The organism is Polaromonas sp. DSP2-3-2b2, from assembly GCF_049895905.1.
Taxonomy (GTDB): domain Bacteria; phylum Pseudomonadota; class Gammaproteobacteria; order Burkholderiales; family Burkholderiaceae_C; genus Polaromonas.
The window spans coordinates 1-115,033 of the sequence record NZ_JAFCTH010000011.1; the positions used below are offsets into that span (position 1 = coordinate 1).

At 61.6% G+C, this 115,033-nt stretch carries 100 protein-coding genes and 2 pseudogenes (1 of these 102 cut by a window edge); 65 read left to right on the forward strand and 37 right to left on the reverse strand.

The genetic code is table 11. From position 1 onward, the window contains the following. The first annotated feature begins 74 nt into the window (after window positions 1-74). The 20 genes from ACP7AD_RS10960 (at window position 75) to cheA (ending at window position 20,133) form a co-directional block, all read left to right on the forward strand. Window positions 75-1,055 (forward strand): hypothetical protein, encoded by a 981-nt coding sequence (locus ACP7AD_RS10960; protein WP_426166128.1) that lies wholly within the window; start codon window positions 75-77, stop codon window positions 1,053-1,055. Continuing rightward, window positions 1,052-2,170, forward strand: coding sequence for a dTDP-4-amino-4,6-dideoxy-D-glucose aminotransferase VioA (vioA, locus tag ACP7AD_RS10965; protein ID WP_426147312.1), 1,119 nt, complete (start codon window positions 1,052-1,054; stop codon window positions 2,168-2,170). Before ACP7AD_RS10960 ends, vioA begins: the two co-directional genes overlap by 4 nt. Window positions 2,171-2,180: 10 nt before the next feature. Beyond that, window positions 2,181-2,855: an acetyltransferase gene (locus ACP7AD_RS10970; protein WP_426147314.1), complete on the forward strand. Its 675-nt coding sequence runs from the start codon at window positions 2,181-2,183 to the stop codon at window positions 2,853-2,855. Window positions 2,856-2,868: 13 nt separating this feature from the next. Then, entirely contained in the window at window positions 2,869-4,470 is a 1,602-nt protein-coding gene (locus ACP7AD_RS10975) for a class I adenylate-forming enzyme family protein (protein ID WP_426147316.1), read from the forward strand. A 22-nt stretch (window positions 4,471-4,492) separates the two neighbouring features. After that, complete coding sequence (locus tag ACP7AD_RS10980) at window positions 4,493-5,743, forward strand: Gfo/Idh/MocA family protein (RefSeq protein ID WP_426147317.1); 1,251 nt, start codon at window positions 4,493-4,495, stop codon at window positions 5,741-5,743. Window positions 5,744-5,820: 77 nt separating this feature from the next. Beyond that, window positions 5,821-6,075 carry an acyl carrier protein gene (locus ACP7AD_RS10985; protein WP_426147319.1) on the forward strand — a complete coding sequence of 85 codons (255 nt, stop codon included), beginning with the start codon at window positions 5,821-5,823 and terminating at the stop codon, window positions 6,073-6,075. A gap of 137 nt (window positions 6,076-6,212) precedes the next feature. Further along, window positions 6,213-7,316, forward strand: coding sequence for an FkbM family methyltransferase (locus ACP7AD_RS10990; RefSeq protein ID WP_426147321.1), 1,104 nt, complete (start codon window positions 6,213-6,215; stop codon window positions 7,314-7,316). 308 nt (window positions 7,317-7,624) lie between these two features. Further along, window positions 7,625-8,746, forward strand: a complete 1,122-nt coding sequence (locus ACP7AD_RS10995; protein WP_426147323.1) for a class I SAM-dependent methyltransferase — start codon at window positions 7,625-7,627, stop codon at window positions 8,744-8,746. 391 nt (window positions 8,747-9,137) lie between these two features. Then, complete coding sequence (locus ACP7AD_RS11000; protein WP_426147325.1) at window positions 9,138-10,388, forward strand: FliC/FljB family flagellin; 1,251 nt, start codon at window positions 9,138-9,140, stop codon at window positions 10,386-10,388. 183 nt (window positions 10,389-10,571) lie between these two features. After that, window positions 10,572-10,991, forward strand: coding sequence for a flagellar protein FlaG (locus ACP7AD_RS11005; protein ID WP_426147327.1), 420 nt, complete (start codon window positions 10,572-10,574; stop codon window positions 10,989-10,991). Window positions 10,992-11,032: 41 nt separating this feature from the next. Further along, a complete protein-coding gene (gene fliD / locus ACP7AD_RS11010) occupies window positions 11,033-12,532 on the forward strand; it encodes a flagellar filament capping protein FliD (protein WP_426147329.1) in 1,500 nt (499 codons plus the stop codon). A 13-nt stretch (window positions 12,533-12,545) separates the two neighbouring features. Continuing rightward, on the forward strand, window positions 12,546-13,022 hold the full coding sequence (gene fliS, locus ACP7AD_RS11015) for a flagellar export chaperone FliS (RefSeq protein ID WP_426147331.1): 477 nt from the start codon (window positions 12,546-12,548) through the stop codon (window positions 13,020-13,022). Between the two features lies 1 nt (window position 13,023). After that, window positions 13,024-13,368: a flagellar protein FliT gene (locus ACP7AD_RS11020; protein ID WP_426147333.1), complete on the forward strand. Its 345-nt coding sequence runs from the start codon at window positions 13,024-13,026 to the stop codon at window positions 13,366-13,368. Between the two features lie 5 nt (window positions 13,369-13,373). Then, the gene (locus ACP7AD_RS11025; protein ID WP_426147335.1) at window positions 13,374-14,552 is read left to right on the forward strand and encodes a flagellar hook-length control protein FliK; all 1,179 of its coding nucleotides are present in this window, start codon (window positions 13,374-13,376) and stop codon (window positions 14,550-14,552) included. After that, entirely contained in the window at window positions 14,542-14,847 is a 306-nt protein-coding gene (locus ACP7AD_RS11030; RefSeq protein ID WP_426147337.1) for an EscU/YscU/HrcU family type III secretion system export apparatus switch protein, read from the forward strand. The genes ACP7AD_RS11025 and ACP7AD_RS11030 overlap by 11 nt, the downstream gene beginning before the upstream one ends. A 228-nt stretch (window positions 14,848-15,075) precedes the next feature. Beyond that, window positions 15,076-15,393 carry a flagellar transcriptional regulator FlhD gene (gene flhD / locus ACP7AD_RS11035; RefSeq protein WP_036805039.1) on the forward strand — a complete coding sequence of 106 codons (318 nt, stop codon included), beginning with the start codon at window positions 15,076-15,078 and terminating at the stop codon, window positions 15,391-15,393. 63 nt (window positions 15,394-15,456) lie between these two features. Continuing rightward, window positions 15,457-16,074 carry a flagellar transcriptional regulator FlhC gene (gene flhC / locus ACP7AD_RS11040; RefSeq protein WP_426147339.1) on the forward strand — a complete coding sequence of 206 codons (618 nt, stop codon included), beginning with the start codon at window positions 15,457-15,459 and terminating at the stop codon, window positions 16,072-16,074. 59 nt (window positions 16,075-16,133) lie between these two features. Further along, window positions 16,134-16,997: a flagellar motor stator protein MotA gene (motA, locus tag ACP7AD_RS11045; protein WP_426147341.1), complete on the forward strand. Its 864-nt coding sequence runs from the start codon at window positions 16,134-16,136 to the stop codon at window positions 16,995-16,997. A 21-nt stretch (window positions 16,998-17,018) separates the two neighbouring features. Continuing rightward, window positions 17,019-17,960 (forward strand): flagellar motor protein MotB, encoded by a 942-nt coding sequence (motB, locus tag ACP7AD_RS11050; RefSeq protein WP_426147342.1) that lies wholly within the window; start codon window positions 17,019-17,021, stop codon window positions 17,958-17,960. A gap of 151 nt (window positions 17,961-18,111) precedes the next feature. Then, window positions 18,112-20,133 (forward strand): chemotaxis protein CheA, encoded by a 2,022-nt coding sequence (cheA, locus tag ACP7AD_RS11055; protein ID WP_426147344.1) that lies wholly within the window; start codon window positions 18,112-18,114, stop codon window positions 20,131-20,133. 1,089 nt (window positions 20,134-21,222) lie between these two features. On the opposite strand, the gene ACP7AD_RS11060 is transcribed toward cheA, so the two are convergent. The 3 genes from ACP7AD_RS11060 to ppc form a co-directional block, all read right to left on the reverse strand. Next, the gene (locus ACP7AD_RS11060; protein ID WP_426147345.1) at window positions 21,223-29,421 is read right to left on the reverse strand and encodes a GH36-type glycosyl hydrolase domain-containing protein; all 8,199 of its coding nucleotides are present in this window, start codon (window positions 29,419-29,421) and stop codon (window positions 21,223-21,225) included. A gap of 4 nt (window positions 29,422-29,425) precedes the next feature. After that, the gene (locus ACP7AD_RS11065) at window positions 29,426-29,671 is read right to left on the reverse strand and encodes a hypothetical protein (protein WP_426147346.1); all 246 of its coding nucleotides are present in this window, start codon (window positions 29,669-29,671) and stop codon (window positions 29,426-29,428) included. Between the two features lie 143 nt (window positions 29,672-29,814). Further along, window positions 29,815-32,721, reverse strand: a complete 2,907-nt coding sequence (gene ppc, locus ACP7AD_RS11070; RefSeq protein WP_426147347.1) for a phosphoenolpyruvate carboxylase — start codon at window positions 32,719-32,721, stop codon at window positions 29,815-29,817. 91 nt (window positions 32,722-32,812) lie between these two features. On the opposite strand from ppc, the gene hemC reads away from it, so the two are divergent. From hemC to ACP7AD_RS11090, 4 genes are read left to right on the forward strand one after another with little or no spacing between them, the layout of a single operon-like run. Next, window positions 32,813-33,808, forward strand: a complete 996-nt coding sequence (hemC, locus tag ACP7AD_RS11075; RefSeq protein ID WP_426147349.1) for a hydroxymethylbilane synthase — start codon at window positions 32,813-32,815, stop codon at window positions 33,806-33,808. 19 nt (window positions 33,809-33,827) lie between these two features. Next, window positions 33,828-34,691, forward strand: coding sequence for a uroporphyrinogen-III synthase (locus ACP7AD_RS11080; RefSeq protein WP_426147351.1), 864 nt, complete (start codon window positions 33,828-33,830; stop codon window positions 34,689-34,691). After that, window positions 34,688-35,845, forward strand: a complete 1,158-nt coding sequence (locus ACP7AD_RS11085; protein WP_426147352.1) for a uroporphyrinogen-III C-methyltransferase — start codon at window positions 34,688-34,690, stop codon at window positions 35,843-35,845. Before ACP7AD_RS11080 ends, ACP7AD_RS11085 begins: the two co-directional genes overlap by 4 nt. Window positions 35,846-35,882: 37 nt before the next feature. Next, window positions 35,883-37,172 (forward strand): heme biosynthesis HemY N-terminal domain-containing protein, encoded by a 1,290-nt coding sequence (locus ACP7AD_RS11090; RefSeq protein ID WP_426147354.1) that lies wholly within the window; start codon window positions 35,883-35,885, stop codon window positions 37,170-37,172. Window positions 37,173-37,674: 502 nt separating this feature from the next. Here the strand turns inward: ACP7AD_RS11090 and ACP7AD_RS11095 are convergent. Further along, a complete protein-coding gene (locus ACP7AD_RS11095; protein ID WP_426147356.1) occupies window positions 37,675-40,947 on the reverse strand; it encodes an Rne/Rng family ribonuclease in 3,273 nt (1,090 codons plus the stop codon). A 590-nt stretch (window positions 40,948-41,537) separates the two neighbouring features. Here ACP7AD_RS11095 and ACP7AD_RS11100 point away from each other — a divergent pair. Genes ACP7AD_RS11100 through ACP7AD_RS11115 form a run of 4 tightly spaced genes read left to right on the forward strand, consistent with a single transcriptional unit; the run spans window position 41,538 to window position 44,930 of the window. Then, window positions 41,538-42,734, forward strand: coding sequence for an RluA family pseudouridine synthase (locus tag ACP7AD_RS11100; RefSeq protein WP_426147358.1), 1,197 nt, complete (start codon window positions 41,538-41,540; stop codon window positions 42,732-42,734). A 54-nt stretch (window positions 42,735-42,788) separates the two neighbouring features. Further along, entirely contained in the window at window positions 42,789-43,448 is a 660-nt protein-coding gene (locus ACP7AD_RS11105) for an HAD family hydrolase (protein ID WP_426147360.1), read from the forward strand. Window positions 43,449-43,463: 15 nt separating this feature from the next. Then, window positions 43,464-43,829: a Rieske (2Fe-2S) protein gene (locus ACP7AD_RS11110; protein ID WP_426147362.1), complete on the forward strand. Its 366-nt coding sequence runs from the start codon at window positions 43,464-43,466 to the stop codon at window positions 43,827-43,829. Window positions 43,830-43,850: 21 nt separating this feature from the next. Next, window positions 43,851-44,930, forward strand: a complete 1,080-nt coding sequence (locus tag ACP7AD_RS11115; RefSeq protein ID WP_426147364.1) for a S49 family peptidase — start codon at window positions 43,851-43,853, stop codon at window positions 44,928-44,930. A 68-nt stretch (window positions 44,931-44,998) separates the two neighbouring features. Here ACP7AD_RS11115 and ACP7AD_RS11120 read toward each other — a convergent pair whose 3' ends face one another. Beyond that, window positions 44,999-45,763, reverse strand: coding sequence for an SAM-dependent methyltransferase (locus ACP7AD_RS11120; RefSeq protein WP_426147365.1), 765 nt, complete (start codon window positions 45,761-45,763; stop codon window positions 44,999-45,001). After that, the gene (locus tag ACP7AD_RS11125) at window positions 45,760-46,431 is read right to left on the reverse strand and encodes a Maf family protein (RefSeq protein WP_426147367.1); all 672 of its coding nucleotides are present in this window, start codon (window positions 46,429-46,431) and stop codon (window positions 45,760-45,762) included. The genes ACP7AD_RS11120 and ACP7AD_RS11125 overlap by 4 nt, the downstream gene beginning before the upstream one ends. 25 nt (window positions 46,432-46,456) lie before the next feature. Here ACP7AD_RS11125 and ACP7AD_RS11130 point away from each other — a divergent pair, with 25 nt between their 5' ends. From ACP7AD_RS11130 to nagZ, 24 genes are all read left to right on the forward strand, one after another. After that, a complete protein-coding gene (locus ACP7AD_RS11130; RefSeq protein WP_426147369.1) occupies window positions 46,457-47,029 on the forward strand; it encodes a YceD family protein in 573 nt (190 codons plus the stop codon). 227 nt (window positions 47,030-47,256) lie between these two features. Then, window positions 47,257-47,439: a 50S ribosomal protein L32 gene (rpmF, locus tag ACP7AD_RS11135; RefSeq protein ID WP_011802449.1), complete on the forward strand. Its 183-nt coding sequence runs from the start codon at window positions 47,257-47,259 to the stop codon at window positions 47,437-47,439. Window positions 47,440-47,524: 85 nt separating this feature from the next. Next, entirely contained in the window at window positions 47,525-48,637 is a 1,113-nt protein-coding gene (gene plsX / locus ACP7AD_RS11140; RefSeq protein WP_426147372.1) for a phosphate acyltransferase PlsX, read from the forward strand. A gap of 4 nt (window positions 48,638-48,641) precedes the next feature. Continuing rightward, complete coding sequence (locus tag ACP7AD_RS11145; RefSeq protein WP_426147373.1) at window positions 48,642-49,619, forward strand: beta-ketoacyl-ACP synthase III; 978 nt, start codon at window positions 48,642-48,644, stop codon at window positions 49,617-49,619. Between the two features lie 84 nt (window positions 49,620-49,703). After that, window positions 49,704-51,071, forward strand: a complete 1,368-nt coding sequence (locus ACP7AD_RS11150) for a sialidase family protein (protein ID WP_426147375.1) — start codon at window positions 49,704-49,706, stop codon at window positions 51,069-51,071. Then, window positions 50,989-51,696: a hypothetical protein gene (locus ACP7AD_RS11155; RefSeq protein WP_426147377.1), complete on the forward strand. Its 708-nt coding sequence runs from the start codon at window positions 50,989-50,991 to the stop codon at window positions 51,694-51,696. Before ACP7AD_RS11150 ends, ACP7AD_RS11155 begins: the two co-directional genes overlap by 83 nt. A 90-nt stretch (window positions 51,697-51,786) precedes the next feature. Then, window positions 51,787-52,737, forward strand: a complete 951-nt coding sequence (gene fabD, locus ACP7AD_RS11160) for an ACP S-malonyltransferase (RefSeq protein ID WP_426147379.1) — start codon at window positions 51,787-51,789, stop codon at window positions 52,735-52,737. Further along, a complete protein-coding gene (gene fabG, locus ACP7AD_RS11165; RefSeq protein ID WP_426147380.1) occupies window positions 52,734-53,480 on the forward strand; it encodes a 3-oxoacyl-ACP reductase FabG in 747 nt (248 codons plus the stop codon). Before fabD ends, fabG begins: the two co-directional genes overlap by 4 nt. Before the next feature lie 170 nt (window positions 53,481-53,650). Then, window positions 53,651-53,890, forward strand: coding sequence for an acyl carrier protein (gene acpP / locus ACP7AD_RS11170; RefSeq protein WP_011802442.1), 240 nt, complete (start codon window positions 53,651-53,653; stop codon window positions 53,888-53,890). A 78-nt stretch (window positions 53,891-53,968) separates the two neighbouring features. Next, window positions 53,969-55,216: a beta-ketoacyl-ACP synthase II gene (fabF, locus tag ACP7AD_RS11175; RefSeq protein ID WP_426147382.1), complete on the forward strand. Its 1,248-nt coding sequence runs from the start codon at window positions 53,969-53,971 to the stop codon at window positions 55,214-55,216. A 47-nt stretch (window positions 55,217-55,263) separates the two neighbouring features. Continuing rightward, window positions 55,264-55,815 (forward strand): hypothetical protein, encoded by a 552-nt coding sequence (locus tag ACP7AD_RS11180; protein ID WP_426147384.1) that lies wholly within the window; start codon window positions 55,264-55,266, stop codon window positions 55,813-55,815. After that, entirely contained in the window at window positions 55,812-56,447 is a 636-nt protein-coding gene (gene rpoE, locus ACP7AD_RS11185) for an RNA polymerase sigma factor RpoE (RefSeq protein ID WP_426147386.1), read from the forward strand. The genes ACP7AD_RS11180 and rpoE overlap by 4 nt, the downstream gene beginning before the upstream one ends. Window positions 56,448-56,540: 93 nt before the next feature. After that, a complete protein-coding gene (locus tag ACP7AD_RS11190) occupies window positions 56,541-57,158 on the forward strand; it encodes a sigma-E factor negative regulatory protein (protein WP_426147388.1) in 618 nt (205 codons plus the stop codon). A gap of 78 nt (window positions 57,159-57,236) precedes the next feature. Continuing rightward, window positions 57,237-58,220 (forward strand): MucB/RseB C-terminal domain-containing protein, encoded by a 984-nt coding sequence (locus tag ACP7AD_RS11195; protein ID WP_426147390.1) that lies wholly within the window; start codon window positions 57,237-57,239, stop codon window positions 58,218-58,220. Window positions 58,221-58,359: 139 nt separating this feature from the next. Next, on the forward strand, window positions 58,360-59,820 hold the full coding sequence (locus ACP7AD_RS11200; protein ID WP_426147392.1) for a DegQ family serine endoprotease: 1,461 nt from the start codon (window positions 58,360-58,362) through the stop codon (window positions 59,818-59,820). 329 nt (window positions 59,821-60,149) lie between these two features. Then, window positions 60,150-61,961 (forward strand): translation elongation factor 4, encoded by a 1,812-nt coding sequence (gene lepA, locus ACP7AD_RS11205; RefSeq protein WP_426147394.1) that lies wholly within the window; start codon window positions 60,150-60,152, stop codon window positions 61,959-61,961. Between the two features lie 11 nt (window positions 61,962-61,972). Beyond that, the gene (gene lepB / locus ACP7AD_RS11210; protein ID WP_426147396.1) at window positions 61,973-62,938 is read left to right on the forward strand and encodes a signal peptidase I; all 966 of its coding nucleotides are present in this window, start codon (window positions 61,973-61,975) and stop codon (window positions 62,936-62,938) included. A gap of 71 nt (window positions 62,939-63,009) precedes the next feature. Continuing rightward, a complete protein-coding gene (locus ACP7AD_RS11215) occupies window positions 63,010-63,351 on the forward strand; it encodes a DUF4845 domain-containing protein (protein WP_426147397.1) in 342 nt (113 codons plus the stop codon). A 1-nt stretch (window position 63,352) separates the two neighbouring features. Further along, a complete protein-coding gene (rnc, locus tag ACP7AD_RS11220; RefSeq protein WP_426147398.1) occupies window positions 63,353-64,054 on the forward strand; it encodes a ribonuclease III in 702 nt (233 codons plus the stop codon). Between the two features lie 55 nt (window positions 64,055-64,109). Then, window positions 64,110-65,186: a GTPase Era gene (gene era, locus ACP7AD_RS11225; protein ID WP_426147400.1), complete on the forward strand. Its 1,077-nt coding sequence runs from the start codon at window positions 64,110-64,112 to the stop codon at window positions 65,184-65,186. A 48-nt stretch (window positions 65,187-65,234) separates the two neighbouring features. Next, window positions 65,235-65,984, forward strand: coding sequence for a DNA repair protein RecO (gene recO, locus ACP7AD_RS11230; protein ID WP_426147402.1), 750 nt, complete (start codon window positions 65,235-65,237; stop codon window positions 65,982-65,984). Window positions 65,985-66,019: 35 nt separating this feature from the next. Beyond that, window positions 66,020-66,850 carry a pyridoxine 5'-phosphate synthase gene (locus tag ACP7AD_RS11235; RefSeq protein ID WP_426147404.1) on the forward strand — a complete coding sequence of 277 codons (831 nt, stop codon included), beginning with the start codon at window positions 66,020-66,022 and terminating at the stop codon, window positions 66,848-66,850. Beyond that, window positions 66,850-67,242 carry a holo-ACP synthase gene (gene acpS / locus ACP7AD_RS11240; protein WP_426147406.1) on the forward strand — a complete coding sequence of 131 codons (393 nt, stop codon included), beginning with the start codon at window positions 66,850-66,852 and terminating at the stop codon, window positions 67,240-67,242. Before ACP7AD_RS11235 ends, acpS begins: the two co-directional genes overlap by 1 nt. 64 nt (window positions 67,243-67,306) lie before the next feature. After that, the gene (gene nagZ / locus ACP7AD_RS11245; RefSeq protein WP_426147408.1) at window positions 67,307-68,365 is read left to right on the forward strand and encodes a beta-N-acetylhexosaminidase; all 1,059 of its coding nucleotides are present in this window, start codon (window positions 67,307-67,309) and stop codon (window positions 68,363-68,365) included. 21 nt (window positions 68,366-68,386) lie between these two features. Here the strand turns inward: nagZ and ACP7AD_RS11250 are convergent, their stop codons facing one another. Further along, window positions 68,387-68,896 carry a YgjP-like metallopeptidase domain-containing protein gene (locus tag ACP7AD_RS11250; RefSeq protein ID WP_426147410.1) on the reverse strand — a complete coding sequence of 170 codons (510 nt, stop codon included), beginning with the start codon at window positions 68,894-68,896 and terminating at the stop codon, window positions 68,387-68,389. Window positions 68,897-69,247: 351 nt separating this feature from the next. On the opposite strand from ACP7AD_RS11250, the gene ACP7AD_RS11255 reads away from it, so the two are divergent. Continuing rightward, window positions 69,248-71,179, forward strand: a complete 1,932-nt coding sequence (locus tag ACP7AD_RS11255; RefSeq protein ID WP_426147412.1) for a hypothetical protein — start codon at window positions 69,248-69,250, stop codon at window positions 71,177-71,179. A 206-nt stretch (window positions 71,180-71,385) separates the two neighbouring features. Here the strand turns inward: ACP7AD_RS11255 and lysS are convergent, their stop codons facing one another. The 10 genes from lysS to asd all read right to left on the reverse strand — a co-directional run bounded on the left by lysS (window position 71,386) and on the right by asd (window position 82,966). Further along, window positions 71,386-72,951, reverse strand: a complete 1,566-nt coding sequence (lysS, locus tag ACP7AD_RS11260) for a lysine--tRNA ligase (protein WP_426147414.1) — start codon at window positions 72,949-72,951, stop codon at window positions 71,386-71,388. Between the two features lie 168 nt (window positions 72,952-73,119). Beyond that, a complete protein-coding gene (locus ACP7AD_RS11265; protein WP_426147415.1) occupies window positions 73,120-73,794 on the reverse strand; it encodes an LON peptidase substrate-binding domain-containing protein in 675 nt (224 codons plus the stop codon). 247 nt (window positions 73,795-74,041) lie between these two features. Then, window positions 74,042-74,290 (reverse strand): DUF1272 domain-containing protein, encoded by a 249-nt coding sequence (locus ACP7AD_RS11270; RefSeq protein WP_426147416.1) that lies wholly within the window; start codon window positions 74,288-74,290, stop codon window positions 74,042-74,044. Between the two features lie 85 nt (window positions 74,291-74,375). Further along, complete coding sequence (gene accD, locus ACP7AD_RS11275) at window positions 74,376-75,248, reverse strand: acetyl-CoA carboxylase, carboxyltransferase subunit beta (protein WP_426147418.1); 873 nt, start codon at window positions 75,246-75,248, stop codon at window positions 74,376-74,378. Between the two features lie 73 nt (window positions 75,249-75,321). Next, entirely contained in the window at window positions 75,322-76,140 is an 819-nt protein-coding gene (gene trpA, locus ACP7AD_RS11280) for a tryptophan synthase subunit alpha (RefSeq protein WP_426147419.1), read from the reverse strand. After that, the gene (gene trpB / locus ACP7AD_RS11285; protein ID WP_426147421.1) at window positions 76,137-77,405 is read right to left on the reverse strand and encodes a tryptophan synthase subunit beta; all 1,269 of its coding nucleotides are present in this window, start codon (window positions 77,403-77,405) and stop codon (window positions 76,137-76,139) included. The genes trpA and trpB overlap by 4 nt, the downstream gene beginning before the upstream one ends. Window positions 77,406-77,464: 59 nt before the next feature. Beyond that, window positions 77,465-78,169, reverse strand: a complete 705-nt coding sequence (locus ACP7AD_RS11290; protein WP_426147423.1) for a phosphoribosylanthranilate isomerase — start codon at window positions 78,167-78,169, stop codon at window positions 77,465-77,467. Further along, entirely contained in the window at window positions 78,166-78,960 is a 795-nt protein-coding gene (truA, locus tag ACP7AD_RS11295) for a tRNA pseudouridine(38-40) synthase TruA (protein ID WP_426147425.1), read from the reverse strand. The genes ACP7AD_RS11290 and truA overlap by 4 nt, the downstream gene beginning before the upstream one ends. Before the next feature lie 42 nt (window positions 78,961-79,002). Continuing rightward, window positions 79,003-81,540, reverse strand: a complete 2,538-nt coding sequence (locus ACP7AD_RS11300) for a FimV/HubP family polar landmark protein (RefSeq protein WP_426166121.1) — start codon at window positions 81,538-81,540, stop codon at window positions 79,003-79,005. A gap of 286 nt (window positions 81,541-81,826) precedes the next feature. After that, window positions 81,827-82,966: an aspartate-semialdehyde dehydrogenase gene (gene asd, locus ACP7AD_RS11305; protein ID WP_426147429.1), complete on the reverse strand. Its 1,140-nt coding sequence runs from the start codon at window positions 82,964-82,966 to the stop codon at window positions 81,827-81,829. On the opposite strand from asd, the gene ACP7AD_RS11310 reads away from it, so the two are divergent. Continuing rightward, window positions 82,965-83,228 carry a hypothetical protein gene (locus ACP7AD_RS11310; protein ID WP_426147430.1) on the forward strand — a complete coding sequence of 88 codons (264 nt, stop codon included), beginning with the start codon at window positions 82,965-82,967 and terminating at the stop codon, window positions 83,226-83,228. The two genes, asd and ACP7AD_RS11310, sit on opposite strands and share 2 nt — an antisense overlap. Here ACP7AD_RS11310 and leuB read toward each other — a convergent pair. The 12 genes from leuB to ACP7AD_RS11370 form a co-directional block, all read right to left on the reverse strand. Further along, entirely contained in the window at window positions 83,225-84,310 is a 1,086-nt protein-coding gene (gene leuB, locus ACP7AD_RS11315) for a 3-isopropylmalate dehydrogenase (protein ID WP_426147432.1), read from the reverse strand. The two genes, ACP7AD_RS11310 and leuB, sit on opposite strands and share 4 nt — an antisense overlap. 73 nt (window positions 84,311-84,383) lie before the next feature. Further along, a complete protein-coding gene (gene leuD, locus ACP7AD_RS11320) occupies window positions 84,384-85,034 on the reverse strand; it encodes a 3-isopropylmalate dehydratase small subunit (RefSeq protein WP_426147434.1) in 651 nt (216 codons plus the stop codon). Between the two features lie 24 nt (window positions 85,035-85,058). After that, window positions 85,059-85,199 carry an entericidin A/B family lipoprotein gene (locus ACP7AD_RS11325; protein ID WP_426147435.1) on the reverse strand — a complete coding sequence of 47 codons (141 nt, stop codon included), beginning with the start codon at window positions 85,197-85,199 and terminating at the stop codon, window positions 85,059-85,061. An 18-nt stretch (window positions 85,200-85,217) separates the two neighbouring features. Continuing rightward, complete coding sequence (leuC, locus tag ACP7AD_RS11330) at window positions 85,218-86,669, reverse strand: 3-isopropylmalate dehydratase large subunit (protein ID WP_426147437.1); 1,452 nt, start codon at window positions 86,667-86,669, stop codon at window positions 85,218-85,220. Between the two features lie 29 nt (window positions 86,670-86,698). Beyond that, window positions 86,699-87,622, reverse strand: coding sequence for a LysR family transcriptional regulator (locus ACP7AD_RS11335; RefSeq protein ID WP_426147491.1), 924 nt, complete (start codon window positions 87,620-87,622; stop codon window positions 86,699-86,701). A gap of 261 nt (window positions 87,623-87,883) precedes the next feature. Then, window positions 87,884-89,194, reverse strand: a complete 1,311-nt coding sequence (gene gltA / locus ACP7AD_RS11340) for a citrate synthase (RefSeq protein ID WP_426147439.1) — start codon at window positions 89,192-89,194, stop codon at window positions 87,884-87,886. 33 nt (window positions 89,195-89,227) lie between these two features. Continuing rightward, entirely contained in the window at window positions 89,228-89,536 is a 309-nt protein-coding gene (locus ACP7AD_RS11345) for a succinate dehydrogenase assembly factor 2 (RefSeq protein ID WP_426147441.1), read from the reverse strand. A 22-nt stretch (window positions 89,537-89,558) separates the two neighbouring features. Next, complete coding sequence (locus ACP7AD_RS11350; protein ID WP_426147442.1) at window positions 89,559-90,263, reverse strand: succinate dehydrogenase iron-sulfur subunit; 705 nt, start codon at window positions 90,261-90,263, stop codon at window positions 89,559-89,561. Between the two features lie 43 nt (window positions 90,264-90,306). Beyond that, window positions 90,307-92,100 (reverse strand): succinate dehydrogenase flavoprotein subunit, encoded by a 1,794-nt coding sequence (gene sdhA / locus ACP7AD_RS11355; protein WP_426147444.1) that lies wholly within the window; start codon window positions 92,098-92,100, stop codon window positions 90,307-90,309. Between the two features lie 63 nt (window positions 92,101-92,163). Further along, entirely contained in the window at window positions 92,164-92,529 is a 366-nt protein-coding gene (gene sdhD, locus ACP7AD_RS11360; RefSeq protein WP_426147446.1) for a succinate dehydrogenase, hydrophobic membrane anchor protein, read from the reverse strand. A 73-nt stretch (window positions 92,530-92,602) separates the two neighbouring features. After that, window positions 92,603-93,049, reverse strand: a complete 447-nt coding sequence (gene sdhC / locus ACP7AD_RS11365; RefSeq protein WP_426147447.1) for a succinate dehydrogenase, cytochrome b556 subunit — start codon at window positions 93,047-93,049, stop codon at window positions 92,603-92,605. Between the two features lie 127 nt (window positions 93,050-93,176). Then, a complete protein-coding gene (locus tag ACP7AD_RS11370; protein WP_426147449.1) occupies window positions 93,177-93,980 on the reverse strand; it encodes a GntR family transcriptional regulator in 804 nt (267 codons plus the stop codon). A 271-nt stretch (window positions 93,981-94,251) separates the two neighbouring features. Between ACP7AD_RS11370 and ACP7AD_RS11375 the strand changes: the two genes are divergently transcribed. The 4 genes from ACP7AD_RS11375 (at window position 94,252) to acnB (ending at window position 99,674) form a co-directional block, all read left to right on the forward strand. Then, window positions 94,252-95,238: a malate dehydrogenase gene (locus ACP7AD_RS11375; protein WP_426147451.1), complete on the forward strand. Its 987-nt coding sequence runs from the start codon at window positions 94,252-94,254 to the stop codon at window positions 95,236-95,238. Between the two features lie 96 nt (window positions 95,239-95,334). Beyond that, window positions 95,335-96,324, forward strand: a complete 990-nt coding sequence (locus tag ACP7AD_RS11380) for an HpcH/HpaI aldolase/citrate lyase family protein (protein WP_426147453.1) — start codon at window positions 95,335-95,337, stop codon at window positions 96,322-96,324. Between the two features lie 26 nt (window positions 96,325-96,350). Next, the gene (locus tag ACP7AD_RS11385) at window positions 96,351-97,007 is read left to right on the forward strand and encodes a hypothetical protein (protein WP_426147455.1); all 657 of its coding nucleotides are present in this window, start codon (window positions 96,351-96,353) and stop codon (window positions 97,005-97,007) included. Window positions 97,008-97,058: 51 nt separating this feature from the next. Next, complete coding sequence (gene acnB, locus ACP7AD_RS11390; RefSeq protein ID WP_426147457.1) at window positions 97,059-99,674, forward strand: bifunctional aconitate hydratase 2/2-methylisocitrate dehydratase; 2,616 nt, start codon at window positions 97,059-97,061, stop codon at window positions 99,672-99,674. A gap of 120 nt (window positions 99,675-99,794) precedes the next feature. Here the strand turns inward: acnB and ACP7AD_RS11395 are convergent, their stop codons facing one another. After that, on the reverse strand, window positions 99,795-100,307 hold the full coding sequence (locus tag ACP7AD_RS11395; RefSeq protein ID WP_426147459.1) for a pyridoxamine 5'-phosphate oxidase family protein: 513 nt from the start codon (window positions 100,305-100,307) through the stop codon (window positions 99,795-99,797). A 178-nt stretch (window positions 100,308-100,485) separates the two neighbouring features. Then, window positions 100,486-101,886, reverse strand: a complete 1,401-nt coding sequence (gene yegQ, locus ACP7AD_RS11400; RefSeq protein WP_426147460.1) for a tRNA 5-hydroxyuridine modification protein YegQ — start codon at window positions 101,884-101,886, stop codon at window positions 100,486-100,488. A 127-nt stretch (window positions 101,887-102,013) separates the two neighbouring features. Between yegQ and ACP7AD_RS11405 the strand changes: the two genes are divergently transcribed. Together ACP7AD_RS11405 and ACP7AD_RS11410 are read left to right on the forward strand one after the other, a co-directional pair. Next, window positions 102,014-105,001, forward strand: a complete 2,988-nt coding sequence (locus ACP7AD_RS11405; protein WP_426147461.1) for an aconitate hydratase — start codon at window positions 102,014-102,016, stop codon at window positions 104,999-105,001. A gap of 46 nt (window positions 105,002-105,047) precedes the next feature. Continuing rightward, complete coding sequence (locus ACP7AD_RS11410) at window positions 105,048-106,313, forward strand: FAD-dependent monooxygenase (RefSeq protein ID WP_426147493.1); 1,266 nt, start codon at window positions 105,048-105,050, stop codon at window positions 106,311-106,313. Between the two features lie 71 nt (window positions 106,314-106,384). On the opposite strand, the pseudogene ACP7AD_RS11415 reads toward ACP7AD_RS11410, so the two are convergent. Further along, window positions 106,385-106,486, reverse strand: a pseudogene (locus ACP7AD_RS11415) (tryptophan 2,3-dioxygenase); the annotation flags it as partial. A 44-nt stretch (window positions 106,487-106,530) separates the two neighbouring features. Here ACP7AD_RS11415 and ACP7AD_RS11420 point away from each other — a divergent pair. The 5 genes from ACP7AD_RS11420 to ACP7AD_RS11440 all read left to right on the forward strand — a co-directional run bounded on the left by ACP7AD_RS11420 (window position 106,531) and on the right by ACP7AD_RS11440 (window position 110,366). Beyond that, on the forward strand, window positions 106,531-107,283 hold the full coding sequence (locus ACP7AD_RS11420) for an SDR family oxidoreductase (protein ID WP_426147463.1): 753 nt from the start codon (window positions 106,531-106,533) through the stop codon (window positions 107,281-107,283). 166 nt (window positions 107,284-107,449) lie between these two features. After that, window positions 107,450-107,749 (forward strand): FeoA family protein, encoded by a 300-nt coding sequence (locus tag ACP7AD_RS11425; protein WP_426147464.1) that lies wholly within the window; start codon window positions 107,450-107,452, stop codon window positions 107,747-107,749. After that, entirely contained in the window at window positions 107,746-109,635 is a 1,890-nt protein-coding gene (gene feoB / locus ACP7AD_RS11430) for a ferrous iron transporter B (RefSeq protein ID WP_426147465.1), read from the forward strand. The genes ACP7AD_RS11425 and feoB overlap by 4 nt, the downstream gene beginning before the upstream one ends. Window positions 109,636-109,637: 2 nt before the next feature. Beyond that, a complete protein-coding gene (locus ACP7AD_RS11435; RefSeq protein ID WP_426147467.1) occupies window positions 109,638-109,874 on the forward strand; it encodes a hypothetical protein in 237 nt (78 codons plus the stop codon). A gap of 351 nt (window positions 109,875-110,225) precedes the next feature. Continuing rightward, a complete protein-coding gene (locus ACP7AD_RS11440) occupies window positions 110,226-110,366 on the forward strand; it encodes an SMR family transporter (protein WP_426147495.1) in 141 nt (46 codons plus the stop codon). 305 nt (window positions 110,367-110,671) lie between these two features. Here ACP7AD_RS11440 and ACP7AD_RS11445 read toward each other — a convergent pair. From ACP7AD_RS11445 to ACP7AD_RS11465, 5 genes and pseudogenes are all read right to left on the reverse strand, one after another. Then, a pseudogene (locus ACP7AD_RS11445) lies at window positions 110,672-110,791 on the reverse strand (transposase domain-containing protein); the annotation flags it as partial. Window positions 110,792-110,854: 63 nt separating this feature from the next. Continuing rightward, window positions 110,855-111,985 (reverse strand): ABC transporter permease, encoded by a 1,131-nt coding sequence (locus ACP7AD_RS11450; protein ID WP_426147469.1) that lies wholly within the window; start codon window positions 111,983-111,985, stop codon window positions 110,855-110,857. Further along, on the reverse strand, window positions 111,985-113,169 hold the full coding sequence (locus ACP7AD_RS11455; RefSeq protein ID WP_426147471.1) for an ABC transporter permease: 1,185 nt from the start codon (window positions 113,167-113,169) through the stop codon (window positions 111,985-111,987). The genes ACP7AD_RS11450 and ACP7AD_RS11455 overlap by 1 nt, the downstream gene beginning before the upstream one ends. Before the next feature lie 22 nt (window positions 113,170-113,191). Next, window positions 113,192-114,163: an HlyD family secretion protein gene (locus ACP7AD_RS11460; RefSeq protein WP_426147473.1), complete on the reverse strand. Its 972-nt coding sequence runs from the start codon at window positions 114,161-114,163 to the stop codon at window positions 113,192-113,194. A 2-nt stretch (window positions 114,164-114,165) separates the two neighbouring features. Next, window positions 114,166-115,033, reverse strand: partial view of a TolC family protein gene (locus tag ACP7AD_RS11465; RefSeq protein ID WP_426147474.1) — the 3' portion only. The gene runs 533 nt beyond the window's last position; only the last 868 of its 1,401 coding nucleotides appear in the window; its start codon lies beyond the right edge, outside the window; the stop codon is at window positions 114,166-114,168.

Sequence of the window (115,033 nt, forward strand, 5' to 3'; positions counted from 1 at the left end):
TCCAGCGCAGGGTGCCGCCGCGCACGACGAATTCGGTCTGCGAGAACAGCCAGTCAGCCACGGCGCTGTGGCCGGTGGCGGGTCTGAGCGATGCCGCGCTGGCGGAAAAAATCCGCGCTGACGGCATCGATGTACTAATCGACCTGTCAGGCCACACATCCAAGCACCGACTGTTGAGCTTTGCCCGCAAACCGGCGCCGGTGCAGGTCAGCTGGATCGGCTATCCCGGCACTACCGGCCTGAGCAGCATGGATTACTACCTGTGCGACCGCTTTGTGCTGCCGCCCGGGCAATTCGACCATCTGTTCACGGAAAAGCTGGTGCATTTACCGGCCCTTGCGCCGTTCCTGCCGTACGCAGAGGCACCGCCGGTCAATAATCTGCCGGCGCTGAGCAACGGCTATCTGACCTTCGGCAGCTTCAACCGTCCGAGCAAAATCAGCCGCGCCGTGATCGCGCTGTGGTCGCAACTGCTGCGCGCTTTGCCCGACTCGCGCATGGTGCTGGGGGCGATGCGCGAGGACGGCCAATACGACACGCTGATCGCCTGGTTTGCCGCAGAGGGGATTGCACGCGAGCGTCTTGATTTTCATCCGCGCTCAAACATGCAAGCCTATCTGGCGCTGCACCATCAGGTCGATGCCTGCCTCGATGCCTTTCCCTATAACGGCGGCACCACCACCTGGCATGCGCTGTGGATGGGCGTGCCGACGCTGACGCTGGCCGGGAGCACGGTCGCGGGCCGCACCGGCGCTTGCATTCTTGGGCATGTCGGGCTGGACGCGTTGGTTGCGCAGGACGCAGCGGCATTCGTGCAGCAGGGCGTGTCGCTGGCAGCCGATAACTTTTCCACGCTGGCGAACCTGCGCAGCGGGCTGCGCAAACGTTTTGCGCAGTCGGCGGCAGGCCGGCCTGAGGTTATCGCCGCCGGTCTGGAACGCGCCCTGCGCAGCATGTGGCAGCGCTGGTGTGCCGGCTTGCCAGCAGCATCATTTGCAGTGAACTCTGCAAGCGGGCAGAACATATTTAACACGATGCAAGAGGCAGAGGTATGACATCACTCCACGAAATACCGCCGATTTATGTCACGCAGCCTTTCTTGCCGCCACTGGCAGAGTTCATCCCCTATCTGGAACAAATCTGGGAAAACAAGCGGCTGACCAATGGCGGCCCGTTTCACCAGCAATTGGAACAGGCGCTGTGCGACTACCTGGGTGTGAAACACATTTCCTTGTTCACCAATGGCACATTGGCGCTGATGACCGCCCTGCAAGCGCTGCGCATCACGGGCGAAGTGATCACTACGCCGTATTCGTTTGTTGCCACCAGTCACTCCCTGTTATGGAATGGCATTCGGCCTGTGTTTGTCGATATTGACCCTGTCACGCTTAACCTTGACCCCGCCAGGATTGAAGCCGCTATCACGCCGCAAACCACCGCCATCATGCCGGTGCATTGCTACGGGCATCCATGCGATGTAGCGGCGATCCAGAAAATTTCCGATAACTATGGTCTGAAGGTAATCTATGACGCTGCGCACGCATTTGGCGTGCAATCCGACGGCGTCAGCGTGCTCAACCACGGCGACCTGTCGGTGCTGAGTTTTCATGCGACCAAGGTGTTCAATACTTTCGAGGGCGGGGCTATTGTTTGCCACGACGCCAAAACCAAACAGCGTGTCGACAACCTGAAAAATTTTGGAATTGTGGATGAAGTAACTGTAGTGGCGCCCGGCATCAACGGCAAGATGAGCGAGGTCAATGCGGCTTTTGGTTTATTACAACTAATAGGCATTGATGAAGCACTGCAAAAACGTAAAGATGTGGACGGGCATTATCGCCGTGGCCTTGCTGATATTAACGGGATCCATTGCGTGCCCGATGCAGGTCAGGAGATTGCCAACTACTCTTATTTTCCAATCCTAGTGCAGCAGGGCTATCCGCTGAGTCGGGATGACCTGTATCAAAAGCTGTGCGATGCCGGCATCTATGCGCGCCGCTACTTCTATCCGTTAATCAGCGAATTCCCCATGTATCGGGGTATGCCTTCTGCTACGCATGCTAACCTGCCAGTGGCCACCAAGGCGGCGAATGAAGTGATTTGCCTACCTATTTATCCAGACCTGCAACCCTCTCAAATCAATCGCATCATTGATTTGATCAAGGCGTGATAGTGTGCATATGAAAACAATCATCTACGGCAATGGTGCGATAGCAAAAATACTATTCTCGTATGCGCGCCACAGCATGAATATCGTCGGCTTTACGGTTGACGACGCATGCATCGCCGATAACACCGACAGCTATCTGAAGTTGCCGCTCGTGCCGTTCAGCCAGGTAGAAAAGCAGTTCGACCCAGTTTCGCATAATATGATCATGGCGATGGGCTTCATCGAGATGAATGAGTTACGGGTAAGGAAGTATCTCGAAGCCAAACAAAAAGGCTACTGCTTCACAAGTTTTGTTCACGCGTCAGTCTTAATGCACGACGATGTAGTGATCGAAGAGAACAGCGTGATCCTGGACCAAGTTGCTATCCATCCTGGTTGCAGAATAAGGCGGGGTACTTTTATATCGAGCAATGTCAATATCGGCCATGATTGCATCGTCGGCGAATCTAACTGGATCAATTCCGGCGTTGCCATCGCGGGCGGCTGCAACATAGGTGAGGGCTGCTTTTTTGGCGTCAACTCCTCGGCAGGGCATGGATTGCGTATCGGGGCGCGTAACTTCATTGCGGCAAATACCCTAATCAACAAGCATACGGAAGACGATGAAGTTTACTTGTCTGAGCCAGGTCAGCTTTTCAAGTTGAAAAGCAAATCGTTCCTCAGGTTCAGCCGAGTACTGGATTAACCGAATGGAACGAATGAGGGAAACCGATTTGGAACAAACAGGGGCAGACACCACGGCTGATATTACAAAATCTTGTATGGCAAAAATTGTACCGGCATTTCTTTCGCATGCCAGACGCACGCCGTATAAGCAGGCGATCTGGTGCGAAGGGAACACCGCAAGCTATCAGCAGCTTGCTCAGCTGGTATGCCGCTGGTCAAACGCAATGATGTCACGCGGTGTTAAGCGTGGCGACCACATTGGGGTAATACTACCCAACAGCATCGAGTTCGTCGCCTTGATACTGGTTGCGGCTGACCTTGGCGCAGTGCTAGTGCCATTGAACACCTCGCTGACACTAGCCGCCGTGCAAAGAGCTTTTGAGGTAGTAGAGGTGAAGCATGTGGTTTCAACAGCTGCTTTATTGCAGGGTTTTCTTAGGTCTGTTTCACTAGCGGATTTCGTACTGAAAGATGGCCTATGGCTGAGCGTAGACGAAGGGTTAGATGGTGCAATACTATTAGCTGATCTGCTGCACGATGTGAAACCCGATGCCCAGCCACTCAATGCCGCCTTGGAAGAAGATGCCTTAATTCTGACCATGACATCAGGCTCCACCGGCGACCCCAAACCCATTATCCTGACGCAACGTACCAAGTACAACCGTGCCGTTGCTGCAATCGAGCTCTATGGCATCACGGAACATGACAGGACGCTGGCAGCTACGCCGCTCTATCATTCCCTGGCCGAAAGGCTGGCGCTGATTCCGCTGCTGACCGGCGGTACTTCATTGCTGATGTCCAAGTTCTCGGCTACAGCATGGCTGCAATGTGTGGCTGAGCAAACCGTTACTTTTACTATCGCTGTCTCTTCGCAGCTTAAACAGATTGCCGAGGAATTAGGCGACGAGGTTCATACATACGACACTACCAGCTTGCGCTGCCTCGTGTCTTCATCGGCATTACTGGATCACCAAGTCAAAGCTGAACTGATCTCAAAATTTAATTGCGAATTCCATGAGTGCTATGGCACTTCTGAAATCGCGATTGCATCCAATCTTGATGGTATTGCGGCAAAGGCCAAGCTCCAGTCAGTCGGCATCGCTGCCCCTGGCGTTGCCATCAAGATCATCGGCAAAAATGATGATATCGTTGGCAATGGCGAAGCCGGTGAAATTGTCTGCAAGACCCCCATGCTATTTGACGGCTATTTTAAACGCCCCGACCTGACTCAGGCGGCCATGTGGGGCGAGTACTTTAGGACAGGCGACACCGGCAAGCTGGATGAAGACGGCTTTCTCCATTTTCTGGGGCGTACCAAAGACATTATCATCTCCGGCGGTATCAATATCTATCCTGCGGATATTGAAGCGGTGGTCACTGACCATGGCTCGGTGACGGAAAGTGCTGCCTTCGCATTCCCTGACGAACGCTTGGGTGAAGTGGTTGCTATTGCGGTGGTGCCTGCCAAGAAGGCTGAGTTCGATTTGAAGCAACTCCGTTTCCACTGCTGCGAGCGGCTGGCAGATTTTCAGCAGCCAAGAAAATTCTTTGTAGTAGATGAATTACCTAGAAACGGCATGGGCAAGCTGATGAAGTTTCAGCTGATCAAGACATTTGCGCCTAATACGCCTTAAGGCCTAAAGGATAGGAGAAATTATGCAAAACAATACATCATCACCAAAAGCAGAACCATTGAAACTAGGGTTCATCGGCGGCTCCATCAATTCTGCAGTTGGCTACTCGCACTTCGTATCCTGCACCATGGATAAGCAATGGCAGTTAGTTGCAGGTTGCTTTAGCAAGAATCCGGTATTAAATCATGAAACCGCCCGGTTGTATGGGATCGGCCACGATCGCTTATACGATACCTGGCAAGACATGCTTGTCAAAGAAAAAGGTCAATTGGATGCCGTGGTGATACTCACACCCACTCCAGTACATTTTGAAAACGTTATGGCGTGCATGCGCGCCGGTATTGCGGTCATCTGCGAAAAATCTCTGGCCATTAACAGCGCCCAGGCTCAAATCATCCTTAACGTACGTAATGAGCTAAAAGCTTTTCTGGCCGTCACTTATAACTACTCTGGTTATCCGATGCTGCGTGAGCTGGCTAAAAGGATAGGTGATGGAAAACTGGGAAAAGTTCTGCACTTCCAGGTAGAGATGCCACAGGAAGGATTTATTCGTGTGGATACCCAAGGCATCAAACCTGTACCGCAATCCTGGCGTCTTTTCGACGGTGATATCCCAACCTTGCATCTGGACCTCGCAGTGCACCTGCATCAGATCATCCATTACCTAATAGGGGAAAAGCCCGTCGAACTGGTTTCGGACCAGAACCACTACGGCTGGTTTTCGGGTGTAGTGGATAACGCGAGCTGTCTGTGCCGCTATACAGGCAATGTTCAAGGCCAACTGTGGTTCAGTAAAACAGCGCTAGGACACAGAAACGGCCTGAAAGTCCGTATCTATGGCGACCAAGGATCTGCCGAGTGGTCCCAGGTTAATCCTGAGGAGTTGATGCTGTCATATGTGGACGGCCGTCGCGAGATTCTGGACCGTGCGGCTGCGGTAGAGGTCACCAATCAGCGTCGATATAACCGCTTCAAGGCAGGCCATCCGGCCGGCTTTGTCGAAGCTTTTGCAAATCTTTATAGCGATATCGCTGACGGCCTGCGCAAGTACAAGTGTACCGGCGCATGGCAGTCGGATGAAGTGTTCAGCGCCGAACTTGCACTGGAAGGCATGCATTTTTTAGAAGCAATGATCTTTTCGGCGAAAACTAGAGCTTGGAAGGTTGTTGGTGGCCCATTGAATGGGATAAGCAAGGAATTGACACTGTGTGAGGGCGCCTCATACGATTCATCTGAACAATCCCTTAAAAACCACTGGGTCGCATGTAACTAAAAAGACAAAGTGCCGAGCGGGCTTCGTAGGTCAGCTTAAAAGCCTAATTTTGTAGAAATACTTTAGAGAACAACGCAATGCAAGACAGTATTCGACTATTTGTGCTGGGATTACTCCAAAAGAAATCTAGGCTACCTAAAGACTTTGATGATACAAGTGATTTTATCAAGGCTGGTATCGTAGATTCGATAGGCATAATCAAATTTATACTGGAGCTTGAATTCAGGTTCAATGTTGAAATAGAAGATGCTGATATCGAGTCTGAAGGCTTCCGCTCTGTGCAAGGGCTAGTAACGATGATCGACAGGAAAGTCTTTGCTGGAACTGAATAAGGTGATGGTTGCCTCTAAATGCAGTCGGAAATCTCATGCCACCGAATAGAAGGTGGTAAAAATTTAAAAAATGATGAAACTCATCACTTAAAATAATAAGAAATTCTTTCCATTAAAAATTGAAAGTAAATTTAATAATGCTAGATTATAAAAAAATAATAGAATATTTTTCTATGAACATAGCGGAGGGCGATCGTTTCTTAGCCCAATCCTTGTTGCTTAGTGAAAATCGTAAGCCAATATATTTTTTCGGACGTAATGACTTATCAGCTCGTTTAAGTGAAATAATCAACACGGATGGATTTATAGATGACTATGAGCCATCTGGATCGTATTGGCACGAAAAGCCAGTTTTTTCGCTAGATCAGATCAGAAGAGATGCTGTTATCGTGAACTGCGTCATTAATTCTCGACCGAGAACAGCGTTATTCAGGATCAGAGAAGCAGGGTTTTTGCATGTGTTGTCTTATTCGGATTTATGTAGAGCGCTGCCTGATCTTGTACCATTACCAGACTTCGTAGCACACACTAGAGCAGATATAGCTGCTCACCCAGAAAAATGGAGAAAAGTCTATGAGTGCTTAGCTGATTTTGAATCAAGAGAAGTTTTCGATGATGTGCTTCGCTATAGGCTAACGGCAGATCAATCAGCATTAGACAAGTACTCCTTCCGGCCTCAGGATCAGTATTTTGAAGATTTCATGGATTTTGACCGGGAGATTTTCGTCGATGCAGGGGGATTCGATGGTGACACAACGGAGCAATTTTGTCTGAGATATCCAAACTACCAGAAGGTTTATCTTTTTGAACCGTCATCTAAAAATATTTCTCTGGCAAAGAAGCAGCTAGCAAATTTTAACTCAATTGAATTCATAGAAAAAGGTGTTTCTAATGAAGAAGGTACGCTTTATTTTAATTCAAATGAGGGCTCAGCTAGCGCTGTATCAGCGGTCGGCGATTGCACAATTAACGTAACGACAATTGATTTGTATCTTCATGAAAAAGTTTCTTTTATAAAGATGGACTTAGAGGGTTGGGAAATCAATGCACTTAAAGGTGCAAAGAATCATATTGTTAGAGATCATCCAAAACTTGCGATAGCCGTTTATCACCACCCATCAGATATCTGGGGTATTTTCGACTTTATCAACAGCCTCCGATGCGACTATCAGGTATTTTTGCGGCATTACACTGAAAGTTGGACGGAAACGGTAATGTTTTTTGTGCCGCAGAAATTTTAATTGTATGAAGTGCAGGTATTCACACCAAGCTGAAACTGAAACTGTTACGATTAAGCGGCGCAATGTTTCCACTGCGGCAATGCAAAGATTTACTGTCTGTTTGTGTTCCACTAACTCTGCCTTTTTGTAAAAGGGGTGGGGAATGGAGCATGTGCAGAGTAGATATCTACCAGTGAACGCAGGCGTCCCTGCCGCGACGAGGGAATGCGTCAGCGCAAGGCAATCCCAAAGCTTGGACTGCATCTCGCAACGGCCAATAAGATTCCAATTTTCTCCATGTCTCCTGATATAAAAATACATAAAATTCCATGAATAACATACAACAGGATGAAAAAATCAAACCAACCCTCATATTCCCCGCTGGAATGCCACGATCGTTAGATTACCTGAAAAAATGCGAACGGGAAGGATGGCCGGTAATCGGATCTTCATCATTGAATTTTGATGTTTCAAAGGGGAAGTATCCCGCATGGTCCTATTTGCCATATATCACTGAGCCGGGATTCAACGATGCACTTAGAACTGCCATTTTCGAGTTAAAAATAGGCGGCATCTATACTCCGAACCCTGTAGTCTGGAGATATCTTAACCGCGTATTGAAAGACATTAACCCAGATATTACGCTGGTTAATGATTCGCCAGTTAAGGAGGAACTGAGCGGCTACCGTGCCGCTACAAGCCACGCACGCCAATTGCTTGAAAAACCATTATCGTTGGCCTCAAGTCTAGCAGGTAAGGCATCCCTTTCCGAACTGGAAATCGCCACGCTATTCAGGCATGGCAATGTGATCCCTGGCATGTGTGACGATGAGAAAATTAGCGCTTTGTGCGAGATTTTTCGTTACAGCATCCAAGGTGATGTGGTGGAGATAGGGAGTGCATGGGGTAAATCAGCCTTCGTCCTGGCGAGATTGGCACGATGTTATGGTATCGGAAAAACCTTGTGCGTCGACCCGTGGTTGAGTGACTATTTGGTGCAGAACGATAAAGGGGGCTTGGTGGATAGCTGCATCGCGGATTATGATTGCCATGAGACATTGCGCGTCTTTGAAATGAACCTGTTGCCTTACAACGCCAACGACGTGAATTATTTACGAATGCCATCGACCGACGGCGCGCAGCACTATATCGCGCGCAGGGACGTCACTTCAGCATCTTTTGGAACAACGAACTATTGTGGTCATATCGCTATTCTGCATATCGACGGCAATCACAGTTATGCCGCAGCAAAGTCTGATATTGTGGCTTGGGGCGGCTTGGTGGTGGCTGGGGGGTGGATTGTTGTGGACGACTATATCTGGCCGTATGGCGATGGTCCGCAAAGGGTTGGCGATGAATTCCTGACCGAACATCAGGACAGAGTCGATGTCGCCTTCGTCATGGGAAGCGCCCTGTTTCTTCAGTTGTCATCGCCGTTGTCTAAAGATTAGAGGCATCTCCTGATACACAACTCCCGTCGGCTCAGCGAAGCGTAAGCCGACCCGGCGTTGTTGCATAAATAACTCTCTTGAAATCAATAGCTTACGAGCTATACAACATGATTTCTGCATAATTTCGACCAGACTTAAGGAGTGATGCGTTGCAAGTCCTTGATTCCAAAGAGCTTTTTCCGGCTGATTTATGCAACAACGCCACCTACCCGACGAAGCCAACGCAGCCAGCTTTCCCGGCCGCAAGAAATTTTTCACGTTCACCCCTAAAGGTTTTCCAGGCCCTAGCCGATAACTTGAATAACGGTGGCTTGCAGACTGTTTCAACAGACAAGGCCAGCGTGCCGGCGAGTTAGCCGGAGTCCATAACCTTTGTATTCAGGAGCCTTTCATGTCTTCAATCATCAACACCAATTCTCTTTCTCTGCTCACGCAGAACAACCTGAAAACATCGCAGTCGTCACTGACCACCGCGATCCAGCGCCTGTCCTCTGGTCTGCGCATCAACAGTGCTAAGGACGACGCCGCCGGCCAAGCCATCGCCAACCGCTTCACCGCCAACATCAAGGGCTTGACGCAAGCTACCCGCAACGCCAACGATGGTATCTCGCTGGCGCAAACCACTGAAGGCGCGTTGAACGAAATCAATACCAACCTGCAGCGCGTGCGCGAACTGACAGTGCAGTCCACCAATGGCTCCAACTCTGCTGCCGACAAGACGTCGATTCAGGCTGAAATTACCCAGCGCATGGCTGAAATCGACCGCACCTCGGCGCAAACCGACTTCAACGGCACCAAAGTGCTGTCCTCATCGGCAAAGACCCTGAACATTCAGGTTGGCGCGAACGATGGCCAAATCATCGGTATCAACCTGACGGAAATCAGCACGACGACGCTGGGCATGAAAAACTTTAACGTGAGTGGTCCTGCTGCTATCGGTACCGCTGCCGCCACGAGTTTTGATGGTATTCAAACTGCCGTGACCGCAGCAGTTTCAACTCCTCAACTGAAAGGCTTTTACGGTCAAACCACCGCGATCGCTTCGACGTCCGTAACTGAAAGCGCTCCCAATGTCTTGTCAACAGCGCTGGGCCTCGGTGCGGGCGGTGCCAGATTCACCGGCACTGCCATGACCGACAACAATGGCACTCTGTATGCTGAAATTGAAATTAAGGCAACCACCGCTGGTGAAACGTCGTCATTGATTAATCAAGGTTTCAAGGACGCAAAAATAAATGTTTCGACGTACCGCTATGTGGCGATTGACCCGGCAACAGCTCCCACGACGTCAGGTACTACTGTCGCCGCCTTCACCATCGATACATCGAAAATCACTGCTGCCAGCCTGAGTTCAGCCTCAGGGAGCACCACCAAGCCCTTGGAAGCCATCGATGCCGCACTGAAAAAAGTCGACGACCTGCGCGGCTCGCTCGGTGCAGTGCAAAACCGGTTTGACTCGGTGATCTCCAATCTTGGCGTCACCATTAACAACCTGTCTTCTTCGCGTTCGCGCATTGAAGATGCAGACTACGCGACCGAAGTGTCGAATATGACGCGCGCGCAGATCCTGCAGCAAGCCGGTACGTCGGTGTTGTCCAAGGCTAACCAGTCAACCCAGGGCGTGATGTCGCTGCTGCAGTAATCGCAGTAGGCACTGTCGCCAGCGGCCAGCCGCTGGCGACAGGTCAAGCGGCGGCCTGCGGCCGCCGTCTGCAAGCAAAGTGGGCAAGGCAATCAGGCCCAAAAAGTCCGATTGCGCTGCCCGGTCCCGCTTGGTAAATTTTTCAGGCGTGAGCGGGCAGCGATTTAGACAGGGAGTAAAAAAATGTCAATTCCAATAGTTTCGATGAATGCAGGCGATGGCTTGCAGCACAGCCAGAAAGCCACGCTGCCGGCAGCCGGCAACAGTGTGCAGCGCACGGCGTCCACTGCGCGAGCCGCCAGCGCGCCAGACAATATTTCCAGAACGCCAGCAGCCAAAGCTGCTGCTGATGCCAAGGAGGCAGAGGCTGCAAAACCCACAACCAAACAGATCCAGGAATCGTTGCAGGAGATCAATAAGGTGATGGCCGGTTTGTCGATCAGCGTGCAGTTCAAGATCGACCCCGATTACAAAGAGCTCATCGTCAAGGTCGTTGACCAGGATAGCGGCAAGCTGATCCGCCAGATTCCGACCGAGGATGTGGTGAAGATGTCCAAGGCCATGGACAACCTGAAAGGGTTGTTGTTTGCCCAGTCCGCGTGATGGCGCAGGGCAGCAAATGAACAGAAAGAACAGGAATTAATATGGCATCAGTTTCTTCTCTCGGCGTCGGCTCGAATCTGGACTTGAACAGCCTGCTCGCCAACATAAAGACCGGCGAGCAAGCACCGCTGATAGCGCTTCAGCGGCAGCAAACCAGCTATACCGCCAAGCTGTCGGCTTACGGACAGCTCAACAGTGCCTTGAGCGCGATGCAGGCGGCAGCGGCGGCACTGGCCCTTCCAGCGCTGTACCAGGGTGTCAAGGCTAGCTCGACGGCCACCGATGTGGTGAGTGCCTCGGCCCTCTCCACCGCATCGAGCGGCACCTATGCGCTGAACGTGACGCAGTTGACGCAAGCGCAGTCGCTGGCAACCACGGGCGTGGCCAGTACCACAGCCGTGATCGGCGGGGGCGCAGCGACCACGGTGACGCTTGACTTCGGCACCATTTCCGGCGGCACGCTGGGTGCCAACGGAAAGTATTCGAGCATTCCTCAAGATCCTGGCCCTCCTGTGATTCCTGCGAATCCTGTGATTTTTACCGTTGATGGCACGCGCCCGGCAACGTCGATCACCATTGATGCTAGCAACAACACGCTGGCCGGCATTCGCGATGCGATCAATGGCAATACTGCCATTGGCGTGACGGCCTCGATCGTCAATGACGGCAGCGCCACACCGAACCGGCTGGTGTTTATGTCAAAGCAAAGCGGCGAAAAATCGAGCATGCGCATTGCGGTGACGGGCGACGCGGCTGTATCGAGCTTGCTGGCGAACAACCCGGCGGGCACCCCTGCCGCACAGTTGCAGCAAACCGCCGCTGCACAAAATACGAAACTGACGGTGAACGGCATTGCCATCACAAGCGCCACCAACAGCGTGGCGGGTGCGATCCAGGACGTCACGATGACCGTGGCCAAGGTTGGGATCAGCACCTTGTCGGTGCAAAAGGATACGGGAAGCGTGCAAAGCGCAGTCACCACTTTTGTGAACGCCTATAACGGCTTGCAGAATGTCGCCAAGCAGCTGACCGCTTTTGACGACAAGAGTAAATCAGGCGCCGTGCTGCTGGGAGATTCAACCCTGCGCAACATTCAGATAACGATCCGTTCGGAGCTGACCACCCCGCAGGTACCTGACAGCAGCGGCCTGGCGATGATGTCGCAGATTGGCGTAGCGTTTCAGAAGGATGGCACCCTGTCGATTGATTCGACCAAGTTGAGCACCGCACTGGGCGGCAAAATGAGCGGCGTGGCAAATCTGTTTTCCGGTACCGCAGGCGTGGGCGGCTACGGCACCCAGATGTCGTCGCTGATTACCGGCATGACCAACACCAACGGTACCCTGACGGCGGCGACCAAAGGCATCAACACCACGCTGGATTCACTCGGCAAGCAATACACGGCGACCTCAGCCCGGATCGAAGCCACCGTGGCGCGCTATAAAGCCCAGTTCACGCAACTCGACGTGATGATGAGCGGCATGAGTCGGACCAGTTCCTATCTGACGCAGCAATTCGATGCGTTGAACAGCAAAAACTAAGTAAGGCCAATCCATGTATGCACGCAATGCGGCGGCCAGCACAGGCGCCAACAGTTATGCCAAGATAGGTCTGCAATCTGCAGTCATGAGTGCGTCGCCGCACCAGCTGATCACCATGTTGTTTGCCGGCGCCAAAACCGCCATCACCATGGCGCGCCACCACATGGCCAACCATGAAATCGCCGCCAAGGGCAATGCGATTTCGAAGGCCATAAACATCATCGACAACGGCCTCAAGGCCAGCATTGATACCGAGGCGGGCGGCGCGGCCGAAATTGCACTGGCGACCAATGTGTCGGCGCTGTATGACTACATCAACCAGCGCCTGATGTACGCCAACCTGCGCAACGACCCGGCATTGCTCGACGAGGCAGACCGTCTGCTCGACAACATCGGCTCGGCCTGGCGCGAGATCGATCCGCATCAATCACACTTGATGCCTGAAGCGTCGAATGACCACGCCACCCCACGTTTTTCTGCAGGAGCCTGACATGAGTTCTCAAAGTGAAGTGATGCATTGCTATGAGCAGATTGCCACCCTGGCCGAACAGATGCTTTCGCTGGCGCGCACTTGCCAGTGGGGCGGGTTGCCGGCGCACGAAGCGATGTACAGCGGCATGGTCGACCGGCTCAAAGAAATCGAACCGCGCGAATCGCTGCATGAAGAGCAGGTGGCGCGCAAGTATTTGCTGCTCAGCCGCATCGCGTCGCACCAGGCTGAAATCTCCAGTCTGGTCATGCCGCAGCTGCAGCACCTGGGTGAAATGCTCCGGAGCCTTGAGCAGCAGGAAAACCTTCAGAAAGCCTACGGCCAGCATTCCGACATACGGCTGTGAGCGGCTTGACGCCCCTGGTTGACACGCTGCTGGCCACGCGGCTGGCGCAGCGGGTGGACCTGGTGCTGCTCAAACCCGAAGTGCAGGTGGCTGGCCCCGGACCGGTCACGCAAGTCGAAGAAGTGATCAACGACGTCCGCCTGCCGTCGCGCGCGGCTGTGGAGCAGCAGCTTGGCGTGGGACCGCTTAAAAGCGGCCTGCGCGGCCATGGCGACATCGCCGCGCGGCCCGACCAGGCGGTGACTTTGAGCGCTGCGGCGCGTGCGGTCAGTGCCATTTTGGAAGGCGAGGCCGGTACGGCAGCGCGGGTTGTCGGCAGCGGCCCGCTGCTGCCTTCGTCGCCAATGCCGCCGCCTGCGGTGGTTGCCGCAACGCTGGCCAATACCGTCAGCCATTGCGGCCTGTTCTATGAATCGCACCTGGCGCAGTTTGCTGCTGGCGCGCGGTCGCTGGCCGAACTGGCGCAGGAGCCGCAAGCCCGGCTTGAGGGAAGCTTGAAGGCTGCGCCGGTCCTGCCGGGCTCGCTGGAGGGTTTGGGTCCGCCTGCCGCGCCGCAAGCCGATGAGGCGGCACCAGACGGCACGGGCAAGCCGGGTGGCGGCGCATCCGTGCCGGATTCAACCCGGCAAGCGCCAGGCCTTGACGCAGCCCATGCACACAAGAACGCCTACGCATTGATGCAGGAGGCTGACGGGTCAACGCCTGCGGCGAAAAGCTACGACGACAGCGCGACAAATGCCGCACGCAGCACCGCGCCTGCGCTGGCGGGCATTCATCACGATGCGGTGGCCCTGGTGCGCCAGCAGCTCGAATTGCTGGCGCAGCCGGCTTTTCGCTGGAGTGGCGAGGCTTGGCCCGCCGTGCCCATGGATTGGGAAATCCAGGAGGACGAACGCCAGCCCGCTACCGGCGACGACGCCGTGCCGCGTAGCTGGAGCACCCGGCTGGCCTTGACGCTTCCCACGCTCAGGGACATTGAAGTGCGCATCAGCCTTTCCGGCAATGCCCTGCAGGTTCGCCTGGCTGCCAGCGAAGACGCTACATGCGAGCGGCTCAGTAAAGCTCGTGCTGAACTGCCCGCGCGCCTGAGCGCGTTGGGACTTGAACTGACGGGCCTGCAGATCGGCTCGCTTGCGCCAGTTTCTGCCGCGCACGGCACGCCAAAAGCTGACCATGGCGCCTAGCTCGACGGGCGAAGGTTCAGCCGGCAGCGACATGGCGGACCGGCCCAGCGCCATTGCGCTTTCGTATGCCAACAAGAACCGGGCGCCGCTGGTGGTGGCCAAAGGCTATGGCGCCGTGGCTGACTCCATCGTCCAGCGGGCGCGCGAAAACGGCCTGTATGTGCATGAGTCGCCCGAACTGGTCCAGTTGCTGATGCAGGTCAGGCTGGACGACGAAATTCCGCCGCAGTTGTACCTGGTCGTCGCCGAAGTGCTGGCCTGGCTGTATCGACTCGAACCTGACCATTCAGCCTGATTTGCTGGCACTTCTATAAATCGATAGAAGTGATGCGAAATTGAAACGAAATAAATAAAAGTGTGTCATAGATGTAAAAATATCTAGAATATGACAAAAGCAAGGTGAAAAGCACTTTCTCTGTAGGAGATTGTCTATATCGATAAGTCTTTGAATATCCGATCAATTTATTTTGGTTTTCTGTTTTTGCTTGAAATCGCAGCTCAATAAGTGGGAAAAGGAAAAGTTATGGCTGAAACCGCAAATACCAACGAAATTGGTGATCTGAACCTGACCTATTTGCTGCTGGCCCAACGCTTGGTGCGCGAAGACGTTGCCACCGCCATGTTTCGCCTGGGTTTGAGCCGGGAAGTGGCCGATTTGCTGGGCAATCTGTCGCTTTCGCAAATTGTGAAGCTGGCCGCTTCGAGCTTGTTCCTGTGCCGGTTGCGGTTTGACGACCAGCCGATTTTGTCGGCCCTGACGCAGGACGGCAAAAGCCTGCCCTTGCAGCAGGCGCATGCGGCCATTGTGTTGTCCGGCCAGCGCATCGACGCCTTGCAATAATGTTACAAGTCGCGGATTCCAGCTTCTCGAAAATGGTTACCCAATCAAGGCGGGAAAGTCATCATGGTTGCTAAAAGCGTCATTCGCGAAGCGCGTGAGATACATCTGGCCATTGACCTGATCAAGCTGGGCGCCCGCCTGCAGTTTCTGGAAGCGGAAACCACGCTGAGCCGGGACCGCCTGATCAAGCTGTACAAGGAAATCCGGGGCGTGTCGCCACCCAAGGGCCTGCTGCCGTTTTCCACCGACTGGTTCATGACCTGGCTGGCGAACATTCATTCGTCGATGTTCTACAACATCTACCGCTTCATGGTCACGCATGGCGACTGTGCGCGGATTCCGGCGGTCATCAAGAGCTACCGGCTTTACCTGGAGCAGGTCGGTCAGCAGGGCAGCGAGCCGATTCTCGATTTCACGCGGGCCTGGACGCTGGTGCGGTTTTTTGACAGCGACATGCTGCAGCTGAGCACCTGCACGCGCTGCACCGGCCTGTTTGTTGCCCATGCGCACGAGCCGCAAAACCATTACGTGTGCGTGCTGTGCCGTCCGCCATCGCGTGCCGGCAAGACCAGCAAGACGCCGCGCGCTGTGGCAGCGAAGCCTCAGGCGGGCAAAGAGGCAAGCGTTGTGACCTCGCCGTCGCAATGGCTGGCCGACGTGATGAACGGTGCCCGCACCTGACATTGCCGCAGAGCGGTGGTTGAAACATCCTGACGTAAACATTGAATGGGGAGAGCGGCGTGCTGGTGATTCTTGGATATGCGGTGGTGCTGGGGTCGGTGTTTGGCGGCTACGGGCTGATGGGCGGGCATTTTGGCGCGCTGTATCAGCCGCTGGAGGTGCTGATCATTGGCGGCGCAGCTGTGGGGGCCTTTATTGCCGGAAACGATGCCAAGACGATTCGCGCCACCTTGAAGGTACTGCCCACCTTGCTGAAGAAATCGAAAAGCCACGACAAGGCGCAGTACATGGAGCTTCTCGCCTTGATGTTTTCGCTGCTGTCCAAGGGCCGCAAGGAAGGCATGATGGCGCTGGAATCCGATGTCGAAGATCCGAAGAACAGCGCCATTTTCTCGGCCTACCCTCATATTTTGGAAGATACGCCTGTGCTGGTGTTCATGACCGATTACCTGCGCCTGGTCGTCAGCGGCAGCACAGACCCGCATGAGATTGGCGAGCTGATGGAGCAGGAAATGGAAACCTATGAGCACGAAGGCAACATTCCTGCCCACAGCCTGACGCGCGTGGGCGATGCGCTGCCGGCGCTGGGCATCGTCGCGGCCGTGCTGGGCGTGGTCCATGCGCTGGCGTCAGCCGACCTGCCGCCGGCAGAGATGGGCCAGCTGATTGCGCATGCGATGGTTGGAACCTTTTTGGGCATCTTGCTGGCTTATGGTTTTGTTTCCCCGCTGGGAACCCTGATCGAGCACAAGGTGTCCCACTCCCTGAAAGTCTATGAATGCATCCGGGTCACCCTGCTGGCCAGCCTGAACGGCTACGCGCCGCAGCTGGCGGTCGAGTTTGGCCGCAAGGTTCTGCTGTCGACGGAGCGGCCTTCGTTCGCCGAGCTGGAAAGCCATGTGCGCGATGCAAAGGGCCGCTAGAGCGAACCGCCGGGATGTGCCATGAGTTCCGATAAACGCCCGATCATCATCATCAAGCGCAAGGTGATCGCGGCCGGCCACCATGGCGGTGCCTGGAAGATTGCTTTTGCCGACTTCATGACGGCCATGTTCGCTTTTTTCCTGGTCATGTGGCTGCTGTCGTCGTCCTCGCCCAAGCAACTAAGGGGCATTGCAGAACATTTTCAGATGCCGCTGAGCGAAGCGCTCAAGGGCGGGCCGGCGATCAACAACAGCCCGAGCGTGATTCCGGGCGGCGGCGACCCTGCGGTCATCAAGGATGAGGTCAAGAAGCCGAAAAGCGAAGAAGACCTCGATGAGATGGCCAATGCCGAGGACACGAGTCGCCTGGACAACCTGAAACAAAAGCTTGACGAAATGATCGAGTCGAGCCCGCTGCTCAAGCAGTTTCGCCCGCAGTTGCTGATCGACATCACGCCCGAAGGCTTGCGCATCCAGATTGTGGACAGCAGCAACCGGCCGATGTTCGACCGGTCCAGCGCGGTGGTGGTTTCCTACATGCACAACATCCTGCGAGAGATCAGCCCGGTCATCAATGCCCAGCCCAACAAGATCACCTTGTCGGGGCACACCGACGCCACCCAATACGCGCAGGGCGACAAGTCCTACAGCAACTGGGAATTGTCGGCCGACCGGGCAAATGCGTCGCGCCGCGAACTGGTGGCCGGCGGCCTTCAGGAGGTCAAGATATTGCGGGTCATGGGCGTTGCATCGAGCATGCACTTGAACCAGGAGGACCCTTTTGCGCCCATCAATCGCCGCATCAGCATTGTTGTGCTCAACCAGCGTGCCCAGGCCGCCATCGAGAAAGCCAATGTGGCCAATGCCACCGGCGGGCTGGCCCGGCCGGGCGCTTCGCCGCAAGGCCCTGCCGGCCAGGCGGCCGTGAAGCTGTCAACCGTCACGCCCGGCCCGAAGAGCTGATGCCGTGGCGGCCAGTGCATTGAAGTGTTGGCCGAGAGCGCAGCCCGTCGCATGAAGCGCTGATCTGGCCGGTCGCCCGGCTCTTATGGCGCGGGCGCGCCACCTACAGATCAGGCGCCACCGCCAGAATCCCAACCAAGAAGCCTACAAGATGGACATTACCCAGTTTTACCAGACCTTTTTTGAAGAAGCCGACGAACTGCTGGCGGAAATGGAGCAACTGCTTCTGGGGCTTGACCTGCAGGCGCCCGACAGTGAAGACCTCAATGCCGTGTTTCGCGCGGCGCATTCGATCAAGGGCGGCGCCGCCACCTTTGGCTTTGTGGCGCTGACCGACACCACCCACCTGTTAGAGAACCTGCTGGACCGCGCGCGCCATGGCGAGCTGACGCTGAGCACCAAGATGATGGATGTTTTTCTGGAGACCAAAGACGTGTTGCAAAAACAATTGAGCGCTTACCGCGAGGGCACGGAGCCCGAGCCGCAGATGGTCGCGCAGATTTGCGCCGTGCTGCGCCAGCTGGCGCTTGAGGCCAATACCGCCGCTTCGCCCACGGCGCCGCCTGCCGTAAAAACGGTGGCGCCTGCGACCGCGCCGGTTCCTGTGCCGGTGTCTGCTGCCCCAGCGCAGGCCGACGGCAACCCGCCGGCCATTCCAACGCTGAAGGTCCGCTTCACGAAAGTTTCGGAGCATGACCAGAAGCTGCTGGCCGAGGAAATGGCCAACCTTGGCACCGTGCTGTTGCAGACCGCCGAGGCCGACAGCCTGACGCTGTGGCTGCAGACGGCGTGCGATGCCGATGACCTGGTGGCGGTGAGCTGCTTCATCGTGGAAACCGAACAGATCGACATCAGCACCGGGACGCCGGCCGAGGAGCCGGCGCCGCAGCCTGAAACCCCGGCCGTCCTTGCTGAGGTGGCCGCCGCGGCACCCTCGCCGCTGCCCGGTGTCGTTCCTGTGCCTGCCCCCGCCGCGCCAGCCGCCGCCCAGGCCAAGGAGTCCAATTCCATCCGGGTCGATGTCGAAAAGGTGGACCAGATCATCAACCTCGTCGGCGAACTCGTGATCACCCAGTCGATGCTGACGCAAACCGCCTCCACCCTGGACCCGGTGCTGCACGAGCGCCTGCTCAGCGGCTTGGGTCATCTGGAGCGCAATGCGCGCGACCTGCAGGAGTCGGTGATGTCGATCCGCATGATGCCGATGGACTATGTGTTCAGCCGTTTTCCGCGTCTGATACGCGACCTGTCGGCCAAGCTGGGCAAGCAGGTGCAGCTGGTCACGGTCGGCAAGGAAACCGAGCTCGACAAGAGCCTGATCGAGCGCATCATCGACCCGATCACCCACCTGGTGCGCAACAGTCTGGACCACGGCATCGAGACGCCGGCGCAGCGCGCCCTGGCCGGCAAGGACGCTATGGGCCAGCTGACGCTGTCGGCGCAGCACCAGGGCGGCAGCATCGTGATCGAGGTCAAGGACGACGGCGGCGGCCTGGCGCGGGACAAAATCCTGGCCAAGGCGCAGCAGCAGGGCATCGCCATTGCCGACAATGCGCCCGACGAAGAGGTCTGGCTGCTGATCATGGCGCCGGGTTTTTCCACCGCCGAAGCTGTTACCGATGTGTCGGGCCGGGGCGTCGGTATGGATGTGGTCAAGCGCAACATCCAGGAAATGGGCGGCCATGTCGAGATTTCTTCGGTGCGGGGCAAGGGCACGACGATCAGGATTGTGCTGCCGCTGACGCTGGCCATCCTCAACGGCATGTCGGTCAGGGTCGGCAACGAAATCTACATCCTGCCGCTGAACTACGTCATCGAGTCGCTACAGCCCCAGTCCGAAGACCTGCACGCCATCACCGCCGACGAGCGTGTGCTGCATGTGCGCGGCGAGTACCTGGCGCTGGTCGAGCTGCACAAGCTTTTTGCTGTGGCCGATGCCGTTCACAACCCGACGCAGGCGATTGTCGTCATCGTGCAGGCTGAGGGAACGCGTTTTGCGCTGCTGGTGGACCAGCTGGTCGGCCAGCACCAGGTGGTGGTCAAGAACCTGGAGACCAACTACCGCAAGGTGCCGGGCATTTCCGCCGCCACCATCCTGGGCGACGGCAACGTGGCGCTGATCATCGACGTCGCGGCAATCCAGCGCACCCATCGGGAAAAGAAGGCGCGCTGAACACGCTACTTTGCTGCAGATCAAGGGCTTTGGCGGTTTTTGGTGTTGCCCTTGCTTGCTTGCTGAAGCCTTGGGCTGGGTTGTCTTTTTCCTGCTTTTTTGGTTTTTTGGGTGTGGAGCGCCTTCCCGGCGGGGGGTAACTTTCTTTTCTGGCAAAAAAGAAAGTCACCAAAGAAAGTTGCCTTGGGATCGGGAGCGGATCAGAGCTGGGCGCTCTGACGGGCCATCGCTTCGCTGGGCCCTGGGTTCCTTGATCGGCGGCTGGTGGCGATGCCGATGGCTGGCTGGTTTTACCGCTCGTTCGCCAACAGCTTCACGCTCTGCTTGATCTGGCTGGCTGGCTGGCTGGCTGGCTTGCGCTGCGTGCGTCGATTTTGATCGTTGGCTGTTGGGGAAGCAGAAATTTCCGATGTACCCCTGTCATGCCTGGCTTGACCCGGCATCCATGAATTCGGGGTCATGGATTGCGGGTCAAGCCCGCAATGACAGCCATTTAAAACCGGCACTTTTACAATTTCCGACTCCCTCAGCTGTTAGTTGCCGGCTGTGCCATTTTTTTCCTCGCCCTTTGAGTGCGCGCTTGTGGGTCAGTGGCTGCGGAACAAGGATGGTTCTTTTCACTGTTCGCTGTCAGCCTTCTGGCCTTGACCGAGGAAAAAATGGGAAAGAAACTGCCTGCAGTGCTTGATGCACAAAAGAGACGATCAAGCAGAGCGTGAAGCTGTTGGCGAATGAGCGGTCGAACCAGCCAGTCCCAGGCATTGGCCACCGGCCGCCGATCAAGGAACCCAGGGCCGAGCGAAGCGATGGCCCGTCAGAGCGCCCAGCTCTGATCCGCTCCCGATCCCAAGGCAACTTTCTTTGGTGACTTTCTTTTTTGCCCAAAAAGAAAGTTACCCTCCGCCGGGAAGGCGCTCCACACCCAAAAACCCAAGAAAAGCAGGAAAAAGAGACCGCAGCCCTGCGTTATGCCAAGCAAGGCCAACCCCAAGGACCGACAAAGCCGTTGACCTGCAGCAAGACAAGTAGTGACCCGTTTGAGCATCAAATATGCCTCTAGCGCTTGCTATACGGGCGTAAAAAGCTATTTTATTGATAGCATTCAGGCAGCACTGGCGCTGCGTTACCTCGCACCAGCAACACCGCCTTGGCGGGCAGCGTGTCCAGCCGCGTCCATTCGCCCCAGTCCAGTTGCCTGTCCGACACTGGCGCGGCGCCCGCCGGTTCGCGCTGCCAGCGCACGGTGATGTCATGGCCCTGCAGCAGCAGGCGCAGCTCGACCGCCGGCCAGTGCGCGGGCAGGCGCGGCGACAGCGACAGTCGGCCCGGCTGCACGCAAAGACCCAGCAGCGTTTCAAGCCCCGCCCGGTACAGCCAGGCAGCCGAACCGGTGTACCAGCTCCAGCCGCCCCGGCCCACATAGGGTTCGGCGCTGTAGACGTCGCCGGCCATCACATACGGCTCCAGCTCATAGGCCGGGCCGCGCCCGGAATGTGCGCTGCGGTGCGCCGGGCTCAGGTCCTCGAAGCTGCGCCAGGCGCCTTCCACATCGCCGCTCAGCGCCTGCGCCATCAGCGCCCAGACGCCGGCATGCGAATACTGCCCGCCGTTCTCGCGCACGCCGGGCGGATAGGCCTGGATGTAGCCGGGGTTGTTGGCCGAGTCCCGGAACGGGGGATCGAGCAGGCGCAGCAGGCCGGCCTTTTTATCGATCAACTGGCTGTTCAGCGCCAGCATGGCCGATCGGGTAAAGGCCGGCGTTGAGGCACCGGACAGCACCGACCAGGCCTGCGCAATCAGGTCGATGCGGCATTCGGCATTGGCGTCCGAGCCGAGCGCTGCGCCGTTGTCGAAAAAGGCGCGGCGAAACCAGGCGCCGTCCCAGCCGGCGTCGTGCAGCGCGGCGATCCAGCCGGTGCGCGCTTCCTGCCAACGCCGGGCGCGCGCCTCGTCGCCGCGCCCGGTGGCCACCGGCGCGAAGCCCTCGACCACGCTGCACAAAAACCATCCCAGCCAGACCGATTCGCCGCGTCCCTCATGGCCGACACGGTTCATGCCGTCGTTCCAGTCGCCTGTGCCCATCAGCGGCAGGCCGTGCGCGCCCAGCGCCAGGCTGTGGTCGATGGTGCGGGCGCAGTGCTCGTAGACGCTGGCCGATTGTTTGCTGGTCAACGGTGCGTAATAGGCGTCTTCCGCGCCTTCGGGAATGGGCGGCCCGTCGATGAAGGCTACGTCCTCGTCGAGCACACCGGCGTCGCCCGTGACCTGTAAATAGTGGCTGCAGGCATAGGGCAGCCACAGCAGGTCGTCCGAAAAATGGGTGCGCACGCCTTCGCCGCCGGGCGCGTGCCACCAGTGCTGCACATCGCCTTCGGGAAACTGGCGCGAGGCGCTGAGTATGATTTGCGCGCGCAGGCGCGCCGGGTCTGCCAGCGCCAGCGCCATCGAGTCCTGCAGCTGGTCGCGAAAGCCCGATGCGCCGCCAGCCTGGTAGAAGCCGGCCTTGGACCACAGGCGGCAGACCACGGTCTGGTACAGCAGCCAATGGTTGATGAGGGCATCGAAACGGGCGTCGGGCGTGCGGACCTGCACCTTGCCGAGCAAGCCAGACCAGGTGGCCTTGACATTTGCCAGGGCGTCGGTGCAAACCTGCTGCGTCCAGCGGGCGGCCATCTGATCGGCTTGGGAAGCATCGGCGGCATGGCCGAGGATGAAGCTGAAGGTTAGTTCTTCGCTGCCGGCCAGTGAAAATTCGCTGGCCAGGCAGGCGCAGGGGTCGCAACCGGTGCCGCTCTGGCCGGCCAGAGCGGCGGGCAGGAAAAGCCGGCCCAGCGTGTCAAAAAATTCGCCCCGGTCGCAGGTCCATTGCAGGCGGCTGGATGCGCCCGCCATGGCCAGGAACACCGTGTTGCCGCCATAGCCGTCGCGGGTTTCCTGCTGCCGGGCCATGAGCACCGCGCGTGCCGCAGGCTTCCAGGTCTCCAGCGTGCGCCGGCGACCGCGTGCGTCGCCCATCTGCCATTCGACCATGGCAACAGCGCGCAGGCGCCTGCGCTTGCCGCCGTCCAGCCGCACCTTGATCTGGACCACCTTGACGGCGTCCTGCATGTCGGCGAAAAAGGTGGTTTCCACCTGCAGTCCGCCCTGCATTCCCTGGAATACCGAATAGCCCTGGCCGTGGCGCACACGCCAGCGGCTGCCGCTGGCTGCCAGCACTGAGGGTGCCAGCGGGAAAACCTGGCCGCTGTCGATGTCCTGCAGCAGCCAGTGCTCGAACGCCGGATCGCCCACCGGATCGTTCGACCACGGCGTGAGCTGGTGCATGCGGCTGTTGCCGGCCCAGCTCATGCCGCTGCCGGTTTCCGACACCTGAAAGCCAAAGTCCGGATTGGCGATGACATTGACCCACGGACGCGGCAGCGACTGGCCACCCTGCAGGTCAAACCAGAACTCGCCGTTGGCCGCATCGAACTGGCCGGCCCCTTGCACGGCTTCTGCAATGGCCGGCTTGCCTTCGGGCTGGTGGGTCGCAGGCCGGCTTGAGAGTAGCGTTCCGCCGGCCAGGCTGACCTGCTGCGCCGGCCAGACGCCGACGCGCAGGGCGGCCACCTGGGTTTCCAGCCCCCGGCCGTCCGCCGTCAGCACCACGCGTGCCAGCCCGGCCAATGCGGCTTTTTCGGCGATGGAAGTTTCGGGGTCGCGCAGCAGGTGAAAGCTCGATGACAGCTCGGAGCCCTTGGCAAAGCTGTTGCGCACGTGCTGCATCAGCCGGTCGCGCAGCGCCAGGATGTCGCGCTGCAGCGGCATGAGGTAGGAATTGGGCTCGCTGTTGAGCACCACCAGGTCAACCGCCAGGCCGCCGAAAGTCCACCACGGCTGGGCGCGCAGCAGGGCATGGACCAGCGGCAGCCCGCTGGCGCCCTGGATGCGCACCAGCACGATGGGTTTGTCGCCGGAAATGCCGAAGCGCCACAGCTGGCGCTGGTCCAGCGGGCCGGCCACGGCATTCAGCCGGGGCGTGCTGTACATCAAGGCGGTGGTCAGGTCCTGCACCGCCAGATGTTCCTCTGGCGTCAGGGTCAGGTCGCGCAGCCGGACCTGCGCCAGCGTGGCCGCCATCTGGGTGGCGCGCACGATGTGCATGGGCTGCAGGTACTTGTCGATGCGCGCGATCAGTTCGTCTTCCGTCTGCGCCGCCGCCGTGGCAAAGGTCAGGCGGGCCACGGCACCGGGCGCCAGCCGCAAGGTCAGGCGCAGGCTGGCCACCGGGTCCAGGCCGTTGATCGGGTTGCCGTCGGCATCCATGGGCTGGTCCCCCAGGGCGGGCCGGTGCTGCGGCTGGTGGCGCCCGGCAAAAATCCGGCGGTCGGCGATGCAATCGACCGACAGCAGGTCGGCATCGGCCTCGGCCAGGAAATGCGCGACCGCCATTTGCGGGTCGCCATGCAGGCGCGGCATGCGCTTGAGCAGCAGGGCGCGCCACTGCGGCTCCCAGCGGGTCTGCACGAACAGGTTGGAAAACGCCGGATGGGCTTCGTCGGCGCGCGGGTCCGCCAGCACCGCCTCGAAGCACGACACCAGTTCGACGATGCGCTCGGTCCGGCCGGTGTTGTGCAGCAGCACGGTGCGCAGTTCGGTGTCGTCCTCGGGGCTGACCAGCACGCTGATGCTGGTGTTCAGGCTGTCGCCCTGCGCATCGAACTGCACCCGGTCGGCCATGAAACGCGCCTGGTAGCGCCAGCCCGGCAGGGGCGCCGGCGCGGCGGTCAGCGACCCGGTGCCTTCGTTGCCGCCCAGGTTCAGGTAGAAAAAACAGCCCTGGCTGTCGCGCAGCAGATCGTCGCGCCAGCGGCTGATGTTCCGGCCATGCCAGCGGCTGACGCCTGCGCCGCTGGCGCGCAGGGCCACGTTGTAGCGCCCGTTGGACAACAGGTGGGTCGGTTTCCAGCCGAGCTGCGCCGGGTTGACCTCGCGCGAGTGGAACACCGGCGCGCTGCTTTGCGCCTCTAGCGCGGGCGGCTGGCGCGGGCTGGCGCTTTCAATGATCTGGCGCGGCGTGCGTTCATGCAGCAGGGATTCATGCGCGGCGACCTGGGGCTCGGCGCAGAACCAGCGCCGGGGTGCATCAAGGCACAGCACATTGCACAGCGCCACCAGCGACATGCCTTGGTGGTGCGCCATGAAGGTCTGGACAATGCTGAAGGCCTGCCTTTCGGGCTGGCGCGAAGCGGTGAAGTCGAGCGCTTCGAACATTCCGAGTTCGCCGCGCCCGCCCAGCGCTTCGAGCCGGCGCAAGTTGGCTACCGACACCGCCGGTTCAAACAGTGTGGCCAGCACGGTGGCGTAAGGCGCCACCACGCGGTCGGTCAGCGGCGTGCGCCGCATCGCCAGGCGCGGAACGCCAAAGGGCGAATACTGGTAGGCCAGCGAATGGTCCTGAGCGAAATAAGCCGATTCGGAAATTCCCCAGGGCAGTTGCTGCTGCCGGCCGAACTCGCGCTGCGAGGCAATGGCTGATCGGGCCATGGTCTGCAGCAGGCCCTGCGCGGGCTCGCGCATCAGCAGCGATGGCATCAGGTATTCGAACATCGAGCCCGACCAGGAAGCCAGCCCGGGCGTGCCGCCCACCGACAGGAACGGCCGGCCCAGCGCGATCCAGTGGCGCTTGGGCACGTCGCCCTTGGCAATCGCCAGAAAGCTGGTCAGTCGCGACTCGGACGCCAGCAGGTCGTAGTAGCTGATGTCCAGCGCCAGGTCGTCAACCCTCAGGCCGATGTGGAACAGGCGGCGCTTGGGGTCGTACAGGCCCTTGAAATTCATCGCCTCGTACAGACTGGCGCAGCGCCCGGCCAGGCTATGCAGCGCTGCCTGCGCCAGCCCGCCATCGGCTCCTTCCTTTTCGTCTTGCCGGGCCAGCTGGCGGCACGCCTGGCCCACGGCCAGCAGCAGGCCAGCCAGGTTGCCGCTGTCGACCGATGACACATAGGCCGGCAGAAGGACTTCCAGCGTGCGCGTGTCGTACCAGTTGAGCAGGTGGCCGTTGTGCTTGGTCAGTTTGTCGATGCTGTCCAGCGATGCCTGGAGGCGCCGGATGACTTCGTCGGTACTGATCCAGCCGAATTCGCGCGCGCAGCAGATGGCCAGCAGGTACAGGCCGATGTTGGTCGGCGACGTGCGGTGCGCCAGCAGGGGGTCGGGGACGAGCTGCAGGTTGTCGGGCGGCAGGTGGTTGTCCTCAGCCCCGACGCTGCGCTCGAAAAAACGCCAGGTGTCGCGCGCCAGCGCCATCAGGTAGCGCTTGTCGCCGGCATACAGCGCATGCTCCGCGCTGGCCGGGCGCGGCTGGCTGGCCCACCACGCCGCAATCGGCGATGCCCCCCAGAACAGAAACAGGAAGATGCCGGCCCACGGATGGACCGCCCAGGGCGCGGCCATGACCAGCGCGGCGCACAGCAGCGACGCTGCAGCATGCTGTTGCACGAACACGAAAAGCTCTTTTCGCGACGCCGATTGCGCTTGCGCCGCAGTGGTCCATTCCATCAGCCGGCGGCGGCTGACGCTCATGCGCCAGATGGAACGCAGCGCCGCGTCCAGCAGCAGCACCGATTGCGCAGGTATCTGGCTGAACTGCCAGGCAGCGGCGCCCAGGGTGACGCGCAGCTCGGTCCGTCCGCCCTTGAAAAAGTGGCGCCAGGCAATGCCGGCGTTCGTTGGCACCAGGCCGGCCAGCGCGCCCAGCAGCGGCCCGGCCAGCAGCGCGGCAATGACCGCCAGCAGTGCGGTGCCCAAGGGCAATGCGCCGGTGAAGATCACCCAGACAAGCAGTGCGAACGCGGCAGGCAGCACCAGCGAGCGGCGCAGATTGTCCAGCATTTTCCACGCGCTGAGCGCATCGATGCCGTAGCGCCTGGCGTCCCAGAGCAGCGGAATCAGCTGCCAGTCGCCGCGTGTCCAGCGGTGGTTGCGCATGGCGGCCACGCCGGCATGGTGCGGCGGGTCTTCAACCAGCATCACGTCGCTGACAAAGCCGCAGCGCGTAATGCTGCCTTCGAGCAGGTCGTGGCTGAGCACCGTTTCATCGGGCAGGCGCTGATCCAGCACGGCATGCAGAGCCCTGACATGCAGCAGGCCCTTGCCGCTGAAACTGCCGGTGCCGAACAGGTCCTGGTAGACATCGGAGGCGCCGCTGCTGTAGGGATCGATGCCGCACTGGCCGGCAAACAGCCGGTGGTAGGCGGTGTCTTCCGAACGGCCGGGCAGGGGCGTGACCACGCGGGGCTGCAGGATGCCGTAGCCGCTGACCACCCGGCGCAAACGGGCGTCTACCTTTGGCGCGTTCAGCGGATGGGCGGCAATGGCGACCAGCTCGCGCAGCGCGCCCGGCGGCAGGCCGGTATCGCTGTCCAGCGTGACCACGTAGCGGATGCCCTCGGCCAGCCGCAGGGACGCAGCCAGCGGCAGGAAGCCTTCCATGCTGCCGGTGGCCAGCAGGCGCATCAGCTGCTCAAGCTTGCCGCGCTTGCGTTCCCAGCCGAGCCAGCGCTGCTGGGTTTGGCACCAGCTGCGCGGCCGGTGAATCAGCAGGAAGCGCGGCGCTCTGCCCGCGCCTGCCGGATAGCGTGCGTTCAGCGTTTCCAGCCGGGCCAGCGCATCGTGCAGCAGGCCGGCGTCTCCGGGCAGGCTGGCGTCGGGCGCATCGACCCAGTCGGTGAGCAGGGCAAACTGGGCTTCGCTTTCCCGATTGGCCAGCCAGTGAAACTCCAGCTGCTGCAGCAGTTCGTCGCTGGCTTGCGTGGATGTGAGCAGCGTCGGGATCACCACCAGCACCCGGTGCTCAGGCGGAATGCCGGACGCAAAGCCCAGGCGCGCCAAAGGCTGGACCTTCAGCGACTCGGCAATCAGGCGGTGCACAAAAGCCGAAGCGGCCTCGAAAGCCGGACCGGCCAGCAGGAAAAGCGCCACCAGGGTCTGCCAGCGGTGCCAGTCGGCATGGCGCGTGGCCAGTGCCACCATCACCAGCGTCGCCAGCGTGATGCAGCCGATGTACAGGCTCAGCCGCCACCTGCGCCAGTTCAGGCGTTGCCGGGCGCGCTGCGCCGGCATGCCCAGGTCAGCTTCCAGTCGGGCTCGGCCGTCGCCCATCAGGTAAAAGCCTGCGGTTCGCTCGGCGGCGTCTGCTGCCAGGTCGGCAGGCACCGCCTGGGCCGCCGTCACCACTGCCTGGGCCACCTCCTGCTCGGTTTCTCCGCTGTCGCGCGCCAGTTGCTCCATGGACCGGGTGATCTGCTGTCGCGTGCTTTCGCTTTCGCTGGCAAAGCCGGGCAGGTGCCGCAGCACTTGCAGGGAGCGGCTGACGGGCTCGATCAGCTCGACCCAGTCAATCTGGCCAATCGCGCGCAGCGTGGTGATGATGTTGCCAACCGTCAGGTTGGACGCGACCTGGGCGCTCTGGCTTTCCAGCATCAGCGCATGGCCATCGGGGCAGTTTTTCTCGATCCAGCGCACCATGGCGGACGGATCGCCTGAAAGCTCGGTCGGCAGGCGCTGCCACAGCTGGGTCTGGTAGCTGCGCTGCACGCCGCGCTTGCGCATCAGGCTGTCGATGCTGTCCAGGTCCGCCTCGTCCAGCCCTTGCCAGCTGTCCCAGACCGCATGGGCGACTTCACGCGCCAGTTTGCTGCGCGCAATGTCGTCGGCCATGCGGCGCAGGTTTTCCAGCAGCACGACCCGCAGCGTCGTCGGCAAGGCCCACAGTTCGCTCAGGCGCAATTCGCTGCAGCTCTGGTAGGCGTTCAGGAATGCGGTGAACAGTTCCGGGTTTAGCACGCTGTCGGTGTGCGCCACGTAAGCCCAGGCAATACCGTACACACGCGGCAGTCCGCGCAGCGGCAGCACGGCCAGCTTGGGCAGCCGGGCGTAAAAACGGCGCGGCACGCCTTCGCGGATTTGCTGCAGCTGCGCTTCGATCAGCGGGAAATTGTCCAGCAGCCATTCGGCTGCCGGTGTGGCGTAGTGGCCGCCGTGCGAGGTCAGCGCGACATAGTCATAAGCAGTGCGCAGCGCCGCCAGGTTTTCTTCAACGCGTGGAAAGAAGGGCGCGTGGCGCAGCGACTGTGCATCGGTTTCAACGACCTGCGCTTGCGCCAGGCTGCAGCCGTGCTCTTCGAAACGCTGAATACCAAACAGCTCCGCCCGGATCGGTGATTCGGCAGGTCCCTCCTGCGACTGCAGGACTTCTCTGGCATGGGGGCTGAGCGTTGCAAGTCGGTCTAGAACGGCAGGATTCACCCGGTCAAGCCATGGTCAGCAGGCCCAGGCCGATCAGGCCCAGGCTGCACACCACCAGCGCGGCGCCGGTCGTGACAAGCCTGGGTGCCGTGACGGCATGCAGGCTTTCAAGCCGGGTGCGCAAGATGAAAAACCGGCCGCGCGAACGCTGGCAGTCGATCATGTGCGAAGCAAGCGCCATGAAGTCGCTGGATACCAACTCGTTGCTCAGGGAAAGGCGGTGAGCAGACTGTGCATGGGAAGGGGTCATGGATCAGGTCCTCTCAGAAGTTGGTGCTCTTGACGCGCTGAAAACGCGGCATATTTGGCATACCACTGATGCTAGAACCTGCCGGCCCGCGCCGCCATCAAGCGGCCCCTGTTAGGTGTGTAGGACCCGGTCGATACTGCCTGTCAGCCGGTATTTCGCAGGCCGGCGGCAATGCCGTTGATCGAGATGTGGATGCCGGTCTGCACCCGCTGATCGGTCTGGCCGGCGCGGTAGCGGCGCACCAGCTCGACCTGCAGATGGTGCAGCGGATCGATATACGGAAAGCGGTGGCGGATCGAGCGCTGCAGCGCCGCGTTGCCGGCCAGCCGCTGCCGCTCGCCGGTGATGAGCAGCAGCGCGTGGGCGGTGCGGTGCCATTCGCCGTCGATGGCGGCAAAAATCTTCTTGCGCAGTTTGGTGTCGCCCACCAGCTCGGCATAGCGGGACGCCAGCGCCAGATCGCTCTTGGCCAGCACCATGTCCATGTTGCTCAGCAACGTGCGGAAAAACGGCCACTGGCGGTACATTTTTTTGAGCAGCGCCAGCGCATCCTTGCGGCTCTCCGGCGAGCCGCCCTGGCCCAAAAACTGCTCAATGGCGCTGCCGAAACCGTACCAGCCCGGCAGCGTCAGGCGGCACTGGCCCCAGCTGAAGCCCCAGGGAATCGCCCGCAGATCCTCGATCTTTTGCGAGGGCTTGCGCGATGCCGGCCGCGAGCCGATGTTGAGCTCGGCAATCTCGCGGATCGGCGTGGCGCTGAAGAAATACTCGGTGAAGCCCGGCGTCTCATACACCAGCGCGCGGTAGGCGGCCATGCTGGCCCGCGACAGTTCGTCGGCGGCCTGCAGGAACGCCGGGGTCGCCGGCTTGGTCGGCTGCAGCAGCGTGGCCTCCAGCGTGGCGGCGACCAGCGTTTCCAGGTTGCGCCGGCCGATTTCCGGATTGGCGTATTTCGAGCCGATGACCTCGCCCTGTTCGGTCAGTCGGATCTGGCCGCGCACCGTGCCCGGCGGCTGGGCCAGAATGGCTTCGTAGCTCGGTCCGCCGCCGCGCCCAACCGTGCCGCCCCGGCCGTGGAACATGCGCAGCGTGATGCCGTGCGACACGGCCAGCTGGTCGAACAGCTCGACCAGCGCAATCTCAGCCCGGTACAGCTCCCAGTTGCTGGTGAAGATGCCGCCGTCCTTGTTGCTGTCGCTGTAGCCCAGCATGATGTCCTGCTCCGCGCCGCTGCGCGCAAGCAAGCTGGCCACGCCCGGCAGCGCATAGAACTCGCGCATGATGGGCGCGGCATTGCGCAGGTCCTCGATGGTTTCGAACAGCGGCACCACGATCAGGTCGCAGCGCGAGCCAAGCGGGTCCAGCACGTCTTCGAGCACGCCGTGCATCAGGCCGACCTCCTTTTGCAGCAGCAGCACTTCGAGCAGGTCGCTCACGGTTTCGGTGTGGCTGATGATGTAGTGGCGAATCGCTTCCTTGCCGAAGCGCGCGCGCGCGCTCAGGGCGGCTTCGAAAATCGCCAGCTCGGTCTGGGCCAGTTCCGAATAAACATGGCCCAGCACGCGCAGCGGCCGGGCGTCGTTGAGCAGCTTGAGCAGTTGCGTGCGCTTGGCCGCTTCATTCAGGCTGGCGTAGCCCGGTTCGATGCGCGCCACCGCCAGCAGTTCGGCGATGACTTCCTCATGCTTGTCCGAACTCTGGCGCAGATCGACCGTGGCCAGGTGAAAGCCGAATACCTCTACGGCGCGGATCAGCGGATGCAGGCGCTGGGCGGTCAGCGCCTGGCCATGGTGGCTGATCAGCGAGGCCTGCAGCGTTCGCAGGTCGGCCAGGAAATCTTCGGCCCTGGCGTAGGCGTTTTGCGGCGCCACTGCATGGCGCGCCGCTTCGCCGCCGGTCAGCGTTTTCAGCGTGGCCGCCAGCCGGGCATAGACGCCGGTCAGCGCGCGGCGGTAGGGTTCATCCTGGCGGTGCTCGCTGGTGTCGGGCGATTTTTTCGCCAGCGCCTGCATCCCGGCGCTGCAGTCAACCAGGATGGCCGACATCGACAACTCGCCGCCCAGCAGATGCACCTCGGTCAGGTAGTGGCGCAGCGCCACGTCAGCCTGCCGGCGCAGCGCGTAATTCAGCGTGTCGGCATTGACGTTGGGGTTGCCGTCGCGGTCACCGCCGATCCACTGGCCCATGCGCAAAAAACTGTGCACCGGCTGCATGCCCAGCTCGCTCTCCAGGCTGGCGTAGATTTTCGGAATCTCGCGCAGAAAGGTCGCCTCGTAGTAGCTCAGCGCATTTTCGATTTCGTCGGCCACGGTCAGCTTGGAAAAGCGCAGCAGGCGCGTTTGCCACAGCTGCATGACCCGGGCGCGCAGCTGCGCCTCGTTGGCTGCCAGCTCGCGCGGCGTGAGCGCATCCTTGGCGCTGCTCACGGCCAGCGCCATGGCCTTGATGCTGTCGCGCGCCGTCAGCAACTGGGCAATGCCGCGCTCGGCGTCCAGGATGCTTTTTCGCTGCACCTCGGTCGGGTGCGCGGTCAGCACCGGCGAGACAAAGCTGCGCGCCAGCGTGTCCGAGATGGTCTTGGGCGCAATGCCGGCCCAGCGCAGCCTGGCCAGCGCCACGTCGATGCTGCCTTCCTGCGTGTCGCCGGCGCGCTCGTGAATGGCGCGGCGGCGGATGTGGTGGCGGTCTTCGGCCAGGTTGGCCAGGTGTGAAAAATAGGTGAAGGCGCGGATCACGCTGACGGTCTGGTCGCCGCTGAGGTCTTTCAGCAGGGTCTTGAGCGCCTTGTCGGCTTCATGGTCGGCATCGCGCCGAAAGGCCACCGACAGCGTGCGCACCTGCTCGATCAGCTCATACGCGGCCACGCCCTCCTGGTCGCGGATCACGTCGCCCAGGATGCGGCCAAGCAGGCGGATGTCCTCGACCAGCGGGCGCTCGTTGTTCCGGGCGCGAACCGACGGCGTGGCCGGCTTCACGGTTTCTGCGACGGGAGCCGGGATGTCGGGCTTGACAGCGGTCTTGACTTTTTTCGTGCGTGCGGAAGTTGGCATCCTGGCTCTTTGCGTCTGGTGGCGGGTGAAATGGGACCGAAAGCGCACATGCTAGCATTCACTCCCTCTATAGATTACCGACAGGTTACCAGTGGCAGCAGCGCTTCAAACTCCCCCAAACACGCGCAAGGTGGTCATCGCCACGCGCGAAAGCCGCCTGGCGTTATGGCAGGCCGAACATGTCAAGTCGCTGCTGGAAACCCGCCTGGGCTGGCAGGTCGAGCTGCTGGGCATGACCACGCTGGGCGACCAGATCCTGGACCGCTCGCTGAGCAAGGTCGGCGGCAAGGGCCTGTTCGTCAAGGAACTCGAAACCGCGCTGCTTGATGGCCGCGCCGACCTGGCGGTGCATTCGCTCAAGGATGTGCCGATGGACCTGCCCGACGGCTTCGCGCTGGCCTGCGTCCTGGCGCGCGAAGACCCGCACGATGCGTTTGTCTCCAACCGCTATGCGTCGCTGGCCGAACTGCCGCAGGGCGCTGTCGTCGGCACGTCGAGCCTGCGCCGGCTGGTGCTGCTCAAGGCGCTGCGGCCCGACCTGGTCATCGAGCCGCTGCGCGGCAACCTGGACACCCGGCTGCGCAAGCTCGACGAAGGCCAGTACGACGGCATCGTGCTGGCTGCCGCAGGCCTCAAGCGCCTGAGGCTCGAATCGCGCATCCGCCACACCTTTGCGCCCGCTGACATGCTGCCGGCGGCCGGGCAGGGCGCGCTGGGCATTGAAGTGCGCGCTAACCGCGCCGATCTGATCGAGGCGCTGGCCGGGCTCGCGCACCCGCCGACCTGGCTGGCGGTAACGGCCGAGCGCACCGTCTCGCGCGCCATGGGCGGCAGCTGCTCGATGCCGCTGGCTGCTTTTGTCACTGCCGGCAGCGGCGGCGCGCTGCGCCTCGATGCCGCCTGGGGCGAGCCGGCCACCGCCGATGCGCTGTCGGGCGCCCATCAGGCCGCGCCCGCGCCGCTGGTGAAGGCCCGGAAAACCGCTGTCGTGCAGACTTTTGCCGACGCCGAGGCGCTGGGCGAAGCCGTGGCGGCGCAGTTGCGCGCCGGCGGTGCGGTCTGGGCCGGCAACGCGCCGCTGGCCTGAGCCGTTCCGGCGTGACGACATGACGACCGCTCGCGCCATCGTGACCCGGCCCGAACCCGATGCCGGGCGATGGGCGCAGCAGCTGGCGCAAGCCGGCATTCCCGCAGAGGCCTTCGCGCTGATCGACATCGCACCCCTTTCAGCCGCCGCCGACGCGCAGGCGCTTGAGCAGGCCTGGCAGGGGCTGGACGGCTATGCCGCCTGCCTGTTCGTCAGCGGCCATGCCGTCGCGCACTTTTTCAAGAAAAAAAGGCTTTTTGCGCAGGATGCACGGGCGCAAGCAGCTATGGATAAAGTAGCAGATGGCAGTTTTTCAGGAATTCCGCCACGCCTGCGCTTCATGGCGCCCGGCCCCGGCACCGTGGCTGCGCTGCGGGCCGCCGGCGTTCCCGCCGCGCAAATCGACGCGCCGGCGGCCGATGCCCGCCAGTTTGATTCCGAGGCGCTGTGGCAGGCCATCGGGGCGCGTGACTGGCAGGGCCGCAGGGTGCTGGTCGTTCGCGGTCAGAGCGCCGGCGCTGAAGCCGCCAGTTCCGGGCGCGACTGGATTGTTCGCCAGTGGCAGGATAGGGGTGCCAGCGTCGATTTTGTCGGCGTCTACCAGCGCCGCGCGCCGCTGCTGGCCGACGCGCAGGTCGCGCGCGCCCGGCAAGCCAGCGCCGATGGCTCGGTCTGGCTGTTCAGCAGTTCCGAAGCCGTGGCCAATCTGGTCGGGCTGGCGGGCCTGCAGGGCGTGGACTGGGGGCGCGCCCGCGCCGTCGCCACCCACCCGCGCATCGCTCAGGCCGTGCGCGCCGCCGGCTGGGGTGTTGTTGTGGAGTCACGCCCTGCGCTCCAGGACATCCGGCAGGTGCTTGGCTCGATAGAATTGCAGCATCCATGAGCGACAGTCCCCCAGCCTTGCCCCCGTTGAGCTACCCGCCGCCGCCAGGCGAGCCGGCGCTTGATCGCGGCGTGCCCTCCAGCGCCGTGGCGCACGCCGCCCCGCTGGACGCGTGGCTGGTGCCGCGCAGCTGGGCGCTGGCCGTGGCGGCGCTGGCAGCCGCCGGCCTGCTGGCCAGCGCGGCGCTGTGGCAAAAGCTCGGTTCCATTCAGGAAGAACTCGCACGCCGCACAACGGACACCAGTGCGCAGTCCATCGAAGCGCGCACCCTTGCGCAGGACGCGCAGGACAGCACCCGCGAGCAGTCGGTGCGCCTGGCGCTGCTCGAAACCCGCCTCGGCGAAGTCAGCCTGCAGCGCACCCAGCTCGAGGAACTGATGCAGAGCCTGTCGCGCTCGCGCGACGAAAACCTGGTGGTCGATGTCGAATCCGACCTGCGGCTGGCCCAGCAGCGCGCCTTGCTGACCGGCAGCGCCGAGCCCTTGCTGGCCGCGCTGAAATCGGCCGAAACCCGGCTGGCGCGCGCCGCCCAGACGCGCCTGAACCCGGTGCAGCGCGCTGTCACCCGCGACATCGAGCGCGTCAGGAACGCCAGCATTGCCGACGTGCCGGCGCTGATGCTCAAGCTCGACGAGCTGGCTCGCCTGGTCGATGAACTGCCGGTCGTCAATGAAGTGGCGAGCAACAACATTGCGCGTTCGGTCGATGCCGTGGCGGTCGAGCCCCAGGCCGATGCCCCGGACGCGGGCAAAAAGTCCTGGCTGCCGGGCGTTGACACGCTGGCGCTGCGCGCCTGGTCGGGCCGTGTCGCGGGCAGCGTGTGGCAGGAAGCCAGCCAGCTGCTGCGGGTCAGCCGCATCGACCAGCCCGAAGCGGCCCTGCTGGCGCCCGAGCAGGCATTTTTCCTGCGCGAAAACCTCAAGCTGCGGCTGCTCAACGCGCGCCTGGCGCTGCTGTCGCGCCAGACCGACGCAGCACGCGCCGACCTGCTCAACGCCAGCAACTGGCTGGGCAAATACTTTGATCCCGCAGCGCGCAAGACCCAGGCCGCCCGCCAGCTGCTGGTCCAGGTGCAGGGCCAGCTCAAGAACACCGATCTGCCCCGGCTCGACGAAACCCTGGCCGCGCTGGCCACCGCAGCCGCCGGCCGCTAGGCGCCCGGCGCTGCACACCGGCAAGTCACACCACATCATGCGCGCCGCTCTCTGGTTCATCGCCCTGTTCGGCATTGCCGTCGCGGTCGCCCTGTTTGCCGGCAATAACCAGGCGGTCGTCACCGTTTTCTGGCCGCCGCACCGGGTCGATGTTTCCTTCAACCTGACGGTGCTGCTGCTGGTCGGGCTGTTCATGCTGCTGTACTTGGCATCGCGCGCACTGTCGGCGCTGTTTTCCCTGCCGGTCGAGGCGCGGCGCTGGCGTGCGCAGCAAAAAGAGCGCGCCATGTACGGCGCGCTCATGGATGCGCTGGCCCATCTGATGGCCGGGCGCTTCATCCGCTCGGCCAAATCGGCCCAGAATGCGCTGGCGCAGGAAAAAAGCCTGGGCGTGACCACCGAAACCACGGGGCACCCCACCGGCCACAGCGACACCCTGGCCAGCCAGCTGCGCTCGCTGTCGCACCTGTTAGTGGCCGAAAGCGCGCAGGCGCTGCAAAACAAGGCACTGCGCAACCAGCACCTGGCGCTGGCGCTGCAGAATTCGTCCGCCCGCCATGCCCAGGAAGTGCGCGAGGGCGTGCTGTTTCGCGCCGCCCGCTGGTCGCTCGAAGACCATGACGCCGGCGCCGCCCTCGACTGGCTCGGCCAGTTGCCGCAGGGCGCGTCGCGCCGCACGCTGGCCCTGCGCATGAAGCTGCGCGCCGCCCGCTACGGCCGGCAGACCCTGCAGGCGCTGGAAACCGCGCGCCTGCTGGCCAAGCACCGTGCGTTCTCGCCCGCCGCAGCGCAGAGCATCCTGCGCGGCTTGGCGCTCGAATTGCTCGACGATGCCCATGACCCGGTGCAGTTGCAGCAGGCCTGGGCGTTGCTGGACGACAGCGAGCGCGCCATGCCCGAGCTGTGCGTACACGCGGCCGCCCGGCTGATGAGCCTGCATGGCGATGCGGCGCTGGCCCGTTCCTGGCTCCTGCCGGTGTGGGAGCGCATGCTGGAGCCCCGGTCTGAACTGGGCGACAACCTGCGCATCAAGCTCATCACGGTGCTGGAAGCCGGCATGGACACGCTCGATGGCGAATGGCTGGCGCGCATCGAGGCCGCCCAGGTGAGTCGGCCGCGCGACGCCTATTTGCTGTACCTGGCCGGCATGGCCTGCCTGAGCCGGCAACTCTGGGGCAAGGCGCGCCAGCTCCTGAGCCAGGCCGCGCCGGCCTTGCAGGACCGGCTGCTGCACCGCAACGCCTGGCGCGCCCTGGCGATGCTGGCCGAGCAGCGCGAGGACGATGCTGCCGCCTCCGAGGCCTACAAGCGCGCCGCGCAGCCCTGACCGGCCCCTCTACTCTCGCACCGCATGCAGGTTGATGCGCGTGCTGGCTGCTACCGCGCATCGCGCTTTAACGCAGGCAAGCCCGCTCCCTTGGGGCTAGAGCGGTGTCACCTTGACCTGCAAACATGGTCATGCCTGGGCGCGCCGGGCTCAAACCCTGCCGTCATTCCCGCGCAGGCGGGAATCCAGTCCGGTGTGTACACGGCGCACCGCCCTTGCCGCGCCTTCTGGATTCCCGCCTCCGCAGGAATGACGGACAATTTTTTTTCAGATCAGGGCAAAACTGCTCTAGTCCCTCGCCATCCAGGCAAGTCCCTGCCGAAAGGCAGGCACGGCGCCCCAACACGCACCCTACGACCGCCCTGTGATCGGGCCATGCAGCTGAATCCGTCAGCATCCAGCAGACAAAAAAAGGCCGCATCCCGTGCGTGGGATGCGGCCTTGGCGCCTGGGCTGCGCCTGAAGTCTCGTTTCAGGGACTCAGGCTGCCGGGCTGGTTAGGTCAGTCGGCCGATTTCTCGAACGGCAGGGGCATGCTGGCCAAATCGCGCTTGGTCTCGACCAGCACCAGCGGGGCTTCTTCCACCACCACCGGGGCAGGGCGCTCGCGCCGTACCGTGATCGGCTTGACTTCAGCGGCAATGGCCGCCTGCGCTTCGGCGATCTTGGCGGCGTCGGAATTGACCCACTGCAGGCCCGAACCCTCAGCCACCTGGGCCAGGTCCTGCAAAGGCAGGTCGTAGGCTTGGACCTTGGGCAGGCCTGCGGCCTTGACTTGCGGTGCTGCAGCTGGCGCTGGGGGTATGCGCACCGGTGTCGCGACAGGCATCGGAACAGCCGCAGGCACTGGCGCAGGAATAACGACAGGCGCTGGCGCAATCGCTGCCACTGGAAGGGCTTGCGGCGCTACCAATTCAGGAGCTACAGGCGCTTGTCCATCCTGCGGGAAGGGCTGATTTGGCTCAAAAACGCTGGCCTTGGCCATGGTTTCCTCGCCTTGCACGGCCGGCTCGCCGCGATCACTGCGTTCACGGCGTTCGCGGCCATAGCGGTCACGGCTGCGGCGCGGCTGGCGCTCCTGATTTTCTTCCTGACCTTCAGGGCGCGCCTGAACGTCGGTCGATGACACCAGTGCTCCTGCGTTGCCTGCTTCGTCCGGGCCGGATATGACCGCCGGATGCGCCGCATCGAAACTGTCAGCCTGCGCACCTTCAACCGGTGCGGCAGCGCTGTCGCTGCGCTCACCCCGGCGCTCGTTGCGGCGGCCGGAGCGTTCGCCGCCCCGTTCGTTGCGTTCACGACGGCCTTCTACCTGCGGCTGCTCGCTGCTGCTTTCGGCGCGTGCTTCATTGCGGGCTTCGCTGCGCGTTTCATCGCGTCCGCCGGCCGGGCGGCGCTCGGCGTCACGCCCGTTTTCTTCAACCGACCGTTCCTGGCGCGGTGCGGGAGCGTCGCCCCCCATGGCGGCAGCCATGGCCGCCTGATTGGCCAGTGCCAGATCCTGCTCGACGGCATCGCGCGGGATGCGCTCGCCGCGTTCTGGCCGGTCACTGCGCTCTGGTCGCTCGGCGCGGCCTTCGCGCGTGCGGCCGCGCTCGCCGCCACGGGCTTCGCGAACCTGGCCCTGCGCGTCATTGCGCGGCTGGAATTCGCTCTCGCCCCGGACTTCGTTGCGGTTTTCTCCACGGCTTTCACTGGCTGGCCGCTCCTGGCGTTCCTGACGCTCGGGACGGCCGCCCTCGGCGCGGCCTTCAGGGCTGCGTTCACGGCGCTGCTCGCCGCCACGGCTGTCCGGACGCGCTTCGGCACGGCCTTCAGGCGCGGCGCCTTCGGGGCGTCCACGGCTGCTACTGCGCCGGCCATCGCCACGGCCGCCATCACCGCGTCCGCCGCGCTCCGTGCGCCCGCCGCGTTCGGGTCGTTGTTCACCGCGTGCTTCGACAGGCCGGCTTTCGCGCGGCGTATCGGCTTGCGGCGCTTCCTTTTTCACTTCCCGGAGGACGGGCGCGGATGCCGGCTCAGGTGTTTCGGCCATGCCGAACAGGTTCTTGATCCAGCCGAACAAGCCCTTTTCCGCTGGGGCAGGCGCGGGAACATGAACCGGCAGCGCAGGCGGCGCCTTGACCGCCACCGGGGCAACGGCCACCGGTTTCGGTTGGGCCATCGGGGCCGGCGCATCGGGCAGCACGCCCTTGATGATCGGTTCCTGCCTGTTGTGCTTTTCCTGACTGCGGCGCGTCACCGTGGTCGGGTCCTCATGCTCTTCAGCCATCTTGTAGCTGGCTTCGATGTTGTCCAGGCGCGGGTCGTCGTGCTTGAGGCGTTCGAGCTTGTAGTTCGGCGTTTCCAGCGTCTTGTTGGGCACCAGGAGCACGTTGATGCGCTGCTTCATCTCGATCTTGCTGATCTCGGAGCGCTTTTCGTTCAGCAGGAAAGACGCCACATCGACCGGCACCTGGCACAGCACCGAGGCGGTGCTGTCCTTGAGCGACTCTTCCTGGATGATGCGCAAAATCTGCAGCGCCGAGCTTTCGGTGTCGCGGATATGGCCCGAGCCGCCGCAGCGCGGGCACGGAATCGACGCGCCTTCTGACAACGCAGGGCGCAGGCGCTGGCGGCTCATTTCCATCAGGCCGAACTTGCTGATGGTGCCGAACTGCACGCGTGCGCGGTCCTGGCGCAGCGCGTCGCGCAGGCGGTTTTCGACATCGCGGCGGTTGCGCGACTCTTCCATGTCGATAAAGTCGATGACGATCAGGCCGCCCAGGTCGCGCAGGCGCATCTGGCGCGCCACTTCGTCAGCCGCTTCCAGATTCGTGCGGGTCGCGGTTTCCTCGATATCGCCGCCCTTGATGGCGCGCGCCGAGTTCACGTCTACCGATACCAGCGCTTCGGTGTGGTCGATGACGATGGCGCCGCCCGATGGCAACTGCACGGTGCGCGCATAGGCCGACTCGATCTGGTGCTCGATCTGGAAGCGCGAGAACAGCGGCGCGTCGTCGCGGTAGCGCTTGACGCGGTGCTCGTGCTCGGGCATCACATGCGCCATGAACTGGCGCGCTTGTTCATAGACGTCGTCGGTGTCGAACAAGATGTCGCCGATGTCGCTGTTGAAATAGTCGCGGATGGCGCGAATGACCAGGCTCGATTCCTGGTAGATCAAAAAGGCGCCCTTGCCGCCCTTGCCAGCGCCGTCAATCGCGGTCCACAGCTTGAGCAGGTAGTTCAAATCCCATTGCAATTCAGGGGCGCTGCGGCCGATGCCTGCGGTGCGGGCGATGATGCTGGCGCCGGCCGGGTATTCCAGCTTGTCCATTGCCTCCTTCAGCTCGGCACGGTCTTCGCCTTCGATGCGGCGCGACACGCCGCCGCCGCGCGGGTTGTTCGGCATCAGGACGACATAGCGGCCGGCCAGCGAGACAAAGGTCGTCAGCGCCGCGCCCTTGTTGCCGCGTTCTTCCTTTTCGACCTGGACCAGCAGTTCCTGGCCTTCGCGGATCACATCGCTGATGCGCGCCTGGCTGACCGACACGCCTTGCGTGAAGTATTGCTTGGAGATTTCCTTGAACGGCAAAAAGCCGTGGCGGTCCTCGCCGTAATCGACGAAGCACGCTTCCAGTGAAGGCTCGACGCGGGTGACGACGGCCTTGTAGATGTTGCCCTTGCGCTGTTCGCGCCCCTCGATTTCAATTTCGTAGTCGAGGAGTTTTTGTCCATCGACAATGGCCAGGCGGCGTTCTTCGGCCTGGGTAGCATTGACCAGCATGCGTTTCATGAATGTTCCTAACTGTTCTTCGTTCTAAAGCCCAAAAATGGCTGAACGACACCAGGAGCAACGCAGTGCAAACGTGGGGAATTGCCGGAGAGCTTTTGACAGCAAACTGGCCGACAGGAAACCGGTCGGCTAGTTTCAGTCTGGGCGTAGGCGCGTGGATGGAGTGAGCAGGTATCTGACGGGATTTGCTACAAAATCAGTAGCTGCTTGCGCCCGCTGTGCAAGGGCTACAGGCTGATTTATGCCATAAAGCAGGGCCAGAAGGCGCCGCAGGCAACTAAAAATCAGACTGACCCGTGTTGTCATCAGAGGGTTACCCGTTAAAAGACTTGATCTCAGCTGGATCCGGACGCAGCCCCGGGTCCGTGACCTGAAGCTGCATCCCTTGGTATTCCGTGGTTTTATTCGCAAAGCGTCGACTCGTCTGCATGGCAATTCCCGTGTCGCGAGGTGCCTGGCACGCGTCGCTTGTGGGCTACCGCCACCAGTGGCATCGACCTTCCAGCGAGGCTGTTTGCAGACCTTTTCAGGGGCTTTGGATTGGTGTGGACTAAACTCCAGACAAATCAACTACTTACAGCGTATCGCTAGTGAAACACATTATAGGGGCAGCTTCCGGCAAGGCAAAACGCCCGGCAAAAGCGCCATTTCGCCCCATTCCTGCTGCCGTTGTGCCTGTCGTCCAGGTTATACCGCTACCCCAAACCCCTGAAGCAGCGGCCACCGTGCCGCAAGCAACCCTGGTCACGGTCGATGAGGACTATGCGGGCCAGCGGCTCGACAATTTTTTGATCCGCCAGCTCAAGGGCGTGCCCAAGACCCACGTCTACCGCATCATCCGCAGCGGTGAAGTGCGCGTCAACAAGGGCAGGGCGCATGCCGACACCCGCGTGGAGGCAGGCGACATCGTTCGCCTGCCGCCGGTGCGCACGTCGGAGCGCGCCGAGCAAAAAGCCCAGGTCATGCAAAGCGTGATGACCGAAGTGGCGCGCCACGGCGCCAGCTCGACCGTCGGCGGCTATGCGCCTGCTGCTGAATTCCCGATCCTGTTCGAGGACGACTTTCTGCTGGCCATCGACAAGCCGGCCGGCGTGGCCGTGCATGGCGGCAGCGGCGTGAGCTTCGGCATCATCGAGCAACTGCGCATGGCCCGGCCGGAGGCCGATTTTCTGGAACTGGTGCACCGGCTGGACCGCGAAACCAGCGGCATTTTGCTGATCGCCAAGCGCCGCATGGCCCTAAAGCTGCTGCAGGAGCAGTTCCGCGAGCGTGAAACCGACAAGGTCTACCTGGCGCTGGTCAGCGGCAACTGGCCCGCCAGGCTGCGCGTGATCGACAAGGCGCTGCACAAGTACCTGCTGCCCAACGGCGAGCGGCGCGTGAAAATCGTCGCCAACGACCATCCCGATGCCATGCGTTCGGTCACCCTGGTCAAGGTGAAGGCCGAGATTGCCGCCAATCCGCTGGCGCCCGGCACGCCGTTCAGCCTGCTCGAAGTCACCATCAAGACCGGCCGAACGCACCAGATCCGCGTGCATCTGGCCGGCGAGGGACACCCGATTGCCGGCGACGACAAGTACGGCGATTTCGAGCTGAACAAGGCGCTGCAAAAAAGCAGCCCAGGCTCGCCTTCGCTCAAGCGCATGTTTTTGCATGCCTGGAGCTTGAAGTTCAACCACCCCAAGACCCGCAAGGCAGTCCAGCTACAGGCGACCTTGCCGGCGGAACTGCAGCAATTCATGCCCTACCGCACGGCTGAGCCTTCTGCGGAAATCGGCAATCCTTGAAAAATTGCAAAGCGGGTCACGCATCGTTCATGCGGTCCAGCGACAATCCGGGTCATGAACACTCGAAATTTTGACCTGATTGCCTTTGACTGGGACGGAACACTGTTCGACTCCACCCAGATCATCGTGCGCTGCATCCAGGCCGCCGTTTGCGACGTCGGCGGCAGGCAGCCGACCCAGGAAGCTGCCGCCTATGTCATCGGACTGGGCCTGATGCAGGCGCTGGCCCATGCCGCGCCCGACGTGCCGCCCGAGAAATACCCGGAACTCGGTGCCCGCTACCGCCACCATTACGCCACCCATTTCAATGACCTGAGCCTGTTTGAAGGCGTCCTTTCGCTGCTCGACGCGCTCAAGGCCCGTGGCCATTGGCTGGCGGTGGCGACCGGAAAGTCACGGCACGGACTTGACGAGGCGCTCAAAAGCGTTGAACTCAGGGGCGTTTTTGACGGCTCGCGGACCGCCGACGAGACGGCCGGCAAGCCCGACCCGCTGATGCTGCACGAACTGATGGCGCAGTTCGACCTGCCTGCCAGCAGGATATTGATGATCGGCGACACCACGCACGACCTGCAAATGGCGCTGAACGCCGGCTGCGCCAGCGTTGGCGTGAGTTATGGCGCGCATGAGCCGGCCACTTTTACCGTGCTCAATCCGCTGCACGTGGCGCATTCGGTGCAGGACCTGCACCAGTGGCTGCTGGCCAACGGCTGAGGGTGGCCTGAGCCCATGGATGAGTTGCTGCCGCTTTGCAACAGCCGCGAGCTTGCGGACGGCGGACTGGCCGTGGGGTTTGACGTGGTATACGCCGGCCAGACCTGCCGCGCCTTCGCCATCCGTTTTGAGGGCCGGCCGCAGGCTTACCTGAACCGCTGCACCCATGTGGCGATGGAGCTGGACTGGCAGCCCAACCGCGTGTTTGACGACAGCGGCCAGTGGCTGCTGTGCGCCAGCCACGGCGCGGCCTACCGGCCCGATACCGGAGCGTGCGCCGGCGGCCCGTGCCGCGCGGGACTGGTCAAGATCATGCTTTCCGAGCGCGACGGGGTGGTCTTCTGGCACGCAGCCTACAACCTCAAACCCTTGTTGTTTTGAATACATCTCTAAACTAGCCCCATGAACGATTCCAACCGACCCGGTAACACCGACTCCTCCTTTGATCCGTCCAGGGAGCCGGGAACTCCGCCAGACCACCCGCAACCCCCTGCGCCGCAGGTGAAAGATGGCGCCGAATTGAAGGGGAAGTACGCTGCGGCAGACTCGTCCAGCGTTCCCGGCTGGGAGAGGGCGACACTTGAAAAGCTGGTATTTGCCACGCTTGACGAGCAAAAGGCCACGCGCCGCTGGAAAACCTTCGTGCGCCTGTCCTGGCTGCTGTTTTTTGTCATCTTGCTGTGGATGGTGCTGCAGCGCGGCACCCCGGTCACCGACCCCAGCGTGCCGCACACCGCCGTGGTTGAGATCAAGGGTGAAATTGCCCAGGGTGCCGATGCCAGCGCCGAGTTCGTCAATGCCGCCTTGCGCTCGGCCTTTGAAGACGAGGGCTCCAAGGCCATCGTGCTGCTGATCAATTCACCAGGCGGCAGCCCGGTCCAGGCCGGCATGATGAATGACGAAATCCTGCGCCTGAAGGCCAAGCACAAGAAGCCGGTCTATGCCGTGGTGGAGGAAAGCTGCGCTTCGGCCGCTTATTACATCGCCGTGTCGGCCGACCAGATTTTCGTTGACAAGGCCAGCATCGTCGGCAGCATCGGCGTGCTGATGGACAGCTTTGGCTTTACCGGCCTGATGGACAAGCTCGGCGTGGAACGCCGCTTGCTGACCGCCGGCGAAAACAAGGGTTTTTTAGACCCCTTCAGCGCGCAAAACGACAAACAGCGGGCTTTCGCACAAAGCATGCTGGACCAGATTCACCAGCAGTTCATCGCCGTGGTCAAGGCCGGCCGGGGCAGTCGCCTGAAGGAAACGCCCGAGATGTTCACGGGCCTGTTCTGGAACGGCCAGCAGGCGGTGGAACTTGGCCTGGCCGACCACCTGGGCAACCTCGACTACGTTGCCCGCGAGGTCGTCAAGGTCGAGGAAATCATTGACTACACGCGCCGCGACAACGTGGCCGAGCGCCTCGCCAAGAAGTTTGGCGCCGCCCTGGGCGAAGGTGCCATGAAAGCATTCCAGGCAATTCCCGCGCTTCGCTAACCAGCGTAAAGAGCGTCAAAAAAACCCGCCCAGAAGGCGGGTTTTTTTTGTGTCACCGGAAATCTTGATTACCGGCCAATGCAGAACACGGTGGGCAAATCGAGCGGAAGCGTCGGTTTGTCACGTTTCCACTGGCTCGCCAGCGCACTGCGCGATACACCGCCGTCCAGCGTGATGCCGCAGCTCAGGGCAAGCCGGGTGTTGCCCTGCAGGGTTTGCAGCAGACCCTGAAGCAGGGCGGCATTGCGGTAGGGCGTTTCAATGAATATCTGGGTCTGGCCTGTCTTTAGTGCCAGCGATTCGAGTTCGCGGATGCGCTGGGCGCGGCCGGAAGGGTCTTGTGGCAGGTAGCCGACAAACGCGAAGTTCTGTCCATTCAGTCCGCTTGACGCCAGCGCCAGCATCAGCGACATCGGGCCTGTCAGCGGCTGCACCTGAATCCCGAGGTCATGCGCAGCGCGCACCACCGACGAGCCCGGATCGGCAATGGCGGGCATTCCGGCTTCGCTGACCAGGCCGATGTCGCGACCTTCAAGGGCGGCTGCCAGCAGCGGCCGGGCATCAAAGTGGCCGCTGTGGTCGCCCTTTTTATGCACTTCGCGCGGCAACTCCTGAATCTGCAGCGCCTGGACCGGCGTGGACAAAGGATGCAGCTCGTTGATGCGCTTAAGGTAGGCGCGCGTGCTTTTGGCGTTCTCGCAGATCCAGCAGCACAGCCGGGCCGCTACCTGCAGCGTACCGGCTGGCATCACGTCCTGCAACGGGGCCTGGCTGTCGCAGCCGAAATCAAGCGGTGCTGGCACCAGGTAGAGTTTTCCCTTGGCGATGCTCATGGGGCGGCCCTGCGGTTTGCCAACACGACAATGCCGGCGGCCTGGATCATTTTGCAGGTGCGGATCAACGGCAGGCCGACCAGTGCGGTCGAATCGTCGCTGTCAATCGATTCGAGCAGCGCAATGCCCAGCCCTTCGCTCTTGGCACTGCCAGCGCAGTCGTAGGGCTGCTCGGCGCGCAGGTAATTTTCAATTTCGGCATCGTCCAGTTCGCGAAACTTCACCCGGACGGCCGCCAGTGCGGTTTGCTCGAAACCGCTTTCGAGGCAAACCACCGCCACCGCCGTTTGAAAAATCACGGTCTGGCCGCGCATTTGGCGCAACTGAGCGACCGCCCGTTCATGGTTGCCCGGCTTGCCCAGCGCCAGCCCGTTCAGGTCCGCCACCTGGTCGGAACCGATCACGACGGCTTGCGGAAAATTCCTGGCCACGGCGCGCGCCTTGGCCAGCGCCAGACGCCCGGCAAGCGCGTCCGGCGTTTCATGCTGCAGTGGCGTTTCATCAACTTCTGGCGCGGCCACCGCGAAAGGGATTTGCAGTCGCTGGAGCAACTCGCGCCGGTAGGGCGAGGTGGAGCCCAGCACCAGTGGCCGGCCTGCCGGGTGGCTGTTAGCGGGAAGATCGGGTTTTTCGGGGAGTGCAGGGGAAGAAAGGGTCGCAGGGTTCATGCCCTGATTCTCTTACACTGCACGCATGTCCAAATCTCACCACGCCACCCGGCTGAACATGCAAGCCTTTGCCCGCGAAGGCGTTCCGCTCATCGAAACCACTCCGCTACAAAATATGGAGCGCCTGACGCAGGAGGCACAAGCGCTAGCGCCTGATTTGATGCTTAATTGGGAAGCTCGTGCCGAGTTACGTCCGGGCTCGGGCACAGAGGACGATGTCTGGCTGCACCTGCTGGCTACCGCATCGGTCCCGCTGGTCTGCCAGCGCTGCATGGGCACGGTAGCCACGCTGCTAGAGGTTGACCAGTGGTACCGTTTCGTTGCTACCGAAGAGATTGCCATGGCCGAGGACGACGAGTCCGAGGAGGACTTGCTGGTCATGGCGCCGCATTTCGACCTGCTCGCGGTGCTGGAAGACGAACTGCTGATGGCGCTGCCGCTGGTGCCGATGCATGACGAATGCCCGGTAGCGCCCGTCATGCAGGTCGGCGAGGACGCGCTGGCCGATGGTGCTGGCCAGAACGGCGAAGAAGTGCCGTCGGGCGAAAAGCCCAATCCTTTTGCCGTTTTGGCCCAGCTGAAAAAGAAAAGCCAGTAGCCGGATTGCCCTTTTTTCAGGGTGCGCAGCTTGTGCTTACCGGGTAGCCGTGTGAACGGCCCAATCAACCGGCGCAGGATGCTTTTCGGTATCGGGCTATAATCCGAGGCTTCGCGTACCAAGGTAGTGATGCTGGCTTCTCTAGCTCGAACAGAGCAATGCAGTTCACCAGACTTCGAAATTTGGTGCGAAATTTACCAACACTATCACCCTAGCAGGAGCGAATCATGGCTGTCCAGCAAAACAAAAAGTCCCCTTCCAAGCGCGGTATGCACCGCTCGCATAACGCACTGAACGTGCCGGGCATCGCCGTGGAGTCCACCACGGGCGAAATCCATTTGCGCCACCACATCAGCCCCACCGGTTTTTACCGTGGCCGCAAGGTGCTGAAAACAAAAGCTGAAGCGTAATTTCACGTTCCAAGCCATGGCCCGCACTCATCCTGCGGGCCTTTCTTTTTCCTGAATTTCAATTCTTGACTGAACCGGTCCGCGCATGATCAGGATTGCTGTCGATGCCATGGGAGGCGATATTGGTCCCGATGTCACCCTCGCTGCCAGTCTGGCCTTTTTGCGGGCGCATCCGGACGCCGAAATGTTGCTGGTGGGCCAGCCCGAGGTGCTTGCAGCCCATCCCCTGCATGCCCAGTTGCTGGCGCAAGCCCGATGCGAGATCGTTGCCGCCAGCGAGGTGGTCACGATGGACGATTCGATTGAAATCGCCCTGCGCCGCAAGAAGAATTCCTCAATGCGCGTGGCCATCAACCAGGTCAAGGAGGGGCGCGCCCAGGTGGCCGTCTCGGGCGGCAATACCGGCGCGCTGATGGCGATTGCCCGTTATGTGCTCAAGACCCTGGAAGGCATTGACCGCCCCGCCATAGCGTCACAGTTGCCCAATGCGGCGGGCAAGGCCACCACCATGCTCGACCTGGGCGCCAATGTGGATTGCACCGAGGAGCATTTGCTGCAGTTCGCGGTGATGGGTTCGGCGCTGGTTGCGGCCATTGCCGACATTCCTTCGCCGACGGTGGGCTTGCTCAACATCGGGGAAGAAGCGATCAAGGGCGGCGACATGATCAAGAAGGCCGGCAAGCTGCTGCGGGCCGCTTCTGATTCGGGCGATATCAATTTCTATGGCAATGTCGAAGGCAACGACATTTTCAAGGGCACGACCGATCTGGTCGTGTGCGACGGCTTTGTCGGCAATGTGGCGCTCAAGAGCAGCGAAGGCCTGGCCCACATGATCGGCGACTACATCAAGGCCGAGTTCTCCCGCAACCTGCTGACCAAGATGGCGGCGCTGGTGGCTTATCCGGTGCTTTCTGCCTTTAAAAAGCGGTTTGACCACAGGCGTTACAACGGCGCGGCCTTGCTCGGCCTGCGTGGCCTGGTCTTCAAAAGCCATGGTTCGGCGGACGTCTTTGCATTCGAGCAGGCCTTGGGCCGGGCTTATGATGCAGCCCGGAACAACTTGCTGGAAAGGGTGCGCGAACGCATTGCCCATGCAGCGCCCCTGCTGGTAGCCGCCAGAGGGGCTGTATCCACCGACGACGCGCAGACAGTTTCCTGCCTGCCTGCCGAATCTCCTGTTTCAACCCCGGCGCACTAATCCAATGACCCGCTATTCACGCATTACCGGCACCGGCAGCTACCTGCCGCCGAACCGCTTGACCAATGCCCAACTGGCCGCCGACCTGGCCACCAGGGGTGTCGAGACCTCTGACGAATGGATTGTCGAACGCACTGGCATCAGAGCGCGCCACTTTGCCGCGCCTGACGTGACCAGCAGCGACCTCGGGCTTGAAGCGGCCAAGCGTGCCATCGAAGCCGCCGGCTTGAAGGCTGCCGACATTGACCTGATCATCGTGGCTACCTCGACGCCTGACATGGTGTTCCCTTCGGTTGCCTGCATCTTGCAACACAAGCTTGGAATCGCCGGTTGCCCCGCCTTTGACCTGCAGGCGGTCTGCAGCGGTTTCGTTTATGCCTTGACCGTGGCGGACGCCATGATCAAGAGCGGCGCGGCGAGCAAGGCGCTGGTGGTCGGCGCGGAAGTGTTTTCGCGCATCCTCGATTTTTCCGACCGCACTACCTGCGTGCTGTTCGGCGATGGCGCGGGCGCCGTGGTGCTCGAAGCTTCGGAAACGCCCGGGATTTTGGCCAGCGACCTGCATGCCGATGGAAAGCATGTCGGCATCCTTTGCGTTCCCGGCCATGTATCGGGCGGTCAGGTGCTCGGCAGCCCGCTCCTCACCATGGATGGCAAGGCGGTCTTCAAACTGGCCGTCGGGATGCTCGAAAGCGCTGCCCGGGCCGCGCTTGCGAAGGCAGAACTCACCGAAGCGGATATTGACTGGCTGATTCCACACCAGGCCAATCTGCGCATCATGCACAGCACGGCCAAAAAACTGAAACTTCCGCTGGAAAAAATGATTGTCACGGTGGACCAGCATGGCAATACCTCGGCGGCATCCATTCCGCTGGCGTTGGACGAAGCGGTGCGCAGCGGCAAGGTCAAAAAGGGAGACATCGTCATGCTCGAAGGCGTCGGCGGCGGTTTCACCTGGGGTGCCGTGCTTCTCAAATACTGAAATGGTGCTCTGCTGCCTTCACGGATGCGCGCCTTTCGGGCTGGGGGCTGCTTGAACGTCCGCAGGCCAGGCTTTGCACGCTGCATGGATTTGCTGGCGGCGTTGGCGCTGCTGGCGATTTTTATTGTGGCGGGCTGGAAAATTGCTAGCCGCCCGCCGGCGCCGGATTTTCTGCTCCTTCCCCGGCAGGAAGCGTCCGCGGCAAGTGCTTTACCAGCCGCCCAGGCCAGCGGCCCTGCAACGACCGTACCCCTCCGGCAACGCTCTCCCGACGGCCGTTTCGAATTCGACGCCCGGTTTGTTTCCTCCGCCCCCGGGCAGGCTGTGCATGCCGCGTCTCTGGTTGAACTGCGTGACGGCCGCCTGCGCGCCGTATGGTTCTCGGGTTCGCGCGAGGGGGCAGGGGATGTGGCGATAAAAACATCGGTCATGGACGCTGCAAGCCTGCGCTGGAGCGAGGAAACCACGCTTTTTGACCGCAAGCAGCTTCAGCAGGATTTGTGGCGCTATGTCAAAAAAATAGGAAATCCGGTGATCGCCCGCATGCCCGACGGCTCGCTGGTGCTCTGGATGGTCAATGTGTCGGTGGGTGGATGGGCTGGCAGTTCCATCAGCTGGGCGCGTTCCATGGACGATGGCGACTCCTGGAGCCCTGCCCGGCGGCTGGTGACCTCGCCTTTTATCAATATCAGCACGTTGGTCAAGGGCGCGCCGGTTTATTACCAGAATGGCCAGTTTGGCCTGCCGGTGTACCACGAGTTCGTCACCAAGTTTGCCGAAATCCTGCACCTTGGTTCCCAGGGGCAGGTGATCGACAAAGTCCGCATCCCGGGCAGCCAGAACAGCCTGCAGCCCGTCGTGCTGGTCAGCAGTGCAAGGCAAGCGCAGGTTTACATGCGTTCGGGCAGCAGCACCGCCGTGATGGCATCCGAAACCGTCGATGCAGGAAAAACCTGGTCAGCAACCCATGCCACTTCCTGGCCGAACCCGGATTCGGCGCTGGCCGGTGTCGTGACCGCCGCAGGCCAGCAGTGGCTTGCCCTGAACCCAAAACCCAAAAATCGCGAAATGCTGGCGCTGCTGCACGCCAATGCGGCAGGCTCATTCGAAGGCGTCATTCCGTGGTTCGTGGAATCGTCTCCCACGCCCGAAACGCTTTTGTCAGTCAGCGACTATGAACGCCTGCTGGGCGATGAACTTCAGAAGCAGGGCGCCAGCCAGGCGCAGATACAGGCTGATATCGCCAGCGCCAAACGCCAGCTGTGCGGCTCAACGACTTGCTTGCAGGAGTTTTCTTACCCCTACCTGCTGCAAAGCCGCGATGGCTACCTGCATCTGGTTTATACCTGGCACCGCAGCCGCATCAAGCATGTCCGGCTCGATCCCCGGCAAGTCCTTCAACCTGATGCTGCCTCGCCAGCCGCACGCCATGCCGCTTCCGCCGCTCACTGATCTGCTGGCCCTCCTGGGGGTTGACTTGGTGCTGTGCGCCGCCGTCCTGCGTCTGCTGGTCCGCCAGCGCGACATCACGCGGCCGGCCCAATGGGTCGTGATGCTTGCAGTTTTTTCAGTGCTTTGGCTTCCGGTGGGTGCTGCCCAATTGCCGGTTCTGGCGTTTGTCAGGGGCGTCAGTTCGGATCTGAGCACAACGCTGGTGGCGCTGGCTTGTCTCAGTCTGTGCCGGCGCTTGTTCGGTTGGCCTGCCATGGCCCAGCGCGAAGGTCTGGCTTTGTTCATGGCCCTTGCCGCGGGCGCAGCCGTTCTGTATCCAACAGCCCTGGGATGGGGCGACTGGGATGCCTATCGGCCAGGGTTGGGCTCGTTTGGCATGCTTGGCATTCTGCTGATACTGTCGCTTGCATGCTGGATCGGCGGCTTGCGGCTTTTGCCGGCGCTGGTCTGCCTGGCGCTGCTCGGCTGGGTCGCAGGATTGATGGAATCCGGCAATCTTTGGGATTACCTGATGGACCCCTGGCTAGCCATTCTGGCAATGATTCAATGCGTGAAAGCTGGCGTGAGGGGTGTGCGGCACCGGTACTTGCTTCGCGCCCCGGCTGCACGGCCTTCGCCGCCTTGATGCAGCGCAAAAACAACCCGGTCCACCAGCCATTCACCTTTCTACAATGAGCGCAATTTTCACCATGCGATTGATAACCGGAGTCATCATTTGAAATCGTTTGCTTTTATTTTTCCCGGTCAGGGCTCCCAGTCTGTGGGCATGCTGGACGCGTGGGGCGATCACCCTGTCGTCAGGCAAACGCTGGCGGAAGCTTCCGACGCATTGGCTGAAGATATAGGCCAGCTCATCAAGAGCGGCCCCAAGGAGGCGCTGGCGCTGACCACCAATACCCAGCCGGTCATGCTGGTGGCTGGCGTGGCCGCTTACCGCGTATGGATGGCCGAAACCGGCATCGCTCCTGCCGTGGTGGCTGGCCACTCGCTGGGCGAATACTCGGCGCTGGTAGTGTCAAGTGTGCTGAGCCTTTCGCAGGCCGCTCCCCTGGTCCGCTTTCGGGCGCAGGCCATGCAGGACGCGGTGCCTGTCGGCGCGGGCGCGATGGCCGCCATCCTGGGCATGGAGGCCGCCAAAGTCATGGAAGGTTGTGTTGAAGCCGTGCGAACCTTTGGTTCTGATACGACTGAAATTGTCGAAGCCGTCAACTTCAATGACCCGATGCAGACCGTGATTGCCGGCAGCAAGGCGGCCGTGGACAAGGCCTGCGAAATTCTCAAGGCGAACGGTGCCAAGCGGGCTTTGTCCCTTCCGGTGTCGGCGCCTTTCCATTCCCGCCTGATGAAGCCGGCGGCCGACAGGCTCAGGGAGCAGCTGGCCGGCATCGAGTTTGCCGTTCCCACGATTCCCGTCGTCAACAATGTCGATGTCACCGTCGAAGCCGATGCCGACCGTATCCGTGATGCGCTCTACCGGCAGGCCTTTGGTCCGGTTCGCTGGGTCGAATGCGTGCAGGCCATCAAGGCGCAGGGCTTGACAACGCTGGTCGAGTGCGGGCCGGGCAAGGTTCTGGCGGGCATGGTGAAACGAATCGACCCGGAACTGACCGGTGCGCCGCTGTTTGACATCGCTTCATTGGCTGCAGTGAAGGAGTTGCTGGCATGAGCGACATCAAATTTGAAGGGCAGACCGCCTTGGTCACCGGCGCGTCGCGCGGCATAGGCGCGGCCATCGCACTGGAACTTGCCAAAAGGGGCCTGAAGGTCACCGGCACAGCCACCACCGACGAAGGCGCCGCGAAAATCAGCCGTACGCTGGCCGCCTACCCCGGCTGCTCTGGACAGGTTCTTGATGTGAACGACGCAGCCGCCAGCGAGGCGCTGGTCAGCCGCATCGTGACCGAATTCGGCGGCTTGCAGGTGTTGGTGAACAACGCTGGCATTACCCGCGACATGCTGGCCATGCGCCTGAAGGACGATGACTGGGACGCAGTGCTTGACACCAACCTGAAGGCAGTGTTTCGCATGAGCCGGGCCGTGATGCGCTGCATGATGAAGCAGCGCTATGGCCGCATCATCAGCATCACGTCGGTGGTGGGCGCCTCGGGTAATGCCGGGCAGGCCAATTACGCCGCTGCCAAGGCTGGCGTTGCCGGCATGACGCGTGCGCTGGCACGAGAACTCGGATCGCGCGGCATCACGGTCAATTGCGTGGCACCAGGCTTTATAGAAACCGACATGACGGCCCGCTTGCCCGAGGAGCAGCAAAAAGCGCTTCTTGGACAAATTCCGCTCGGACACCTCGGCAAGCCGCAGGACATCGCGCATGCGGTGGCTTTTCTGGCCAGTCCGCAGGCCGCCTACATCACGGGGCAGGAACTTCATGTCAATGGCGGCATGTATATGTAATAGCAGCAGAGTTTGAGCGTCAGGTTCGGAAAGCCGACCTGCAAGGCTCAGCTTGAGAGTGGTAAAACACAGGAAATCGAAGCCGGCTTTTATCCGTCCGGCCCGGTGCTTGGGAAGACAATCCCAACGCGGTAAGATCACGGATTAATTTACAACCCTCAGAGGGATTTATGAGCGATATCGAAGCACGTGTTAAGAAAATCATTGCCGAACAACTCGGCGTTGAAGAAGGTCAAGTCACCAGCGAAAAGTCCTTTGTGGCCGACCTGGGCGCTGATTCCCTTGACACCGTAGAGCTGGTCATGGCACTCGAAGATGAGTTTGGCATTGAAATTCCCGACGAAGACGCCGAGAAAATCACCACCGTCCAGAACGCGATTGACTACGCAAACACCCATCACAAGGCCTAAGGCTTTCGCGCCTTTGCCGTCATCAACCTGAAAAGCCTGAGCGTAGTTTTTTCAGGTTTTTTTATCCAGGATTACTGAATGAGCCGTCGTCGTGTCGTTGTGACAGGTCTGGGTTGTGTCAGCCCGGTAGGAAACACCGTGGCCGATTCCTGGGCCAATGTGCTTGCCGGAACGCCCGGCATTGACCATATTACCCATTTTGATGCCAGCAACCTTGCCTGCAGATTCGCAGGCGAGGTGAAGGGATTCAACATCGCGGATTACATTCCCGAAAAAGAAGCCCGGCACATGGACCGCTTCATTCATCTGGGCCTGGCCGCCGCCTGCCAGGCCGTGGCTGACAGCGGTTTGCCGACCGGCGACGCCCTAGGCGACGAACTGGCGACCCGCATCGGCTGCAATATCGGCTCAGGCATTGGTGGCTTGCCGCTGATCGAGCGCATGCACGGCGAACTGGTGGAGCGCGGCCCGCGCCGCATTTCACCATTCTTTGTGCCGGCGACCATCATCAACATGATCTCCGGTCATGTATCGATCAAGTTTGGTTTCAAGGGCCCCAACATCGCCGTCGTGACCGCCTGCACGACGGGACTGCATGCCATCGGCCTGTCGGCACGCATGATCGAATACGGCGACTGTGATGTCATGGTTGCTGGCGGGGCAGAAGCCACGGTATCGGCGCTGGGCGTGGGCGGCTTTGCAGCGGCCCGGGCCTTGTCAACGCGCAATGAAGACCCCAAGACAGCATCGCGCCCCTGGGACAGGGACCGCGACGGCTTCGTTCTGGGCGAGGGCAGCGGCGTGGTCGTGCTCGAAGAATATGAACACGCCAAGGCGCGGGGCGCCAAGATTTACGCTGAAGTGCTGGGCTTTGGCATGAGTGCCGACGCTTACCACATGACGGCGCCAGACATCGACGGCCCGCGCCGTTCCATGGCCATGGCCCTGAAGAATGCCGGCGTCAATGCGGATCAGGTTGACTACCTCAACGCGCATGGCACGTCCACGCCGCTGGGCGATCTGAATGAAACCAATGCCATCAAGGCAGCCTTTGGCGCGCATGCCAAGGACAAGCTGGTGGTCAGTTCGACCAAGTCCATGACCGGCCATTTGCTGGGCGGTGCTGGTGGCATCGAATCGGTGTTTACGGTGCTTGCGCTGCATCACCAGAAAATCCCGCCAACCATCAACATCTTCAACCAGGATCCAGAGTGCGACCTGGATTTCTGCGCCAACACCGCGCGTGATGCCACCATCGACATTGCCGTCAAAAACAATTTCGGCTTTGGCGGAACCAACGGCACGCTGGTATTCAAGCGCGTCTGAGCGCAACGGGTCATTTTCAGCAGCGCCGACCCCAAGCACGCACTGCCTTGAATCGCCACAATGCCCCGCCGGTGGTTTACCCGCTCGGGCGTTCGCCTTTTCTGGGCGGCTTGTTGCTGGTCCTCTGGCTTGCCGGCCTTGTTTCAGTGCTGCTGTGGTGGAACGTCATGCGCCAGCCCGACTGGCGAATGCTGCTGGCCGGTTCTTCCGTGCTGCTTGCAGGCCTTGCCGCTCGAACCACCTGGAAAAACCTTCCTGGCGGCCAGCTGGCGTGGGACGGCCATGTCTGGCGTTGGGAAAGTGCCGGCTACCAGACCGGCGTGGGTGAGCATGCGCTGTCGGTGATTGCTGATTTTCAGCAACGGCTTTTGCTGCGGCTTGAAAATCCCGACGGTGCCAGCCTGTGGCTGTGGGTCGAGCAAAACGCCATGCCTGAGCGCTGGCTGGATTTTCGCCGCGCCGTGTATTCGCCGCACAAGTCGCGTGCATCCCTGCCTGCGCACGACTTTGTGCCTGTGGACTCTTCCGATTCGCCGCCGCCTGCTGTGGCACCATCAAAGGCTATGCAATACCAACATGTTCCGCAGGCCAAACCATGAGCGATGGCCTGCTCCCGGCTGCCGCCGAGAAAGCCGACGACAGCGATGCGCTGCTGGTCGAACGCACGGTCGCGGGCGACCAAAAGGCGTTTGAGCTGCTGGTCATCAAATACCAGAGGCGCATCCAGCGCCTGATCGGGCGCATGGTTCGCGATGTCGATCTGGTGGAAGACATTGCGCAGGAAACCTTCATACGGGCTTACCGCGCCCTGGGGCAGTTCAGGGGTGAAGCGCAGTTCTACACCTGGCTCTACCGGATTGCAGTCAATACGGCCAAGAAAGCCCTGATGGACCTGAAGCGAAATCCCACCGTTTCTGAAAATGCCTACAAATCCGACGATGACGATGAAACTTCCCGGGTTGAGAACGAACTAACCAGTCCTGAAACGCCTGAAGCGGTGCTGGCCAGCAAGGAAATCGCCAACATCATCAACCAGGCGATGCAGGATTTGCCGGAGGAATTGCGCGAAGCGATCACCCTGCGGGAGATTGAAGGCTTGAGCTATGAGGAGATATCCGAAGCCATGAATTGTCCGATTGGTACGGTGCGGTCACGCATTTTCAGGGCCCGAGAGGCGATTTCTGCAAAGGTCAGGCCCTTGCTGGAAAACCAGACAGGCAAACGCTGGTAAGTTTGTTGTCTACCGCCAGTCATTCGCCAGCCCAGGCAGTCAGTGAACAAGAACCGGCAGACCCGCTGCCCATAAATCACCATGAAACCACACATGACCACCCCCGAACTTCTTTCTGCGCTGGCGGACGGCCAGCTAAGCGGGCAGGACTTTGCTGCTGCGCTTGAGGCCTGCGGCCGGGACGATGCTGCGCTCGAATGCTGGAACACCTACCACCTGATTGGCGACGTTCTGCGCTCACCGGCTGACCAGCGTGCATCGTCCCCGGCGGTGGGTGGGGAAATCGGGTTTGCCAGCAGGCTCAGCGCGCGACTAGCCCAAGAGACGGTTGCCACCCCGGTGGCGGCCCCAAGCGCGCGCTGGCCTGCTTCCTCCGAGATGGTTCATCACCGTGGACCGGCATCAAACGACGGCAGTTTCCGCTGGAAACTGGTGGCGGGTGTGGCGTCCCTGGCTGCTGTTTCCGCCATTGCATGGAATGCGTCCGGGCTGATGGCGCCGGCCTCAAGGCCGCAACTGGCGCAGGCTTCCTCGCCGCAAATCGTGGTCACTTCACCTCAAGGGCCTGTGGTGCGCGATGCCCGGCTAGAGGAGCTGCTTGCGGCGCACAGGCAGTTTGGTGCGGCTTCGGCCTTGCAGGAGTCCTCTGGCTTTTTGCGCAACGCGACTTTTGAAACGCCCGGCAATGCACAGGCTGCCAGCGTGCGTTAACTGCCAGAAAACTTCCTGAAATCCATGATTTTTAAGCATTTAAGGCTTCTTGCGCTTGCCCTGTATGCACTCGCAGCTATGAATTATGTAGCAGCCCAAGTGCCGACGGTTGCCGTGCCGCCAGCGGCATCGCCTGCAGAGGTGCGTAGCCTGAATGACTGGCTGATGCGAATGCACCAGGCTTCCGTCAACCGCTCCTATGTCGGAACCTTCGTGGTGTCAGCGGACGGCAACATGTCCAGCGCCAAGATATGGCATGTCTGCGAAGGTTCGCAACAGGTCGAGCGGGTCGAAACCCTGACCGGTGCGCCGCGTTCCATCTTTCGGCACAACGACCAGGTTACGACCTTCATGCCGGAGCACAAGGTGGCGCGCAGTGAAAAACGCGAGTCGCTGGGGCTGTTTCCCCAGTTGTTCCAGTCGGCCGACAGCCGCATTGCCGACTTCTACAAGTTTCGGCAGGAAGGCCTGGAGCGGGTGGCGGGCGTCGACGCCGACATCATCATGCTCGTTCCCAGGGACCGGTTGCGTTTTGGTTACCGGGTCTGGAGCGAGCGCAAAAATGGCTTGATCGTGAAGCTCCAGACGCTCGATACCGACGGGAAGGTCATTGAAGAAGCGGCATTTTCAGAACTTCAGCTTGATGCACCCGTCAGCATGAGCCAGTTGATCCAGATGATGGGCAAGGTGCAAGGTTATCGTCTTGACAAGCCTGCGCTGGTCAAGACAACGGCAGCCGCTGAAGGCTGGGCATTGAAGGCGCCCGTTGCAGGTTTCAATGCCATGAGCTGCTACAAGCGACCGGCTTTCGCAGCAGGCACCGCAGGAAAGGGTGTAGCCAGCGATGGTCCACTGCAGTGGATTTTTTCAGATGGCCTGGCATCGGTGTCGATTTTCGTGGAACCGTTCGATCGGCAGCGGCATGTGCGCGAGTCCGCACTTTCCCTCGGCGCCACCCAGACCCTGACGCAGCAGCTGGATGCCCACTGGATCACCCTGGTGGGTGAAGTTCCGGTCACGACCCTGCAGCTGTTTGCCAGCGCGCTAGAGCGTAAAAGGTAAGGATCTGGCGACGTGACCGAAAATTTTCGATGATTCGGTACTGCAGGCACTTGCCTTGCCCCTGCCAATTCCCATTTACCTGTTTGTTTGAAACTTTACCGGTTTGCTCGATACAACTCTACTGATGACAAGGCTGAAAATGCGTGAATTGAACCTTAAACCGCTGCGCCCCTACCTGGCCGCAGGCATGATGGCCATCGCCGCGACAACCTCTGTGCTGCCGGTGACGCCGGTGTGGGCGCAAACCCGCACATTGCCTGACTTCACCGACCTGGTCGACCAGGTCGGGCCGTCGGTGGTCAACATCCGCACCCTTGAAAAAGCCAAGGCGTCGTCGGCTACCAATGGCCTCGACGAGCAAATGCTGGAGTTCTTCAAGCGCTTCGGCATTCCTGTACCGCCCAACATGCCGCGTGGGCCGCGCGCCGAGCCTGGCCAGCCCGATGAAGACCAGCCGCGCGGCGTCGGTTCTGGCTTCATCCTGACGACCGACGGCTTGGTCATGACCAACGCGCATGTAGTTGATGGTGCGGACGAGGTCATCGTCACCCTGATGGACAAGCGCGAATTCAAGGCCAAACTCATTGGCGCCGACAAACGCAGCGATGTGGCCGTCGTCAAGATCGAAGCCGCAGGCCTGCCAGCCGTCAAGATTGGCGACATCAGCCGCCTGCGCGTAGGCGAATGGGTGATGGCGATTGGTTCGCCGTTCGGGCTGGAAAACACGGTGACGGCAGGCATCGTCAGCGCCAAGCAGCGCGATACCGGCGACTATCTGCCTTTCATCCAGACTGACGTGGCCATCAATCCCGGCAACTCGGGCGGCCCCTTGATCAACATGCGCGGCGAGGTGGTCGGCATCAACAGCCAGATTTATTCGCGCTCCGGCGGTTTTCAGGGCATTTCGTTTTCAATTCCCATTGACGAGGCAACGCGCGTGTCCGAGCAGCTGCGCATCAGTGGCAAGGTAACGCGGGGGCGCATCGGCGTGCAGATCGATCAGGTCACCAAGGACGTGGCCGAGTCCATCGGACTTGGCAAAGTGCAGGGCGCGCTGGTGCGGGGTGTCGAAAGCGGCGCGCCTGCCGAAAAGGCGGGCATCGAAGCGGGCGACATCATTACGAAGTTCGAGGGGACCCCGATTGAAAAGGCCAGCGACCTTCCTCGCATGGTGGGCAATGTCAAACCGGGTACCAAGGTCACGGTTACCGTGTTCCGGCGTGGCGCCAGCAAGGACCTGTCCGTCACGATTGCCGAGATCGAGGCCGACAAGCCTGCTCGTCCGGCTGCCAAATCCGAGTCCAAGCCACCCGTGGCCGGCCCCGCACAGGCCTTGGGCCTGTCGGTCAGCGAGATCACCGAAGCGCAGAAAAAGGAACTCAATGTCAAGGGCGGCGTCAAGGTCGATGCGGCCGATGGCGCTGCGGCCAAGGCCGGGCTGCGCGAAGGCGACGTGATCGTTTCGATAGCCAATGCCGAAGTCACCGGCGTCAAGGGCTTTGAAGCGGCGCTGGCGAAAATTGACAAGACCAAAAACACCACCGTGCTGGTCCGCCGCGGTGAACTGGCGCAATTTGTCATCATCAAGCCGGCGCGCTGACGGTTTGCTGCAGAGCCTCGAAACCGGTTTGGCGGTGAGGCTCGTTACAATGCAGCAGCATTTCAGCAGTCTTTCACACCGGCGTTCGCGCAGTTTTCTTGCCAACCGACCAAGCTAAGGAAAAACCCGTAACCTGTCAAGGTCGGCAACAGCGGATGTTGAAACGGGTCGCCCCCGGCTTTTTGCCTACAATGAAGCTCCAACTCTCGCAGTTGCCATAGATGGTTGGTTCAGGGCGCGTCATTGCAAGACGCGCCTTTTTTTATGCTCTTGGCCGTGGTCTGTTTATTTTTCCTGCAACATATTCAAGTAATTAGGTGTTTTTGTTGATGAATCACATTCGAAATTTTTCGATCATTGCACACATTGATCATGGCAAATCCACGCTTGCAGACCGGTTGATCCAGCGCTGCGGCGGCCTGCAGGACCGTGAAATGAGCGCCCAGGTGCTCGATTCGATGGACATTGAAAAAGAGCGCGGCATCACCATCAAGGCGCAGACCGCTTCGCTCAAATACAAGGCCAAGGACGGCCAGGTGTACAACCTGAACCTGATTGACACACCCGGTCATGTGGACTTCTCATACGAAGTCAGCCGTTCGCTGTCTGCCTGCGAGGGCGCGCTGCTGGTGGTCGATGCCAGCCAGGGCGTGGAAGCGCAGACCGTGGCGAACTGCTACACGGCGCTGGAACTGGGCGTGACGGTGGTGCCGGTGCTCAACAAGATGGATCTGCCGCAGGCTGACCCCGACAACGCCCGGCAGGAAATCGAAGAAGTGATCGGCATTGACGCGACCGACGCGATTCCCTGCAGTGCCAAGACCGGCATGGGCATCGACGAGATTCTCGAAGCGGTCGTCGCCCTGATCCCGCCGCCCAAGGGCAACCCGGATGCCGCGCTGCGCGCCATGATCATCGACAGCTGGTACGACGCTTATGTGGGCGTGGTGATGCTGGTTCGCGTGGTCGATGGCCGGCTGGCCAAGGGCGACCGCATCAAGCTCATGGCCAGCGAGGCGACCTACAACGCCGAGCAGCTGGGTGTCTTCACGCCGCACACCGAGCCGCGCCAATCGCTCGAAGCGGGCGAGGTGGGTTTCGTGATTGCCGGCATCAAGGAACTGCAGGCCGCCCGCGTGGGCGACACCGTCACCTTGATCAAGGGCGGCACCGGCGGCGCCGCCTTCACCGCGACCGAAGCGCTGCCGGGTTTCAAGGAAATCCAGCCGCAGGTGTTTGCCGGCCTGTACCCGTCGGAAGCCAGCGAATATGAATCCCTTCGCGATGCGCTGGAAAAGCTCAAGCTCAACGATGCCTCGCTGCATTACGAGCCCGAAGTCAGCGAAGCGCTGGGTTTTGGCTTTCGCTGCGGCTTTCTTGGCCTGCTGCACATGGAGATCGTCCAGGAGCGGCTGGAGCGCGAGTTTGACCAGGACCTGATCACGACCGCGCCCAGCGTGGTCTATGAGGTGCTCAAGGCCGATGGCGAGATCATCAGGGTCGAAAACCCGTCGAAAATTCCCGATGGCGGGCGCGTCAACGAGATTCGCGAACCCATCGTCACCGTGCACCTGTACATGCCGCAGGACTACGTTGGCGCCGTCATGACGCTGGCCAACCAGAAGCGCGGCGTGCAGCTGAACATGGCCTACCACGGCAAGCAGGTCATGCTGACCTATGAAATGCCGCTGGGCGAGATCGTGCTGGACTTTTTTGACAAGCTCAAGTCAGTGTCGCGCGGCTATGCGTCGATGGACTACGAGTTCAAGGAATTTCGCGCCTCCGACGTGGTGAAGGTCGATATCTTGCTCAACGGCGAGAAGGTTGATGCGCTGTCTATCATCGTTCACCGCAGCCAGTCGGCCTATCGGGGCAGGGCGGTGGTGGCCAAGATGCGTGAGATCATTTCGCGCCAGCAGTTCGATGTGGCGATCCAGGCGGCCATCGGCGCCAACGTCATTGCCCGCGAAACCATCAAGGCCTTGCGCAAGAACGTGATTGCCAAGTGCTATGGCGGCGACATTTCCCGCAAGAAAAAGCTTCTTGAAAAGCAGAAGGCAGGCAAAAAGCGCATGAAACAAATCGGTTCAGTGGAAGTGCCGCAAGAAGCATTCCTGGCTATCTTGCAGGTGGAAGACTGATGCGCGGCGTCATGAGTTCCCTCACCGCCGTGGTGCTGGCCGGCTTTGTCGGCTACGGCGCTGCCTGGTATTTTGGCTTGGTCGAAGGCAACTTTTCCGCCCTGCTGTTTCTGGCTGCCGTGGTGACTGGCATTTATTGGGTGGCCGAGCGGCTTTATTTTCTGCCGCAGCGGCGCAAGGCCGTGGCCGCCCTGGATGCGAACGCCGCCAGCCGCCGAACTGAACTGGCCAAAATGGGCATCAGCCAGGTCGATGACAACACCCAGGATGCTAGAAGCCGGCTGATCATGCAGCCGTGGTGGCTCGACTGGACTGCCGGGCTGTTCCCGGTGATCATCATCGTTTTTCTGCTGCGTTCCTTCTTGTTCGAGCCGTTCAAGATTCCGTCGGGCTCGATGATTCCGACGCTGGTGGTCAATGACCTGATCCTGGTCAACAAGTTTCACTACGGCGTGCGCCTGCCGGTCATCAACCTCAAGGTGCTCGACAACCACAGCCCCGAGCGCGGCGACGTCATGGTGTTTCGCTATCCGCCCAAGCCCAGCCTGGACTACATCAAGCGCGTGGTCGGCATTCCCGGCGACGAGGTGGCCTACCTGAACAAGAAGCTCACCATCAACGGCAAGCCCTTGCCCAAAGCGGCTCTCCCGGATTATTTCGATGCCGATTCGATGCGCTATGCCAAACAGTTCGAGGAAATCAACGGCGAGCGCAAATACCGCCTGCTCAATGACGACGACCGTCCTTCCTTCATTGCCGGTGCCGACAATTTCCCCAACCGGGACAATTGCCGCTACAGCACCGAAGGCGTGGTCTGCAAGGTGCCTGAAGGGCAGTATTTCATGATGGGCGACAACCGCGACAATTCACTCGATTCACGCTATTGGGGCTTTGTGCCCGAGCAGAACATCGTCGGCAAGGCGTTTTTTGTCTGGATGAACTTTGGCAATCTCAAGCGCATCGGTTCCTTTGATTGAGCGGGAACACCTTAGCGCGTCAATTGCCAGAAAAAGCATTTCTTCATGAATTTCCCTTGGAACTCGCATCTATGAAACACACGCAACGTGGTATTTCCTTCATCGGCATCCTTTTTGTCGGCGCAATTGTGGCTTTCTCTTTTGTACTGGGCGCGCAAGTGGTGCCGACGCTGATTGAATTCCAGGCCATCACCAAGGCTGCAACGAAGGCCACGGCAGGCAACACCGTGCCCGAAGTCAGGGCCATCTTCGACAAGGCCGGGCAGATCGATGACATCCATTCGATTTCCGGCAAGGACCTGAACGTGACGAAAGAGGGCGACAAGACCGTGGTGGCTTTTGCCTACACGCGTGAAATCCACATGGCCGGACCCGCCTATTTGCTGCTGAAGTACAGCGGACGATCCAAATAAAGTGCGCACTGCTTCTCCCTCCAGTCCTGCCCTGCAGGCCCTGCAAAAGCGCCTGCAGCATGAATTCGCCAATCCCAAGCTGCTTGCCCAGGCGCTGACGCATCGCAGCTTTTCCTCAGATCACAACGAACGTGTCGAATTCCTGGGCGATTCCGTCCTGAACCTGGCCGTGGCCGGACTGCTGTACGAGCAGTTGAGCGAATTGCCCGAGGGTGATCTGTCGCGCGTGCGCGCCAACCTCGTCAAGCAGGACACGCTGCACCATCTGGCCGTGGTGCTGGGCTTGCCCGACCTGCTGCGGCTGGGCGAGGGCGAAGCCCGTTCGGGCGGAAAAAACCGGCCGTCCATGCTGGCCGATGCGCTGGAAGCGGTGATCGGCGCGGTGTATCTCGATGCCGGTTATGACAAGGCCGACCAGCTGGTGCGCCGCCTTTTCAAGGACGTCGAGGTCAACCCGCAAATGAAAGCCATCGGCAAGGACCCGAAGACCGAATTGCAGGAGTGGCTCCAGGGGCGCAAAATGCGGCTTCCTGCCTACAAGGTGGTTGGCACGATGGGTGCGGCGCACCAGCAGACCTTTGATGTGGAATGCGAAATCACCGAATTCGGCCGCGCCGAACGCGGCATTGGCATTTCGCGGCGGGCCGGCGAACAGGCCGCCGCCAGCGCCATGCTGCTTTACGTCAAGACGCTGGCCGCTTGAGAGCCTTTTTGGCAATGCCGCCTCTGGCTTGCCACCCAACACGATTGAATTGATTATGAGTACCGGTAAAAAAGAATCCAGCCAACCCGTCAACCCCTTGCTCCAGGCCGGGGAAGCGGTGGCATCTCCCGCATCGCTGGAGCCGGCGCAGAGCCAGGACGCGATCGACGCGATGCTCGCCCAGGCGACGGCCTTCCGTGGCGCGGCTGTACCTGCAGCAGACGACAGCACTGCCAGCCTTCCGCCCGTGGGTGAGCAGCGCTGCGGCCTGATCGCCATTGTCGGCAAGCCCAACGTGGGCAAGTCCACCCTGCTCAATGCACTGGTCGGCCAGAAAGTCAGCATCACCTCGCGCAAGGCGCAGACCACGCGCCACCGCATCACCGGCATGCGCACGCGCGCCGCGACGCAGTTCGTGTTTGTCGATACGCCGGGTTTTCAGACGCGTCACGGCAATGCCCTGAACCGTTCGCTGAACCGCACCGTGGTTGGCGCCGTCAATGACGTCGATCTGATCGTTTTCGTGGTGGAAGCCGGTCAGTTCAACCTGGCGGATGCCAAGGTGCTGGCGCTGCTGCCCGAGAAAACGCCGGCCATCTTGCTGGCCAACAAGTTCGACCTGATCCACCGCCGCGCCGAAATCGCGCCCTGGCTGCGCTCCATGCAGGAGCGCCACAACTTTGCCGAATTCGTGCCGATGTCGGCCAACAATGCCAAGGATGTCGAGCGCCTGTTCGGCATTTGCGAAAAATACCTGCCGGTGCAGCCGTGGATGTATGGCGCCGATGAGCTGACCGACCGCAGCGACCGCTTCATGGCCGCCGAGATCATCCGCGAAAAGCTGTTTCGCCTGACCGGTGACGAGCTGCCCTACACCTCGACCGTCATCATCGACCAGTACGAGGAAGAAGGGAACCTGCGCAAGATTGCCGCCACCATCGTCGTCGAGCGCGACGGCCACAAGGGCATGATCATTGGCGAGAAGGGCGAAAAGCTCAAGCGCATCGGCACCGAGGCGCGTCATGAACTCGAAGCGCTGACTGGTGGCAAGGTGTTCCTGGAGATCTGGGTCAAGGTCCGCTCCGGCTGGGCCGATGACGAGGCAAGAGTCAAGACCTTCGGCTACGAATAAGCCGTGGTTGCTTCAAGCGTCTAGGCCTAATCGTAAAACTGCACAACGGTGGCATCCCAACGCATCAGTAACGAACCGGCCTACGTCCTGCACCGTTACGACTGGAGCGAGTCCAGCCTGATCCTCGATGTGTTCACCCGCCACTACGGGCGCGTGGCGCTGGTGGCGCGCGGCGCCAAGAAACCGAGTTCCAGCTTCCGGCCCATCTTGCTGCCGCTCCAGCCCCTGCATGTCGCCTTTGGCGGCGATGCGGAAATCCGCAACCTCAAGAGCGCCGAATGGCAGGGCGGTCATGTCATGCCCAGCGGCGATGCGCTGCTCTCGGGTTATTACCTCAATGAATTGCTGATGCGCCTGCTGGCCCGGGACGACCCGCATCCGCTGCTGTTTGACGCGTATGCCGCCACGGTCCAGTTGCTCGCCAGCCAGAATGCCGACACGCTGCAACTGGCGCTGCGCGCCTTCGAGTTGCGCCTGCTGCAGGGTATTGGCTTGCTGCCCTTGCTGAACGTGGAAACCGCGACGCTGGCGCCCTTGGTGGTGCAGCAGCGCTATGTGCTGGTCGCCGAAGCCGGCCTGCGGCAGGCGAATGACGACGACCGCTTCAGCTTGAGCGGCGAACACTGGCAGGCGCTGCAGCAGTCGTTGGGTGACAAGGCGCTGTTTTCCGACACGCTTCTAGCCTGCGTGCCGGCTGCCAATGAACTCAAAATCCAGTCGCGCGCCTTGCTGCACTACCATTGCGGCGTCAGGGTTTTGAAAACCCGGCAAATGATGATGGACCTGCAAGCCCTCTAACGCTGTATTTACGATTTATTTCGATGGACTTCGCCATGATCGCCTTATTCCATTCCGACCATCGTTCGCACCCGCCCCATCCGCCCGGCACCCTGAAAACCGTGCTGTCGGTCAATGTCAACAAGGTGGCGCTGCTTCGAAATAGCCGGCATCTGGACATTCCAAGCGTGCTGCGCGCCGCCGAGCTGTGCCTGCAGGCCGGCGCGCGCGGCATCACGGTGCATCCCCGGCCTGACGAGCGCCATATCCGCTCTGACGATGTGTATGAAATCGCCGCGCTGATGAAAGACTGGCCGCATTGCGAATTCAACATCGAAGGCAATCCGATGCAAAATTTGATGCATTTTGTGCACGACCTGTCAGCCCGGGGCCTGCCGCTGCACCAATGCACCTTCGTGCCCGACAGCGAAGACCAGTTCACCAGCGACCATGGCTGGCGTTTTCCGCAGGATGCCGAAATTTTGCGGCCGCACATCGAATACGCTCATGCGCGCGGCGTGCGCGTCAGTCTGTTCATGGACCCGGTGCCCGAGGCCATGGCCGCCGCCAAGGGCATCGGTGCCGACCGGGTCGAGCTGTACACCGAAAGCTACGCCCTGGCCTGGTCCGGTCCCGAAAAAAACAAGACATTAAGCCTGTTTACGCAGACTGCGCGGGCGGCGGCAGCTATCAATCTGGGAGTAAACGCCGGACACGACCTGAACCGTGACAACCTGGCCGAATTCCTGCGCGCCGTGCCCGGTGTGCTGGAAGTGTCGATCGGCCATGCGCTGATCGCCGATGCGCTGGAACTGGGTTACGAGGCCACCGTCAAGGATTACCTGCGCTGCATCGACCAGGCATTTGCGCCGGCTGCCGTCGCCTGATGATCTACGGCATCGGCACCGACATTTGCGATATTCGCCGCATCCGCGCCAGCCTGGACCGCCACGGCGAACGCTTCGCCCAAAGAATCCTCAGCGACGGCGAACTGGCGACCTGGACCGAGCGCAGCGCGCGCTGGCCGGATCGCGGCGTCAGTTACCTGGCGACCCGCTTTTCAGCCAAGGAAGCCTTCAGCAAGGCCATAGGCCTGGGGATGCGACTGCCCATGACCTGGCGCCACTGTGAAATCGTCAAGGCGGCCAGCGGCAAGCCCGAGATCGTGCTGCACGGCGCGCTCAAGAACTGGTTTGACGCGCGGGAGCTTTCGGCGCATATCACCGTGACCGATGAAACCGACTATGCCGCCAGTTTTTGCGTTGTAGAGACAAAATAGCCTTTGCGCACGCTCCGCCTGCGCAAGCAGCTATGAATTGAATAGTGACCCTGAAATGATTCCCATGACCCAGCACGCCCCCCTCATCATCGACATTGCCGGCCTCAGCCTGGCCAAGGCCGACCGCCGCCGCCTCAAGCATCCGCTGACCGGCGGCATCATCTTGTTTGCCCGCAACTGGAAAGACCGCCAGCAGCTCGGCAAGCTGTGCGCCGAGATCAAGGACCTCCGCGACGACCTCTTGATCTGCGTCGACCATGAAGGCGGCCGGGTGCAGCGCTTTCGCACCGACGGCCTGACCCATCTGCCGCCCATGCGCGCCCTGGGCGAGCAGTGGATGGGCGACCAGCTGGCGGCCACCAACGCCGCCACCGCCTGCGGCTACGTGCTGGGCGCCGAGTTGCGGGCCTGCGGCGTCGATTTCAGTTTCACGCCGGTGCTGGACCTTGATTTTGGCGAAAGCGGCGTGATCGGCGACCGCGCCTTCGGCCGCGACCCGCGCGTCGTCAGCCTGCTGGCCAAGAGCCTGATGCACGGCCTGCTGCAAAGCGGCATGGCCAACTGCGGCAAGCATTTTCCCGGCCACGGGTTTGTGAAAGCTGATTCGCACACCGAGATTCCGGTGGACACGCGCACCCTGAACGCCATCTTGAAAGACGATGCCGCGCCCTACGAGTGGCTCAACACCACGCTGTCGAGCGTGATGCCGGCGCATGTGATCTATCCCAAGGTCGATGCGCGGCCGGCCGGCTTTTCCAGCAAATGGCTGAACTTCATTTTGCGCAGTCAGCTCGGCTTTGGCGGCGCGATTTTCAGCGATGACCTGAGCATGGCCGGCGCCCGGCTGATCGATGGCGTGGAAGTCAGCTACACCGAGGCTGCCATCGCCGCGCTGAACGCCGGCTGCGACATGGTGCTGCTGTGCAACCAGTCGGTGGAGGGCGGCAAGCCGGTCGATGACTTGCTCGATGGCATGGCCGAGGCGCTGCTCAAGGGCCGCTGGGAGGCGCTGGAAGCCAGCGAACTGCGCCGCCTGGCCCTGCTGCCGCAGACGCCGGCGCTGGAGTGGGATGAACTCATGGTGCATCCGGCCTACATGCATGCGCTGGGCCTGATTCCCTGACCCGCGCGCGGGCCAGCGCGTTCAGGCCATGGCCGGCCACTCCAGCTTGCCCGCCGCGTCGATGTGCGTCAGGTAGACGCGCAGGTCGAACTCGTACTGGTGGTACTGCGGCTCCATGTAGGTGCAAAGCTGGTAGAAGGCCTTGTCATGGCCCTTTTCCTTGATGTGCGCCAGTTCATGCACGGCAATCATGCGTAGAAACTCGACCGGCACTTCCTTGAACAGCGACGCCACGCGGATTTCGCGCTTGGACTTGAGCTTGCTGCCCTGCACCCGCGAAATCGTCGTGTGCGTGCCCAGCGCGTGGGTGATGATTTGCAGCTTGCTGTCGAAAGCCACCTTCGACAGCGGCTCCGAATGGCGCAAAAACTCGCTTTTGAGCGCCATCACATAGTCGTACAGAGCCTTGTCGGTCCTGACGCTGTGGGCATGGCTGTATTTGGCGAGCAGCGACTCGCCGAGGCTACCCTTGGCCAGCAACTGCTGAACTTGCGTTTGAAGGTTTTCCGGGTAGCCGGCAAGGTATTTCATGACGTTCTACTATTATTTTTGTAGCTGGATAAGCTTACGGGTAATGCGCAAACGCCTCTTTTCATTCAAAAGATAGCCGCTGCTGGACAGTGCCGGATGGTAGCGTAATCCGGCAGGCTGCTCATCGGTTTGCAGCTTGACCGGTGTGAAGAAAGTGCCGACACCTGCTTAGCCCGTAGGCGTTGCGGGTGTATTGAAAAGTAATTCTCATGGCAGTAGATGCGGCAGGCGAGAAGAATCGCAAGCCGGTTCGCAGTCAAGGACGGCCTTCGTCTCCAAGCCCGGCGAACTGAAAGGCGCCTGCAAGCGCAAGCGCTTGCAGTTCGACAATTTAGTTTGAAGGGAAGCATGATGGCAAAAAACGTATTGCGATTCACCCAGACCCTGGCCGCTGCCAGCGAAGAGGTCACGCGATGGGGAGGCCGGATCACCCAGCAGTTCAGCCCCACGGTCTTCGTGGCCGAACTTCCGGATGGCGCCGACGAAGCGGCAATGACCGCATCAACAGCGCAGCCGACCCAGCCGCTCGACGAGGCCTCGCAACTGGCCGTTGACGCGTGGAACGACGGCGTGCAGGCCCGAAGCACCCGCGCCGGCCAGGCACGATCGGCGACCGAAGGCCTGAGCTGGGACACGCCGGGCTATGAGCCGCCGCGTGAACTCGGTACGCTTGAACCCGCGACGCGCGCAGCCGGTGCACCCGAAGCCCCGTCCGAATCGACCGGCACGCCCACCAGCCGCTACCTGATCGGTTCGGTGGCGGTGGGCGTCGTGCTGGTGTCGCGCAACACCGGCGCGGAAGTGCTGAGCAGCGCCGAACGCACAAAAATCATCCAGGAAGTGCAGGAGGGGCTGGGCTGGCTGGCCGGCGTCGAGCCGCGGGCGCGCGTGTCCTTTGTGTACGACATCCGCACGGTCACGGTGTCGTCGGCCCCCGGTCCGTACGCAGGCGTCGCCGATGCCTACGAACGCTACGAGCGCGACTGGCGCGACGCCGCGCTGGCCAGCATGGGTTACGCCGCCGGTCGGCCCGGCTACCAGAAGTACGCCAGCGACCTGCGCGCCAGCCGGCACACCGACTGGGCCTACGTGGCCTTTTTCACCAAATACCCGCTGAACCATTTTGCCTATGCCATCGTCGAGAAGGTGGTGATGAACTATGCCAACGACGGCTGGGGCCCAGACAACATCAACACGGTGTTTGCCCATGAGTCGTGCCACATCTTCGGCGCCGCCGACGAGTATGGCTCGTGCGCTTGCGGCACCACCAGCGGCCATCTGGCGGTGCCCAATAGCAACTGCAAGAACTGCTTCCCGCCGGGAACCCAGCTGTCCTGCCTCATGAACGCCAATACCCTGGACATGTGCACCTTCAGCCGAAAGCAGATCGGCTGGGACGAACGGCTGTTTCCACGGCAGGTCGGCTGGTCGGGCTGGGTGGCGCTCGGCGCGCCTGCGGGCGGCTTTTCCGGGGCGCCGGCCGTAATTTCGCGCAACGGCACGGTCTGCAACATCTACGTTCGCGGCGCCGACAACGCGCTCTGGCAAAAAGCCTGGTTCAACAAGGCCTGGCACGACTGGGGACGGCACAACGACGGCGGCGTGCTGGCGTCGGAACCGGCGCTGGGCTCGATGGGGCCGGACCACGAGCATGTGTTCGTGCGCGGCACCGACAACCAGGTCTGGCAGAAATTCTGGAAAGCCGCCAGCGGCTGGTCGGGCTGGTTCGCGCTCGGCGCGCCGCCGGTGGGTTTCACCGGCGCGCCGGCGGTCGTCTCGCGCAACGGAACGGTCTGCAACATCTATGTGCGCGGTGCCGACAACGCGCTCTGGCAAAAGGCCTGGTTCAACAACGCCTGGCATGACTGGGCCCGCCACGGCGACGGCGGCGTGCTGGCGTCCGAACCCGCGCTGGGCACCATGGGACCGGACCACGAGCATGTGTTCGTGCGCGGCACCGACAGCCAGGTCTGGCAGAAATGGTGGACGGGCGGCGGCGGCTGGTCGGGCTGGGTGGCGCTGGGCGCGCCTCCGGGCGGCTTCGTCGGCGCGCCAACCGTCATTTCGCGCAACAACTCGGTCTGCAATATCTATGTTCGCGGCACCGACAATGCGCTCTGGCAGCGGGCTTACTGGAACAACGCCTGGCACGACTGGGGGCGGCACAACGACGGCGGCGTGCTGGCGTCAGAGCCTGCACTGGGCTCGATGGGACCGAACCACGAGCATGTGTTCGTTCGCGGCACCGACAGCCAGGTCTGGCAGAAATGGTGGCAGGGCTGATGCGGATGCGCGCGCCAGCTGGCTGAAGCCGGCTGTGCCCGGGGCAATGGCTGGCCCAGCGCCAGTTCGTTTTGACCAGAAAACAATTTTTTGGCATCAAACAGGCTTTTTGCGCAGGACCAGTATGCGCAAGCAGCTATGAATTAAGGAGCAAAGATCCTTCAGCGCCTTGCGTTTCGTGACCGAAGGCCGGGGTTGAGTTCGCCTCAGGCCTCGCGGCGCAGCGCCGGGAACAAAATCACGTCACGGATGCTCGGGCTGTCGGTCAGCAGCATCATCAGCCGGTCGATGCCGATGCCGCAGCCGCCGGTCGGCGGCATGCCGTACTCCAGCGCGCGGATGAAGTCGTGGTCGTAGAACATGGCTTCGTCGTCGCCGCTGTCCTTGGCATCGACCTGCGCATTGAAGCGCGCGGCCTGTTCCTCGGCATCGTTCAGCTCGCTAAAGCCGTTGCCGAATTCGCGGCCGGTGATGTACAACTCGAAACGCTCGGTGACCTCCGGGCGCTCGTCATTGGCGCGGGCCAGCGGCGAGATTTCGGTCGGGTGTTCCATGATGAAGGTCGGTTGCCAGAGTTTTTCCTCGACGGTTTCCTCGAAATACAGCACCTGCAGGCTGGCCAGCGAGCGGCCGGCCAGGCGGTTCTTGGCTTCAGTCAAGCCGAGCTTTTTCAGGGCGCTGGTCAGCCATTCGGAATGGTCCACGTTGTCGCCCGCGTCGGTGTGCTTGAGGATGGCTTCGCGAATCGTCAGGCGTTCGAACGGCTGGCTCAGATCGACCGGCTTGCCGGCATAGCTCAACTCCAGCGAGCCGCAGACCTTTTGCGCCGCGTCGCGGATCAGCGCTTCGGTGAAGGTCATCAGGTCAAGGTAGTTCCACCAGGCCGCGTAGAACTCCATCATGGTGAACTCGGGGTTGTGGCGAACGCTGATGCCTTCGTTGCGGTAGCTGCGGTTGATCTCGAACACGCGCTCGAAGCCGCCGACAATCAGGCGCTTCAAGTACAGCTCGGGTGCGATGCGCAGGAACATTTCCTGGTCCAGCGCGTTGTGGTGCGTCTTGAAGGGCTTGGCGTTTGCGCCGCCCGGAATCGGGTGCAGCATCGGCGTCTCGACCTCCAGGAAGTCATTCGCCACCATGAACTCGCGAAGGCCGCTGACGGCCTTGCTGCGCGCCATGAAACGCTTGCGCGCGTCCTCGTCCATGATCAGGTCGACATAACGCTGGCGGTATTTGACTTCCTGGTCGGCCATGCCGTGAAACTTGTCGGGAAGCGGGCGCAGGCTTTTGGTGACCAGCCGGATGCTGTCGGCATGAATCGACAATTCGCCCGTCTTGGTGCGAAACAGCGTTCCGGCGGCGGACACGATGTCGCCCAGGTCCCAGTGCTTGAAGGCGGCATGCACTTCCTCGCCCACATCGTCGTTCTTGATGTAAATCTGGATGCGCCCGCCCGTGGGGCCGAAGGACGCATCCTGCAGGGTCGCAAAGCTGGCCTTGCCCATGACGCGCTTGAGCATCATGCGGCCAGCGACCGTGACCTTGACCGCCAGGGGTTCGAGTTCTTCGTTGCTCAGGTGGCTGTACTGCGCAAACAGCGTTTCGGCGCGGTGTTCGGGCTTGATGTCGTTGGGAAAGGCTACGCCCTTGCCGTCGGCCTGGTGCTGGCGCAGGACGGCGAGCTTTTCCCGGCGCTCGACCATGAGCTGGTTTTCGTCGTGATGGGCGGGGGCAACGCTGGCGGCGGCGGGAGAAGTCGGGTGGCTGGACATAGATCGGTGTTCCGGAAAAAGAGGGCTGAAAACGTCGGGCGCCGTGCCGCCTGCGAAGAGGGCACAAAACGCCGAATCGCTGATTTTAGTTTTTTAAGCAGGCGTTTTGACGTTCCACCCGCGCTTGATCCATCTTTGCCCGGAACTCCGGGCCGAGATGGCGATGAATCAACGTGAAATGCCGTGGCGTTCCAGGATGTCGCAGACCAGTTCCAGCCGGAGCAGCGGGTTGTCCAGCTCCATGAGCTGCTGCTTGACGGTCAGCGGGATCGGCAGCAACTCGCACCAGCGGTTGGCCACCCAGCTGCAGTCTTCAAGCTGGTAGGGCGCGAGCATGGGCATTTTTTCGGGCGGCGTGTCGCTGTTGAGCAGCCCCTTGATCAGCTTGCCCAGCGCGTCGGCGGCCTTTTGCAGATCGTGGGGAATCTTGACCGGCATGTCGTCTTCCATCCGGACCACATCGGCAATCCACAGGCCGTGCTTGAGCTTTTCCCGCCGGGTGATGCTGAAGCGGTGGATTCCCTGGCATTGCACCACCATCAGCCCCGGCTGCGGCACCGAAAATTCGATGATGCGGGCCAGCGTGCCGACCGTGTTGAATGCCTCGCTGGCAAAACCGTCGACGTTTGGCAATGCGCTCTTGGTGGCCGCATTCACCGGCCTGCGCACCTCCGACCCTTCGGTCATGGAAACCACGCCAAACGGTGCGCCTGTCTTGTGGCATTTGCCAATCATGTCGAGGTAGCGGACCTCGAAAATCTGCAGCGGCAGCAGGCCGCCGGGATAGAGCACGGTGCCCAGCGGGAACAGGGGAAGGGAATTGAGGGTCAGGGCTTCGGGCATGGTGGCGTGCGGTGGATGGCGACAGGCTACATCATCCCACGCCGGTTTTGATCGTGCTCGCCGGGGATGCCGAAGGGGGTAACCTGCTCAGGTTTGACGAGCCGCTTTTCCGGGCTGCGCAACGCGCAGGACCGGGGCTGGCATAAAGCGGGCAGCAAATCAACGCTCTGGATACAGTATTTTTGTGAAAAACAATAGCAGGTCATGCACGCCCTGCGTGCGCCAAAGGCCTTTTTGACTTGTATTTCTATGCGGACCGGGTCTTGTCCAGCGGCTTGCACACGCGCAGCGTCGATGCCGGGTGGATGTCCAGTTTGCCGGCCGGACGCCTGGGCCTGGGCAGCATTTCACCGCCGCAGTTCGGGCACTGGCCCTGCAGTACGCCCTCGGCGCAAGCTGCGCAAAAAGTGCATTCGAACGAACAAATGCGCGCCTCAAGCGAGTCGGGCGCAAGGGGCTTGTCGCAGCATTCGCAGGAGGGACGCAGTTCAAGCATAGCTTCCTTCTGGTTTCACCCGCAACGAACGGTGCATGGTGGATGCCGGTATTTTTCGAATAATTTCCTGTGGCCTGAAAAAGCCTCAGCTCACCGCGTCGGCCGGCTGCTTGAGCAGCATGGCCAGCGCGCTGGCGACCGTCTTGCGCAATTCACGGCGGTCGCAGATGAAATCGATCGCGCCCTTGGTCTGCAGGAACTCGGCGCGCTGGAAGCCTTCGGGCAGGGTGACGCGCACGGTCGATTCGATGACGCGCGGACCGGCAAAGCCGATCAGCGCCTTGGGTTCGGCAATCACGATGTCGCCGAGAAAGGCGAAGCCCGCGCTCACGCCGCCCATGGTCGGGTCGGTCAGCACGCTGACGTAAGGCAGGCCTTTTTTGGCCAGCCGGGTCAGCGCTGCGTTGGTCTTGGCCATCTGCATCAGGCTCAGCAGGCCCTCCTGCATGCGGGCGCCGCCGGTGGCGGTGAAGCAGATGAAGGGCACCTTTTGTTCAATGGCGGTGTGCACGCCGCGCACAAAGCGCTCGCCGACAACGCTGCCCATGCTGCCGCCCATGAAGTCGAATTCAAAGCAGGCCACGACCACGCCAATGCTGTGCAGCGCGCCGCCCATGACCACCAGCGCATCGGTCTCGCCGGTGTTTTCCAGCGCTTCCTTGAGCCGCTCGGGGTATTTGCGGCTGTCCTTGAATTTCAGTGCATCGACCGGCAGCACTTCCTGGCCGATTTCGTAGCGGCCTTCGGCATCCAGGAAGGCATCGAGCCGCTCGCGCGCGCCGATGCGGTGGTGGTGGCTGCACTGCGGGCAGACGTTCTGGTTTTTTTCCAGGTCGCTCTTGTAGAGCACGGCTTCGCAGCTCGGGCATTTGATCCACAGGCCTTCGGGCACCTGGCGGCGCTCGGTCGGGTTGGTGGGGCTGATTTTGGGTGGAAGGAGTTTTTCTAGCCAAGACATGGTGTCAGTCCTTGTAGGGTGGCGGCTGCCGCTGCTTTTATCAGCCAGCGGCAGTCTTGCGTTTGTCAAAGCTTCAGTCTAGCGCGGTGCGGATTTCTTTCAGAAAATCGTGGGCCACGGCGGCCACGCGGTCGCGCGGCTGATGTTCGATCAGCTGGATGATCTTGCTGCCGATCACCACGGCGTCGGCCACCTTGCCAATGGCCTTGGCGGTGGCGGCGTCGCGAATGCCAAAGCCCACGCCAACCGGCACGCTCACCTGCCGGCGAATGCGCGGCAGCATGGCCTCGACCGCATCCACATCAAGGGTGCCGGCGCCGGTCACGCCCTTGAGCGAGACGTAATAGACATAGCCGCTGGCCACCTTGGCGACCTGCGCGATGCGCTCATCGGTGCTGGTGGGGGCCAGCAAGAAGATCAGGTCCATGTTGTGCGCGCTCAGCTCGGCGGCAAAGGCCACGCATTCCTCGGGCGGGTAATCGACGATCAGCATGCCATCGACGCCGGCTTCGGCTGCGTCGCGAATGAAGGCGCTTTCGGTGCTGCCCGCGCCGTGCTTGATGTCGTAGCGCTCGACCGGGTTGGCGTAGCCCATCAGGACGACGGGCGTGGCGCTGTCTTTTCGGCGGAAGACGCGCACCATCTCCAGTACCTGCAGCAGGCCGATGCCAAAGCCGAGCGCTTTCTCACCGGCTTTCTGGATCACCGGGCCGTCGGCGCTGGGGTCGGAGAAGGGCACGCCGAGTTCGATCACGTTGGCACCGCCGGCCACCATGGCGTGCATCAGCTCGGGCGTGATGTCGGCAAAGGGAAAGCCTGCGGTGACGTAAGGAATCAGGGCTTTGCGGCCTTCGGCCAGCAAACCGGTCATGGTGGCCTGAATACGGCTCATTGCTTGAACTCCATGACTTGGGCGGCGCCCTTGATGCTCTGGCCGTGGCAGGATGGGCGGCAGTAAAAGCTGGCGCCCGACAGGTCGGCCACAGTGCCGATGTCCTTGTCGCCCCGGCCCGACAGGTTGACCAGAATGCTCTGGTCGCTGCGCATGGTTTTGGCCAGTTTCATGGCGTAGGCCACGGCGTGGGCGGATTCGAGCGCCGGGATGATGCCTTCGGTGCGGCACAGATAGTGAAAGGCCGCCAGCGCTTCGGTGTCGGTGATGCCGACATATTCGGCGCGGCCGATGTCTTTCAGGAATGCATGCTCGGGGCCGACGCCGGGGTAGTCCAGGCCGGCGCTGATGCTGTGCGTTTCGGTGACCTGGCCATCGTCGTCCTGCAGGACATAGGTGCGGTTGCCGTGCAGCACGCCGGGCAGGCCGCGCTGCAGCGACGCTGAATGCTTGCCGCTGTCCATGCCTTCGCCAGCGGCTTCAACGCCAATCAGGCGGGTGTTTTCATGCGAAATGTAGGGGTGGAAAATCCCCATGGCATTGCTGCCGCCGCCGACGCAGGCAACCACGGCATCGGGCTGCCTGCCGCCGTTCATCTCGGGCATTTGTGCCAGGCATTCAGTGCCGATGACGCTCTGGAAGTCGCGCACCATCATCGGGTAGGGATGCGGTCCGGCCACGGTGCCGATGATGTAGAAGGTGTTGTCGACATTGGCGACCCAGTCGCGCATGGCTTCGTTCAGCGCATCCTTCAGCGTCTTGCTGCCGCTTTCGACCGGCACCACGGTGGCGCCCAGCAGGTGCATGCGGTACACGTTCGGGCTTTGGCGCTTGACGTCCTCGCTGCCCATGTAGACCACGCATTCGAGGCCGTAACGCGCGCAGATGGTCGCGGTGGCCACGCCGTGCTGGCCGGCGCCGGTTTCGGCAATGATGCGCTGCTTGCCCATGCGGCGCGCCAGCATGGCCTGGCCGATGGTGTTGTTGATCTTGTGCGCGCCGGTGTGGTTGAGGTCTTCGCGCTTGAGGAAAATCTGCGCGCCGCCTTGCTCGCGGCTCATGCGGGCGGCGTGATAAATCGGCGAAGGGCGACCGACGAAATGCTTGAGCTCGTAGTTGAATTCGGCTAGGAATTCCGGGTCGTTCTGGTACCGGGCGTAAGCCTCTTTCAACTCGGTCAGCGCATGGGTCAGGGTTTCAGAAACAAAACTGCCGCCGTAAATGCCGAAGTGGCCGGCCAGGTCAGGTTGGTGATAGTCGTACATGGTCTTCTTGATCAGTTGGGGAAAGAGCAGTGCTTTCGCTTCGCGCATGCAGCTCTGGTCTATCCCGCAAGGTTTTTGAATTGTTCGTCGGCAGCGCGAACCGCTGCGACGAACTGGTTGATTTTGTCGGCGCTCTTGATGCCTTTGGACACCTCGACGCCCGAGCTCACGTCAACGGCCAGCGTGGTGCAGCGCGGCCTGACTTGCAAGATGCCGTCTAGCACGTTTGCAGGCGTCAACCCACCAGACAAAACGAGGTGAGCGTTGACGCTTGGAGGAAGCAGTGACCAATTGAATGTTTTCCCGCCGCCGCCGTATCCTTCGACATGCGCGTCGAGCAAGATGGCCTGGGCTGATGAGTAATCTTGCGCGTATTTTAAGAGATCAAACTGCAGGCTGCCCGGTGCGGGGTTTTCGTCCAGCGGGATGCGGGCCGCGCGCAGGAAGGTTCTGCCGGCCTTCAGGCATTCTTCTGGCGACTCGTCACCATGAAATTGGACGATTGCGCAGGGAATGCGGGCACACGCAGCTATTATTTCTGTAGTGTCCGCATTGACGAAAAGCAGCACCGGCGTGACAAACGGCGGCAGGCGGCTGGCCAGTTCGGCGGCGCGCTCCAGCGTGACATAGCGGGGGCTGTGCTCGTACATGACCAGGCCGATGGCGTCAATGCCGGCGGCTACGGCGGCATCAAGGTCTTCCTCGCGGGTCAGGCCGCAGATCTTGATGCGGGTACGGCTGGAAGGAAAGAGTGAAATGGTCATGGCAACCAATCATAAGCGGCCGTACGCGATGGCAGGCCATGGCGTTCCTCATACACCGGACCGAGAAAATACAGCCCGTCCGGCGAAAAAGTAGGGGCTGCGGCATCGCGGCGGCGGGCGGCCACCACGCCGGCCAGCCAGTCCGGCGGCTGGCTGCCCTGGCCCACGGCCAGCAGGCAGCCCATGATGTTGCGGATCATGTGGTGCAGAAAAGCATTGGCCTCGAACTCGAAGCGCCAGTAGCGCGACCCGGCGCCGGCGCGCTGCGAGATCTCGATATGGTTCATGGTCTTCACGGGCGACTTCGCCTGGCATTGCGCGGCCCGAAACGAGCTGAAGTCATGCTCGCCCATCAGGTGCAGGGCAGCCTGCCGCATGGCGTCGCCATCCAGCGGCCGGTAGACCCAGCCGACGCGCCCGGCTTCCACGCTGGGGCGCACGGGCGATTCAAGCACCACGTAGGCGTACCGGCGTGCAATGGCGCTGGCACGCGAATGGAACTCCTCTGGCACCGGCTGCGCCCACTGCACCGCAATGTCGCGGGGCAAAAAAGCATTGGTGCCGCGCACCCAGGAGGCGGTTTCGCGCTGCAGCGGGGTGTCAAAATGCGCGACCTGCATCAGCGCATGGACGCCGGCATCGGTGCGTCCGGCGCACATGACGCGAACCGGCTGCACGGCAAACTTGCTCAAGGCCAGTTCCAGCTGGTCCTGCACCGTCTTGCCTGAAAGCTGGCTTTGCCAGCCTTCGTAAGCGCTGCCGCTGTAGCTGATTCCGAGCGCAATCCTCACTGAGGCTGTCCCGTCGATGAACGCAGGCGCTTCAAGCGTTGCTCACGAAAGGGTATTAAGAAATGCCTGAGCCTTGAATTTCAAGGGGCCTTTGGCATGGGCCACGACCTCGTCGGCCAGTGACCTGGCACCTTCCGAATCACCCAGGATGCGAAATTCCTCAGCCAGCAGGAACTTGATTTCAAGCGGGTCATTTTCCTGGCCGGTCAATGCTTGGGTGGGAGGCTTGGTGGCCGGTCCGAGGTCCAGCGAAAGCGAATCCAGGTCAAATTCCAGCATGCCGCTGTGCGCTGCGAGCGCCGCTGGGGCAATGGCTGCCTTTGGCGGAGTGAAGGGCTCAGGCGTGAAATCCATGCCATTGGCAATGAGGTCAAATCCCGAAGAAGGCAGTTCTACCGACGGATGCCGAGGGTTTTTAGCCGCTGGCGCATCGTTCAGGTTCAAATCCAGGTCGAGGAAGGCCGATGGGATTGCAATGTCTGGAATTGGCTCGGCTTTTGAGCCGGGATAGGCGAGGGCGCCCTGTGTCATCGGCGCAGAAGATGCTGCGGCTGCCGAAAAATCAAGATCCAAGTCCAGGTCCAAATCGAGGGCCTGTGGCGTTTTGACTGCCGGCGCCAGGCCAGCCAAGGCCTGCGGGATGGTGCTGCTCAGGGGCACCAGCCCGGAATTGCGTCTGCCGGGCAGGCTGACCGAAAAGCCGGCGCTAGGCTGGTACATGGAATTGCTTGGATCCAGTTCCATGCCCAGCTGGCTGATGTAGGCCCACTCTGCGCCCTGGCCTCCCGTCAGCTTGAACGCTGGCAGGGCAGCATTTTCGAAAGCCTTGTTATCGCGCCGCTTGGCATAGATCTCCAGCAGCTTGCTGTGAATGGCCAGACGCGTCGGGTGGGTCCGCAACGCTTCCTTGAGGATTTCTTCAGCCTGCTGGTCGCGGCCATAGGCAAGGTAGACATCGGCTTCGGCCACAGGGTCCACATCGCCGGATGCATCCAGCTGGCTGGGCGAGTAGGCCATTGAAGACGACCTTGCCGCAATGCTGGCGTTCGTATCGACACGCTGCCCGCCGCTGGCGCCAAAGAACGAATCGGGCTGCAGGCGGCTGTCCAGGAATGAACTGTCAACATGGCGGGGCCCTGCGTTTTTCCGGTAGCGCGCAAAGCCCAGGCCCGCCAGCAATGCCAGTAGGACACCGCCGCCCAGCAGCAGTGAGTTGTCCATGATCCAGGTGATCAGACTGGTCTCGGGAGGTGTGGCGGGCGGGGCTGTCAGTGCAGCCTGCCCGCTCGCGGCGGCAGGCACAACCGAAGCCGGCGTGCTGGCCGATGGCATCGGCTCCGGGGCAGGCGCCACAGGCGCGGGTTCTGCAACGGCCAAAGGTGCCGAAGCGCCGGCTTGCGCGGCGCTGGAGGAAATCAGCGCTGGCGTTGCCGCGACTGCAGGCGCGCCACCGGCCGCTGCAGAGGCGCTGGAGCCTGTAACCGACGGCCCTGGCGCCGTGCTGCCCGTCCCGGGAATGGCGGCTTGAGGATTCAGGGCGCTGGTATTTTTTGACGGGTCCGTCGTTCGGCTTGCGGTATGACTGGCGGACTGTTCGTCGGACTGCATGCCCTGAACGGCGCCTTTTGACAGTGTCAGCCGGTCGGGTGAGTTGCTGGCTTGCGCACGGTCATCGACCTGGGTCTGGACCTTGCCGCCGGCCTGGCGGTCTGCGCTGTCAAGCTGCGTCGCCGGCACACCGCCGGCCAGTTTGCGGCGGAAGGTGTTGAAGTCCTTGCTTTGGGCAATGAGGGTCTGTCTGGCGTCGCCCGGTGAAAGCGCGCTGGCGGCCTGCTCATCCGGAATGTCCACGACCGCGCCGGACTTGATCAGGTTGATGTTGCCGCTAACGAATGCGTCGGGGTTTCCCCTGAGCAGGGCCGCCAGCATCTGGTCCAGCGACACGCTGGACGGCTTGTTCTGGGCTGCAATCCTGCTGGCATTGTCGCCAGGCCTGACCGTGACCTGGCGGGCGCCAGAAGTGCCTTGGGCAGGAGGTGTTCTGACCGCTTGCGACCTGGGGGCTGCGGGCACGGCGCGAACGGCAGGCCGGGCGTGGGGTGCTGGCGCGTCCTGCCTGGAAGGAAGCGCGGAGACGGCTACCGGTTCGCGGGGAAGCACGGGTGTCGAGGACACCGGGGGAGTGCTGCCGGTTCGCAGGTTGGGCGGGTCAATCAGCATCGTGTAATCGCGGGTGACACGTCCGGAAGCCCATCGTGCCTCAAGAACCAGATCCACGAAGGGCTCGCTGATGGCCCGGTTGCTGCTCAAGCGCAGATAGGCCCTGCCGTCCGGGCGCCGCTGGAGCCGAACATCCAGACCCGAAGCGGCAGCGGAGTATTCCAGACCGGCAGCCCTGAAAACGTCAGCCCCTGCCACGCCGACCCGGAGGCTGGAGGCTTCGTCGACGCTGAGATCGGAAATGTCGATTTCCGCACGCAGGGATTCGCCCAAGGCGGACTGAACCGTGATGCGGCCTAGCGCCACGGCATGTGCTTCAAGACTTGCCAGACAACCTAGCAAAGCGATTGCACTTGCCATGGCACCAATACGCCAGCGACCGGGATGATTCATGAAGTTTTGAGCTTTTGGAGCTCGGTCTGTTTGAAACGTTTTAGGGCTTGAGCGCACGAAAACCTTGAGGCTGATTTTTGAAAAACAACCTTAACACCAAGGCTTGACACTGACAAGTTAGGACAATGCTTAAGTTTTGATACTTCAATCAAACAGCAAGAAAGCCGGTTTTATTCGTTGCCTCAAGACAACGCCCTCAGCCCGCTCGCCGAATTTAAGGATTGTAGGTGCTCGGTCGCCCCGGAAAACAGAGTCAGGCCTCAATCAGGATGCGCAGCATGCGGCGCAGCGGCTCCGCAGCGCCCCAGAGCAACTGGTCGCCCACGGTAAAAGCGCCCAGATATTGCGGTCCCATGGCCAGCTTGCGCAGGCGCCCGACCGGGATTTGCATGGTTCCCGTCACGGCCACCGGGGTCAGGTCTTTGATCGAAGCCTCCCGCGTATTGGGTACCACTTTTACCCAGGCATTGTCAGCGGCAATCATGGCTTCGATGTCAGCCAGCGGAACGTCCTTCTTGAGCTTGAAGGTCAAGGCCTGGCTGTGGCAGCGCATGGCGCCAATGCGCACGCAAAATCCGTCTACCGGAATGGCTGCCGTGCCGAAGCCCGGGCCCTGGCCCAAAATCTTGTTGGTTTCCGCGCCGCCTTTCCATTCTTCCTTGCTGCTGCCGTCGCCCAGGTCTTTGTCGATCCAGGGAATCAGGCTGCCCCCCAGCGGAACGCCGAAGTTGGCGGTTTCGCTGGCGCTCAGCGATTGCTGCTTGGCCAGGATGCGGCGGTCGATTTCCAAAATGGCAGATTTCGGGTCGTCCAGCAGCGACTTGACTTCACTGTTGAGCGTGCCGAACTGGGTCAGCAACTCGCGCATGTGCTGCGCGCCGCCACCGGAAGCTGCCTGATAGGTCATGCTGGTCATCCATTCGACCAGGCCGGCTTTGTAAAGCGCGCCCACGCCCATCAGCATGCAGCTTACGGTGCAGTTGCCGCCCACCCAGTTGTTGCCGCCCCTGGCCAGCGCGTTCTTGATGACGGGGAGGTTGACCGGGTCCAGCACAATGACGGCGTCGTCATTCATGCGCAGCGTGGAGGCCGCGTCGATCCAGTGACCGGTCCAGCCGGCGGCGCGCAGCTTGGGAAACACTTCGGCCGTGTAGTCGCCGCCCTGGGCGGTGATGATGATGTCGCACTTCTTAAGGGCCTCAATGTCAAAAGCGTCCTTCAGGGTGGTTTCATTCTTCGCCTGCGCGGGGGCCTTGCCGCCGGCGTTCGAGGTCGAGAAGAAAACCGGTTCGATCAGCTCGAAGTCGCCTTCAGCCTGCATGCGGTCGATCAAGACCGAGCCGACCATGCCGCGCCAGCCGACGAGTCCTGTGAGATTGCCTTTGAGTTTCATGATTGCCCTTGAAAAGTACGAAAAAAATCGGCTTTTGGGCCCGGCTCATCGGGCCGGAAGGCACGACGAACCGAGCTTGTCAGCCTTTAATGGTGGTCGTTTGGGTGATCTGGGCAAAAGCCCGCGCGCCGTGGCCGGTCCGCATGGCGGCTGCAAGGGCGACTGGAATCAGGCTTTTACACATTTTCGTATTGTAACGATGCCTGCCTTTGGCCTGGCTGACAGGCGGCGCAGGCAGGGACTCGACGGGACACCGGGTTAGCCGAGCGCCTTGACGACCGCATCGCCCATTTCCACGGTGCCGACCCGGGTCGTGCCTTCGCTGTAAATGTCAGGGGTGCGCAGGCCCTGGGTCAACACCTTGTCGACGGCTTGCTCGATGCGTGCGGCGGCCTCGGGCTGGTTCAGGCTGAAGCGCAGCATCATCGCCGCGCTCAAGATGGTCGCCAGTGGGTTGGCCACGCCCTTGCCGGCAATGTCGGGCGCGCTGCCATGGCTGGGCTCGTACAAGCCTTGGCCCTTGTCGTTCAGGCTGGCCGAGGGCAGCATGCCAATGGAGCCGGTCAGCATGGCCGCCGCGTCCGACAAGATGTCGCCGAACATGTTGCCGGTCACCACCACGTCGAATTTCTTCGGCGCCTTGACCAGCTGCATGGCGGCGTTGTCCACGTACATGTGGTCCAGCGCCACATCCGGGTATTGCCGCCCGATCTCGGTCACCACGTCTTTCCAGAGCTGGAAGGTTTCGAGCACGTTGGCCTTGTCCACGCTGGTCACGCGCCCTTCACCGCCCGCAGCTTTGCGCTTGCGCGCCGCCTGGAAAGCGACATGGGCGATGCGCTCGATCTCGGGGCGCGAGTAGCGCATGGTGTCGAAAGCCTCTTCGGCGCCGGGAAATTGCCCGTCGGTGGCAATGCGCCGGCCGCGCGGCTGGCCGAAGTAGATGTCGCCGGTCAGTTCGCGGATGATGAGGATGTCCAGGCCGGACACCAGTTCGCGCTTCAGGCTCGACGCATCCACGAGTTGCGGGTAACAGATGGCCGGGCGGAAATTGGCGAACAGGCCGAGGTTCTTGCGCAGGCCCAAAATGGCCTGCTCCGGGCGCAGGGGGCGGTCCAGCGTGTCGTATTTCCAGTCGCCGACGGCGCCGAACAGGGTCGCGTGGGCGTCCTTGGCGAGTTGGAGCGTGGCGTCGGGCAACGGGTGGCCGTAGGCTTCGTAAGCTGCACCGCCGACGAGGGCGGTCTCCAGCTCAAACGGAAGGTCGAGGACGTTCAGGACCTTGACGGCTTCGGCGACGATTTCAGGACCGATGCCGTCACCCGGAAGAATTGCGATTTTCATGAATACTATCTTTTTTATAGCTGCTTATGCACGTCTGTAGTGCGCAGAAGCACAATTTGATTGTTAATTTGGCTTAGCCCGCGACGGTGTGGTTCAGCCAGGGCTTGGCGGCCAGACGTTCAGCTTCAAATGCCTTGATCTTGTCGCTTTGCAGCAAGGTCAGGCCGATGTCGTCAAAGCCATTCAGCAAGCAGTATTTGCGAAATGCCTGCACGTCGAAAGGCAACTCTTCGCCTTGCGCCTTGACGATGACCTGGCGTTCCAGGTCGATGGTCAGCGTGAAGCCGGGAAAGGCCAGCACCTCGTCAAACAGCCGGTCCATCTGCGCCTCGGGCAGCACGATGGGCAGCAGGCCATTCTTGAAGCTGTTGTTGAAGAAGATGTCGGCATAGCTGGGCGCGATGATGGCGCGAAAGCCGAACTGGTCCAGCGCCCAGGGCGCGTGTTCGCGCGACGAGCCGCAGCCAAAGTTCTTGCGCGCCAGCAGGATGGACGCACCCGCGTAACGAGGCTGGTTCAGCACGAAATCAGGGTTGGGTTTGCGGCTTAGCGGGTCCTGGCCGGGAAAGCCGGCGTCCAGGTAGCGCCATTCGTCAAACAGGTTGACGCCAAAGCCGGTTTTTTTGATCGACTTGAGGAACTGCTTGGGGATGATGGCGTCGGTGTCGACGTTCTCGCGGTCCATCGGCGCCACGAGGCCCTGGTGTACGGTGAATTTTTGCATACGGTTAAGCCTTTTTTGGCGGCGTTATCTGGCGGCGTTTGAAACAGCGGAACCCGCCCGTTGAACGTCCTGGCCAATGCCCTGGATGGTGTTGCAGCCAGACAGTGCAAAGGTGGAGGCGAGCAGGGCGAATGTCGCCAGCAGCAGGGAGATCGATTTTTTCATCATTTTCTTCTGGGTTCTTCAGACAAATTTTCGAATATCGACAAAGTGGCCATGCACTGCCGCAGCCGCCGCCATCGCCGGGCTCACCAGGTGGGTGCGGCCGCCAGCGCCTTGCCGGCCTTCAAAATTGCGGTTGCTGGTGGAGGCGCAGCGCTCGCCCGGCTCCAGCCGGTCGGCGTTCATGGCCAGGCACATCGAGCAGCCGGGCTCGCGCCATTCAAAGCCCGCAGCAATGAAAATCTTGTCCAGGCCTTCGCGTTCGGCCTGGTCCTTGACCAGACCGGAGCCCGGCACGACCATAGCGAGCTTGACGTTTTTGGCGACCTTCCGGCCGATTTTTTTCACCACGGCGGCGGCTTCGCGCATGTCCTCGATACGGCTGTTGGTGCAGGAACCGATGAACACCTTGTCGATGTACAAATCGTTCAGCGCCTTGCCGGGCTCCAGGCCCATGTAGGCCAGGGCGCGTTCGATGGCGCTGCGCTTGTTGGCGTCTTTTTCCTTCTCGGGGTCCGGCACGCGGCCGTCAATCGACAGCACCATCTCGGGCGACGTTCCCCAGCTGACCTGCGGCAGGATCTGGCTTGCATCGAGTTCGACCACAGCGTCAAATGCGGCATCGGCGTCGGAATGCAGCGTGGCCCAGTAGCGCGCCGCCATGTCCCATTCAGGACCGCCGACGAACTGGCCGGTCTTGGCGTCGGTTCCCGGCGCCAGCAAACGGCCCTTGACGTACTCAATGGTCTTTGCGTCCACGGCCACCAGGCCGGCGCGCGCGCCGCCTTCAATCGCCATGTTGCACACCGTCATGCGGCCTTCCATGCTGAGCGCGCGGATCGCCGAGCCGGCAAATTCAATCGTGAAGCCGGTGCCGCCCGCCGTGCCGATCTTGCCGATGATCGCCAGCACGATGTCCTTGGCGGTCACGCCTTTGGCCACGGCGCCCTCGACCTTGATGAGCATGTTCTTGGCCTTCTTGGCCAGCAGGGTTTGCGTGGCCATGACGTGTTCGACCTCGCTGGTGCCGATGCCGTGCGCCAATGCGCCGAAAGCGCCGTGGGTGGAGGTGTGCGAATCGCCGCAAACCACCGTCATGCCTGGCAGGGTGGCGCCGTTTTCGGGGCCGATCACATGCACGATGCCCTGGCGTTTGGACATGAAGGGAAAGAAGGCGGCGGCGCCGAATTCCTTGATGTTGGCGTCCAGCGTGGTGATCTGTTCCTTGCTGACCAGGTCGGTGATGCCGTCGTAACCGAGTTCCCAGCCGGTGGTCGGCGTGTTGTGGTCGGCCGTGGCCACGATGGAGCTGATGCGCCAGACCTTGCGGCCGGCTTCGCGCAAGCCTTCGAACGCTTGCGGACTGGTCACTTCATGGACCAGGTGGCGGTCGATATACAGGATCGACGTGCCGTCTTCTTCGGTGTGAATGACGTGCTCGTCCCAGATTTTGTCGTAGAGGGTGCGTCCCATGGGTGTTCCTTCGTGGTCTTCGGGTGATTTTAGGCGGTAGGTGCCTGTTGGGCGAGATGGTCGACCAGCAGCCGGGCGGTCAGGGGCAGTGTGGAGAAGTCCCGCGCCACCAGTTCGATTTTGCGTTCGGTCCAGCTATCGAGCAGCGCGATGGATTCGAGTTCGCCCACGCCATGCATAAGGTCAAACGCACGAAGGGGCATCACGCCGACGCCCAGGCCGTTGTGGATCATGCGGCACATGGCGTCCAGCCCGGTGACATGGATGCGCAGCTTGATGGTGCGCCCCACAGCGGCTGCTGCCTGGCGCATGGCCAGATAAATCGAGCTGTTGGAATGCAGGCCGACGTGGTCATGGTTCAGCGTATCTTCAAAATGAATAGCGCCTTGCGCAAGCAGGGCATGCCCTTTGGGGACAATCAGCACCAATTTGTCCTGGCGGTAGGGCAATGTCTGCAACTCGCCTGTGCCGTTGGCGGTATTGCACACGCCCAGGTCCGCCGTGCCTTCCTGCACGGCCCGAACCACTTCGGTGCTCAGGTGTTCTTCGAGGTCGATCTTAATCTCGCTGTGCCGGCGGATGAAATCCCCCAGATCTTCGGGCAGGAACTGCACGATGGCTGAAATGCTGGCGTGCACCCGCACGTGGCCGCGCACGCCATCGGCATATTCGCTGAGTTCGGCCTGCATTTTTTCCAGGCTGAACAGCACCGAGCGCGCATGGTGCAGCAGGCTTTCACCAGCCGGCGTCAGGTCAACGCCCCGGGTATGGCGGTAGAGTAGCGGCGTGTCCAGCGTAGCTTCCAGGTCGCTAAGCCGCTTGCTGACGGCGGAGGCCGCAATGAATTCGCGCTCGGCCGCCTTGCCGATGCTGCCCAGTTCGCACACGGCCACGAAGAGCTGAAGCGAGGTCAGGTCGATGCGGCGGGCAAAATTGCGTTCGGAACTTTTGATGGACATGGGTTGGAAGCATCGCGTCAGGCGATGGATTGCAATTCTGCAGCATAGTTTGCGGCTTCGCCATCGCAGTTTGCGATGCCTGGCGTAGCGGCGCTAAAGGAGGGCTAAAAATTCGGGTGAAAAGTCAATATTTTATGCACTTGCGCTCGATCCGCTTGAGGGAGTAGCTATAAAAAGTATAGCAAATAACGCTAAAAAGCCCGCCGATGTTTCCATCCTGCGGGCTTTGGCTAAAAGCGGGAAAAGACTGGCGGCTTAGCGTTGTGCCATCGGTTTGACTTCACGCTGGGTGGAACCGACGAAGAGCTGGCGCGGACGACCAATCTTGTACTCAGGGTCGCCAATCATTTCGTTCAGCTGGGCCATCCAGCCGACGTTGCGCGCGAGTGCAAAGATGGCGGTGAACAGCGGCACGGGGATGCCGATGGCACGCTGCACGATGCCGGAGTAGAAATCGACATTCGGGTAGAGCTTGCGCGACACGAAGTAGTCGTCTTCCAATGCGATTTTTTCCAGCGCCATGGCCAGCTTGAACAGCGGGTCGTTTTCCAGGCCCATTTCCTGCAGCACTTCCTTGCAGGTTTCCTGCATCAGCTTGGCGCGCGGGTCGTAGTTCTTGTAGACGCGGTGGCCAAAGCCCATCAGCTTGACGGTCGAGTTCTTGTCCTTGACCTGCTTGATGAATTCGCCGATGTTCTCGACGCCGCCGTTTTTCTGGATGTCCCCCAGCATGTTCAGCGCTGCTTCATTGGCGCCGCCGTGGGCCGGGCCCCAGAGGCAGGCTACGCCGGCTGCAATGGCTGCGAATGGGTTGGTGCCCGACGAGCCGCACAGGCGAACGGTGGAGGTCGATGCGTTCTGCTCGTGGTCAGCGTGCAGGATGAAGATGCGGTCCAGTGCGCGTTCGAGCACCGGGTTGACCTTGTACTCCTCGCACGGCGTGGCAAACATCATGTGCAGGAAATTGCCGGCGTAGCTCAGGTCGTTGCGCGGGTACATGTAGGGCTGGCCGACGGTGTACTTGTACGCCATCGCCACCAGCGTTGGCATCTTGGCAATCAGGCGCACGGCGGTGATGTCGCGGTGCTCGGGATTGTTGATGTCGGTGTTGTCATGGTAGAACGCCGACAGGGCGCCTACCAAGCCAGTCATGATGGCCATCGGGTGCGCATCGCGGCGGAAACCGCGCAGGAAGAACTGCATCTGCTCGTTGACCATGGTGTGGTTGGTCACGCGTCCGACAAAAACCTTTTTCTGCGCAGCGTCCGGCAATTCCCCGTAAAGCAGCAGGTGGCAGGTTTCCAAATAGTCGCAGTTGGTGGCAAGCTGCTCTATCGGGTAGCCGCGGTATAGCAACTCACCCTTGTCGCCGTCGATGTAGGTGATGGCCGACTGGCAGGCTGCGGTGGACAGGAAACCCGGGTCATAGGTGAACATGCCGGTCTGGGCATACAGCTTGCGGATGTCCACGACATCCGGGCCTACGGTGCCTTGGTAAACAGGCAGATCCACGCTGGGGCTGCCATTGCTGAAGGACAGGGTGGCTTTGTTGTCAGCTAAATTCATGTTGTGTTCTTTCTCTCTAGTCAGAGGGGTGAATTAGGAAACCAGGGAGCCCGGCCGCAGCATGCTCAAAACTTCGAGTGCTTCGAGGGTTGAAGCGCTTGCCTTTGCAGGCAGTTCGGAAAGCTGGTCAGGTTCTTTGCGTCTGAGCAGGAGGTCTAGCAGGTCATTGTCAGACAAGTCCATTAAATCATTCAAGCCTTTAGCCTGCCTGACATTGAGCGTGGTTTCGAAGCGTAGAAAGAATTTTTCGATCAGCAGATCGTTTTCGAGCAGGCCGCGTCGGCAGCGCCACCGCAGCTTGCTCAGGCTTCGCTCATCGAGCAAATCTTGGTTTGTTTCCATGTGCTTGTGGTTCGCCGCAGCGTCAGACCGTGCGCAGGACCATCATTTCCTTGATCTTGCCGATGGCCTTCGCCGGGTTCAGGCCCTTGGGGCAAACGTCGGTGCAGTTCATGATGGTGTGGCAACGGAACAGGCGATACGGGTCTTCCAGGTTGTCAAGCCGCTCGGCGGTGGCTTCGTCGCGGCTGTCCGCCAGGAAGCGGTAAGCCTGCAACAAGCCGGCCGGACCTACAAACTTGTCGGGATTCCACCAGAAGCTGGGGCAGGCCGTTGAGCAGCTGGCGCACAGGATGCACTCGTACAAGCCGTTCAGCTCGTCGCGCTCTTCCGGGCTTTGCAGTCGCTCGGTCTGCGGCGGCACGTTGTTGTTGATCAGGTAGGGCTTGATCGAGTTGTACTGCTTGAAGAACTGCGTCATGTCCACGAACAGGTCTCGCACCACGGGCAGACCGGGCAGCGGCTTGAGGACGATGGTGCCCTGGAGCGTGTTCATGTTGGTCAGGCAGGCCAGACCGTTCTTGCCGTTGATGTTCATGGCGTCCGAGCCGCACACGCCTTCGCGGCATGAGCGGCGAAAACTGATGGTCGGGTCCTGCGCCTTGAGTTTCATCAGGGCGTCGAGCAGCATGCGCTCGTGACCGTCGAGTTCCACCTCGATGGTCTGCATGTAGGGCTTGGCGTCGGTATCGGGGTCGTAGCGGTAAATCTGGAAAGTACGTTTGGTCATGTGGGTTCTCGCTTCTTTCGATTTTGGGGTCGCAGGCTGTCGCTTAGAACGTGCGTGTTTTGAGTTCCACAGACGCCACCGTGAGGGGTTTCATCTGCACCGGCTTGTAGGCCAGTGAATTGGTTTCGCTGAACCAGAGCGTGTGCTTGTGCCAGTCGGTGTCGTTGCGTCCATTCGGGTGCTCGGCCGTGTCGCCATAGTCGTCCACCGAATGCGCGCCACGGCTTTCCTTGCGCGCAGCGGCCGACACGATGGTGGCCTGGGCGGCTTCGATCAGGTTTTCGACTTCCAGCGCCTCGATGCGCGCGGTGTTAAAGATCTTGGACTTGTCCTTCAGTCCGATGCTGTTCACGCGTTCGCGCAGGGCGGCAATCTTGCTCACGCCTTCGTCCATGGTGGCCTGGGTGCGGAACACGCCGGCATGCTGCTGCATCGCGGCGCGCAGGTCGTTGGCCACGTCTTGGGCATATTCGCCGTCAGTCGCATTGTCCAGACGGGCGATGCGGGCCAGCGTCTTGTCGGCGGCATCAAGCGGCAGTTCTTTGTGGGACGTGCTGTTGTTGAACTCAACAATGTGGTTGCCGGCGGCGCGGCCGAACACCAGCAGGTCGAGCAGCGAGTTGGTGCCCAGTCGATTGGCGCCATGTACACTCACGCAAGAACATTCGCCCACAGCGTAAAGGCCGTTGACGACTTCGCTCTGGTTGGCGGCGTTTTGCGTGACAACCTGACCGTGGATGTTGGTCGGAATGCCACCCATCTGGTAGTGAATGGTGGGCACTACGGGAATTGCTTCCTTGGTGATGTCTACGTTGGCAAAGTTGTGGCCGATTTCAAACACCGAAGGCAGGCGCTTCATGATGGCATCGACGCCCAGATGGGTCATGTCCAGCAGGATGTAGTCCTTGTTCGGGCCGCAGCCGCGGCCTTCCTTGATTTCTTGGTCCATCGAGCGGGAGACGAAGTCGCGCGGCGCCAAGTCCTTGAGCGTTGGCGCATAGCGCTCCATGAAACGCTCACCATTGGAATTGCGCAAGATTGCGCCTTCACCACGGCAGCCTTCGGTCAGGAGCACACCGGCGCCGGCCACGCCGGTGGGATGAAACTGCCAGAATTCCATGTCTTCCAGAGGAATGCCGGCGCGTGCCGCCATGCCCAACCCGTCGCCGGTATTGATGAAGGCATTGGTCGAGGCGGCAAAGATGCGACCCGCGCCGCCAGTGGCCAGCAGCGTGGTCTTGGCTTCGAAGATGTGGACGTCGCCGGTTTCCATTTCGAGAGCGGTCACGCCGACCACGTCGCCGGCCGCATCGCGGATCAGGTCAAGCGCCATCCACTCCACGAAGAAGCTGGTCTTTTCCTTGACGTTCTGCTGGTAGAGCGTGTGCAGCATGGCGTGGCCGGTACGGTCGGCTGCGGCGCAGGCGCGTTGCACCGGCTTTTCGCCGTAGTTGGCGGTGTGGCCGCCGAAGGGACGCTGGTAGATCGTGCCGTCGGGGTTGCGGTCAAACGGCATGCCCATGTGTTCCAGGTCATAAACAACCTTGGGGGCTTCACGGCACATGTATTCAATCGCGTCCTGGTCGCCGAGCCAGTCGGAGCCTTTGACAGTGTCATAGAAGTGATAGTGCCAGTTGTCTTCGGACATGTTGCCCAGGGATGCGCCAATGCCGCCTTGCGCTGCCACGGTGTGCGAGCGAGTAGGGAACACTTTGGACAGCACGGCGACATTCAGGCCGGCACGGGCGAGTTGCAGCGAGGCGCGCATGCCGGAGCCGCCGGCTCCCACGATGACGACGTCAAATTTGCGCTTGGGAAGTTTGGATGTAGCAGTCATGTTTTTATAAATCTTGGAAGCTGGAAAATGCCAGCATTGACTTTACAGGGAAGAGCATTCGGATCAAAGGCGCCACAGTACCTGGACACTCCAGCCTGTGCAGGCAACCAGCCAAATGATGGTGAACACCTGCAGCAGCAAGCGCATACCCACCGGCTTGATGTAATCCATCCAGATATCGCGCATGCCCACCCAGACATGCTGGAGCATTGCGATGATGACCGCAAAAGTCAGCACCTTCATCCACTGGGGTGAAAAGATCCCGGCCCACTGGTCGTAGCCGATCGGCCCCTTGCTGAAAATGACCTGACCCAGCAGCAGCACGGTGAAAATGACCATCAGAGCCGCCGTGATGCGTTGGCTCAGCCAGTCGCGTGTGCCGTAGTGAGCACCGACAACGATGCGCTTTGATCCGTAATTGACAGACATGATTTCTTTCCTTGATCAGTTGGGGGCAACGCTTGCCGTGTTTCGCAGCAGATGCCCTGCAAGCTTTTTGTTTTTAGTAGAGGCCGAACAGCTTGGCGCCCAGCACCAGCGTGAGGCTGATGCTCACGACCAGCGTGAAAGCGGCTGACTGGCGGCCGAAGTTCTTGCTGACGGCTTCATGGCTGCTGTCCATCCATAAATGGCGAAGACCTGCCAGAAAATGATGCAGGTAGGCCCAGATCAGGGCCAGCGCCACCAGTTTCCAGAGGACGCCCGGCAAGCCCAGCATTCCCGCATTGAAAGCGGACTTGAATCGATCAAAGGAAATGTCTGAAGAAATCGAGGTGTCAAACATCCAGATGGTGAAAGGCATTAGGATGAACATGATCGCCCCGCTGACACGGTGCAGGATGGAAACGATGCCGGCCAATGGCAATCGGTAGCTCGGCAGGTCGGTAAAGGCATTGATATTTCGGAACTCTGGCCGCTTGGGGCGTGGAGTGGATGCCAGCTCTGTCATTTTTGTGGGCTTTCGTGGTGGTAACCGGTTGGTAACTCAGCGGGACATGACTGTTAGTGAAACGCTTTAATTCTATTGCAACGCAGCAAATTTATTTACAAAGCTTTGCCGTTTTGGGGTAATGACGTTAACTGAGCACGTTTTTGTAGTGGTGGGTGTCGGTCCGGTACAAGCCTCGGCGCAGTTCCATCGGGACATCGTTGTAGGTGTAGGCAATGCGTTCGACGCTCAGGAGCGGCTCACCCTCCTTCACGTCCAGCAGCCTGGCCGCCACCGCATCGGCTGCAATGGCGCGGATTTTTTCTTCAGCGCGCACCATGTGGACGCCGAACTCGGTTTCGAACAGGGCATACATGGGGCCGCCGTAGACCGCCAGGCGGCTGGCGGTCAGCCCCTTGAACGGTCCGCCTGGCAGCCAGACATCTTCGACAATCGTGGGCGTGCCCTGGAATGCCAGCACCCGGCGTAATTGCAGCACGGCGTCGCCGGTCCGCAGGGCCAGGGGGCGGGCGATATCGGCAGTGGCCTTCAGCCGCTTGCAGTCGACGATCTGCCGTTCCGCCGGACCTTCGCTGCTGATGTCGCCACTGTCGGGCATGAGCCGAAGGAAGCGGTATTGCACATGCTGCTCGGCGTGGGTCGCCACGAAGGTTCCCTTGCCCTGGCGACGGATCACCAGGTTTTCGGCGGAAAGTTCGTCAATGGCCTTGCGAACGGTTCCCTGGCTGACGCGAAAGCGCGCAGCCAGGTCCATTTCGCTGGGAATGAGTTCGCCCGGTTTCCATTCAGCCGCCTGAAGGCCCTTAAGGATCAGCACCTTGATCTGTTGGTACAGCGGGCTGAAGGCCGGCGTCTGCCCTGCACGCGCGGCCGCCTCCTGCTCGCCGGCTGCCAGGGAGGTATCGGGTATCAAAGAATTGGTATTTGTCATACAGCAAATTTGCGCAACTGCCTGGGATGATGTGGCGCAGTGCTTGACCCGGACATGAAATCAGTCTGGATCATATCTTATATAAGACATAAGACAAATTGGCCTGCCGCAATTTTCAAGCGTAAAATCTCGCGCTGGGCATCGCGCGAAGTTTGTTGGTCTTGTACGGAAAAGCGCTACTTTTACAGTCCGCCAAAGCCTGAAATAGTGACGCAAACCTTATTTCGCATCCTGTTCCAATAATTTTTTAACTTTCCTGGAGTTGTCAATCATGAGCAAAAAACCCGTCCGTGTTGCAGTTACCGGTGCAGCTGGTCAAATCGGTTACGCGCTGCTGTTTCGCATTGCCTCGGGCGAAATGCTCGGCAAGGACCAGCCGGTCATTTTGCAATTGCTTGAAGTCCCGGTCGAAGGCCCGCAAAAAGCGCTCAAGGGCGTGATGATGGAACTCGACGACTGCGCTTTTCCGCTGCTCGTGGAGATGACCGCGCACAGCGACCCGATGACGGCCTTCAAGGACGCCGACTACGCGCTGCTCGTCGGTTCGCGTCCACGCGGCCCAGGCATGGAGCGCGCCGAGCTGCTGGCCGTCAACGGCGCCATCTTCACCGCGCAGGGCAAGGCACTCAATGCCGTCGCCAGCCGCGACGTGCGCGTGCTGGTGGTCGGCAACCCGGCCAACACCAATGCCTACATCGCCATGAAGAGCGCACCGAGCCTGCCACGCAAGAACTTCACCGCCATGCTGCGCCTGGACCACAACCGCGCCGCCAGCCAGATCGCCGCCAAGACCGGCAAGGCCGTCGCTGACATCGAAAAATTGACGGTCTGGGGCAACCATTCGCCCACGATGTACGCCGACTACCGTTTTGCCACCATCAACGGCGAGAGCGTTGCCAACATGATCAACGATCAGGAATGGAACGCCAATGTGTTCCTGCCGACCGTCGGCAAACGCGGCGCTGCGATCATTGAAGCGCGTGGTTCTTCTTCTGCCGCTTCGGCTGCCAACGCCGCCATCGACCACATGCGCGACTGGGCACTGGGCACGAACGGCAAGTGGGTCACGATGGGCATTCCATCGGACGGCCAGTACGGCATTCCTGCCGACACGATGTTCGGCTTCCCCGTGACCTGCGAAAACGGCGAATACAAGATCGTCGAAGGCCTGGAAATCGACGCGTTCAGCCAGGAACGCATCAACAAGACGCTGGAAGAACTGCAGGGCGAGCAGGCCGGCGTCGCCCACCTCCTGTAACAGCCTGAAAGCAAACCGGGGGCGCGGGCAGCGGCTTTTTGATGTGCACCCGGCCCCCGAGCCACTCGCGACAGAGCCAAGGAACAAGCTTATTCAATGAAACATCCGCGCGAAGTTCTCCTCGGCGCCCAGGCTGCAACGGCCTCCTTGCCGGTTTGCGACCATTACAGCGGCGTGCAAGCGCGGATGCGCAAAAGCCTGCAATTGCAGGCTGAAATGATCGAAGAGTTCGGCGCCTGCGTGTTTGATGTGACGCTGGACTGTGAAGACGGCGCACCGGTCGGCGGCGAAGCCGACCATGCCGCCATGGTCGTAGCGCTGGCCGCATTGGCCAGTGACAAAGCCCGCGTTGCTGTTCGCGTGCATGCGGCCGATCACCCGGCGTTTGAGTCCGACATGGCCGTCATCGCCGGAAAGCTTGCGCGCCAGCTATCGCACATCATGATTCCGAAGGTCGATTCCATCGAGGACGTGGTCAGGGCCGAGCAGGCGCTCTTGTCGGCGTCGGCGGGTGAATTGCCACTGCATGTGCTGATCGAATCCCCCCTTGCCGTTCGCAATGCCTTTGAAATTGCCGCGCATCCCCGGGTGCAGTCGCTCAGCTTTGGCCTGATGGACTTTGTCTCCAGCCATGGCGGCGCCATTCCCGCCGATGCCATGAGCAGCCAGGGCCAGTTCACCCATCCGCTGGTGGTCCGCGCCAAGCTAGAAATCGCTTCCGCCTGCCATGCCTATGGCAAGGTGCCTTCGCATTGCGTGGTGACGGAGTTCAGCGATGCCGCGGCCATGACGCTCGCCGCTCGTCGTGCGTCGCGTGAACTGGGCTATACCCGCATGTGGAGCATTCATCCAAATCAGATACGCTCTATCCTGGCGGCTTTTGCACCGAGCGAGGCCGAAATCGAAGATGCTACAACAATAATAGCTGCTGGTGCCCGTGCAGATTGGGCACCGACCAGTTTTGACGGTAAATTGCACGACCGCGCGAGTTATCGCTATTTCTGGCAGGTGCTGGAACGCGCCCACCAGACCGGCCGCACACTGCCGCCTGATGCCCAAATTTACTTTACGGACGCTCCTGGATGAGCGCCCATCCACCGACGAGGAATCGTATGAAAATCCAACCTATCGCCACCCTTGCAGCCTCGCTGGCTGCCGCTTTCCTGTTGGCCGCCGCGCCCATGGCGCAGGCCGAGACCGACAAGAAGTCCGACAAGGCAACAGCTGACAAGGCAAAAGCCACCAAGCCCGCCGTCAGCAAGACCGCAGCGGCCAAAGCCGACAAGGCCGACAAGCCCGTGGTCAAAAAGAAGGCGCAAAAACCGACGGATTCCGCCAGCCGCACCAACCTCAAAAGCGCCGCAGTCAACGTGGCGGCGGGTATCCAGGCCGCCGAAGCCGCCATGACACCGGCTGAACTGGCGATTGCCGAGCGGGTGCAGGTCGGCAAGATGCCGTGCGAACTCGGCGCATCGGTCACGCTGACCGCCGATGCCAAGAATCCCGGCTACTTCGACATGCAGGGCAAGAACTTTAGTTACCGCATGTTCCCGGTCGCCACGTCCACCGGCGCCATTCGCCTGGAAGACCAGAAGGCCGGCGCCGTCTGGCTGCAGCTGGCGAACAAATCAATGCTGATGAGCCAGAAGCACGGCATTCGCCTGGCCGATGAATGCACCAGCCCGGCACAGCTCGAAGTCGCCCAGAACCTCAAGCTGAATCCTCCGGTCAGCATCCTTGAAGCTCTGCCCCCGGCGACTGTCAAGTAAATCCCGTTTTTTCAGCCCACCATTCCCATAACTTGAATCAGAGGAGTCGCGATGTCATCCGGATTTTTGCAAATTTACCGCAGCCATGTTGCCGAACGCGCCGTTTTGGGCATTCCGCCACTGCCTTTGTCGGCCCAGCAGACCGGCGAGGTCATTGAGCTGCTGAAGAATCCGCCTGCGGGCGAAGAAGCCTTCCTGCTCGACCTGATCACCCACCGCGTGCCAGCCGGCGTCGATGCGGCCGCCAAGGTCAAGGCCAGCTACCTCGCTGCCGTGGCGCACGGCAGCGAACAATGCCCCCTGATGTCGCGTGAAAAAGCCACGCAGTTGCTGGGCACCATGCTGGGCGGTTACAACATCAGCCCGATGATTGCGCTGCTCGATGACGCGGAAGACAGCGTGGCCACGCAAGCGGCCAGCGGCCTGAAGAGCACCTTGCTGATGTTCGACCAGTTCCACGACGTGCAGGAAAAGGCCGAAAAGGGCAACAAATACGCCAAGGCCGTGATGCAAAGCTGGGCCGATGCCGAATGGTTTACCAGCCGCCCTGAAGTGCCGCAATCAATCCAGCTGACCGTTTTCAAGGTCGCTGGCGAGATCAACACCGACGACCTGTCGCCCGCGCCCGACGCCTGGAGCCGCCCCGACATTCCGCTGCATGCGCTGGCCATGCACAAAAATGCCCGTCCCGGCGTCACGCCTGAAGAAGACGGCAAACGCGGCCCGGTGAAATTCATCGAGGAACTCAAGGCCAAGGGCAACCTGGTGGCCTACGTCGGCGACGTGGTCGGCACCGGTTCCTCGCGCAAGTCCGCCACCAACTCGGTGCTGTGGTTCACTGGCGAAGACATTCCCTTCGTGCCGAACAAGCGCTTTGGCGGCGTTTGCCTCGGCTCAAAAATCGCTCCGATTTTCTACAACACCATGGAAGACTCGGGCGCGCTGCCGATCGAACTCGACGTGAGCCAGATGGCCATGGGCGACGTGATCGAACTGCGCCCCTACGACGGCAAGGCGCTGAAAGATGGCCAGGTCATCGCCGAGTTCAAGCTCAAGAGCGATGTGCTGTTTGACGAAGTGCGCGCCGGCGGCCGCATTCCGCTGATCGTCGGCCGTGGCCTGACCGCCAAGGCACGCTTTGCCCTGGGCCTGCCCGTTTCGACCCTGTTCCGCCTGCCGCAAAACCCCGAGGCGACCGAGCGCGGCTTCACGCTGGCGCAAAAGATGGTCGGCCGCGCGGTCGGCCTGCCGGAAGGCCAGGGCGTTCGTCCCGGCACGTATTGCGAACCAAAGATGACCTCGGTCGGCTCGCAGGACACCACCGGCCCGATGACCCGCGACGAACTGAAAGATCTGGCTTGCCTCGGTTTCAGCGCCGATCTGGTCATGCAGTCGTTCTGCCACACCGCCGCCTACCCCAAGCCGGTCGATGTGAAGATGCACCACGAGTTGCCCGATTTCATGAGCGACCGTGGCGGCATTCCGCTGCGTCCGGGCGACGGCATCATCCACAGCTGGCTCAACCGCATGCTCTTGCCTGACACCGTCGGCACCGGCGGCGACAGCCACACGCGTTTCCCCATCGGCATCAGCTTTCCGGCCGGCTCCGGCCTGGTGGCTTTTGGCGCGGCCACCGGCGTGATGCCGCTGGACATGCCCGAGTCGGTGCTGGTCCGTTTCAAGGGCGAAATGCAGCCCGGCATCACGCTGCGCGATCTGGTCAATGCGATTCCGCTGTACGCCATCAAGGCCGGCTTGCTGACCGTGGCCAAGCAGGGCAAGGTCAACATTTTCTCGGGCCGCATCCTGGAAATCGAAGGCTTACCAGACCTGAAGGTCGAGCAGGCGTTCGAGTTGAGCGATGCGTCGGCCGAGCGTTCTGCCGGCGGCTGCACGGTCCACCTGAACAAGGAACCTATTCAAGAGTACATCACCAGCAACATCACCATGCTCAAGTGGATGATTGCCACCGGCTACTCGGATGTGCGCACCATCAAGCGCCGCATTGCCGCGATGGAACAGTGGCTGGCCGACCCACAATTGCTCAAGGGCGACCTTGATGCCGAATACGCCGCCGTCATTGAAATCGATCTGGCCGACATCCTCGAGCCCATCGTGGCCTGCCCGAACGATCCGGACGACGTCAAAACCCTGAGCGATGTCGCCGGAAGCGTCATTGACGAAGTGTTCATCGGCAGCTGCATGACCAACATCGGCCATTTCCGCGCCGCGTCCAAGCTGCTCGAAGGCAAGCGCGACATTCCGGTCAAGCTCTGGATGGCGCCGCCGACCAAGATGGACGCTAAGCAGCTGAGCGAAGAAGGCCATTACGGCGTTCTGGGCTCGGCCGGCGCCCGCATGGAAATGCCGGGCTGCTCGCTGTGCATGGGCAACCAGGCGCAGGTCAAAGAGGGCGCGACCGTGTTTTCGACCTCGACGCGCAACTTCCCGAACCGCCTGGGCAAGAACTCCAACGTGTACCTGGGTTCCGCCGAACTGGCCGCCATCTGCTCCAAGCTGGGCCGGATTCCGACCAAGGCCGAGTACATGGCCGACATGCAGGTGCTGACCGCTGCCAGCGACAAGGTGTACCAGTACCTGAACTTTGACCAGGTCAAGGATTACACCGACATGGCCGATACCGTCAAGGACGCGTTGCCTGTTTAAGGCCGGCTGCGAGAATGCCGGTGGCAGGGTGCCCGGCTTCCTCCATTGAAAAAGCCCCGCTGTTTTTTGCAACGGGGCTTTTTTGTGGGCCTTGCCGGCCGTTCCGGGCAAACCCCGGAATTACATTCGCAATTCCTTGTGCTCGCCCATCTTTTCAGGCGGCTTGCCGGTGACGGCGGCGGTCAGCATCTTGGCCACCTGGACCATCTTGCTTTCCTTCACGTCCCAGTACTCGGCGTGGCTGATGAGGACTTCCAGCAGCGCGACGTCTGGGTCAGTCGGGCCGCCCGGGAACCAGGCCTTGGCCATCGGCGTCCACAGCGCTTCCTTCTTGCCCATGTCTTCGACGATCAGTGCCTTGCCCGACACCGAAACATAGCTGTCGTCGCCGGGATCAGCATAGGCCACATTGACGTTGTCGTCCTGGATGACATGTTTGGCGATTTCGCCGCTGCGGGCGATAAAGAAATAAAGCCGGTTGCCTTCATCCATGTTCTTGTTCTGGGTCGTCAGCGGCTGGCTGTGCATCATGCCGTTGGCATGGCGGTGGGTGAACATGCCAAACCTGATGTCCTTGATCAGGTCCCAAAGTTTTTTGTGCTCGGTTGCCGTGGTGCTTTGCGTGGTGCTCATGAAGTCTCCGTGAAGTGAATGAATTTTTCATTCACTTTAGGCCGGAGTATGCAAAACACGAATCAGCCGCTGGCTTGCCTGGCTGTCGGTACTTGCCGACAGCCAGGCTGAATTTTTAGTCAAAACAGGCTTTTGCGCACGTCCCGTGTGCATCTGCTGCTATTAAAAAAATTTCAGCCTAAACACAGGCTGGCGGCGCCAGTTTGCTGACGGGGTCGATCAGGCGGGCCAGCAGCGCCCCATGGGCTGGCGCTTCCAGCGGAATCCACACCCGCATCGGGCTGCCCGACGCCACCGTGATAGCCTCGCCATCGCTGTTTTTCATGCGCGTGACTGGCACGAGACGGTTACCCGCCGGATGTATCACTTCAAGCGTGTCGCCGACCTGGAAGCGGTTTTTTGTTTCCACCTCGGCCCACCCGTTGCGCACCGATTTGACCTCGCCAGCAAACTGGCTGCGGCGCATTTCGGAACTGCCGGTGTTGTAGTTCTGCGTGTCCTGCGCCGGCCTGCGCTCCAGAAAGCCGCTGGTGTAGCCGCGATTGGCCAGTCCTTCGAGTTCGGTGATCAAGGCCGGGTTGAACGGCCTTCCGGCGACGGCATCGTCAATCGCGCGGCGGTACACCTGCGCGGTGCGCGAGACGTAATAGCCGCTCTTGGTCCGGCCCTCGATCTTCAGCGAATCGACGCCGATGCTCACCAGCCGGGCCACATGCTCGACGGCGCGCAGGTCCTTGCTGTTCATGATGTAGGTGCCGTGCTCGTCTTCCATGATGGGCATGAGCTGGCCGGGGCGCTCTTTTTCTTCAAGCAGATAGACGCCATCGGCCAGCGGATGGCGCCCACCGCCGCCACAGGCTGAAAACGACTGCGCGGCGTCGTGCTGCTCGGCCGAAAAATCAAAGTCGCCTTCGAGCCTCGTCGGCAAGACTTCGCCCGAATCCGTCTGGTCGGTGCCCGTGCTTGGCGTGTAGTTCCAGCGGCAGGCGTTGGTGCAGGTACCCTGGTTGGAGTCGCGCCGGTTGAAGTAGCCCGACAGCAGGCAGCGGCCCGAATACGCCATGCACAGCGCGCCATGCACGAACACTTCGAGTTCGATGTCGGGGCATTCCTGGCGGATTTTCTCGATCTCGTCCAGGCTCAGCTCGCGCGACAGGATGATGCGCGCCACGCCGACCTTTTGCCAGAACTTCACCGCCGCCCAGTTCATGGTGTTGGCCTGCACCGACAGGTGAATCGCCATATCCGGCCATTGTTCGCGCACCATCATGATCAGGCCGGGGTCGGCCATGATCAGCGCGTCGGGCTGCATGGCAATGACCGGCGCTATGTCGCGCAGATAGGTGCGCACCTTGTCGTTGTGCGGCAGCAGGTTGCTGGTGACAAAAAACTTCTTGCCGCGGGCATGTGCTTCCTGAATGCCTGTCTGGATTTGTTCCAGACGAAACTCATTGTTGCGCGCCCGCAGCGAGTAGCGCGGCTGGCCGGCATACACCGCATCGGCGCCAAAGTCATAGGCCGCGCGCATTTTGTCGAGTGAGCCGGCGGGCAGGAGTAATTCGGGGGTCTTGAACGTCATCCGGCCATTGTCGAGGCTGCCATCTGTTAAGCGCTTGCGCTGCATCAGGTCGTTTGGCTTTCCTGTTCCTGATCGGCTCGCTGACTGCCAGAATACAGGTTGATGATTCAACCCAAAGGAGACTGCCATGGCCGATATGCCCACACAAGCTCACGCTGATTCCAGCACTCCAAGCGCTTCCAGCGCACCGCACGCCTTTGCCCCCACCCTCCAGACCTTCCGAACGGCTTCCGGCAAGTCCGGGAGGTTCTACTCCCTGCCGGCGCTGGCCGAACAGTTTCCCATTGTCAAGCGCCTGCCGGTGTCGGTTCGCATCGTACTCGAATCGGTGCTGCGCAACTGCGACGGCAAGAAGGTCACGGCCGAGCATGTCGAGCAACTCGCCAACTGGGCGCCGCAGGCCGAGCGCAGCGCGGAAATCCCGTTTGTCGTGTCGCGCGTGGTGCTGCAGGACTTCACCGGCGTTCCGCTGCTGGCCGACTTGGCCGCCATGCGCAGCGTCGCCGTCAAGCTGGGCAAGAACCCGAAGGCCATTGAGCCGCTGGTGCCGGTCGATCTGGTGGTCGATCACTCGATCATGGTCGATTATTTCGGCACCAAGGACGCGCTGGACCTGAACATGAAGCTCGAATTCCAGCGCAACCGCGAGCGCTACGAATTCATGAAATGGGGCATGCAGGCCTTCGACACCTTTGGCGTCGTGCCGCCGGGCTTTGGCATCGTGCACCAGGTCAACCTCGAATTTTTGGCGCGCGGCGTGCACAAGAGCGCTGACGATGTGTACTACCCCGACACGCTGGTGGGCACCGACAGCCACACCACGATGATCAACGGCATCGGCGTGGTCGGCTGGGGCGTGGGCGGCATCGAGGCCGAAGCCGCCATGCTCGGCCAGCCGGTGTATTTCCTGACGCCCGACGTGGTCGGCATGGAACTGACCGGCTGTCTGCGCGAGGGCGTGACTGCCACCGACCTGGTGCTGCGCGTGACCGAAACCCTGCGCCGCGAAAAGGTCGTCGGCAAGTTTGTCGAATTCTTTGGCGAAGGCACGCGCAGCCTGGCCTTGCCCGATCGCGCCACCATCGGCAACATGGCGCCCGAATACGGCGCCACCATGGGTTTTTTCCCGGTCGATGAAAAAACCATTGACTACTTCCGGGGCACCGGCCGAACGGACGAGGAAATCGAAGCCTTCGAGGCCTACTTCCGCGCGCAGGGCCTGTTCGGCGTGGCCACCGCCGGCGAGATTGACTATTCGCAGGTGGTCAGGCTGAATCTTGATGAGGTCACGCCCAGCCTGGCTGGCCCGAAACGGCCGCAGGACCGCATCGAACTGGGCCAGGTTGCCAGCCAGTTCTGCTCGCTGTTCAGCAAGTCGAATGCCGACAACGGCTTCAACCAGCCGGCCGGCATGCTCAATACGCGCCACTTGGTGCGGCACAGCGACGAAGGCCGGCTTGATACCTTGCCCGCAGCGCCGCCCACGCCGGCGGGCGCCGAACGCTCGGTGGTCGAAATGGAGGCGAACCGGCCAACGCTGGCCATGGCGCACGAGCAGGGCGGTGAAGCCGCCAGTGCCAGCGTTCCGGCTGCGCACGCTGCGCAGGGCGGGCTGACCGTCGGCAACGGCGACGTGCTGATCGCCGCCATCACCAGCTGCACCAACACCTCCAACCCGAGCGTGTTGCTGGCCGCCGGTCTGCTGGCCAAGAAAGCGGTAGAGGCCGGCCTGAGCGTACAGCCGCACATCAAGACCTCGCTGGCGCCCGGTTCGCGCATCGTGACCGAATATTTGACTGAATCGGGCCTGATGCCCTACCTGCAGCAGCTCGGCTTTGACCTGGTCGGCTATGGCTGCACCACCTGCATCGGCAACTCGGGGGATTTGACGCCCGAATTGAATGAAGCCATCAACAAGAGCGATCTGGTCTGCGCCGCCGTGCTGTCGGGCAACCGCAACTTCGAAGCCCGCATCCATCCGAACATCAAGGCCAACTTTCTGTCCAGCCCGCCGCTGGTCGTCGCCTATGCCTTGGCCGGCAGCGTGATGCGCGACCTGACAACCGAGTCGGTCGGCAAGGGCACGGGCGGCAAGGATGTTTTCCTGCGCGACATCTGGCCGAGCAGCGATGAAATCCATGCGCTGATGAAGTTCGCGATGAACGGCGAGGCGTTTCGCGCCAATTACGCCAAGGTCAAGACGGAACCGGGTGATCTTTGGGAGAACATCCACGGCGTGACCGGCAACAGCTACAACTGGCCGGCCAGCACCTACATTGCCGAGCCGCCGTTCTTCAGCGATTTTGCTATGAAAATGAAAGCGCCTGATGCAGGCGGGGTGGGTGAAAATGGCCAAAACAATGCGTTTTCAGTGACGGGCGCGCGCATCATGGCGCTGTTTGGCGACTCGATCACCACCGACCATATTTCGCCGGCTGGCTCGATCAAGGGCAGTTCGCCCGCCGGTCTGTGGCTGCAGGCGCACGGCGTGCAAAAGGCGGACTTCAACAGCTACGGTTCGCGCCGTGGCAACCACGACGTGATGATGCGCGGCACCTTTGCCAATGTGCGCATCAAGAACCTGATGATTCCACCGGACGCGCAAGGTTCGCGCGAGGAGGGCGGCGTCACGCTGTTCCACCCCGGCCACCGCACGCCGGACAGCGTGATCGAAAAAATGCCGATTTATGACGCTGCCATGAAGTACATGGCAGAAGGCACGCCGACGGTGATTTTTGCCGGCGAGGAATACGGCACCGGCTCGTCGCGCGACTGGGCCGCCAAGGGCACGCAGCTGCTGGGCATCAAGGCCGTGGTGGCGCGCAGTTTCGAGCGCATCCACCGCAGCAACCTGGTCGGCATGGGCGTGCTGCCGCTGCAGTTCCTGCCGGGCGAGTCATGGCACACGCTCAAGCTCACCGGCTCCGAGGTGATGGACGTGATTCCGCATCCCGAGCTCAAGCCGCAGAGCGAGGCAAAGCTGATCATCACCCGCGCCGACGGCACGCGCCAGGAAGTCACGGTCATCTTGCGCGTTGACACGCCAATCGAGGTGGACTACTACCGCAACGGCGGCATCCTGCCGTATGTGCTGCGCCAGCTGCTTGCGGCATGAGGGCCGCTCGCGCTGTTCATTGCGTGAAACTTCCCGCGTGCCGCGCATGACGCGCCAGGCCTTGATTGCCGGCGGCGGCATCGGCGGGCTGGCGGCGACGCTGGCGGCATCGCGGGCAGGCTGGGATGTGCGGCTGTATGAACGGGCGCCTGCCTTCAGCGAAGTCGGCGCGGGCGTCCAGTTGGGGCCGAACGTGGTCAGGGTGCTGAACGGCTGGGGTTTGCAGGGAGCATTGGGCCGGGTGGCGGCCTTTCCCGACAGCCTGCTGGTGCGTGACGCCGTGTCGGGGCATGAACTGGGCGCGTTGCCCTTGGGCAAGCGGGCGCTGGAAAAATATGGCGCGCCTTACCTGACGCTTCACCGCGCCGACCTGCATGCGCTGCTGCTCCAGGCGGTGCGGGCGCGCGACCATGTGTGGCTCAATCTGAACAGTCCCGTGGCCAGCTACGCCGACAGCGGGCGCGAAGTCACCCTGCAAACGCAGCCTGCAGCGGCGGCCACCCCGGGCCTGCATCCGGTGCCGGGCGCGTCCCTGCTCGAAGTCGAGGGCGAGGCGCTGATTGGCGCCGACGGGCTCTGGAGCCGCGTGCGCCAGCTGATGCTGAACGATGCGCCGCCGCGCGTCACCGGCCACCTGGCCTACCGCGCCATGCTGCCGCAAACCAGCCTGCCCGCGCGGCTGCGCAGCCAGCAGGTCACCGTCTGGCTCGGTCCCCGGCTGCATGTGGTGCATTACCCGGTGCGCGGCGGCGAATGGCTGAACGTGGTGGCCATCGTGCATGGCCAGGTGGCGGGCGACCTGCAAAGCTGGGACCATCATGCCAACGGCGCTGACCTGCAGCAAGCGCTCGGTCACATGGCTAAGCTGCTGCAGGACCTGATCCAGGCGGTGACCGATGGCGGCAACCGGACCGGGCCCAGCTGGCGGCTCTGGCCGCTGAGCGACCGTCCGCCCATGACCAGCGCGCACCAGCAGGCCAGCGGCCGCGTGGCTCTGCTCGGCGATGCGGCGCACCCGATGCGGCCCTACCTGGCGCAGGGCGCCGGCATGGCAATTGAAGATGCGGCCGAACTCGGCTCGGCGCTGGCACTGGCGCTGGACCCGGCCTTCGACGTGTCGACCGTGCTGCAGCGCTACGCCCGAAACCGCTGGGAGCGCAATGCCCGGGTGCAGGCCCGGTCGCTGCGCAACGGCCAGATATTCCATGCCCAGGGGCCGCTGCGCTGGGCGCGCGATGCGTCGATGAAGCTGCTGGGGGAAAAGCTGCTCGACATGCCCTGGCTGTATGGCGCGATGCCCGGGGCTTTGTAATCTACTATCAAATCAATAGCTGCTTGCGCATGTGGACATTGCGCAAGAGCTGTTTTTCGCTTGAAAACCGGTTATAAATCCGCACGCAGCTTCCAGATTTTCGGAAACAGCACCACGTCGAGCATCTTGCGCAAATAGCTCACGCCGCCGGTGCCGCGCTTGAAGCCGATGACCGCTGCGTTTGCCTCCTTCAGACCTCTACAGACAAAGGCTTTTCATGATTTCAAACGACAAAGTGGCACTCGTGACCGGCGCAGGCACGGGCATCGGCAGGGCGGTGGCGCTGGCGCTGCTGGAGGCGGGCTACCGCGTGGTGCTGGCTGGCCGCCGCATCGAGCCGCTCATGGAGGCTGCCGCCGCGTCGGGCAGCGACCGCGCATTGCCGGTGGCCACCGATGTCAGCCGGCCCGAGTCGGTCGATGCGCTGTTTGCCACCATCAGGGAAAAGTTCGGCCGCCTCGACCTGCTGTTTAACAATGCCGGCGTCAATTCGCCCAAGGCCAGCTTTGAAGACCTGAGCTACGACCAGTGGCAAAACGTCGTCAACATCAACCTGACGGGTTCCTTTTTGTGCGCGCAGGGCGCCTTTCGGCTGATGAAGGACCAGCTGCCGCAGGGCGGCCGCATCATCAACAACGGCTCGATCTCGGCCCACGCGCCGCGTCCCCATTCGGCGCCCTACACGGCAACCAAGCATGCCATCACCGGCCTGACCAAGGCGATTTCGCTTGACGGCCGCAAGTACAACATCGCCTGCGGGCAGATCGACATCGGCAACGCCCTGACCGAGCTGTCGGCGCCCATGGCTGCCGGCGTGCCGCAGGCCAACGGCGAGATCGCCATCGAGCCGATGATGGACGTCAGGGAAGTGGCCGATGCGGTGGTTCACATGGCCGCGCTGCCGCTGTCCACCAACATTCAGTTCATGACCATCATGGCGACGACGATGCCTTTCGTCGGGCGCGGTTAAAACCAGACTTCCTCCAAAGCCGGCCAGGGCAAGCCGGCTGGCAATTTAAAAATGCCAGAAAAGTACCGAAAGATGATCTGCATCAACGCAGCAGCGGGAAAGGACGTTCTGCCCCTGTCTGCATTTGTATAATGAGAATCATTTTCATTTAAACGTGCAAGACCTCATGATCCAGACCCATTTTTCCTCTAGCGCGGCAGACATCGGACTGCACGAGCTGCCCCGGCGTCTGCTGGCGCAAGTGACCCGGCTGATGCCCGCAGGCGACGCCGAAGAACGCGAAGTGCTGCTCCGGCTGCTGGAAATCGGATTTTTGCCCGGCGAGCCGGTGCTGGTGATGGCGCGCGGTTTTCCCGGCAACGATCCGCTGGCGGTGCGCGTCGGCCACACGACGTTTGCCCTGCGCAGCCGCGAGGCGGCGCTGATCCGCGTCAGCCCGCTGCTTGCCGAAGGCGCTCCCGCATGACGACGGCCGCCAGTCCCGTGGCCGGGCCGCTGCGCGTGGCGCTGCTGGGCAATCCCAACTGCGGCAAGACCGCGCTGTTCAATTTGCTGACCGGCAGCCGCCAAAAGGTCGCCAACTATGCCGGCGTGACCGTCGAGCGCAAGGAAGGCCAGGTGCTGACCGCCTCGGGCCAGCGCGTGATGGTGCTGGATCTGCCCGGCGCCTACAGCCTGAACGCCCTGAGCGCCGACGAAGCCGTGACGCGCGACATCGTCATCGGCCGGCGGCCTGGCGAGCCTTTGCCCGACCGGCTGGTCTGCGTTGCCGATGCGACCAACCTGCAGCTCAACCTGCGCCTGGTGCTCGAAGCGCGAGCGCTGGGCCTGCCGATGGTGCTGGCGCTGAACATGAGCGATGCGGCTCGGCGCGCCGGCATCGTGATCGACCGCGAAATGCTGTCGCGCGAACTGGGCATGCCGGTACTGGAAACCGTCGGCGTACGCCACGACGGCGCGCATGAACTGCTGCGCTTTCTGGACGACTGGCCCGCACCCGGTGCAAACGCCGCCAGCGCCGCCGCCTGGCAGGCGCCAACCTTCGACCAGGTCATGGACACCCAGCTTGAAGTACGCCGCATCATGCGGCTGGCGGTCCAGGCGCCGCCCGACAGCCTGCATTCCGACGACCTGATCGACCGAGTGGTGCTGCATCCGCTGTGGGGCATGATCCTGCTGGCCGTTATTTTGTTCCTGATGTTCCAGGCAGTGTTCAGCTGGGCCACGCTGCCGATGGAGGCGATCAAGTCGGCCGTCGAGTGGCTCTCAAGCCTGCTGCGCAGCCACATGCCCGAAGGCGTGCTGCAAAGCCTGCTGGCCGACGGCATCCTGGCGGGCGCGGGCGGCGTGCTGGTGTTTTTGCCGCAAATCCTGATCCTGTTCCTGTTCATCCTGGCGCTGGAGGATTCGGGCTATCTGCCACGCGCGGCCTTTCTGCTCGACCGGATGATGGGCAGCGTCGGCCTGTCGGGCCGCTCCTTCATTCCGCTGCTGTCGAGCTTTGCATGCGCGATTCCGGGCGTCATGGCGACCCGCACCATCACCCACTGGCGCGACCGGCTGGTGACCATCATGATCGCGCCGCTCATGACCTGCTCGGCGCGGCTGCCGGTGTATGCGCTCCTGATCGGCGCCTTCATTCCCGAACGCACGGTGGCCGGCATCTTCAACCTGCAGGGGCTGGTGATGTTTGCGCTTTACGCCGGCGGCATCGTCAGCGCCATGGCGGTGGCGGCGGTGTTCAAGCTGTGGCGCGGCCATGCGCGGCCCACGCCGCTGATCATGGAACTGCCCGCCTACCGCGTTCCCAGCCTGCGCCAGCTGGCGATGGGGCTGCACGAGCGGGCCGTGATTTTTTTGAAACGCGTGGGCGGCATCATCCTGGCGCTGACCGTGATCTTGTGGTTTTTATCCACCTTTCCGGCGCCGCCCGAAGGCGCCATCGGCCCGGCGATCCAGTACAGCCTGGCCGGCCGACTGGGCCATGCGCTGCAGGTGGTTTTTGCGCCCATCGGCTTTAACTGGCAGATCGCGATTGCGCTGGTGCCGGGCCTGGCAGCGCGTGAAGTGGCGGTCGGCGCGCTGGGAACGGTGTATGCGCTGTCGGCCACCGGCGAGGATGTGGCGCAAGCGCTCGGTCCGGTGATTGCCCAGAGCTGGTCGATGGCGACGGCCCTGTCGCTGCTGGTCTGGTATGTGTTTGCGCCGCAATGCATTTCCACGCTGGTCACGGTGCGGCGCGAGACCAACAGTTGGCGTTATGCTTTTTTCATGGCGGGCTACATGTTCGCGCTGGCCTATGGGGCGAGCTGGATCACCTACCGGCTGGCCTTGACGTGGGGAGGGGCCTGAGCATGCTGCAGCAATGGATTGCCGGGATCATGGTGGCGTTTGCCGCCCTTTATGCGCTGTGGTACTGGATGCCCGCCGGGCTTCGCCGCCGGCTGGGGCGGGTGCAGAAAAAGCTCGGTGAAAAACCGGCTTGCGGCGCGTGCAGCAGTTGCGGCGGCTGCGCAACGGCCGGAAAAGCGCCTGTGGCCGATGGCGCTCAAGGGCAACGCCAGCCGTTGTGGATGCAGCCCCGGCGCTAGAAATAACGCGGCACTTGCATCACGGCGCGCAAAACAACCGGCCGGTTTATGCTACTGAATTAATAGCTGTTGGCGCATGCTGTGTGTACGCTAGACCGGAATCATCCTGACTGTCAATAACCGCAGTGGCGAATGTAGCGCTCGCGCTCATCGGGAGGAAACCTGTCCAGTAACGGGTTGCGGCGATGCGCCGCTCCGGGTCGGTGTCGCCGCCGGGAATACTCCCACTTTGGCCGGTTGAAATTTCCCCAGCTTCGCGCCACTTGGCTGACGATAGGTGCGTCATGAACTCACGCATCGGAGTGCCCTCTGGGGCGAAAATTCCACATTTAACGGTGACAGAGCCATGCGATTTGGGTTGGTATCGGCGCCGTGGGCACGGCCATCCTCGGCATGGTGCTGCTGGGCGACTCGACCAACACCGGCCGCCTCGTCAGCCTTGGGTTGATCGTCGCTGGTGTGATTGGTCTCAAACTCGCCACCCCGGCATGATCTGGCGCGGGGCGAGGCACGGCTCTGTAGCCGATCAATTCCTCGCCCACGTTGGGGCGCCTACGCTGACAGAGCGGTTGATCTGGCCAGTGGACAGGTTTTGGAGGCACTTCTTCCGCGAAGTGCCTGCATGTCGGCATGTCTGCTTCTTCTGGCCGGGCTCGGGTGCAGCCATCATTGACATTGGCGCCACATTGCCGACACCCGACCTGCCGATGCCAATGTCGGGGTAAACGGCTGGTCATGCCAGCTTGACCCTGCTTGCCGAAATATGCTGCGGTTTGGTGAAAGCCTCGGCCCGCAAGTTGCCAGCGATGGAACTGCAACTCGTCGATACGGCTGTTCAGGTGGCCGGGCAGGCGCGAAAGTACGGCTTTTGGGTACGCCCACGGGTCCAGGCCGTTCATCCTGGCCGATTGCACCAATTATGTTGAAAATGCCTGTGGCGCTATATGGACGGGCGAAGCATGCTATAACTTAAATAGCACTTAGGATTTTTCCGGACGTGCAACCCGCAGCAACAGCCCGCCGGCCGAGGCGGCCAGTGCCGCCAAAATCAACAGGTAGCCTGCGACATCGGCCAGCGGCGCGCCCATCTGGTTGAGCCTGAGCGAGGCCTGAATGCCCGCCGTGCTCGGAAACAGCCAGCGCAGGGCTTGCAGCGGCTCGGGCAGGGCTTCGGCAGGCCATGAAAAACCGGACACAAAGGCCATCGGCAAAGCCGTGAACAGCAGCACCTGCAAGGCCCGTTCGCGGTTGCCGAACCAGACGCCCAGCAAGGCGCCCAGCGTGCAGATGGCCGGAATGTAGAAGGCCAGCAACACCAGTGCGCCGCCGGTGTTGGCGCCACGCGGAAAATCCTGGGCCCAGAAAATCCAGCCAAAGTAGAGCAGGCCGCTGAGGTAGCCGACGCTCGAAAACCCGAGGATGCGGCCCAGCCAGGTCGCCGCATCGGCGCGGTGCTGGCCGGTTTCAGCCCACAGCCCGACCAGCATGGCCACGCCCATCAACAGCGTCTGCTGGATGATCAACAGGGCGACTGCAGGCACCACGTAGCTGCCGTAGCCTTCGGTCGGGTTGAACAGGGCCACCATCTGGGTGCCGATGGGGTTGCGACCAGCCTGGGCCTGCTGCGCACTTTGGCCGCTGGCCTGGAGTTTCCCGATTTCCACGCCGGCCGAGACGGTGCCGACGGCTTCGGCAAAGCCGGACAGCACCGCCTTGTTGAGCAGCGCATAACTGCCGTTGGCCTCGACCGTGATTACAGCCGGGCTGCCGCGTAGCACATTGCGCTTGAGGTCTCTGGGCAACAGGGCGTAGCCCTCGATCTCGCCGCGCCACAAGGCTTGCCGGGCCTGGCGCTCGTCGCCGATGACCATGCGCACGTCGATGCGCGGGCTGGCCTGGGCAAAACGCGTGATCTGGCGCGACAGATTGCTGTGGTCGTAATCCACCACCGCCACCGGCACGCGCGTGACGGCTTGTTCCGAATACGGCCAGGGGTAGAAAAACCCGTAAATCAACGGTGCAATCGCGATGAGCAGCAACACGCCTTTGTCAGCGGCAATGGTTTTGAGCGTGTCCACCCAGGCCCGCCAGACGCTGCTTTGCGCCTGCATCAACGGCCGCCCCAGGTGTCAGGCTGGCCGGCACAGCGGTTCAGCAGCGGGGCGCACAATGCTGCTAAAACAATAGCTGATAACGCAAGCGCCGTGAGGGTTGGCGCCGAATAAGACAGAGGTGCGGCCATTTGCAGCTGTTCCATCTGCAGGCGGATGTAATGGGTGTAGGGCAGCAGTTCGGCCCAGCCTCGCGCCAGCACCGGCATGGACTGCAGGGGAAAACCCACGCCGCCAAAGGCAAACGCCGGCGCGGTGATGAAGCCCGTGGTCGACAAGGCCGTGCGCAGCGAACGCGTGGCGCTTGACGCCAATGCGCCCATGGCCAGCGACAGCGCCAGAAAGGCCCACAGTGCCAGCAGGACCCAGGCCAGCGAGCCCGGCGGATGCCAGCCGCGGCCCAGCGTCAACCAGAGCATGGCCAGCGTGCCGACCATGCCCAGACCCAGCAAAGGCCAGAGCAACTTGCCCAGCAAAGCCGCCGCCGTGCTGCCCCAGCCGGCTTGTGGGCCCAGCCAGTCGGCCACGGTCCGGTCACGCAGTTCCCGGCCCACCGCCCAGGCACCGGCGGTCATCGCCAGGATGTGCAGCAGCGCGGGAATCAGCGCGGCGGCCAGGAACTGCTCGTAATTGAGCGAAGGATTGAACAGCGTCACCAGGCTGGTCTTGATGGGCTCCATCGAGACTTGCGTGGCCAGCGCCGGCTCGCCGCGCTTGTTGCGAGCTCCCAGCTCTACGCCGGCCGACAGCGTGCCGACGGCGCTGCGTACATCGCGCTGGATCAGGCTTGAATGCGTACCCAGCTGGGCGTTGTGCAGCAGCGTGACCTGCGCGGCCCGGCCCTGCTTGAGGCTGCGCGCAAAGTCGGGCGGAATGCTGACGACCGCATAGACCTCCGCGCGGCGCATGGCCTGTGTGACTTCGGTGGTGTTGCCATAGGGCCGCACCACCTGCAGGCCGGGCGTGGCTTGCAGAAAGCGAATCAGCTGGCGCGACAGGGCAGAGTGGTCCTGGTCCATCACGCCAATCGGCAAGCGGTTGGGCAGGCCGGCCGAGAAGGTCCACCAGAGGAACGCCACGGCCAGCAACGGCACCCACGAAATCATCGCCAGATCCCAGCGGCTGCGCTTCAGCCAGACGGCTTCACGGCGCGCGCTAGTGGCGAATGCCTGAACAAATCCCATTTTCAGTCGCGCGGCGGGCGGCTCATTGAACCAGCACACTCATGCCCGGGCGCGCGCCCTCGATCGGCGTGGCGGGCCTGGCGCGGACTTCAAAGGTGCGCGCGTCAAAACCCTGGCCGGCGCGGGTGGCGCGCCAGGTGGCGAAGTCGGGCAGGGCGGCGCTGTAGAAGACCTTGAAACGGACAGCTTTGTTGTCCAGTGCGGGCAGCACGGCGTCAAACTCGGCATTTTTGGCGAAGCGCTGCAAGTGGTCTTCACGCACATTGAGCACCACCCACTGGTCTTTCAGATCGACCACGGTCACCACCGCCACGCCCTGCGGCGAAAGTTCGCCGACCCGGGCCAGCACCTTGGCGACTTCGCCCGCCACCGGGCTCTTGAGTTCGGTCTCGGCCTTGGCGGCCTGGGCTTCGGCCACCACCCCGGCGACCTGGCGCGCCTGCGCATTGGCTGCCGCCTTGTCCTCGGGGCGGGCACCGATGCGCGCCATGTCGTACTGCGCTTTGGCCGTGGCCGCCTGGTCGCGCGAGGTTTTGAAGTTGGTTTCGGCTTCGTCGCGTTTTTGCGCGGCCACCAGCCCTTCCCGGGCCAGGCCGTCAACGCGCCTGAAGGAGGTCTGGGCGAAGTCGGCGGCGGCCTGCGCGCGCTGCCATTGCAATCTAGCCATTTCCAGCTCTTGCGGGCGGGTTCCGTTTTGCGCCTTGTCGGCGACGGCCTGAGCCGCTTGCTGCGCGGCGGTGGCTTGCGCCAGCTTGGCGGCCACTTCGGGGCTGTCGGTACGCATCAGCGTGGCGCCGGCGGCAATCTGGTCGCCTTCGGATACCAGAACTTCGGCAATCCGGGCCGTGACTTTGGGCGCAATGTCGGTTTCCCGGGCTTCCATCTGGCCCTGGAACACCGCTGGCGGCGGCTGGGAGGCGCGCCAGACGCCATAAGCGAGCAAGGCGACCACTGCGGCCGCTGCAACGGCGATGCCGATATTTTTCTTGGTCATGGTCAATTCATTTTCACGTCAGCGCGCGCTATGTAGCGGTTGAACTCTTCCGATAAACCGCAGCTTTCCAGCAGCCGGGCCAGTGCCATCACGTAGTCATAAGCGACCTGCGCGCGTTCCGTCTCCACCTTGGCCTGGTTGACCTCGGCGTCCATCAGCTCCAGCGCCGTTCCCGTGCCTTCACGCAGTGCCGACGTGCGCAGACGCAACACCTCACGCGAAAGCGCCACGCCGGCGGCGGTGGCCAAAAACTGCTGGCGCGCCTGTTCCACGCTGCGCCAGTTTTTTTCGACCAGCAGGCCAATGTCGCTGCGGGCCTGCGCTTCGCTGCGTTCAGCCTGCTCGATCTGCTTGTTGGATGCGGCGGCCAGCGCGTTGCGGTCCACCGCATCAAACAGTGTCCAGCGCACGCCCAGGCCGCCTATCCAGTCGGCGCTGCCGGTTTTCAGCTCGCGCTGGCCAAAGGCAAAAACCTGTGGTTTTCGAAGCGCTTCCTGGCCCTGGTGCAACTGCTCGGCCTGCGTTTTTTTCGCGTTGACCTTGGCCAGACCCGGGTGCCGCAGCAAGGCCTGGTCCAGAAAATGAGGCAGCGGCTCGATCGGATGCGTGATGACAAAAAGCGGTGTTTCGGGCTTGACGATGCCGTCTGACTTGACGGTGCGGGCCAGCGCAATCGAGGCCAGTTCCGCATCATCCTGCGCCTTGAGGGCATTGCGTCTGGCTTCCTCGTACGCCTGCTGCGCCTGCAGCCGCTCCACCCGGGAGATCACGCCAGCCGACAGCATTTTGGCGGTGGCGGCGTCATGCTGGCGGATGTCGTCCAGCGCCGTCTGCCGCAGCGCCGCCGCCTTGTCAGCGAGCTGCGCGCCG

Excerpts from the sequence above, each read along its gene's own strand:
- vioA (WP_426147312.1), top strand. The coding sequence starts at position 1,052 with ATGACATCACTCCACGAAATACCGCCGATTTATGTCACGCAGCCTTTC.
- ACP7AD_RS10970 (WP_426147314.1), top strand. The coding sequence starts at position 2,181 with ATGAAAACAATCATCTACGGCAATGGTGCGATAGCAAAAATACTATTC.
- ACP7AD_RS10975 (WP_426147316.1), top strand. The coding sequence starts at position 2,869 with ATGAGGGAAACCGATTTGGAACAAACAGGGGCAGACACCACGGCTGAT.
- ACP7AD_RS10980 (WP_426147317.1), top strand. The coding sequence starts at position 4,493 with ATGCAAAACAATACATCATCACCAAAAGCAGAACCATTGAAACTAGGG.
- ACP7AD_RS10985 (WP_426147319.1), top strand. The coding sequence starts at position 5,821 with ATGCAAGACAGTATTCGACTATTTGTGCTGGGATTACTCCAAAAGAAA.
- ACP7AD_RS10990 (WP_426147321.1), top strand. The coding sequence starts at position 6,213 with ATGCTAGATTATAAAAAAATAATAGAATATTTTTCTATGAACATAGCG.
- ACP7AD_RS10995 (WP_426147323.1), top strand. The coding sequence starts at position 7,625 with ATGAATAACATACAACAGGATGAAAAAATCAAACCAACCCTCATATTC.
- ACP7AD_RS11000 (WP_426147325.1), top strand. The coding sequence starts at position 9,138 with ATGTCTTCAATCATCAACACCAATTCTCTTTCTCTGCTCACGCAGAAC.
- ACP7AD_RS11005 (WP_426147327.1), top strand. The coding sequence starts at position 10,572 with ATGTCAATTCCAATAGTTTCGATGAATGCAGGCGATGGCTTGCAGCAC.
- fliD (WP_426147329.1), top strand. The coding sequence starts at position 11,033 with ATGGCATCAGTTTCTTCTCTCGGCGTCGGCTCGAATCTGGACTTGAAC.
- fliS (WP_426147331.1), top strand. The coding sequence starts at position 12,546 with ATGTATGCACGCAATGCGGCGGCCAGCACAGGCGCCAACAGTTATGCC.
- ACP7AD_RS11020 (WP_426147333.1), top strand. The coding sequence starts at position 13,024 with ATGAGTTCTCAAAGTGAAGTGATGCATTGCTATGAGCAGATTGCCACC.
- ACP7AD_RS11030 (WP_426147337.1), top strand. The coding sequence starts at position 14,542 with ATGGCGCCTAGCTCGACGGGCGAAGGTTCAGCCGGCAGCGACATGGCG.
- flhD (WP_036805039.1), top strand. The coding sequence starts at position 15,076 with ATGGCTGAAACCGCAAATACCAACGAAATTGGTGATCTGAACCTGACC.
- flhC (WP_426147339.1), top strand. The coding sequence starts at position 15,457 with ATGGTTGCTAAAAGCGTCATTCGCGAAGCGCGTGAGATACATCTGGCC.
- motB (WP_426147342.1), top strand. The coding sequence starts at position 17,019 with ATGAGTTCCGATAAACGCCCGATCATCATCATCAAGCGCAAGGTGATC.
- cheA (WP_426147344.1), top strand. The coding sequence starts at position 18,112 with ATGGACATTACCCAGTTTTACCAGACCTTTTTTGAAGAAGCCGACGAA.
- ACP7AD_RS11065 (WP_426147346.1), bottom strand. The coding sequence starts at position 29,671 with ATGACCCCTTCCCATGCACAGTCTGCTCACCGCCTTTCCCTGAGCAAC.
- ppc (WP_426147347.1), bottom strand. The coding sequence starts at position 32,721 with ATGCCAACTTCCGCACGCACGAAAAAAGTCAAGACCGCTGTCAAGCCC.
- ACP7AD_RS11080 (WP_426147351.1), top strand. The coding sequence starts at position 33,828 with ATGACGACCGCTCGCGCCATCGTGACCCGGCCCGAACCCGATGCCGGG.
- ACP7AD_RS11085 (WP_426147352.1), top strand. The coding sequence starts at position 34,688 with ATGAGCGACAGTCCCCCAGCCTTGCCCCCGTTGAGCTACCCGCCGCCG.
- ACP7AD_RS11090 (WP_426147354.1), top strand. The coding sequence starts at position 35,883 with ATGCGCGCCGCTCTCTGGTTCATCGCCCTGTTCGGCATTGCCGTCGCG.
- ACP7AD_RS11095 (WP_426147356.1), bottom strand. The coding sequence starts at position 40,947 with ATGAAACGCATGCTGGTCAATGCTACCCAGGCCGAAGAACGCCGCCTG.
- ACP7AD_RS11105 (WP_426147360.1), top strand. The coding sequence starts at position 42,789 with ATGAACACTCGAAATTTTGACCTGATTGCCTTTGACTGGGACGGAACA.
- ACP7AD_RS11110 (WP_426147362.1), top strand. The coding sequence starts at position 43,464 with ATGGATGAGTTGCTGCCGCTTTGCAACAGCCGCGAGCTTGCGGACGGC.
- ACP7AD_RS11115 (WP_426147364.1), top strand. The coding sequence starts at position 43,851 with ATGAACGATTCCAACCGACCCGGTAACACCGACTCCTCCTTTGATCCG.
- ACP7AD_RS11120 (WP_426147365.1), bottom strand. The coding sequence starts at position 45,763 with ATGAGCATCGCCAAGGGAAAACTCTACCTGGTGCCAGCACCGCTTGAT.
- ACP7AD_RS11125 (WP_426147367.1), bottom strand. The coding sequence starts at position 46,431 with ATGAACCCTGCGACCCTTTCTTCCCCTGCACTCCCCGAAAAACCCGAT.
- ACP7AD_RS11130 (WP_426147369.1), top strand. The coding sequence starts at position 46,457 with ATGTCCAAATCTCACCACGCCACCCGGCTGAACATGCAAGCCTTTGCC.
- rpmF (WP_011802449.1), top strand. The coding sequence starts at position 47,257 with ATGGCTGTCCAGCAAAACAAAAAGTCCCCTTCCAAGCGCGGTATGCAC.
- plsX (WP_426147372.1), top strand. The coding sequence starts at position 47,525 with ATGATCAGGATTGCTGTCGATGCCATGGGAGGCGATATTGGTCCCGAT.
- ACP7AD_RS11145 (WP_426147373.1), top strand. The coding sequence starts at position 48,642 with ATGACCCGCTATTCACGCATTACCGGCACCGGCAGCTACCTGCCGCCG.
- ACP7AD_RS11150 (WP_426147375.1), top strand. The coding sequence starts at position 49,704 with ATGGATTTGCTGGCGGCGTTGGCGCTGCTGGCGATTTTTATTGTGGCG.
- ACP7AD_RS11155 (WP_426147377.1), top strand. The coding sequence starts at position 50,989 with ATGTCCGGCTCGATCCCCGGCAAGTCCTTCAACCTGATGCTGCCTCGC.
- fabG (WP_426147380.1), top strand. The coding sequence starts at position 52,734 with ATGAGCGACATCAAATTTGAAGGGCAGACCGCCTTGGTCACCGGCGCG.
- acpP (WP_011802442.1), top strand. The coding sequence starts at position 53,651 with ATGAGCGATATCGAAGCACGTGTTAAGAAAATCATTGCCGAACAACTC.
- fabF (WP_426147382.1), top strand. The coding sequence starts at position 53,969 with ATGAGCCGTCGTCGTGTCGTTGTGACAGGTCTGGGTTGTGTCAGCCCG.
- rpoE (WP_426147386.1), top strand. The coding sequence starts at position 55,812 with ATGAGCGATGGCCTGCTCCCGGCTGCCGCCGAGAAAGCCGACGACAGC.
- ACP7AD_RS11190 (WP_426147388.1), top strand. The coding sequence starts at position 56,541 with ATGACCACCCCCGAACTTCTTTCTGCGCTGGCGGACGGCCAGCTAAGC.
- ACP7AD_RS11195 (WP_426147390.1), top strand. The coding sequence starts at position 57,237 with ATGAATTATGTAGCAGCCCAAGTGCCGACGGTTGCCGTGCCGCCAGCG.
- ACP7AD_RS11200 (WP_426147392.1), top strand. The coding sequence starts at position 58,360 with ATGCGTGAATTGAACCTTAAACCGCTGCGCCCCTACCTGGCCGCAGGC.
- lepA (WP_426147394.1), top strand. The coding sequence starts at position 60,150 with ATGAATCACATTCGAAATTTTTCGATCATTGCACACATTGATCATGGC.
- lepB (WP_426147396.1), top strand. The coding sequence starts at position 61,973 with ATGAGTTCCCTCACCGCCGTGGTGCTGGCCGGCTTTGTCGGCTACGGC.
- ACP7AD_RS11215 (WP_426147397.1), top strand. The coding sequence starts at position 63,010 with ATGAAACACACGCAACGTGGTATTTCCTTCATCGGCATCCTTTTTGTC.
- era (WP_426147400.1), top strand. The coding sequence starts at position 64,110 with ATGAGTACCGGTAAAAAAGAATCCAGCCAACCCGTCAACCCCTTGCTC.
- ACP7AD_RS11235 (WP_426147404.1), top strand. The coding sequence starts at position 66,020 with ATGATCGCCTTATTCCATTCCGACCATCGTTCGCACCCGCCCCATCCG.
- acpS (WP_426147406.1), top strand. The coding sequence starts at position 66,850 with ATGATCTACGGCATCGGCACCGACATTTGCGATATTCGCCGCATCCGC.
- nagZ (WP_426147408.1), top strand. The coding sequence starts at position 67,307 with ATGACCCAGCACGCCCCCCTCATCATCGACATTGCCGGCCTCAGCCTG.
- ACP7AD_RS11250 (WP_426147410.1), bottom strand. The coding sequence starts at position 68,896 with ATGAAATACCTTGCCGGCTACCCGGAAAACCTTCAAACGCAAGTTCAG.
- ACP7AD_RS11255 (WP_426147412.1), top strand. The coding sequence starts at position 69,248 with ATGGCAAAAAACGTATTGCGATTCACCCAGACCCTGGCCGCTGCCAGC.
- lysS (WP_426147414.1), bottom strand. The coding sequence starts at position 72,951 with ATGTCCAGCCACCCGACTTCTCCCGCCGCCGCCAGCGTTGCCCCCGCC.
- ACP7AD_RS11265 (WP_426147415.1), bottom strand. The coding sequence starts at position 73,794 with ATGCCCGAAGCCCTGACCCTCAATTCCCTTCCCCTGTTCCCGCTGGGC.
- ACP7AD_RS11270 (WP_426147416.1), bottom strand. The coding sequence starts at position 74,290 with ATGCTTGAACTGCGTCCCTCCTGCGAATGCTGCGACAAGCCCCTTGCG.
- accD (WP_426147418.1), bottom strand. The coding sequence starts at position 75,248 with ATGTCTTGGCTAGAAAAACTCCTTCCACCCAAAATCAGCCCCACCAAC.
- trpA (WP_426147419.1), bottom strand. The coding sequence starts at position 76,140 with ATGAGCCGTATTCAGGCCACCATGACCGGTTTGCTGGCCGAAGGCCGC.
- trpB (WP_426147421.1), bottom strand. The coding sequence starts at position 77,405 with ATGTACGACTATCACCAACCTGACCTGGCCGGCCACTTCGGCATTTAC.
- ACP7AD_RS11290 (WP_426147423.1), bottom strand. The coding sequence starts at position 78,169 with ATGACCATTTCACTCTTTCCTTCCAGCCGTACCCGCATCAAGATCTGC.
- ACP7AD_RS11300 (WP_426166121.1), bottom strand. The coding sequence starts at position 81,540 with ATGGCAAGTGCAATCGCTTTGCTAGGTTGTCTGGCAAGTCTTGAAGCA.
- ACP7AD_RS11310 (WP_426147430.1), top strand. The coding sequence starts at position 82,965 with ATGATTGCCCTTGAAAAGTACGAAAAAAATCGGCTTTTGGGCCCGGCT.
- asd (WP_426147429.1), bottom strand. The coding sequence starts at position 82,966 with ATGAAACTCAAAGGCAATCTCACAGGACTCGTCGGCTGGCGCGGCATG.
- leuB (WP_426147432.1), bottom strand. The coding sequence starts at position 84,310 with ATGAAAATCGCAATTCTTCCGGGTGACGGCATCGGTCCTGAAATCGTC.
- leuD (WP_426147434.1), bottom strand. The coding sequence starts at position 85,034 with ATGCAAAAATTCACCGTACACCAGGGCCTCGTGGCGCCGATGGACCGC.
- ACP7AD_RS11325 (WP_426147435.1), bottom strand. The coding sequence starts at position 85,199 with ATGAAAAAATCGATCTCCCTGCTGCTGGCGACATTCGCCCTGCTCGCC.
- leuC (WP_426147437.1), bottom strand. The coding sequence starts at position 86,669 with ATGGGACGCACCCTCTACGACAAAATCTGGGACGAGCACGTCATTCAC.
- gltA (WP_426147439.1), bottom strand. The coding sequence starts at position 89,194 with ATGAATTTAGCTGACAACAAAGCCACCCTGTCCTTCAGCAATGGCAGC.
- ACP7AD_RS11345 (WP_426147441.1), bottom strand. The coding sequence starts at position 89,536 with ATGGAAACAAACCAAGATTTGCTCGATGAGCGAAGCCTGAGCAAGCTG.
- ACP7AD_RS11350 (WP_426147442.1), bottom strand. The coding sequence starts at position 90,263 with ATGACCAAACGTACTTTCCAGATTTACCGCTACGACCCCGATACCGAC.
- sdhA (WP_426147444.1), bottom strand. The coding sequence starts at position 92,100 with ATGACTGCTACATCCAAACTTCCCAAGCGCAAATTTGACGTCGTCATC.
- sdhD (WP_426147446.1), bottom strand. The coding sequence starts at position 92,529 with ATGTCTGTCAATTACGGATCAAAGCGCATCGTTGTCGGTGCTCACTAC.
- sdhC (WP_426147447.1), bottom strand. The coding sequence starts at position 93,049 with ATGACAGAGCTGGCATCCACTCCACGCCCCAAGCGGCCAGAGTTCCGA.
- ACP7AD_RS11370 (WP_426147449.1), bottom strand. The coding sequence starts at position 93,980 with ATGACAAATACCAATTCTTTGATACCCGATACCTCCCTGGCAGCCGGC.
- ACP7AD_RS11375 (WP_426147451.1), top strand. The coding sequence starts at position 94,252 with ATGAGCAAAAAACCCGTCCGTGTTGCAGTTACCGGTGCAGCTGGTCAA.
- ACP7AD_RS11380 (WP_426147453.1), top strand. The coding sequence starts at position 95,335 with ATGAAACATCCGCGCGAAGTTCTCCTCGGCGCCCAGGCTGCAACGGCC.
- ACP7AD_RS11385 (WP_426147455.1), top strand. The coding sequence starts at position 96,351 with ATGAAAATCCAACCTATCGCCACCCTTGCAGCCTCGCTGGCTGCCGCT.
- acnB (WP_426147457.1), top strand. The coding sequence starts at position 97,059 with ATGTCATCCGGATTTTTGCAAATTTACCGCAGCCATGTTGCCGAACGC.
- ACP7AD_RS11395 (WP_426147459.1), bottom strand. The coding sequence starts at position 100,307 with ATGAGCACCACGCAAAGCACCACGGCAACCGAGCACAAAAAACTTTGG.
- yegQ (WP_426147460.1), bottom strand. The coding sequence starts at position 101,886 with ATGACGTTCAAGACCCCCGAATTACTCCTGCCCGCCGGCTCACTCGAC.
- ACP7AD_RS11405 (WP_426147461.1), top strand. The coding sequence starts at position 102,014 with ATGGCCGATATGCCCACACAAGCTCACGCTGATTCCAGCACTCCAAGC.
- ACP7AD_RS11410 (WP_426147493.1), top strand. The coding sequence starts at position 105,048 with ATGACGCGCCAGGCCTTGATTGCCGGCGGCGGCATCGGCGGGCTGGCG.
- ACP7AD_RS11420 (WP_426147463.1), top strand. The coding sequence starts at position 106,531 with ATGATTTCAAACGACAAAGTGGCACTCGTGACCGGCGCAGGCACGGGC.
- ACP7AD_RS11425 (WP_426147464.1), top strand. The coding sequence starts at position 107,450 with ATGATCCAGACCCATTTTTCCTCTAGCGCGGCAGACATCGGACTGCAC.
- feoB (WP_426147465.1), top strand. The coding sequence starts at position 107,746 with ATGACGACGGCCGCCAGTCCCGTGGCCGGGCCGCTGCGCGTGGCGCTG.
- ACP7AD_RS11435 (WP_426147467.1), top strand. The coding sequence starts at position 109,638 with ATGCTGCAGCAATGGATTGCCGGGATCATGGTGGCGTTTGCCGCCCTT.
- ACP7AD_RS11450 (WP_426147469.1), bottom strand. The coding sequence starts at position 111,985 with ATGCAGGCGCAAAGCAGCGTCTGGCGGGCCTGGGTGGACACGCTCAAA.
- ACP7AD_RS11455 (WP_426147471.1), bottom strand. The coding sequence starts at position 113,169 with ATGGGATTTGTTCAGGCATTCGCCACTAGCGCGCGCCGTGAAGCCGTC.
- ACP7AD_RS11460 (WP_426147473.1), bottom strand. The coding sequence starts at position 114,163 with ATGACCAAGAAAAATATCGGCATCGCCGTTGCAGCGGCCGCAGTGGTC.